This is a genomic window from Sphingobacterium alkalisoli (assembly GCF_005049105.1).
GTDB classification, from domain to species: Bacteria; Bacteroidota; Bacteroidia; order Sphingobacteriales; family Sphingobacteriaceae; genus Sphingobacterium; species Sphingobacterium alkalisoli.
The window spans coordinates 346,028-461,370 of record NZ_SUKA01000004.1 but is presented as its reverse complement, the minus strand read 5'-3'; the positions used below and the strand labels follow the sequence as shown (position 1 = coordinate 461,370).

The 115,343-nt window shown below is 40.9% G+C and carries 95 protein-coding genes (1 of these 95 cut by a window edge); 61 read left to right on the top strand and 34 right to left on the bottom strand.

Translation table 11 applies throughout. The annotated features are described in order from the left end of the window. The first annotated feature begins 14 nt into the window (after positions 1–14). Positions 15–293 carry an acylphosphatase gene (locus FAZ19_RS15030; protein WP_136821566.1) on the top strand — a complete coding sequence of 93 codons (279 nt, stop codon included), beginning with the start codon at positions 15–17 and terminating at the stop codon, positions 291–293. Positions 294–300: 7 nt separating this feature from the next. Then, positions 301–1,806 carry a lipopolysaccharide biosynthesis protein gene (locus FAZ19_RS15025; protein ID WP_308423995.1) on the top strand — a complete coding sequence of 502 codons (1,506 nt, stop codon included), beginning with the start codon at positions 301–303 and terminating at the stop codon, positions 1,804–1,806. Positions 1,807–1,864: 58 nt separating this feature from the next. Here the strand turns inward: FAZ19_RS15025 and FAZ19_RS15020 are convergent, their stop codons facing one another. Continuing rightward, a complete protein-coding gene (locus tag FAZ19_RS15020) occupies positions 1,865–5,986 on the bottom strand; it encodes a hybrid sensor histidine kinase/response regulator (protein ID WP_136821565.1) in 4,122 nt (1,373 codons plus the stop codon). A 595-nt stretch (positions 5,987–6,581) separates the two neighbouring features. Between FAZ19_RS15020 and FAZ19_RS15015 the strand changes: the two genes are divergently transcribed. The 11 genes from FAZ19_RS15015 to FAZ19_RS14965 all read left to right on the top strand — a co-directional run bounded on the left by FAZ19_RS15015 (position 6,582) and on the right by FAZ19_RS14965 (position 27,055). Next, positions 6,582–7,721 (top strand): LamG domain-containing protein, encoded by a 1,140-nt coding sequence (locus FAZ19_RS15015; RefSeq protein WP_169305664.1) that lies wholly within the window; start codon positions 6,582–6,584, stop codon positions 7,719–7,721. Between the two features lie 127 nt (positions 7,722–7,848). Beyond that, on the top strand, positions 7,849–11,046 hold the full coding sequence (locus FAZ19_RS15010; protein ID WP_211245512.1) for a SusC/RagA family TonB-linked outer membrane protein: 3,198 nt from the start codon (positions 7,849–7,851) through the stop codon (positions 11,044–11,046). A gap of 33 nt (positions 11,047–11,079) precedes the next feature. Next, positions 11,080–12,984, top strand: coding sequence for a RagB/SusD family nutrient uptake outer membrane protein (locus FAZ19_RS15005; RefSeq protein WP_229707573.1), 1,905 nt, complete (start codon positions 11,080–11,082; stop codon positions 12,982–12,984). A gap of 18 nt (positions 12,985–13,002) precedes the next feature. Next, positions 13,003–14,214 carry a DUF5000 domain-containing lipoprotein gene (locus FAZ19_RS15000; protein WP_136821562.1) on the top strand — a complete coding sequence of 404 codons (1,212 nt, stop codon included), beginning with the start codon at positions 13,003–13,005 and terminating at the stop codon, positions 14,212–14,214. A gap of 116 nt (positions 14,215–14,330) precedes the next feature. Continuing rightward, positions 14,331–15,479, top strand: coding sequence for a DUF4998 domain-containing protein (locus FAZ19_RS14995; RefSeq protein WP_169305663.1), 1,149 nt, complete (start codon positions 14,331–14,333; stop codon positions 15,477–15,479). Between the two features lie 61 nt (positions 15,480–15,540). Next, entirely contained in the window at positions 15,541–16,737 is a 1,197-nt protein-coding gene (locus FAZ19_RS14990; RefSeq protein ID WP_136821560.1) for a hypothetical protein, read from the top strand. Between the two features lie 189 nt (positions 16,738–16,926). Further along, positions 16,927–18,816 carry a family 43 glycosylhydrolase gene (locus FAZ19_RS14985; RefSeq protein ID WP_136821559.1) on the top strand — a complete coding sequence of 630 codons (1,890 nt, stop codon included), beginning with the start codon at positions 16,927–16,929 and terminating at the stop codon, positions 18,814–18,816. A gap of 12 nt (positions 18,817–18,828) precedes the next feature. Continuing rightward, complete coding sequence (locus tag FAZ19_RS14980) at positions 18,829–22,020, top strand: glycoside hydrolase family 2 TIM barrel-domain containing protein (RefSeq protein ID WP_136821558.1); 3,192 nt, start codon at positions 18,829–18,831, stop codon at positions 22,018–22,020. 153 nt (positions 22,021–22,173) lie between these two features. Then, the gene (locus FAZ19_RS14975) at positions 22,174–24,660 is read left to right on the top strand and encodes a sugar-binding domain-containing protein (RefSeq protein ID WP_136821557.1); all 2,487 of its coding nucleotides are present in this window, start codon (positions 22,174–22,176) and stop codon (positions 24,658–24,660) included. Positions 24,661–24,675: 15 nt separating this feature from the next. Beyond that, positions 24,676–25,812 carry a glycoside hydrolase family 88/105 protein gene (locus FAZ19_RS14970; protein WP_136821556.1) on the top strand — a complete coding sequence of 379 codons (1,137 nt, stop codon included), beginning with the start codon at positions 24,676–24,678 and terminating at the stop codon, positions 25,810–25,812. Between the two features lies 1 nt (position 25,813). Then, positions 25,814–27,055: a DUF2264 domain-containing protein gene (locus FAZ19_RS14965; RefSeq protein ID WP_136821555.1), complete on the top strand. Its 1,242-nt coding sequence runs from the start codon at positions 25,814–25,816 to the stop codon at positions 27,053–27,055. 22 nt (positions 27,056–27,077) lie between these two features. On the opposite strand, the gene dusB is transcribed toward FAZ19_RS14965, so the two are convergent. Then, positions 27,078–28,073, bottom strand: a complete 996-nt coding sequence (dusB, locus tag FAZ19_RS14960) for a tRNA dihydrouridine synthase DusB (RefSeq protein ID WP_136821554.1) — start codon at positions 28,071–28,073, stop codon at positions 27,078–27,080. 422 nt (positions 28,074–28,495) lie between these two features. Here dusB and FAZ19_RS14955 point away from each other — a divergent pair, with 422 nt between their 5' ends. The 4 genes from FAZ19_RS14955 (at position 28,496) to trpC (ending at position 31,661) form a co-directional block, all read left to right on the top strand. Continuing rightward, positions 28,496–29,899 (top strand): anthranilate synthase component I family protein, encoded by a 1,404-nt coding sequence (locus FAZ19_RS14955; protein ID WP_136821553.1) that lies wholly within the window; start codon positions 28,496–28,498, stop codon positions 29,897–29,899. After that, a complete protein-coding gene (locus FAZ19_RS14950) occupies positions 29,896–30,192 on the top strand; it encodes a chorismate mutase (protein WP_136821552.1) in 297 nt (98 codons plus the stop codon). Before FAZ19_RS14955 ends, FAZ19_RS14950 begins: the two co-directional genes overlap by 4 nt. Further along, the gene (locus FAZ19_RS14945; protein ID WP_136821551.1) at positions 30,182–30,751 is read left to right on the top strand and encodes an anthranilate synthase component II; all 570 of its coding nucleotides are present in this window, start codon (positions 30,182–30,184) and stop codon (positions 30,749–30,751) included. The genes FAZ19_RS14950 and FAZ19_RS14945 overlap by 11 nt, the downstream gene beginning before the upstream one ends. 127 nt (positions 30,752–30,878) lie before the next feature. Further along, a complete protein-coding gene (gene trpC / locus FAZ19_RS14940) occupies positions 30,879–31,661 on the top strand; it encodes an indole-3-glycerol phosphate synthase TrpC (RefSeq protein ID WP_136821550.1) in 783 nt (260 codons plus the stop codon). A 484-nt stretch (positions 31,662–32,145) separates the two neighbouring features. On the opposite strand, the gene trmD is transcribed toward trpC, so the two are convergent. Next, positions 32,146–32,823 (bottom strand): tRNA (guanosine(37)-N1)-methyltransferase TrmD, encoded by a 678-nt coding sequence (gene trmD, locus FAZ19_RS14935; protein ID WP_136821549.1) that lies wholly within the window; start codon positions 32,821–32,823, stop codon positions 32,146–32,148. Between the two features lie 307 nt (positions 32,824–33,130). On the opposite strand from trmD, the gene FAZ19_RS14930 reads away from it, so the two are divergent. Then, on the top strand, positions 33,131–36,358 hold the full coding sequence (locus FAZ19_RS14930; RefSeq protein WP_136821548.1) for a SusC/RagA family TonB-linked outer membrane protein: 3,228 nt from the start codon (positions 33,131–33,133) through the stop codon (positions 36,356–36,358). A gap of 3 nt (positions 36,359–36,361) precedes the next feature. Further along, positions 36,362–37,807 carry a RagB/SusD family nutrient uptake outer membrane protein gene (locus tag FAZ19_RS14925; RefSeq protein WP_136821547.1) on the top strand — a complete coding sequence of 482 codons (1,446 nt, stop codon included), beginning with the start codon at positions 36,362–36,364 and terminating at the stop codon, positions 37,805–37,807. Positions 37,808–38,414: 607 nt separating this feature from the next. Here the strand turns inward: FAZ19_RS14925 and FAZ19_RS14920 are convergent. Further along, positions 38,415–38,585: an ATP-binding protein gene (locus tag FAZ19_RS14920; protein WP_229707611.1), complete on the bottom strand. Its 171-nt coding sequence runs from the start codon at positions 38,583–38,585 to the stop codon at positions 38,415–38,417. A 190-nt stretch (positions 38,586–38,775) separates the two neighbouring features. Beyond that, positions 38,776–39,072 (bottom strand): lipocalin family protein, encoded by a 297-nt coding sequence (locus tag FAZ19_RS24510; protein WP_188876139.1) that lies wholly within the window; start codon positions 39,070–39,072, stop codon positions 38,776–38,778. 320 nt (positions 39,073–39,392) lie between these two features. Here FAZ19_RS24510 and FAZ19_RS24505 point away from each other — a divergent pair, with 320 nt between their 5' ends. Continuing rightward, positions 39,393–39,542 (top strand): IS3 family transposase, encoded by a 150-nt coding sequence (locus FAZ19_RS24505; protein ID WP_136821545.1) that lies wholly within the window; start codon positions 39,393–39,395, stop codon positions 39,540–39,542. A gap of 243 nt (positions 39,543–39,785) precedes the next feature. Here the strand turns inward: FAZ19_RS24505 and FAZ19_RS14910 are convergent, their stop codons facing one another. Together FAZ19_RS14910 and FAZ19_RS14905 are read right to left on the bottom strand one after the other, a co-directional pair. Continuing rightward, the gene (locus FAZ19_RS14910; RefSeq protein ID WP_136821544.1) at positions 39,786–40,721 is read right to left on the bottom strand and encodes a hypothetical protein; all 936 of its coding nucleotides are present in this window, start codon (positions 40,719–40,721) and stop codon (positions 39,786–39,788) included. A gap of 59 nt (positions 40,722–40,780) precedes the next feature. Next, on the bottom strand, positions 40,781–41,044 hold the full coding sequence (locus FAZ19_RS14905; RefSeq protein ID WP_136821543.1) for a hypothetical protein: 264 nt from the start codon (positions 41,042–41,044) through the stop codon (positions 40,781–40,783). Positions 41,045–41,349: 305 nt separating this feature from the next. Here FAZ19_RS14905 and FAZ19_RS14900 point away from each other — a divergent pair, with 305 nt between their 5' ends. Together FAZ19_RS14900 and FAZ19_RS14895 are read left to right on the top strand one after the other, a co-directional pair. Beyond that, positions 41,350–41,616 carry a hypothetical protein gene (locus FAZ19_RS14900; RefSeq protein WP_136821542.1) on the top strand — a complete coding sequence of 89 codons (267 nt, stop codon included), beginning with the start codon at positions 41,350–41,352 and terminating at the stop codon, positions 41,614–41,616. 201 nt (positions 41,617–41,817) lie between these two features. Next, positions 41,818–42,081, top strand: coding sequence for a CBU_0592 family membrane protein (locus FAZ19_RS14895; RefSeq protein ID WP_136821541.1), 264 nt, complete (start codon positions 41,818–41,820; stop codon positions 42,079–42,081). On the opposite strand, the gene FAZ19_RS14890 is transcribed toward FAZ19_RS14895, so the two are convergent. Continuing rightward, positions 42,058–42,678 carry a TetR family transcriptional regulator gene (locus FAZ19_RS14890; RefSeq protein ID WP_136821540.1) on the bottom strand — a complete coding sequence of 207 codons (621 nt, stop codon included), beginning with the start codon at positions 42,676–42,678 and terminating at the stop codon, positions 42,058–42,060. The genes FAZ19_RS14895 and FAZ19_RS14890 overlap by 24 nt on opposite strands. A gap of 432 nt (positions 42,679–43,110) precedes the next feature. Between FAZ19_RS14890 and FAZ19_RS14885 the strand changes: the two genes are divergently transcribed. From FAZ19_RS14885 to FAZ19_RS14860, 6 genes are read left to right on the top strand one after another with little or no spacing between them, the layout of a single operon-like run. Then, positions 43,111–46,389, top strand: coding sequence for a SusC/RagA family TonB-linked outer membrane protein (locus FAZ19_RS14885; protein ID WP_229707575.1), 3,279 nt, complete (start codon positions 43,111–43,113; stop codon positions 46,387–46,389). 19 nt (positions 46,390–46,408) lie between these two features. Next, entirely contained in the window at positions 46,409–48,199 is a 1,791-nt protein-coding gene (locus tag FAZ19_RS14880; RefSeq protein WP_136821539.1) for a RagB/SusD family nutrient uptake outer membrane protein, read from the top strand. 45 nt (positions 48,200–48,244) lie between these two features. After that, positions 48,245–48,646 (top strand): hypothetical protein, encoded by a 402-nt coding sequence (locus FAZ19_RS14875; protein WP_136821538.1) that lies wholly within the window; start codon positions 48,245–48,247, stop codon positions 48,644–48,646. Positions 48,647–48,651: 5 nt separating this feature from the next. Next, positions 48,652–49,557: a metallophosphoesterase family protein gene (locus tag FAZ19_RS14870; protein WP_136821537.1), complete on the top strand. Its 906-nt coding sequence runs from the start codon at positions 48,652–48,654 to the stop codon at positions 49,555–49,557. Positions 49,558–49,562: 5 nt separating this feature from the next. After that, a complete protein-coding gene (locus FAZ19_RS14865; protein ID WP_169305662.1) occupies positions 49,563–50,447 on the top strand; it encodes an endonuclease/exonuclease/phosphatase family protein in 885 nt (294 codons plus the stop codon). Beyond that, entirely contained in the window at positions 50,444–51,394 is a 951-nt protein-coding gene (locus FAZ19_RS14860; protein ID WP_136821535.1) for an endonuclease/exonuclease/phosphatase family protein, read from the top strand. Before FAZ19_RS14865 ends, FAZ19_RS14860 begins: the two co-directional genes overlap by 4 nt. A gap of 155 nt (positions 51,395–51,549) precedes the next feature. On the opposite strand, the gene FAZ19_RS14855 is transcribed toward FAZ19_RS14860, so the two are convergent. Then, positions 51,550–52,230: a 2'-5' RNA ligase family protein gene (locus FAZ19_RS14855; RefSeq protein ID WP_136821534.1), complete on the bottom strand. Its 681-nt coding sequence runs from the start codon at positions 52,228–52,230 to the stop codon at positions 51,550–51,552. A 635-nt stretch (positions 52,231–52,865) separates the two neighbouring features. Here FAZ19_RS14855 and FAZ19_RS14850 point away from each other — a divergent pair. Further along, on the top strand, positions 52,866–53,114 hold the full coding sequence (locus tag FAZ19_RS14850; protein ID WP_136821533.1) for a hypothetical protein: 249 nt from the start codon (positions 52,866–52,868) through the stop codon (positions 53,112–53,114). Between the two features lie 556 nt (positions 53,115–53,670). Beyond that, positions 53,671–54,282: a hypothetical protein gene (locus FAZ19_RS14845; protein WP_136821532.1), complete on the top strand. Its 612-nt coding sequence runs from the start codon at positions 53,671–53,673 to the stop codon at positions 54,280–54,282. Positions 54,283–54,361: 79 nt separating this feature from the next. Here FAZ19_RS14845 and FAZ19_RS14840 read toward each other — a convergent pair whose 3' ends face one another. Further along, entirely contained in the window at positions 54,362–55,546 is a 1,185-nt protein-coding gene (locus tag FAZ19_RS14840) for a YiiX/YebB-like N1pC/P60 family cysteine hydrolase (protein ID WP_136821531.1), read from the bottom strand. A gap of 276 nt (positions 55,547–55,822) precedes the next feature. Between FAZ19_RS14840 and FAZ19_RS14835 the strand changes: the two genes are divergently transcribed. Together FAZ19_RS14835 and FAZ19_RS14830 are read left to right on the top strand one after the other, a co-directional pair. Continuing rightward, positions 55,823–56,296, top strand: a complete 474-nt coding sequence (locus tag FAZ19_RS14835; RefSeq protein ID WP_169305661.1) for a sigma-70 family RNA polymerase sigma factor — start codon at positions 55,823–55,825, stop codon at positions 56,294–56,296. A gap of 7 nt (positions 56,297–56,303) precedes the next feature. Continuing rightward, a complete protein-coding gene (locus tag FAZ19_RS14830; RefSeq protein ID WP_136821529.1) occupies positions 56,304–56,780 on the top strand; it encodes a hypothetical protein in 477 nt (158 codons plus the stop codon). A gap of 315 nt (positions 56,781–57,095) precedes the next feature. On the opposite strand, the gene FAZ19_RS14825 is transcribed toward FAZ19_RS14830, so the two are convergent. Beyond that, a complete protein-coding gene (locus tag FAZ19_RS14825; RefSeq protein WP_136821528.1) occupies positions 57,096–58,154 on the bottom strand; it encodes an Mrp/NBP35 family ATP-binding protein in 1,059 nt (352 codons plus the stop codon). Between the two features lie 226 nt (positions 58,155–58,380). Between FAZ19_RS14825 and FAZ19_RS14820 the strand changes: the two genes are divergently transcribed. The 9 genes from FAZ19_RS14820 to FAZ19_RS14780 all read left to right on the top strand — a co-directional run bounded on the left by FAZ19_RS14820 (position 58,381) and on the right by FAZ19_RS14780 (position 68,786). After that, positions 58,381–60,786, top strand: coding sequence for a TonB-dependent receptor (locus FAZ19_RS14820; protein ID WP_136821527.1), 2,406 nt, complete (start codon positions 58,381–58,383; stop codon positions 60,784–60,786). Between the two features lie 84 nt (positions 60,787–60,870). Then, complete coding sequence (locus tag FAZ19_RS14815; protein WP_136821526.1) at positions 60,871–61,605, top strand: hypothetical protein; 735 nt, start codon at positions 60,871–60,873, stop codon at positions 61,603–61,605. A 126-nt stretch (positions 61,606–61,731) separates the two neighbouring features. Then, positions 61,732–61,920: a hypothetical protein gene (locus FAZ19_RS14810; protein ID WP_136821525.1), complete on the top strand. Its 189-nt coding sequence runs from the start codon at positions 61,732–61,734 to the stop codon at positions 61,918–61,920. A 40-nt stretch (positions 61,921–61,960) separates the two neighbouring features. Then, positions 61,961–62,245 (top strand): hypothetical protein, encoded by a 285-nt coding sequence (locus FAZ19_RS14805; protein WP_136821524.1) that lies wholly within the window; start codon positions 61,961–61,963, stop codon positions 62,243–62,245. 5 nt (positions 62,246–62,250) lie between these two features. Then, the gene (locus FAZ19_RS14800) at positions 62,251–62,538 is read left to right on the top strand and encodes a hypothetical protein (RefSeq protein WP_136821523.1); all 288 of its coding nucleotides are present in this window, start codon (positions 62,251–62,253) and stop codon (positions 62,536–62,538) included. 2 nt (positions 62,539–62,540) lie between these two features. After that, on the top strand, positions 62,541–64,172 hold the full coding sequence (locus FAZ19_RS14795; protein WP_136821522.1) for a PepSY-associated TM helix domain-containing protein: 1,632 nt from the start codon (positions 62,541–62,543) through the stop codon (positions 64,170–64,172). A 116-nt stretch (positions 64,173–64,288) separates the two neighbouring features. Next, entirely contained in the window at positions 64,289–66,661 is a 2,373-nt protein-coding gene (locus FAZ19_RS14790) for a TonB-dependent receptor (RefSeq protein ID WP_136821521.1), read from the top strand. A 33-nt stretch (positions 66,662–66,694) separates the two neighbouring features. After that, a complete protein-coding gene (locus FAZ19_RS14785; protein ID WP_136821520.1) occupies positions 66,695–67,906 on the top strand; it encodes a DUF4374 domain-containing protein in 1,212 nt (403 codons plus the stop codon). Positions 67,907–68,045: 139 nt separating this feature from the next. After that, entirely contained in the window at positions 68,046–68,786 is a 741-nt protein-coding gene (locus FAZ19_RS14780) for a YoaK family protein (RefSeq protein WP_136821519.1), read from the top strand. A gap of 14 nt (positions 68,787–68,800) precedes the next feature. Here FAZ19_RS14780 and FAZ19_RS24260 read toward each other — a convergent pair whose 3' ends face one another. The 5 genes from FAZ19_RS24260 to FAZ19_RS14755 form a co-directional block, all read right to left on the bottom strand. Continuing rightward, positions 68,801–68,971: a type II toxin-antitoxin system RelE/ParE family toxin gene (locus FAZ19_RS24260; RefSeq protein ID WP_229707583.1), complete on the bottom strand. Its 171-nt coding sequence runs from the start codon at positions 68,969–68,971 to the stop codon at positions 68,801–68,803. Positions 68,972–69,124: 153 nt separating this feature from the next. After that, entirely contained in the window at positions 69,125–69,331 is a 207-nt protein-coding gene (locus FAZ19_RS14770) for a hypothetical protein (RefSeq protein ID WP_136821518.1), read from the bottom strand. Between the two features lie 68 nt (positions 69,332–69,399). Continuing rightward, positions 69,400–70,500, bottom strand: a complete 1,101-nt coding sequence (locus tag FAZ19_RS14765) for a serine hydrolase domain-containing protein (RefSeq protein WP_136821517.1) — start codon at positions 70,498–70,500, stop codon at positions 69,400–69,402. Between the two features lie 116 nt (positions 70,501–70,616). Further along, positions 70,617–71,810: an ATP-binding protein gene (locus FAZ19_RS14760; RefSeq protein WP_136821516.1), complete on the bottom strand. Its 1,194-nt coding sequence runs from the start codon at positions 71,808–71,810 to the stop codon at positions 70,617–70,619. 273 nt (positions 71,811–72,083) lie between these two features. Beyond that, on the bottom strand, positions 72,084–75,818 hold the full coding sequence (locus tag FAZ19_RS14755) for a hybrid sensor histidine kinase/response regulator transcription factor (RefSeq protein ID WP_136821515.1): 3,735 nt from the start codon (positions 75,816–75,818) through the stop codon (positions 72,084–72,086). 297 nt (positions 75,819–76,115) lie between these two features. Here FAZ19_RS14755 and FAZ19_RS14750 point away from each other — a divergent pair, with 297 nt between their 5' ends. The 7 genes from FAZ19_RS14750 to FAZ19_RS14720 all read left to right on the top strand — a co-directional run bounded on the left by FAZ19_RS14750 (position 76,116) and on the right by FAZ19_RS14720 (position 86,822). After that, positions 76,116–77,144 (top strand): GntR family transcriptional regulator, encoded by a 1,029-nt coding sequence (locus FAZ19_RS14750; protein WP_136821514.1) that lies wholly within the window; start codon positions 76,116–76,118, stop codon positions 77,142–77,144. A 137-nt stretch (positions 77,145–77,281) separates the two neighbouring features. Continuing rightward, entirely contained in the window at positions 77,282–80,134 is a 2,853-nt protein-coding gene (locus FAZ19_RS14745) for a glycoside hydrolase family 2 protein (protein ID WP_136821513.1), read from the top strand. 226 nt (positions 80,135–80,360) lie between these two features. After that, complete coding sequence (locus FAZ19_RS14740) at positions 80,361–81,689, top strand: rhamnogalacturonidase (RefSeq protein WP_188876141.1); 1,329 nt, start codon at positions 80,361–80,363, stop codon at positions 81,687–81,689. Positions 81,690–81,732: 43 nt separating this feature from the next. Next, the gene (locus FAZ19_RS14735; protein ID WP_136821512.1) at positions 81,733–83,595 is read left to right on the top strand and encodes a rhamnogalacturonan lyase; all 1,863 of its coding nucleotides are present in this window, start codon (positions 81,733–81,735) and stop codon (positions 83,593–83,595) included. A 16-nt stretch (positions 83,596–83,611) separates the two neighbouring features. Further along, complete coding sequence (locus FAZ19_RS14730) at positions 83,612–84,382, top strand: rhamnogalacturonan acetylesterase (RefSeq protein ID WP_136821511.1); 771 nt, start codon at positions 83,612–83,614, stop codon at positions 84,380–84,382. Between the two features lie 2 nt (positions 84,383–84,384). After that, the gene (locus FAZ19_RS14725) at positions 84,385–85,170 is read left to right on the top strand and encodes a rhamnogalacturonan acetylesterase (RefSeq protein ID WP_136821510.1); all 786 of its coding nucleotides are present in this window, start codon (positions 84,385–84,387) and stop codon (positions 85,168–85,170) included. Continuing rightward, positions 85,170–86,822, top strand: coding sequence for an arylsulfatase (locus FAZ19_RS14720; RefSeq protein ID WP_229707585.1), 1,653 nt, complete (start codon positions 85,170–85,172; stop codon positions 86,820–86,822). Before FAZ19_RS14725 ends, FAZ19_RS14720 begins: the two co-directional genes overlap by 1 nt. 30 nt (positions 86,823–86,852) lie before the next feature. On the opposite strand, the gene FAZ19_RS14715 is transcribed toward FAZ19_RS14720, so the two are convergent. The 5 genes from FAZ19_RS14715 to FAZ19_RS14695 form a co-directional block, all read right to left on the bottom strand. Beyond that, entirely contained in the window at positions 86,853–87,614 is a 762-nt protein-coding gene (locus FAZ19_RS14715) for a DUF4197 domain-containing protein (protein ID WP_136821509.1), read from the bottom strand. A 76-nt stretch (positions 87,615–87,690) separates the two neighbouring features. Further along, positions 87,691–88,527 (bottom strand): endonuclease/exonuclease/phosphatase family protein, encoded by an 837-nt coding sequence (locus FAZ19_RS14710; protein WP_136821508.1) that lies wholly within the window; start codon positions 88,525–88,527, stop codon positions 87,691–87,693. 26 nt (positions 88,528–88,553) lie between these two features. Continuing rightward, positions 88,554–89,315: a glycerophosphodiester phosphodiesterase family protein gene (locus FAZ19_RS14705; protein WP_136821507.1), complete on the bottom strand. Its 762-nt coding sequence runs from the start codon at positions 89,313–89,315 to the stop codon at positions 88,554–88,556. Between the two features lie 101 nt (positions 89,316–89,416). After that, positions 89,417–90,070, bottom strand: a complete 654-nt coding sequence (locus FAZ19_RS14700) for an HD domain-containing protein (protein ID WP_136821506.1) — start codon at positions 90,068–90,070, stop codon at positions 89,417–89,419. A 3-nt stretch (positions 90,071–90,073) separates the two neighbouring features. After that, positions 90,074–91,237 (bottom strand): THUMP domain-containing class I SAM-dependent RNA methyltransferase, encoded by a 1,164-nt coding sequence (locus FAZ19_RS14695; protein ID WP_136821505.1) that lies wholly within the window; start codon positions 91,235–91,237, stop codon positions 90,074–90,076. Positions 91,238–91,304: 67 nt separating this feature from the next. On the opposite strand from FAZ19_RS14695, the gene FAZ19_RS14690 reads away from it, so the two are divergent. From FAZ19_RS14690 to FAZ19_RS14680, 3 genes are all read left to right on the top strand, one after another. After that, on the top strand, positions 91,305–91,682 hold the full coding sequence (locus FAZ19_RS14690; protein ID WP_136821504.1) for a DUF3127 domain-containing protein: 378 nt from the start codon (positions 91,305–91,307) through the stop codon (positions 91,680–91,682). Between the two features lie 258 nt (positions 91,683–91,940). Then, the gene (locus FAZ19_RS14685; protein WP_136821503.1) at positions 91,941–92,726 is read left to right on the top strand and encodes a hypothetical protein; all 786 of its coding nucleotides are present in this window, start codon (positions 91,941–91,943) and stop codon (positions 92,724–92,726) included. A gap of 13 nt (positions 92,727–92,739) precedes the next feature. Then, positions 92,740–93,840 carry a toxic anion resistance protein gene (locus FAZ19_RS14680; RefSeq protein ID WP_136821502.1) on the top strand — a complete coding sequence of 367 codons (1,101 nt, stop codon included), beginning with the start codon at positions 92,740–92,742 and terminating at the stop codon, positions 93,838–93,840. A gap of 35 nt (positions 93,841–93,875) precedes the next feature. Here the strand turns inward: FAZ19_RS14680 and FAZ19_RS14675 are convergent, their stop codons facing one another. From FAZ19_RS14675 to FAZ19_RS14665, 3 genes are all read right to left on the bottom strand, one after another. Beyond that, a complete protein-coding gene (locus FAZ19_RS14675) occupies positions 93,876–94,349 on the bottom strand; it encodes a fumarate hydratase (RefSeq protein WP_244927460.1) in 474 nt (157 codons plus the stop codon). A 64-nt stretch (positions 94,350–94,413) separates the two neighbouring features. Next, positions 94,414–95,811: a class II fumarate hydratase gene (gene fumC, locus FAZ19_RS14670; RefSeq protein ID WP_136821500.1), complete on the bottom strand. Its 1,398-nt coding sequence runs from the start codon at positions 95,809–95,811 to the stop codon at positions 94,414–94,416. A 119-nt stretch (positions 95,812–95,930) separates the two neighbouring features. Next, the gene (locus tag FAZ19_RS14665; RefSeq protein WP_136821499.1) at positions 95,931–96,500 is read right to left on the bottom strand and encodes a hypothetical protein; all 570 of its coding nucleotides are present in this window, start codon (positions 96,498–96,500) and stop codon (positions 95,931–95,933) included. Positions 96,501–96,643: 143 nt separating this feature from the next. Here FAZ19_RS14665 and FAZ19_RS14660 point away from each other — a divergent pair, with 143 nt between their 5' ends. Then, positions 96,644–98,257, top strand: a complete 1,614-nt coding sequence (locus FAZ19_RS14660) for a S41 family peptidase (protein ID WP_136821498.1) — start codon at positions 96,644–96,646, stop codon at positions 98,255–98,257. On the opposite strand, the gene FAZ19_RS14655 is transcribed toward FAZ19_RS14660, so the two are convergent. From FAZ19_RS14655 to FAZ19_RS14635, 5 genes are all read right to left on the bottom strand, one after another. Beyond that, a complete protein-coding gene (locus tag FAZ19_RS14655; protein WP_136821497.1) occupies positions 98,247–99,359 on the bottom strand; it encodes an endonuclease/exonuclease/phosphatase family protein in 1,113 nt (370 codons plus the stop codon). The genes FAZ19_RS14660 and FAZ19_RS14655 overlap by 11 nt on opposite strands. Next, positions 99,359–100,237 (bottom strand): rhomboid family intramembrane serine protease, encoded by an 879-nt coding sequence (locus FAZ19_RS14650; RefSeq protein WP_136821496.1) that lies wholly within the window; start codon positions 100,235–100,237, stop codon positions 99,359–99,361. Before FAZ19_RS14650 ends, FAZ19_RS14655 begins: the two co-directional genes overlap by 1 nt. 23 nt (positions 100,238–100,260) lie before the next feature. Continuing rightward, positions 100,261–100,980: a rhomboid family intramembrane serine protease gene (locus FAZ19_RS14645; protein ID WP_136821495.1), complete on the bottom strand. Its 720-nt coding sequence runs from the start codon at positions 100,978–100,980 to the stop codon at positions 100,261–100,263. Between the two features lie 140 nt (positions 100,981–101,120). Beyond that, on the bottom strand, positions 101,121–102,989 hold the full coding sequence (gene mutL, locus FAZ19_RS14640; RefSeq protein ID WP_136821494.1) for a DNA mismatch repair endonuclease MutL: 1,869 nt from the start codon (positions 102,987–102,989) through the stop codon (positions 101,121–101,123). Between the two features lie 95 nt (positions 102,990–103,084). Then, the gene (locus FAZ19_RS14635) at positions 103,085–103,555 is read right to left on the bottom strand and encodes an Lrp/AsnC ligand binding domain-containing protein (RefSeq protein ID WP_136821493.1); all 471 of its coding nucleotides are present in this window, start codon (positions 103,553–103,555) and stop codon (positions 103,085–103,087) included. Positions 103,556–103,969: 414 nt separating this feature from the next. Here FAZ19_RS14635 and FAZ19_RS14630 point away from each other — a divergent pair, with 414 nt between their 5' ends. Next, positions 103,970–105,013: a hypothetical protein gene (locus FAZ19_RS14630; RefSeq protein ID WP_136821492.1), complete on the top strand. Its 1,044-nt coding sequence runs from the start codon at positions 103,970–103,972 to the stop codon at positions 105,011–105,013. Here the strand turns inward: FAZ19_RS14630 and ruvC are convergent. Beyond that, a complete protein-coding gene (ruvC, locus tag FAZ19_RS14625) occupies positions 105,010–105,573 on the bottom strand; it encodes a crossover junction endodeoxyribonuclease RuvC (RefSeq protein WP_136821491.1) in 564 nt (187 codons plus the stop codon). The two genes, FAZ19_RS14630 and ruvC, sit on opposite strands and share 4 nt — an antisense overlap. Positions 105,574–105,749: 176 nt before the next feature. Here ruvC and FAZ19_RS14620 point away from each other — a divergent pair, with 176 nt between their 5' ends. Both FAZ19_RS14620 and FAZ19_RS14615 read left to right on the top strand, forming a co-directional pair. Then, positions 105,750–106,640, top strand: a complete 891-nt coding sequence (locus FAZ19_RS14620; protein ID WP_229707587.1) for a flippase-like domain-containing protein — start codon at positions 105,750–105,752, stop codon at positions 106,638–106,640. A gap of 49 nt (positions 106,641–106,689) precedes the next feature. Beyond that, a complete protein-coding gene (locus tag FAZ19_RS14615) occupies positions 106,690–107,754 on the top strand; it encodes a glycosyltransferase family 2 protein (protein WP_136821489.1) in 1,065 nt (354 codons plus the stop codon). On the opposite strand, the gene FAZ19_RS14610 is transcribed toward FAZ19_RS14615, so the two are convergent. Next, positions 107,751–108,491, bottom strand: coding sequence for a lysophospholipid acyltransferase family protein (locus tag FAZ19_RS14610; protein WP_136821488.1), 741 nt, complete (start codon positions 108,489–108,491; stop codon positions 107,751–107,753). The two genes, FAZ19_RS14615 and FAZ19_RS14610, sit on opposite strands and share 4 nt — an antisense overlap. Before the next feature lie 652 nt (positions 108,492–109,143). On the opposite strand from FAZ19_RS14610, the gene FAZ19_RS14605 reads away from it, so the two are divergent. From FAZ19_RS14605 to FAZ19_RS14590, 4 genes are read left to right on the top strand one after another with little or no spacing between them, the layout of a single operon-like run. Beyond that, positions 109,144–109,419 (top strand): DUF2089 family protein, encoded by a 276-nt coding sequence (locus tag FAZ19_RS14605; RefSeq protein ID WP_136821487.1) that lies wholly within the window; start codon positions 109,144–109,146, stop codon positions 109,417–109,419. Further along, the gene (locus FAZ19_RS14600; RefSeq protein WP_136821486.1) at positions 109,409–109,888 is read left to right on the top strand and encodes a hypothetical protein; all 480 of its coding nucleotides are present in this window, start codon (positions 109,409–109,411) and stop codon (positions 109,886–109,888) included. The genes FAZ19_RS14605 and FAZ19_RS14600 overlap by 11 nt, the downstream gene beginning before the upstream one ends. Next, positions 109,878–110,474, top strand: a complete 597-nt coding sequence (locus FAZ19_RS14595; protein ID WP_136821485.1) for a hypothetical protein — start codon at positions 109,878–109,880, stop codon at positions 110,472–110,474. The genes FAZ19_RS14600 and FAZ19_RS14595 overlap by 11 nt, the downstream gene beginning before the upstream one ends. 3 nt (positions 110,475–110,477) lie before the next feature. After that, positions 110,478–111,518, top strand: coding sequence for an alpha/beta hydrolase family protein (locus FAZ19_RS14590; RefSeq protein WP_136821484.1), 1,041 nt, complete (start codon positions 110,478–110,480; stop codon positions 111,516–111,518). A gap of 16 nt (positions 111,519–111,534) precedes the next feature. Here FAZ19_RS14590 and FAZ19_RS14585 read toward each other — a convergent pair whose 3' ends face one another. Together FAZ19_RS14585 and FAZ19_RS14580 are read right to left on the bottom strand one after the other, a co-directional pair. Beyond that, positions 111,535–112,245, bottom strand: coding sequence for an SDR family NAD(P)-dependent oxidoreductase (locus FAZ19_RS14585; RefSeq protein ID WP_136821483.1), 711 nt, complete (start codon positions 112,243–112,245; stop codon positions 111,535–111,537). Then, a complete protein-coding gene (locus FAZ19_RS14580; RefSeq protein WP_136821482.1) occupies positions 112,246–113,175 on the bottom strand; it encodes a lysylphosphatidylglycerol synthase transmembrane domain-containing protein in 930 nt (309 codons plus the stop codon). Between the two features lie 185 nt (positions 113,176–113,360). On the opposite strand from FAZ19_RS14580, the gene FAZ19_RS14575 reads away from it, so the two are divergent. Further along, on the top strand, positions 113,361–113,921 hold the full coding sequence (locus tag FAZ19_RS14575) for a lipocalin family protein (RefSeq protein WP_136821481.1): 561 nt from the start codon (positions 113,361–113,363) through the stop codon (positions 113,919–113,921). 61 nt (positions 113,922–113,982) lie between these two features. On the opposite strand, the gene FAZ19_RS14570 is transcribed toward FAZ19_RS14575, so the two are convergent. After that, complete coding sequence (locus FAZ19_RS14570; protein WP_136821480.1) at positions 113,983–115,155, bottom strand: trans-sulfuration enzyme family protein; 1,173 nt, start codon at positions 115,153–115,155, stop codon at positions 113,983–113,985. Between the two features lie 160 nt (positions 115,156–115,315). Here FAZ19_RS14570 and FAZ19_RS14565 point away from each other — a divergent pair, with 160 nt between their 5' ends. Continuing rightward, positions 115,316–115,343, top strand: partial view of an alpha-L-fucosidase gene (locus FAZ19_RS14565; protein WP_136821479.1) — the 5' end (the start) only. Its footprint extends 1,865 nt past the window's final position; 28 of the gene's 1,893 nt are visible here — the first part of the coding sequence; its start codon is at positions 115,316–115,318; the stop codon falls past the right edge of the window.

Sequence of the window (115,343 nt, the reverse complement as noted above, 5' to 3'; positions counted from 1 at the left end):
TAAGGAAGATACATATGAAGCATTGGAATATCATCGTTACAGGCAAGGTGCAGGGTGTGTACTTTAGAGCCACGACAAAAGCTGTGGCCGATCAGCTGGGTATTAAAGGATTTGTTGTAAATCAACCTGATGGTAAGGTATATATAGAGGCTGAGGGCGATGACTTTTCATTGGAATCCTTGGTTGAATTTTGCCACGAGGGACCAGATCGGGCAAAAGTAGAGCATGTAGCCTATGAAGAATCTGCTAACAGAGGTTTTACCAATTTTGAGGTACTGAAAAAGATTAAATAGTTGTACTGTGTCGGTAGTTAAGCGTTTCTTGGGTGATACAATGATATATGGTATGAGTACCATTATCTCGCGGATGCTAAATTTTCTCCTAACACCCTTTTTTGTTGCTAAATTTCCTGCCACCATATACGGGGTCTTTACCAATTTATATGCCTACGCCTCCATGATCAATGCGCTTCTGGCCTTTGGTATGGAAACGACCTACTTTCGATACTTACAAAAGGTAGAAGAAAAAGACAAGGGTAATGTTTTTAATAACAGCTTTATTATCACCCTTATTACCACAGTACTGTTTCTTTTTACTGTTTTTTCACTCTCCGAACCTATTGGAAGATGGCTTGATGACGGAAATGAAGTAGATCAATATATCGAATTTGTAAAGCTCTTTGCTGTAATACTTACCGCCGATGCCTTGGCGGTTATACCATTTGCTAAGCTTCGTGCCGAAGGTCGGCCTATTCGGTATGGCTTACTAAAGTTGATCAATATTTTCATACTGGTAGGTTGTAATCTATTCTTATTGTACTGGTTGCCTTTGTGGAAAGAAACAAATCCATTCTGGAGTTCGTTTGCCTCTGGTTGGTATCGGAGTGACTGGATAGGAAATGTGTTTATCTCCAATCTAATAGCTAGCGTAATTACGTTGGTACTATTGATTCCGCAGATGATGCGTTTTAAACTAAAGCCGGATCGCACATTAATAAATAATATGCTGCGGTATAGTTTTCCGATCTTGATTGCTAATATTTCATTTATCATTAACGAGAACCTAGACAAAATCCTATTTCCGAAACTTTTGCTAGGTGAGGCCGGTGATCGGGATCTAGGAGTATATGGAGCGGTCGCAAAAATCGCCGTTTTTCTTAACCTTTTTATAACAGCATTCCGTTTAGGCGCCGAACCATTTTTTTTCTCGTATTCCAAGAACGAGAATGCACGAAAAATCTACGCGCTTATCATGGACTATTTCGTCATTGCAATGGTCATCGTGATGATCGGTATCTGTGCGAATATCGATTGGTTGAAATATTTTATCGAGGGATCATCTGCATCGGAGCAAGCTATTTACTGGTCTGGTTTGTTTATTGTGCCGATACTGCTATTTAATTATGTACTCCTCGGTATATATATGAATCTCTCTGTGTGGTATAAGCTTTCTGATCAAACGCGTTATGCCTTGTATATTTCAGGTATAGGAGCACTTTGCACTATTATTTTAAATGTGTTGCTGATTCCGCTATATTCGTATGTCGGTGCCGTGTTTGGTACCACAGTAGCTTACCTTATAATGGTCGGGTTGTCCTACTATTGGGGACAACGAAATTATCCAATACCGTATAATCTCAAAAAGATACTGTTCTACCTGATCACCGGAGTTATTTTGTCTTGGCTTATGTTTAATATATTTGACAGTAGCATCTTGATTGGAAATAGTATCTTCGTTGCCTTCTTAATTCTGGTTTTTCTTATGGAAAAGAAAACGGTTTTACTGGTTTTAAGAAAAGGCCAGTAAATACTCATCCTCTAGATGGAAGGCGTTCATTTGCTTCCCGTGATCCTTACGAGTTCGCTTATTTCATGTTTAATTTGTGTCGATTTCGCAACGTACCGTATTTGCGTTTGTATTCTGATGGTCTGAGGCCAAATAATTTATAGAACTGTTGGCGGAAGTATTTAATATCACTGAATCCTGCCGCGAAAGCTGCCTCATTGATGTTATGATCCGTGTTTATAAGTAGTTGAGCAACTTTTCTTAGCCGTATATAACGGATAAACTCGTTCGCGGATTTATCCGAAATTGACTTAATGCGTTTGTATAGGTTGGAATGGCTCATACCGATCTGCTCTGCCAACATTTTAACAGTGAAATCGGGGTTGTCTAAGTGTTGTTCTACAATCGCAATTGCGCGTTGAAGAAACTCTTTGTACTCATCAGAGACTTTATGGTTATCACCTTGCAACGTAATCTCATTGTAGAAGTATGTTTGTAATCTATTTCGACTTTTAATAAGATTTGTGACCCGAGCGACCAATATATCTTTATCAAAAGGTTTTGTGATGTAATCATCCGCCCCTCCCTCCAATCCTTTGAGTTTGATCTCCGGAGATGAACTCGCGGTAAGTAAGATAACCGGAATATGGTTCAGCGTAGGATCTTTTTTTAGGGTAGCGCAAAGGTCGATGCCAGACAGCGCTCCCATCACCACATCACTGATGACAATTTGTGGTTCAATTTTACTTAAACACGTGAGGGCTGTTTCTCCGTCTGCGGCCTCGTGGACCTCAAAGTCATTCTCGAATGTCTTCTTTATGTATTTCCTTATGTCGTGGTTGTCGTCTACAACGAGCATAATGGGCTTGTCTGTGACAATTTCAGCAAGATCATCGAGTTCTTTTTTTGCTTCATCTAACTGTTCCAGGTCTGTCTGTCTCACGTCCGCTTCATCTTGCTGCACTTCGCTCATCAATTCGTCTAGAAACACGGAGTGTTCCGTGACATCTTCAAAAATAAGGTTGCCTGCAAAGTGCGCTTCACCTTTCAATAGCGTAAGTGTGAAACAGGTTCCTTTGTCTTTTCGACTGTCGAAGGAGATCGATCCTTGATGGGTTTCAGCAAACTTTTTCACTAAAAAAAGACCGATGCCGAATCCCTCTTTACCTCCATTGTTACTTGTATAATCTCGATGGAAAAGTTTAAAGATGCTATCTCCCACCGTATCGGGAATACCGCAACCCGTATCTATGATTTGAATGGCTATTTTATCGTCAGTTTGTTTTATTAACATCGTGACCTTTCCCCCACTAGGGGTAAATTTGATAGCATTGTTGATCAGGTTAAATAGACATATTTCTAGTTTATCCCTGTCTCCCAAGATTTCTCCATGCGCAAAGTCACATAAGAATTGATAGTCGATTTGTCTTGAAGCAGCGTGTTGTTTAAAACATAGAAATACTTCATGGCATAAGTTAACGAGATCTATTTTAACCAGTCTTAGTGTGTCAAAATCGCTTTCAGCCTTTCGAAAAAGCAAGAGTTTGTCCACTAGACTGAGCAATCTCTTGGAGTTATTGTATATATTAGTCAACTCTCTGCTGTCGGCATGCGCATCTGTAACTGTTGTTCCTCGATACAAAATCTCTTTTATCGGATTTACGATTAATGTAAGTGGTGTCCGGAATTCATGTGCAATGTGGGTAAAAAAAGAAAGTTTCTTTTCATTGAGTTCGCGTTCTTTTTCCATTTCCAGATTCGCTAATCTGACTTTGTATTTAAGTTTTGTCTGGCGCTTTACGTAGACAAAATATATAATGAGAACAAAAATTATCGACAGCGCATATGCTGTATATGCCCACCAACTACGCCACCATGGAGGTAATACTTCAATTTTAATGGTACGCTCCTCGCCGTTCCAGATCCCGCTTGCATCTGTCGATTTAATGCGAAGTGTATATGTCCCTTCTTTCAGGTGAGAGTAGTATGCATTACGTTGTTTATCCACATAGCTCCAGTCTTTGTCCCATCCTTCCAAAAAATAAGCATACTTTATTTTGTCTGGAAATGAATATTCTAATGCCGCAAAACCGACGGAGAGCACAGCCTCGTTATAGGGAATAGTTAAGTGCTGGATTGCTGATAGATCGGTCTTTTTTTCTTCATCAAAAAGGTGGAATGAATTGTTGTTAATCAATAGATTGGTAATTGCTATCCGTGGTGGTTGAATATCGAGCTGTATTTGTGAAGGTTGGAAGATGTTAAATCCTCTGATGCCTCCAAATATCATTTCTCCAGTTTTCAATTTGAGTGCGGCATTATAGCTAAACTGATTGCTCTGTAGACCATCTGATTCGTAAAAGTTTTGGAAGGTTTGTCGAACCGGATCGAATTTAGATATGCCATTATAGGTAGAGATCCAAAAATCACCCTTTTCGTCTTCCAATAGATTGAGTAGCGTATTGCTTGCTAATCCATCTGCGTCCGTAAACCGTATGTACTTTTTTGACACTTTGTCAAATTTCAAAAGGCCTCCTCCTTCTGTTCCGATCCATAAGGTGTTGCCTGCGCCTTTGTGAACAAATCGTATCGGGCTTCCAATCGAAACCGTGCTGGTTTTCATTGTCGATAGGTCAAGTCTTGTCAGGTCTGCCCAGCTTCCAAACCAAAATGTATGTTCGTCCTCTTCATAGATACTAATTACATCGTATATATCGACGTCCAATGGAATGAACTGGTCTTTTTTACGATCTAACATAAAAACCGATCCCCCATTAAGTGTAGACGCCCAAATGTTATTCCGGCTATCTTTGTAAAGTTGCCATACCGCTTGGTTGGGGTAGGTGCTGTTGGGATAAAAACAACTATATCGGGAGGTTTGACCTGTTTTTTCGTTTAATTTAATGATACCATCACCATATGTGCTCAACCAGATGTCGTCATCGCTGTCTAATACGATTCCAGTAACGAAACCATTGTTTAGTGGGTTCGATACAGGATTTGAAGGAGAATAAAGCGTATAGGCACTGAATTTGTTTCTACGGCGGTCCCATTTCATGAGCCCGGATCCATCCGTTCCTACCCATATATCTTGATTTTTTCCTTCGGCAAAGGAGAGGGTAAAGTCACTAGGGTTTATTTTTTTTGTTTGTAAATTGCTCCGGACAAGTTGAAATTTGCCTTTATTGCTATCAAGAATATTAATCCCTCCACGTAACGTTCCGATCCATTTTCGGGATTGGTGATCTTCGTAAACGGCGAAGACCGCATTACTCGTTAAAACGTCTTGGTCTTTTTGATGAGCTATATAATCCATTTTGCCTGTATGGGGTTCGATTCGTGTAATACCAGCTCCATCCGTACAAGCCCATATTTTCTGATCTTTACCGAAATACAGGTTCACTATCCGGTTATTTAACAGCCCTTTATGTATAGTATAGAATGAGAAACTATCCGATCTGGGATTGTATCGACTGACGTCTTGATTGTTATTAGCAAACCAGATGTCACCATCGCCTGAAATAGCCATAGAAGACGCTGTAATATTACCTGCAGCTTTCACACGGACGATACCCTCGGCTTCGTCATAATAACATATACCAACATGCTGAATGATTAACCATAGTGTATCTTTATGTACGGCGAGCGAACTTACATGGTATGACAAAGACTTATCTCCTTCTATTAAAGCCGGGATGGTATAGGATAAGGGAATGCCATTTTCTTCCGAAGTATTTAGCTTGAGAAGTCCGGCACGTTCACTTGCTGCGAAAAGCGCTTTATTGCGATAGCGTGCGAATTGATTGATTGCAAAATCGATGTGCTCTAACTGCCCGCTTTCTTTTTTAAGTTGAAGTCGTTTAAAGTGTAAACCATCTTTTTCCAAGAGTGCTGCCCCCACTTTGGTTGCTACCCAGATGGTTCCCTCCGTATTTTCAATAATATCAGTGATGCGGTTATCAGGTAAAGATTCTTGTTTGTGAGGCTGGTTTTTATATACCTTAAAGGTATAACCATCGAATCTATTAAGACCTCCATACGTGCCAAACCACATGAAACCATATTTATCCTGATAGATTTTGGTTACATAATTATTAGAAAAGCCATGCTCTATGCCGAGGTATCCAGTATTCGTCTGTGAATACAAATTTAAAGAGGTACATAGCGCATATATAGCAATGAGAAATTTTATACATTTCATAATAGAGGGCGGCGTTATAATTGAAACTCCAAATAAAGATAAGACTAACTCACCTTTTTTGCAAATGTCTATTTAACAATTTTTAATATTACTTGAATTTCAGACTTTGCACATAAGTACTATTTTGACAAAGAGTAACGACGGTTAGCATACCATCTTTTTTTAATTTTCGGCTAACTTATAATTACGTCATATTTTTAGCATCACATTGAAATAATCTGTTAAAACCACGACAAGGACGATGATTATCTACAATGAGATGAATTTTACCCCTCTTTTTAGTGAATTGCCCCCTCCATTTCACTTCTTTTAGTCCCTATAATTGTAAAGTCGAAATGGTCAACTATAAATCGCTGTTGTTTCGATGTGATAAAAACTAACCAAAGAAGTTCGGGTAAGAATTAAGAAAATTATAATGTCAGATTATGGAAATATATAGAGTAGTATACAAATTTTATTAATGCATTTTCCGCTCGATCGGGTAAGTGATTTAGTAATCTTATCGTAAAACCAATTAAGTATTTTATGAAATGTTCATGTTTGCGAAAGCACAAACACACATGAATATTCCATTTGACCATTAAAAGTCAATAATATGCATATGAAAATTTATATCTTATTGCTAACATGTATGGTGGTGTATGCCTGTGGAAAAAGTAGCGCCCCGATGGGAGAAGACTCCACAGATGAGGTTCCGACTCCAGAAGAGGAAGCTGTCACTTTTACGTTCGACGCTCTTGAGCGCGTAGGTTATTTTGATGCCGGTCTCAAATTTACTGTAGTCGCTGGTCACAAGAACATCCGCTCACGCGGAGTTGTTTATAGTACAAAGGAGAATCCCACAAAGTCAGACGAAATGTCCCTCGCCGTAAGCACTACGGGAAGCGGCTCGTTTGAAGTAGGATTGGATAAATTATTGGAAGGAAAGACCTATTACGTAAGGCCATTTGCAGAAAAAACAAGTGGAACCATCTTCTATGGCGATCAGGTAACATTTGAGACCGTTAGTTACCCAAAGCCGACCGTATATTTAGATTCCCTTACTTTTCTCAATCAACAAACGTTTGAAACCTATTGGAAAATGTTCTATCCTTGGGGCACCGACCACAATGGCTCCGCACGTATGTATGAAGATCAAGTTAGTTTGGATGGTGCAGGTGTATTGAAGATAAGAGCAGATCGAACGGAAGTTTGGGAAGGATACAGTACGGCCGATCCTTGGCTACGCATTTTTTATCATTCGGGGGCTATACATGCTAAGCAGCAAATATTGGTAAACGATGAAAAGCCATATTGGGTCGTAAGCGGCGATTTTCAAGTACCCACGATGGTGGGCAGTTGGCCAGCATTCTGGATTTCTGGAGCATGGACCTGGCCTCCAGAAATAGACATCATGGAATTTAAAGGGAATAATACAAACTGGCAAAATACAGTAACCGGTCCAAATTGGCAAAATACCTCGTGGCAGACTACGAAGACCGTGGTAGAAAATGCAGGTTCGTGGCATAATTACAAGCTGATCATGTATAAGACCTCTGCAACCCATGTAGCAGCTGAACTTTATATTGATGGGCAGAAGAAAGCTACACACACCGGCGACTTTATAGGAAAGCCTTTTTGGTTAATTATTAATATGCAGATGGAAGGAGCCAGTGGTGGTCACGCCAGTGGTCCTCAATCGACGGAAATGCAAGCAAGAAATATCTATTTAGCAGCCTATGATGTAATACCTTAATATAATGAATTTTAAAAGTAAATAGAAGGATGAATTATGAAAACAATTATTAAAGAACCAAAAATGTTTATTAACCAGTATGAAAGTGATATTTAATCTACAAACATGTTTAGGTAAACGGCTATTAATGTCAGTATGTGTTATGCTGATGGCTATTAATGCTTTAGCACAAGGTGATTTAGTCCGAGTAGGAGGGATAGTGTCGGGAAGTGAAGGACCAATATCAGGCGTTACCGTTGCGATCAAGGATGGCAAAACATTGGGCATTACAAATGATAAAGGGCACTACGAATTCGAAGTGCCAAGAAATGCCGTTATTACATTTAAGCACATTGCTTACGAGGCTTTAGAAGCAAGATTGCAGGATCATCAACCGGATGGGGCTGGAGTATATGTTGTCGATATACAGCTTGATGATAAAGTTGGCGACGAATTAGATGAGGCCGTCGTGGTCGGATTTGGTACGCAAAAGAAAGCGTCATTGGTTAGTTCAATTACGTCTGTAAATCCTAAAGAGTTAAAAGGACCGACCTCCAATTTAACAACAATGATGGCTGGACGTATTTCTGGCATGATTGCTTATCAACAAAGTGGGGAACCAGGAGCTGATAATGCCGAATTTTTTATTCGTGGTTTGGGATCATTTGGCGCAGGGAAAGTTGATCCGCTTATATTAATAGACGGGGCAGAATCGACTACGAATGACTTAGCGCGTTTGCAAGCAGATGATATTGCTGCATTTTCGGTGTTGAAGGATGCAACAGCTGCCGCGGTTTATGGAGCCAGGGGTGCTAATGGGGTGATATTAGTTACAACGAAGTCTGGTACAGCAGGTAAAACCAAGTTCAGTTTCCGTGCAGAAAATAGAATGTCTTCTAATACGCGCAACTTCAAATTTGCAGATAATGTAACCTATATGACATTGGCAAATGAAGCTGCATTAACGAGGAACCCACTAGCTATACTTCCCTATTCGCAGACTAAGATTGATCGTACAGCAATGAATGAAGATCCGCTCTTGTACCCAGATAACAATTGGATTGACATGTTAATTAAAGACTTTACAGTTAATCAGGGTTATAATCTAAGTGCTAGTGGCGGTGGTGAAAGAGCCCGTTACTATGTTGCGGGTACGTATAATATTGACAATGGTGTATTAAAGGTAGATGGAAGAAACAACTTTAATAGCAACATTAAACTGAAAAACTATTCTGTACGTACTAATTTAGATATTAATTTAACGCCTACTACGGATGCGACTGTTCGTATGTATGGACAATTTGATGATTACACGGGACCGGTTGGGAGCTATGATGAGAACGGGAATCGTATACATGGGGGGAGACATATATTCGAGCGAGCAATATGGTCTAATCCAGTAATGTTTCCCGCGGTCTATCCAGCTTCTTTCTCGCCATATACCGAGCATCCTCTTTTTGGGGGGGCTGTAACCGGTTCTGGAAGTACGACTTTATTATCAAATCCTTATGCTGAGATGGTAAGAGGATATGAAGTCTATAAAACCTCAACCCTGCAACCTCAGTTAGAAATAAAACAAGATTTTGGATTTCTACTAGAGGGGCTTTCTGCCCGCGCAATGGGATATTTAAAGCGGTATTCTTATTTCAACGTGGTTCGGCAATACAATCCATTTTATTATAGCTCATATTTAAATCCGGTATCAGGAAATATCGATTTGACTGTGTTAAATGATGGGGGAGCTTCTTCTATTGGTGTGACAGGGTCGGAATACCTAAATTATTCTGAAGGGAGTAAAAATTTGGATTCACGTCTGTATATGGAAGCTGCATTAAATTATGCTAAGAGATTTGGAGACAAGCATGACGTCTCAGGGATGTTAATCACGATTCTTTCCAGCTATCAAACAGGTAATGCGGGAAGTGTACAGTCCTCGTTGGAACAACGTAATCAAGGATTATCAGGGCGTTTTACGTATGGCTATGATGATCGTTATCTAGCGGAATTTAATTTTGGTTATAATGGAACAGAGCGATTCGCTAATGGTTACCGTTTTGGATTCTTTCCTTCCTTTGGCTTAGCATATCGGATATCTAATGAGAAATTTTTTGAACCCTTATTAAACACGGTAAATGATTTAAAGCTAAGAGGTACATTTGGATGGGTCGGTAATGATCAGATTGGTCGTCGGGAAGATCGGTTTTTCTATCTGTCTGAAGTGAACCTTAATGATGGAGGCTTTGGTGCTACTTTTGGAGAAAATAATTTTTATTCACGCCCAGGAATTTCTGTATCGCGTTATGCAAATGAGCGTATTACCTGGGAAAAATCGAGACAAGTCAATTTGGGAATGGATGTGTCATTATTTAATCGATCGATTGAAATTATAATGGACGCCTTCCATCAAAGACGGTATAATATCTTAGAAGAACGTTCTTTCCTGAGTGCCACAATGGGATTGATGGGGGGGATTCCGCAAGCGAATACCGCGGAAGCAGAAAGCCGGGGGCTGGATGCATCTGTTAACTTCAACAAAACCTTATCGCCGAATTGGTGGACAACAATTCGAGGGAACTTTACATATGCTACCAGCAAGATTTTGAAGAAAGACGAACTCGAATATCCAGAGAATATGTCTTATTTGTATCGTACCGGCCACTCCGTAGCGCAGACTTTCGGGCTTATCGCAGAACGTCTATTTGTCGACGATGTAGAAGTAGCAAATTCGCCGCAGCAGTTCGGTACGTACATGGGGGGAGATATCAAATATCGGGATATGAACGGTGATGGGCAGATTACCTTGAACGACATGGTCGCTATTGGTCATCCGACTACGCCTGAAATTACCTACGGTTTTGGTGGAACTATTGGTTATAAGGATTTTGATTTAAGTTTATTTTTTCAGGGATCAGCACGCTCGTCATTCTTTATTAACGCAGAAAATATTGCTCCTTTTGTAATTAATGGTTCTGCCCAAAATGGTTTGTTAGACGTTGTAGCTGAAAGTCATTGGTCTGAAGATAATAGGGATTCCTATGCGTTATGGCCAAGATTAAGTCCACAATTTGTGCAAAATAATACCTTACGCTTCGGAAACAGTCAATATCAGTCCACTTGGTGGATGCGGAATGGAACCTTCCTGCGTTTGAAGAACGTGGAGATTGGCTATAACCTACCATCAGAAAAAATGGCTCGCTTTGGTGTCAACAGATTACGAGCCTATCTCAGTGGTTCTAATCTTTGGGTGTGGAGCAAATTCAAGATGTGGGACGTAGAGATGGGTGGACGTGGATTAGGTTATCCCGTACAGTCTGTTTATAATGTGGGCTTATTGCTGGATTTTTAGTTGTAACAATTTGAAAATAAGAAGATTCAAAAGATGAAACTTAGAAAGATAAAAAACACAATGATTACCGTCTCCATGATGACCGTAATGTTGTCTTCGCAGTCGTGTGATAGTTATTTGGACGTTGTGCCCGATAATGTATCAACGATAGAACATGCTTTTAAATTGCGGAATGAGGCAGAAAAGTACTTGTTTACATTGTATAATTATCTACCTAGAGACGGTAGTGTCAATAATTTAGGGATGTTAGCTGGTGATGAGATCTGGATACCTTATCAAACAAGTATTTACAGTGATGCATTTGAGATTGCTCGTGGCAATCAAAGCGTGTCCAATACCTATAGAAGCTCTTGGGGTGGTATGTACCAAGCCATTCGGCATTGTAATATTTTTTTGGAAAATGTAAGCGATCTTACTAAAGTGCGCGATATTACAGATATGGAGCGTAGAAGATGGATAGGGGAAGCGGAGTTTCTTAAAGCTTATTATCACTTCCTTTTGCTGCGGATGTATGGACCAGTTCCATTGATAAAAACAAATTTGGATATCGATGCTACAAAAGAGGAAGTAGCTGTACCTCGTAATTCTGTCGATGAATGCGTGGACTATATCGTGGAGTTATTAGATGCTTCGGCAGATAAATTACCACTATTAATTACAGACAGAACGTTAGAACTGGGACGATTAACGAGACCTATTGCCAAAGCCATTAAAGCTAAAGTCTTGGTTACGGCTGCTAGTCCTTTGTATAATGGTAACCCAGATTATGCAGGCTATCAAAATAAAGATGGCAAGGCTCTTTTTAATCCGACATTTGAAATAGCAAAATGGGAAAGAGCAGCTGTAGCAGCTAAGGAAGCCATTTTATTAGCCGAGGAAGCCGGGCATATTCTGTTTAAGATGCCTCCTACATCATTTTCCTTGTCCGATACGACAATACTTCAGTTGGACCTTAGACAAGCTGTTTGTGAGCGATGGAATTCAGAACATATCTGGGCCAATCCGAATAGTACAACAGCAGATCTACAATTGCAAGCGATGCCGCCACTGCATTTAGATCACAATCATAATAATGCGAGAAAGATCCTATCACCTCCTTTAAAGATAGCAAGACAATTCTATACACGAAATGGGGTGCCAATTAATGAAGATAAAACACTTTCTTTTACAGATGATGCGCAATTACGTAGAGCTACACATCAGGAGCGGTTCTATATTGAAGAAGGTTTTGAGACCGCTAGATTGCACTTTGATCGAGAACCTCGTTTTTATTCCAGCTTAGCTTTCGACGGATCTACGTGGTACAAATATGATAGTCCCAGTAATTCTGATGAAAACACCTTTATTGTGCGAAGTAAAAGAACAGATTATGCAGGAAGTACACATGCCTTTCACTTTAATGTGACAGGATATTTTATTAAAAAATTAGTAGATTGGAATCAGTCCATGAGTTCATCGGGAGCATCATACCGTACCTACCCTTGGCCGCAGATTAGATTAGCGGATTTATATTTATTATATACTGAGGCCGTGAACGAAGCTTACGGGCCAGACCATGCGGACGCATTTATATACATCGATAAAGTTCGTGAACGTGCAGGACTAAAAAGTGTAGAAGAGTCTTGGACAGATTACTCTAGTAATCCTTCTAAGTTTACTTCAAAAGATGGATTAAGAGAAATCATAAGACAAGAACGCTTGATTGAACTAGCGTTTGAAGGGCATCGCTTTTGGGACATAAGACGCTGGAAGAAAGCGGCTGAATATATGAATGCGGCTATTACGGGATGGAATATGCAGGGCGAAGATGCAATATCTTATTATCAAATTAATACCGTTTACCAACAACGTTTCATTACACCAAGGGATTATTTCTGGCCATTATCTGAGAATGCGGTGATACAAAATAAAAACCTGGTACAATCTCCAGGATGGTAATATTAATAAATAAAAGTTATGAAAAATATATATAAACTACTTTTAGTGGGCTTTCTATCCGGAATTCTCTGGGGTTGCGGAGAGGACGGACTCCGTTCGCCTTTGGAGGGTAATGGAACTGCCCCCGATCCGGTAACCAATATACATGTGGAAAATTTAGCGGGAAAGGCAAAAATCACCTATACGGTGCCTGAACAACAAGATCTTTTATATGTTAAGGCCGTCTATACACTGGCGACTGGTCGAAAAATGGAGGTGAAATCTTCATATTATAATAATTGGCTCCTTGTCGAAGGATTTGCGGATGAAGGTGAGTACGAAGTACAGCTGTTCGCTGTGAATCGGAGTGAGACTGCTTCCGAGCCTGTACTAGTGAAAATACATCCTTTAGAGTCACCAATCTGGGACGTATTTCGAAACTTGGAAGTCAGTCCGGCATTTAGCGGCGTTAGACTACGGACAGATAATCCTGAACGAAGCGATATTGCGATACAGGTGATGCAATTGGATGAGTACGGAGAGTGGGTTACCCATCCAAACAGTTTGTATACCTCTACGGACTCCATTGCATACATTTTACGTGATGCCAAGTTAGATACAGTTGATCAGACGTTCGCTTTCACCATACGCGACCGTTGGCTTAACTATACGGATACCCTATATACCAATTTAAAACCTCTTTATGAAGCTGCTCTGCCAAAATCAAGCTATGTCGGTATGAATTTGCCTGGGGATGCACCGTTTAATCCTTCTACGTCCATGAGCGGCATGTGGGATAATAATATTATGGATTGGCCGAGAGTTTACCAAACTCGGAATGCTCATCCCGGAGTACATATCATCACGTTTGATATAGGACGGATAGCTAAGCTAAGTCGGATGGTAATATGGGATTATCCCGAATATTATACTAGTGGGGGGTTTGCCCGTACCTATTATTATTTGGGTAACCTTAAGGAATTTGAAATATGGGGGTCAGATAATCCTCCAGTGGATGGTAGTTTCAATAATTGGCATCTTTTAGGAAAGTACAATGCAACGAAACCCTCAGGGTTGCCGTTTGGACAGCAAAATAATGAGGATTACCAAACAGCCAATGCAGGGCTTAGTTGGGATTTTGAAGTTACCGCTCCAAAAGTGAGGTATTTACGCATTCGGAGTACAAAAAACTGGGGAGGCACTTCCTATATGGGTATAGCCGAAGTACAGGTGTATGGCGACCCTCGATAATGAAAAATTGATAACAGAATAAGAAAGATATTATGAATGTTTTGAAAAAAAGCAACAGAATTACAAAGTTCGTGTTTTTGTTGCTATTGATCCTAGGATCAATAGGATGTTCCAAGATGGACGATTGGAAAAAATACGTGGAAGAGGGCGAAATATCTTACACAGGTAAACTGGACTCTCTTCGCATCTATTCTGGAAAGAATCGGGTGAAAATTGAAGGTCTATTTATTTCTGACCCCAAGGTCATTGAGTGTCGTGTTTTTTGGAACGGTCGAAAGGACTCTGTGTCCATACCTGTTAACAGGACACAAAATACAGATACATTACGTTTGATGCTGGAAAATATGACCGAAAATGTGCACAATTTTGAAGTAGTCACCTTTGACACGGAAGGAAATAAGTCAATCACTGTATACGGTATTGGAAATGTTTACGGTGAGCGTTATCAGCAATCCATCTTCAACAGGCCGATCGCAAATAATAGTTTAAAAGCTTATGACAACACCTTTACGGCTACATTTGGAAATGTAGATCGCACGCTGGGAATATTTGCGACGGAAATTAGATATGTAGATACGGAAGGAGTAAATCAAACTATAAGGCTAGATATTGATGATAAGGACGTTGCACTTACGAATGTGAAAATTGATGAATCGATGTCTTTTAGAAGCCTTTATCTACCGGATACCTTGTGTTTGGATACATTTTATACTGCCTATACTGATTTTAATCCCTCATTGACCTATTACCGAAATTTAGGATATCCATTCACTGCTACAAATATTTCCGGTCGCTGGGGTGTTTTGCAAGATTGGACGTCTAATGCCTCTGCTAACGCCATAAGTGGTAGAGGTAGTTGGGATAACAATACCGGCGTAGGCGTGCTTTCGGCAGAGGCTGGTTGGGGAACCCCCAATATAAACAACGGCAAGATATATCAAGCAACCACCTTACCCGCGGGAAAATATAAGGTTGATATCGAATTTCGGAGAAACAACGTTACGGCGAACGTCGACGCCACAAATAATTTAGTATATTTTGTCGTCACTAATAATGGTAGCATCCCGAATGTCGCAGATGTATTATCTTCTGATAAATTGGGCTACTACAATTTGGCATGGATCAATGACGCGTACCGAGTTGTCTCATTCGAATTTGATAATCCTGTTACACAGGAGGTAACTATAGGATACGTAGCTAATCTAATGAGCTCCAGTAACCAATATTTTAACGTGCGGGGAATGTCAGTTTCCCTAGTAGAATAGTCATATTTAAATTAAAGCTGTCTAGAGAAATCTAGACAGCTCTTTTACCAAAGATAAAGTTATGATTAAATACATATGCTATCTCCTTTTGTTCTTGTTTGGATGTGGAAAATCTCCGGTAAATCCACCCGAACAACCCGAAAAGGAAGAACCAGTCGTTCTGGTTCCTACTCTTTCCGCTGCCATAGCCGGAAAAGTTACTACCACAAAGGCCTTATTGAAAACTAAGATTGAGCATACTGGAGGAGCTTCTATTACCGAACGTGGAATCTGTTGGGCTACTCATAATGAGCCTACTGTTGATGATTTTAAAGCCTCACCAAGTACCGTATCTGGTTCTGGGGAATTTGAAGTTGAACTGACTAATCTGATAGGTGGAAAAAAATACTATGCTAGAGCTTACGCATCCAACTCTGCCGGCAGAGCTTATGGTAATGCCCTGGAATTTACTACCGAAAGCTATGAAGATGCAAAGCTCTCAGCGACCTCCGTTATCTTCTACAAGCTAAATAGTATGCAAGCTTCAGCAGCCATCGAGACAGATGGTGGTGCAGATGTCTTAGAAGCAGGAATCTGTTTCGCCGAAACGCAAAATCCGACTATTGATAACCAAGTAGCAAAGGCTGCCAGCATTACCAACGGAGCATTTAAGGTAGATGTTACAAATTTAGGTTTGGGCAAGACTTTTTATGCGAAATCGTACGTCAAGACGGCGAAAGGAATTTTCTACGGTAGTCAAGCCTCTTTTCAAACATTCACCAAGGGGAAAATAACGGTTAAATATCATAATCAAGCCAATATCCCGGCTGAAGTTTTTACTCGTTTGAAAGCAATGGCCGATCAAGGGGTGAAGCTATTAGAAGAACATACAAGTATTGTCAAAACCGTAACCATTGAGTACAATACAGGCGTTGCTACGGCAGACGCGAGTTTCACTGGATGGATGCGTTGGGGCTCGAACGCGTCGTATCAAAGAGCTGGAACATTTCTGCATGAGTTTTCTCATGCTATAGGATCGGGCACAACGAGTTATTGGACGGCTACACTGCTTAAAAATGGACTTTATACAGGAGCAAGCGCTAATTTAGCCCTACAGAAAGCAACCAATGATCCAGCAACCTACCTAAGAGGAGATGGACAACATTGGTGGCCCTACGGTATTAATGGTGCCCATGAAGATACGGGTAAGGAATCAGACTATATCGTTACGACCCTTATTTTAGAGGGATTTAAGAGAGATGGTATTCCTGTCCAATAATAGAATGGTCAGATTAGAAAATGTTAGCGTTTAACTTAATTGTAACGAAGATGTAGCAGGGTTAAGCACCAAATATCTAAATACCCGACCTTTTAGACGAATTTGTCCCTCTTTTCGAATCAATTGTGCAAATATTTTTGTGATGGGTACTGTATGGATCCTTTTAATCAACGCTTGAACAAATTTTTTATGAATCCAATTTTGCTTTTTTTCTTCTTACTTCTAGTTCAGCACGCGAATGCACAACATGATATTGAAACGTATAAACTCGTATGGTCAGACGAGTTTAATAGCGGAAAAGTAGACTCCCAAAATTGGTCCTTCGAAGAGGGTTTTAAACGCAACAATGAAGACCAATGGTATCAGCAGGAAAATGCCTATTGCAAGGATGGAGTGCTGATTATCGAAGCCCGTCAAGAAACAACGCCCAACCCCACTTTTAAGAAAGGAAGCAACCATTGGGCAGAGTCACGTCCAAATATCCAATATACTTCCTCATCGATAAATACCCAAGGTAAGCACAGTTGGAAATATGGACGCTTTGAGATGAGGGCCCGCATTCCTATTGGGTCTGGATTATGGCCAGCATTTTGGACATTAGGTGTCGATAAAGAGTGGCCTTCCAATGGTGAGATAGACATCATGGAATACTACAAAGGCAATATACTGGCAAATATCGCAACAGGTACAGCCAAACAATGGAACGCCGAATGGCACAGCACCACGAAATCTGTTAAAGAGCTTGGAGGACAAGCATGGGCGGCACAGTTTCACGTATGGCGCATGGATTGGGATGAAAGGGAAATTTCGTTGTATCTAGACGGCCAATTGCTGAATCGTGTACCCCTGCAGCGATTGGTAAATAAAGACGGAAGCGGTTTCAATCCTTTCCAACAGCCGCATTACATCTTGTTGAACTTTGCACTGGGGGGTATCAACGGCGGAAAAATCGATGAGAGTTTGCTGCCAGCAAAATATGAAATCGACTATGTGCGTGTTTATCAAAAAAATACTGCGGCACAGCCGCGCAGTTCACAGTTTACACCTGGTGATCGCTGGCTTGATCAAAATGGTGCCCATATCAACGCCCATGGAGGGGGGATTATACATCATGACGGTACCTACTATTGGTATGGCGAGAAGAGAGGCGGGCGTGAATCCCAGGGGGTTAACGTGTATTCATCCAAAGACCTTTACAATTGGGAATTCCAAGGTTTAGCACTCTCACCAGCGTCTGACCCAAACAGCCCAATTAGCTGGGGATGTATAATCGAGCGTCCTAAAGTAATCTTCAACGAAAAGACCAAGAAATTTGTTATGTTTTTTCATTTGGAGCTGAAAGGCCAAGGCTATGCTGCTGCCCAAGTTGGTATTGCAGTGTCTGATTCGCCAACTGGGAATTTTACGTTTTTGGAATCTTCCCGGGTCAATGCCGGGGTATGGCCGTTGAATATGACCAAAGGCCAACGGGAGTCGAATGTCAGTCCCCGCGATCATGGTACCTGGTGGACACCAGAATGGCGGAAAGCCGTTGAAGAGGGATTATTTGTGCGAAGGGATTTCGTAGGTGGTCAGATGTGTCGCGATATGACCTTATTCGTCGATGACGACGGCACCGCTTACCATATTTATTCTTCAGAAGAAAATCTTACACTACATATCGCCGAACTAACCGATGATTATTTAGGCTATACCGGTAAATATATCCGCATCGCACCGGGGGGACATAATGAGGCTCCTACGCTCTTGAAAAAAGACGGTAAATATTATATGATTACCTCCGGCTGTACAGGGTGGGATCCCAATGCGGCACGTCTGCTGATTGCGGATGATATGTTGGGAGACTGGGCATTGTTACCTAATCCTTGTGTGGGAAAGGATGCACATCTGACATTTCGCGGACAGGGAACACATTTACTACCTGTACATGGTAAGAAAGATGCCTTTATTTTTATGGCAGATCGTTGGAAGCCGCGTAATTTAATTGATAGCCGGTATCTCTGGCTTCCCGTTACCTTCAGCGGTACACAATTGAGCCTTCACTGGAAGGAAGAGTGGGATTTAAGCGTTTTCGATTAGAACTATTATAATATGAAGTTTCTCCATAAAAGTACCTTTTCCTTACTGTTATTCGGCTTAGGTATTCAAGTTGCGGTTGCACAGTCCAGCGTAACATTATCCAATGACGGGCGTGTGGAAAATATAAAACAATCCGACGACCGCAAAGGAATTCCATGGCTTGACGAGACTATCGTCGAGCAAAATCGGCTGCCAATGCGGAGCGACTATATTGTTTATGCAGATAAAGAAGAAGCCACACAAGGCGATTGGAGGAAATCTTCTTTTTATCAGAGTCTCAATGGTTCGTGGAAATTTAAATGGGTAGAAGCACCTGCGGATCTCCCGGCCAATTTTGAGGCCGCTGATTATGATGATAGTCAATGGCCTACGTTCCAGGTCCCCGGAAATTGGGAAATGAACGGATATGGATTTCGGATGTACACGACTTCGGGGTTTGAATTTCGGTATCTGTTAGATGGAGGCCGTGCCAATCCCCCCATCATACCCATGCATTTCAATCCTACCGCAGTGTATAGAAGAGAGGTGGTTATTGATGATAACTGGGATGGAAAGCATGTTATTCTTCACATAGGAGCTGCCAAATCTAATTTATCGGTTTGGGTAAATGGGCGTTATGTCGGTTACGGTGAAGATAGTAAATTACCTTCCGAGTTTGATGTGACCCCGTTTCTGAAGAAAGGTAAAAATAGCATCGTCCTGAAGATTATGCGTTGGGGCGTAGCAAATTACTTAGAAGATCAGGATATGTGGCGTCTTAGTGGAATTACACGAGATTGCTATCTGATCGCACGGCATCCACAATATATCTATGATGTGGATATCTCGCCTCTATTAGATAATACGTTTTCGAAAGGCGCATTACATACCACGCTCAGTTTAAACGAATCTGCTGAAACAAAGCTAACCGCCGAGATCGAACTAAAAAGGGGCGGCGAAACTATCCAGCGAGATCGGGTTTCATTTGAGGGGGAACAATCCGTTAAATCGGTGATCCAAGTCGGAAGTCCTGCCTTGTGGTCGGCGGAGACGCCGCATTTGTACGAGGTCATCACCACGCTGAAGAATGAGAAAGGGGACATCTTAGAGATCATACCCCAGCGGATCGGCTTTCGAAAAATTGAAATTAAAGGGGGACAGTTTTTGGTCAATGGTCAACCTATATTGATTAAAGGGATCAATAGACATGAGACAGATCCGTTGACCGGACATGTGATCTCCAAACAGGCCATGCTGAAAGATGTGCAGTTGATGAAGCAGTTTAACATCAATTCGGTTCGCACCAGCCATTACCCCAATTCCGAGTACTGGTTGGAACTATGTGACGAATACGGTCTATATGTGATCGACGAAGCAAATATCGAATCGCATGGTATGGGCTACGATCTCTCGTATACCATGGCCAATCGCCCTACCTGGGAAGAATCGCACGTTTCACGTGTGATGCGTTTGATCGAGCGTGACAAAAATCATGCGAGTGTGGTTATCTGGAGTATGGGCAACGAAGCGGGCAACGGTTACAATTTTTACAGAAGTTACGTGAAAATGAAGGAGCGCGATACAACACGACCTGTACAATACGAGCGGGCCGTTAACAATTATGGTGAATTGCGCTTTGACTGGAATACAGATTTAAATGTACCGATGTATGCAAGCCCAGATGCAATGAAAAGCTATGCAAAACGCAACCCTACACCCGAGAAACCTTTCATACAGTGCGAATACGCGCATGCCATGGGAAACTCCTTAGGAAGCTTCAAAGACTACTGGGATATTATCCGTGATAATAAAGGTGTTTTTCAAGGAGGGTATATCTGGGATTTTGTCGATCAATGTTTTATTGAAATAAATGAAAAGGGCGATACGGTGTATACCTACGGCGGCGACTACGAACCAAAAGAAGCGATAACGGGATGGAACTATGCGTCAAAAGGAATCTTTTATGCCAATCGTACACCCTATCCGCATGCCTGGGAAATGAAGAAAGTCTATCAAGACGTCCATACCACTTTAATCGGTAACGATACACTTGCCATCTACAATGAGAAGTTTTTTACCGATCTGTCCAATATCAGCATGGAGTGGGAGATTATTTTAGATGGTAAAAAAGTACAAAATGGTATGTTCGATCATATTTCTGTCGGACCACAGGAAACAGTTCGGGTGCCAATACAGTATAAGCCTCTGGCGGCAGGAGAAGCATTCTTAAACGTCACATATAAACTAAAAGAGGCCGAGCCATTGCTCGCTGCAGAACATATTATTGCGACAGAACAATTATCCTTGGGAGGGAGCTACACGCCATTTACAACTTTAGATAGGCAAGCAGGAATAGTAACTTTCCAGGATGATCTGGGAATACATGTCCAAAGTAAGGATCTAGATATGGTATTTGACAAACAGACGGGCTGGTTAACGAAATACGTTTATAAAGGTACATCGTTTGCTGATGAAAATTATGCCTTGAAAGCTAATTTTTGGCGAGCACCTAATGATAATGATTTTGGGGCTAAAACACCGGAAAAATTAAAAGCGTGGAAAGAAGTTACGAACCACACCATATTAAAAAATATCAGGTACGAAGTGATAAATAATCTAGCGTATGTAACAGCAGCTTACGAACTTCCGCAAGTATACGCCACATTGGAGATGAAATATATTATCAATAGTCAGGGAGAAATAAGTATTACGCAGATGTTGAAGGCCAGTGCCGAACAAAAGGTTGATGTTCTTCCTCGGTTTGGTATGCAGTTGATTCTACCCGGAGGGTTCGAACAGGTGGAATATTATGGCAGAGGGCCACATGAAAACTATAGCGATAGAAATTTCGGTTCGCCCGTAGGTCTTTACAGGCAGACGGTCGACGATCAATATTTTCCGTATGTCATGCCCAATGAAACAGGGAATAAGACCGATGTTCGTTGGTGGAAGCTGATGAATAAAAAAGGTAAGGGATTGTTGGTGACCTCGGATACCCTGTTGAGCATGAGCGCACTGCATTACTTTGATAGCGACCTCGACGATGGTTCAAAACGCGCCCAAAGACATGCTGCTGACTTGGTACGGAGAGAACAGACACAGTTAAATATTGATCTCAAACAGATGGGCGTTGGTGGGGTGAACAGTTGGGGAGCTTGGCCATTAAAAGATTACCTGCTTCCCTACCAAGACTATTCCTTTTCATTTGTAATTAGACCTATATAATCCCGTCGTATCTAGCTATTCGGTGCGTATTGATGAGTATGTAGACTACAATAGACGGGTTTGTATATGTTAATCCGAGGAGAAAGTTTTAATTTTAGGGTTGTAAATAAGCCTAACTGAAAATAAGAATCTATAATGAATAATTATACATATATGAAACTAACAACACTTTATGCGCTTTTTATGGTGCTTGTTACGCCTATGGCGTTACTCGCTCAACCTGGGTTTGGAAAAGCCGAAAAAATAAACAATGATTGGGCGTTCCGATTGGGCGATATCGAAGATGGAGCCAAGATTGATTTGGATTTACGTGGGTGGAAAAAAGTAGTCCTGCCACATGACTGGACTGTAAAACAGACCTTGAGTCCGTCGCTAGCAAGTGCGACGGGTTATTTGCCCGGAGGGATCGGTTGGTATCGCAAGCAGTTCGATGTATCTGCAGATAAACAGGGAGAGAAAATCTACTTATACTTCGAAGGGGTATACAACAGGAGTGAGGTTTTCGTGAATGGACAGTCGTTAGGAAAACGTCCAAATGGATATATCTCTTTTATGTACGACGCAACACCCTACATCAAATTTGGTGGCGAGAATGTGATCGCTGTACGTGTCGATCATAGTCAAGATGCAGATTCGCGCTGGTATACCGGTTCAGGTATATACCGGGATGTATGGATGGTAACCGCCAATTCTGTTCATATCGATCAGTGGGGTGTGTATGCCTACCCGAGCGTTGATGGCAATAAGTCAAAACTCCATGTTCAGGTCGATTTAAAAAATGAACTTGCCGTTTCAGCCACGGTATCCATAGCCAATGAACTCGTTGACCCTAATGGGAAGACTGTTGCTAAAAAAACGACGAAGTACGTTATTGCTCCGGGAAAGCAGCAGGAGGCCAAGTTGTCTTTTGATGTTAAAAATGCACAGCTATGGAGCTTGAAAAATCCGCAGCTGTATACGTTGAAGACCAGTGTATTGCAAGACGGAAAACGCATTGATGCGTCGGAGGTAAAAACAGGTTTTAGAACCTACACCTTTGATGCGAATAAGGGATTTGCATTAAATGGCGAGTGGATGAAAGTCAAAGGTGTCTGTTTGCATCATGATGCTGGCGTCTTAGGGGCAGAGGTTTATCCGGAAGTGTGGAGGCGCCGTTTGTTAACGTTAAAATCGTTGGGTGTAAACGCTATTCGTACCAGCCACAATCCGCAAGCAAGCAGTTTATACGAGTTGTGCGATGAACTGGGCCTTCTTGTTATGAATGAAGCTTTTGATGAGTGGGAATTTCCCAAACGTAAATGGCTACAGGGATGGAATTATGGTACCCCCGGGTTCCAGGGGACCTATGATTTTTTTGAAGAGTGGGGAGAGCGTGATCTGGCAGATATGGTAAAAAGAGACCGAAACCATATTTCGATATTTGCATGGAGTATAGGTAACGAGGTCGATTATCCGAATGATCCGTATTCGCATCCGGTATTAGCAGGTAGTAAAGAAGGAGGTTTTACCCAACCTATTTTTGGTGGCTATAAAAAAGATGCCCCAGATGCCATGCGGTTAGGTGATATCGCAAAGCGCCTCGTCGCTGTTGTCAAAAAGTATGACACGAGTAGACCGGTTACGGCCGGATTAGCTGGCGTTGCCATGTCAAATGAAACGGCCTATCCCGCGGCTTTGGATATTGCCGGTTATAACTACACCGAGAGCCGTTACGGGAGCGATCATGAGCGCTATCCGCAGCGTGTTATTTTCGGAAGCGAAAATAGACATGATTTCGGTGCTTGGAAGGCCGTGAAAGATAATGAACATATCTTCGGGCAGTTCCTGTGGACCGGGATCGATTACTTAGGCGAATCCGGAAGATGGCCTTCCAGAGGATTTTATTCCGGACTTCTCGACTTTGGAGGCTTCATTAAGCCGAGGGGGTATTTTCGTCAATCGCTATGGTCTGATGTACCCATGGCATACCTAGGTACCTACCCTTTGCAGGGAGGTGGTGCCGCGACAGACGTCTGGTCGGTATTGGAAGCCGATCAAGGACAGAAAAAGGATCAAGCTCCCTCAATGGATGCCTGGCCAATTTGGAACTACCAAGATGGACAAGAAATTCGTGTAGTTTGCTACACCAATGCTGCGCAAGCTCGATTAGAATTGAACGGTCAAGTCGTCGGTGAAATAAAACCATATAATCAGAAAGATGGAATTATCCATTGGGATATTCCTTACAAGGTGGGCAAATTGGAAGTCGTTGGTCTTGATGCACAAAATAAGGAAGTTTCACGTTATCATATCCAGTCCAGCAAACGCCCCCATGCACTTCAACTGATTAGCCCGGTCGCGTCGGTAAAGAAAACGGACGATGTTGTACAAGTGGAGCTACAAGTAGTCGATGAGGATGGCGTGCCTGTGCTGTTGTCCGACGAAGAGATTGTCTGTCAGATTTCCGGCCCCGCACGTTTATTGGGCATGGAAGCAGGAAATAATTCGGATATGACCGATTATACCGATAACCGTCAACGTGTTTTCCATGGGAAGATTATCAATTACATAAAAGTTCGGGGTAATGCCGGAGAAAAAGTATCTTTACGTTTTACTTCCACGTGGTTAACTCCTGTTGAAGTAGATTTTACGATTGAATAACGAACAGTAAACCATATGATCATCCGAACGGTTCTTCTTCTCTTTGTCGTTGCCGGCCTACAAGCTTGCGCTGTGAAAAAAAATGGTACGTTGATGCAGTCCGACAAACACGATGTACTTGAAGTCATAAATCGCGTAAACAAGCATTGGCAAAGCCAGCATAAACCCGAACAATGGCCTTTTTGGGATGTTGCAGCTTATCATACCGGCAATATGGAAGCCTATGCCCTGACCAAAGAACCCGATTTTTTAGCCTATAGCCTTGCTTGGGCCGAACACAATGAATGGAAAGGTGCGAAGTCGGACAAGAAGTCAGAGTGGAAATACAGCTATGGAGAAAAAGATCAATACGTTCTCTTCGGCGATTGGCAGATTTGCTTCCAGACCTACATCGATTTATATAATTTGGATCCCGATCCGATTCGTATACAGCGGGCACGTGAAGTAATGGAATACCAAATGAGCACAGTACAGACCGATTATTGGTGGTGGGCCGATGGTCTTTACATGGTCATGCCCGTTATGACCAAGCTGTATGCTGTTACCAAGGATGAGCAATATCTAGATAAACTCTACACGTATTTCAGCTATGCAGACAGTTTAATGTTTGATAGCGAAGCACATCTCTATTACCGGGACGGAAAATATATTTACCCAAAGCATAAGAGCGTACACGGGAAAAAGGACTTTTGGGCGCGCGGAGATGGGTGGGTACTTGCTGGACTGGCAAAAGTATTGGCAGATTTGCCAAAGAGCTACTCGCACCGCGCATTCTTTGAACAGCGTTTCGTTCAGCTCGCTAAAGCCGTTGCGGCCTGCCAGCAGGACGACGGATACTGGACCAGAAGTCTGCTCGATCCTGCGCACGCTCCGGGACCGGAAACCAGTGGAACTGCCTTTTTTACCTATGGTATGCTCTGGGGGATCAATAATGGGTATCTGGACAAGGATGAATTTATTCCTGTCGTGAAAAAATCGTGGCAGTACCTACGTCACACAGCGCTGCAGGCCGACGGATCAGTAGGATATGTGCAGCCCATAGGCGAAAAGGCCATTCCCGGTCAGGTAGTGGATAAGCGCTCCACCTCCAATTTCGGAGTAGGCGCATATTTATTGGCTAGTGCGGAATTATACCGCTTTTTAAGTAAGTAGCATGAAGAAAATTAGTTTATTTTTTATCTCAATTTGTCTTTTAAACTTTGCATTTGCACAAAAGGGTAAAGCTAAACGAGAACCTTCCGCGGTTTCAGATCGTGTTTTCTGGCTTCAGGAGATGGACAAAATGGTTAAACCTACGCTGTACAGCTTAGCGCAGGATAGTTTGCGCATCGTAATGCCTAAAGTAACCTCAAAGAACGTAGACAATAGAGAGCACCGTATAGCTGTTCAATATTTGGAAGTGTTGGGACGTGTACTCTGCGGGGTAGCTCCTTGGTTGCAGTTGGAAGGTGGCGACGCGTATGAAGTGCAGCTGAGAGAACAATATAGAAAATGGACGATTCAAGGACTAGAAAATGCACTAGATAGTACGGCAAATGATTTTATGCGCTTTGATCTGGGTGGGCAGCAACTGGTGGATGCCTCCTTCCTGGCGGTAGCGATCGTGCGGGCGCCTTGGATCTGGGGAAATCTAAGTGCAGAAGCAAAAAAGCATTTGGTAGAATCCATCAAAACCACACGGCGCTTTCGACCTGTATTCTCCAATTGGTTGTTGTTCTCTGCAATGAACGAGGCTTTCTTGGCCAAGTTTGATGGTACCTGGGATGTCATGCGGGTCGATTACGCGTTGAGACAGTTAGAACAATGGTATGTAGGCGATGGAATGTACATGGATGGTACACACTACGCCTATGATTACTATAATAGTTATGTGATACATCCTTATCTGTCTGCCATTGCCGATGTCATAGGCGAAAAAACGGGTGATTACCGGGATATGTTTGAAAAAATAAAAAAGAGAAATCAGCGTTATGCCATTATACAGGAAAGATTGATCAACATGGACGGTACCTATCCAGCCTCGGGCCGTTCGGTGATTTATCGTGGCGCTGCGTTTCATCACCTTGCAGATATGGCATTGAAAAGACGGCTGCCTGAAGCGTTGAAACCTGCGCAGGTTCGCGGCGCATTAACTGCGGTGCTAAAGAAGACGACAGAAAGTCCGACAACGTACAAAGATGGATGGCTGACAATCGGCTTGTATGGCGAACAGTGGGGATTGGGGGATTTTTACAATAATCAAGGGAGTCCCTATATCGCTACAAACATCTTTTTGCCATTAGGACTGCCCGAAACGGATGAATTTTGGACAGGCCCTTCGTTGCCCTGGAGTTCGCAGCTCATCTGGACAGGTAGTCAAGATGCAAAGAAAGATTATGGGGTGGATTTAAGGTAATTGTACACCGAAAACGAAATGCTTACACCATTTCTTCGGCAAACTTGTCCTGTATTTCCAATAATACTTCTTCGATTTCAGCAAGCGTTTGCAAGGTAACCAACTGCATCCGGTATTCTTTAAAATTAGGAATGCCTTTAAAATAATTGGCGTAGTGTCTACGCATTTCAAAGATCCCAACCTTATCTCCCTTCCATTCGATGGATTTGGTAAGATGTGTACGGCATACTTCGACGCGTTCGGCGATGGTTGGTCCTTCCAATCTTTCGCCTGTATTGAAAAAATGTTTGACTTCCCGAAAAATCCAGGGGTACCCTATAGATGCCCTGCCGATCATAATACCGTCAACTTCATACTCCTGACGCCATGCTGCGGCTTTTTCTACAGAATCAATATCGCCATTGCCAAAAATAGGGATATGAATACGGGGATTGCGCTTCACGTCACGGATCATTGACCAGTCTGCCTGTCCTTTATACATTTGGGCACGTGTACGGCCGTGTATGGATAAAGCCTTGATACCGATATCCTGTAAACGCTCCGCCACTTCGTAGATGTTTTTGGTGCTATCATCCCATCCTAGACGCGTCTTTACCGTTACAGGTAGGTGGGTAGCCTCTACGACGGCTTTGGTCATCGCCACCATCTTATCAATATCCTGTAATAAACTAGCGCCCGCTCCTCGGCACGCAACGTTCTTCACAGGGCAGCCATAGTTAATGTCTATTAAATCCGGGTTCGCTTGTGAACAGATCTCGGCAGATTGACGCATGTGTTCAATGTCGGATCCGAAAATCTGAATGCCTATCGGGCGCTCGTATTCGAAAATATCGAGTTTCTGTCTAGATTTAGCCGCATCCCGAATTAATCCCTCCGACGAAATAAACTCCGTATACATCATATCGACGCCACTTTTTTTGCATACGTAACGAAATGGTGGGTCACTTACATCTTCCATCGGAGCCAGCAGGAGTGGAAACGCACCTAAATCAATATTTTCGCCAATTTTTATAGACATGATGCAAAATTAGGCAACTTGCCGTTTATATGCAAGTTGTTTACATGCGTCTCTTCTGCGGAAAAGAATAGATGAACCTGAAAGTATTTCGATGAAGATGGGATAAAAAGAGTCATTTTTGTTAAACGGCTAATAAATTAGAGTTTTTTTTGGTTTTTTTTTAATTTTTATTTGTTTATTTAAAAATTATTCTAAATTTGCATTGCAATGACAAAAACTAAAACATATCAATTATGGTGGTGGCCTGAAGCGAATAGCGTCGGGAGCAATCTTTTTGGTATATAGATAAGAATTTCAGAATCAACCAAAACCATTGAAAACTAAGCCCGACAAAATTTGTCGGGCTTTTTTCTTTCACGTTCATAAGAGTTGGTGTTACGATGGATCATGAAAGTTTTATATTATTGAGTAATTATTAGAATATGGCTTATATATTTAACACAAATTATAGAAAGATACTAGCAGATACGACCACACCTGTAAGTATTTATTTGCGCTTAAGAGATTCTTTTCCAAATAGCCTTTTATTGGAGAGCTCGGAATACCATAGTAGGGATAACAATATCAGTTATATCTGTTGCCAGCCTATTGCAGGAATTAAGCTGGAGAAGGAAACATTAGAGATTACCTACCCCAACAAAGAAAAGATCAAAAAGAATTCTGCCGAGATCATACTCCGGGACGAGGTTTCTAACTTCCGGAAATCTTTTGATTCGAACCATTTGGCGGATGTGAATGTAATATCTAACGGGCTCTTTGGCTATTTTACGTTCGATGCCGTAGCACATTTTGAAGATATTAGCTTAACGACCGCAGTGGATGAAAGACGAGATATCCCATATCTTCAGTATCACATATACAAGTATGTCATTGCCATCGATCATTTTCGAAATCAACTGTATATTTTCGAAAACCTATTGGAAGATGAAGAGTCCGATCTCGATCGCATGGAATACCTGATCCAGAATAAGAACTTTCCTGAGTATTCTTTCAAGTTAAGAGGAGAAGAAGAGTCTAATATGTCGGATGTAGATTTCAAAAATTTGGTATTAAGGATGAAAGAACATATTCAGCGTGGCGATGTGTTTCAGATCGTACCATCTAGGGGATTTAGCACGGCATTCCATGGAGACGAATTTAATGTGTACCGCGCCTTACGTTCTGTAAACCCATCCCCGTACCTGTTTTATTTTGACTACGGCGATTTTAAGTTGTTCGGGTCCTCTCCCGAGGCGCAGCTGACGATAAAAAAATCGGAAGCAACGATTTATCCTATTGCTGGTACGTTCAAGCGGACAGGCGATATGGAGCAGGACGAGAAAATAGCCGAAGAATTAAAGAATGATCCGAAAGAGTCTGCAGAACATGTGATGTTGGTAGACCTGGCCCGCAATGACCTCAGCAGACATTGTACAAATGTTAAGGTCAAATCGTATAAAGAAGCACAGTATTACTCCCATATTATTCATTTGGTATCCAAAGTTTCGGGAAAACTTAACACCGACGCGAATCCCTTCGACGTGGTGGGAGATACCTATCCAGCAGGTACGTTGTCCGGTGCTCCGAAGCACATGGCACTTACACTGATCGATCGGTATGAAGGGCAGCAACGTTCTTTTTATTCCGGCGCGCTAGGGTATATGGGATTCAACGGAGATTTCAATCATGCGATTATGATTCGATCTTTCCTTAGTAAGCATAATTTGTTGCACTACCAAGCGGGGGCGGGTATCGTATTGGATTCAGATCCCGAAAAAGAGCTACAGGAAGTAAATAATAAAATTGCTGCGTTGCGCAGTGCGTTAAAAATAGCCGAAACGATATGATCAGGCCCTTAGAATATTGTCAAAACGGCGACCACATCGCTCAATCGATAGACACGATAGATTACCGTATTTTAGAGTTGATAGCCCTACGTAAGGCTTATGTGGACAAAGCGACTCATTTTGAGTCTGTGCTGCCAGAAGCGGATGCCCGCGATCAAGTTGAAAAAATGCTACAGCTCAGATACAACTGGGCGGCGCAATTGATATTAGATAAAGAGACTGTACATACGGTCTTTCAATCGATCATTAATCATTTTAAGAATAAAGAATTAGAACTATTACATGAACAATAAGATATTAGTCATCGATAACTATGACTCCTTCACCTATAATTTAGTTCATCTCTTACAAGAGTTGGAGCAAGACTATGTAGTCGTGCGCAACGATAAGTTCGAATTAAAAGATGTGGAAGCGTACGATAAGATTTTGTTGTCGCCCGGCCCTGGGATTCCGGAAGAGGCGGGGCTTCTGCTGGATGTCATCCGTATGTATTCATCCACGAAACGTATTTTGGGTATCTGTCTCGGTCAGCAAGCTATAGCCGAAGTATTTGGCGGCAAGCTTTTCAACATGCCAAAGCCATTGCATGGCGTAGCAACGGATATCATCGTGACCGATGATAGTGAAAAATTATTTCGGGATTTTCCACGTGACTCAAAGATCGGTCGTTACCATTCCTGGGCAGTAGAAAAAGAGAGCTTACCTGCATCGCTTAAGATTACTGCACTCGATCCCAATGGGATTATTATGGCGCTATCGCATACAGAATACGATGTCAGGGGGATGCAATTTCATCCAGAATCGATCTTGACGGATAATGGTAAATTGTTAATTGCTAACTGGTTGAAGTAGCTTCTTGGAAGCTCTAAATTTATTTATACTTTAGGAGGAGGCGTTTAAAAGTATTCTTGAAGTGCGTCATCGAAACGTAGTGACGAAGCAATCTTACGAGTGCCCCCTTCTCATAATCAATTAAAAAATGACTGTTTTAGATAAAATTGTAGCAAAAAAGAAAGTAGAAGTTGCTTCTGCAAAAGCGACTGTTTCTTTATCGGAATTAGAAAAGTATCCGCTCTTTGGTCGGAAGTGCTACTCGCTCAATGAATCGGTATTACGGGCCGACCGTAGGGGAATCATTGCCGAATACAAGCGGGCTTCTCCTTCCAAAGGCATCATCAATGCGGTATCTTCGGTTCAAGAAGTTGTAAGGGGCTACCAAGATGCCGGGGCATCTGCCGTTTCGGTCTTAACAGATCCTGATTTTTTTCAGGGAAGCTTAGCAGATCTGACAGCTGCCCGCGAAGTATTGACTATTCCCTTATTGCGAAAGGAGTTTGTAGTAGATCCGTATCAGATCACCGAAGCGAAGGCCTATGGGGCCGATATCATTCTGTTGATAGCAGCCTGCCTCACCTCGGAAGAGATCAGCAATTTCTCTTCTTATGCGAAATCGCTGGGTTTGAGTGTACTGCTGGAAGTACATAATGAAGAGGAACTAAACCGGAGTATCTTTGATACGATAGATGCTATTGGAGTCAATAACAGAAACCTGAAGGATTTTTCGGTGTCTTTAGATCATTCCTATGATCTGGTTAACAAGATCCCCGATCGTTTTGTAAAAGTTTCCGAGAGTGGTATTTCTGATCCGCTCACCATCCGAGAATTAAAACAAATCGGTTTCCAGGCGTTTTTGATCGGCGAGAACTTTATGAAGACAGATAATCCTGCGGAGGCTATTAAGGAATTTGTAAAGGAGTTGTAGTGTTTAAGTTTAAAATAAGGTTTAAATTAATCAAATTTCTTTTGTCCTCGCCGCCGGACAGGGCTCTTTCTTTTTTATAAAAAGAAACAAAACCGGAACGATGTGGAGCTCACCGAAGGTAAAATCGTCGCTGGAATCATTTGGCTGTACGGACAGTGCTTCCTACTACTATTGCCAAATAATTCAAAGGCGACATTTGTCGAATTTGTAAGGATAGTGAATTTGGTGTAAACGGTTGTACTTCAGCTGGATTTAAAAGGACGACCTAGGTCGATGTAGCGTTAAGAAAGCTTTTGGATTTGCGTTAAGAACACATCTACAAAGTGCAACGGCTTGGAGCTGTTTAGTAAATCCAAAAGCTTTTAGCGTGACATTGACCCAGTCTTGATTATCTCCGATGAGCTCGCAAGCTCGGTTTGTTTGTTTCTTTATTCATCAAGGAATATAGAAAGCCCCCGTCGCGGGCAAGCGACGAATAAAAACCTTAATCCTTTAATAAATCCGGCCTTCGCTCTTTGGTCCGTAATAACTGCTGTTCATCACGCCATTCCGCAATTTTAGCTTCATGTCCGCTTAGCAATATAGCAGGTACTTTATGTCCGCGCCACTCTGCAGGTCTCGTGTAGATGGGGGCGTCGAGGAGACCATCTTGAAAAGAATCCGATAATGCGGAGGTTTCATCAGATAAGACGCCCGGTATCAGTCGTACAATTGCGTCGACAACTATCGCGGCCGGGAGCTCACCACCCGACAGTACATAGTCGCCTACAGATATTTCCTTCGTTACAAATACATCACGAATTCGTTGGTCGATACCTTTGTAGTGTCCACATAAGATAATGATATTTCCTTTTGTAGAAAGGTCGTTGGCGATTTCTTGATTTAACGTTACACCATCCGGCGTCATATAGATTATCTCATCGTATTCACGCTCACTTTGTAGTTTTTCGATGCAGGATGCGAAAGGTTCTATTTGCATCACCATCCCTGATCCACCACCATAGGGGTAATCATCTACAGACTTCTGTTTGTTGTGTGCGTATTCGCGTAGGTTATGAACATGAATTTCTGCTATTCCCTTTTTTTGCGCACGTTGTAAGATGGAATGTGCAAAAGGACTTTCTAATAAAGAAGGTAATACGGTGATGATGTCAAATCGCATATTGCAAAAGTAGTGAAAAAAGCAAAGAGTTTTCTGAGAAGCGGTATGCCGTTGTTACAAAGGGGTGTTACAAGAAGGTATTAATGGTACTTGTCATTCTTTTATTTACACCAGGCGAAACTGTGAAATACTTGTGAAAACACTAAAAATAATGGTTTGTTAATGAAAAATTAATATGCTAGCATTGTTTTTTTTAAAAATATTTGCATAGACAACCTATCTAACTTATATTTGAGCGTTTTAACATATTTTAACAATCCGAATATTTCATTATATTCGGATTACATAAACTAAATACAACAAACATATGAAACAAAAATTACTCAGTTTTTTTCTAGTGTTTACATGCCTGGTAGGGGTATCGTTTGCACAGAATCGTCAAGTGAGTGGTAAAGTAACATCAGCTGCTGATGGAAGCCCTGTTTCAGGGGTATCAGTTGCGGTTGTTGGTGCTACCACCGCCACACAGACGGATGGATCAGGAAACTACTCACTTTCTGTTCCCGCAAATTCAACATTATTGTTTTCTTATATTGGCTACACGTCGCAACGTGTGCCTGTAGGAACTCAAACAGTTTTAAATGTACAATTAGTTGGAGATGAAGAAGCATTGGATGAAGTTGTAGTCACTGCATATGGTACTCAGACAAAGGAATCTATTGCGGGGTCAATTTCCACATTAAAGGCAAAGGATCTGGAACAAGTTCAAACAGCTAATGTAGTTCAATCACTCGCTGGTAAAGTTGGAGGCGTTCAGATACGTTCTACCACTGGACAACCGGGGGCACCCGCAACCGTAAGGTTTCGAGGTCTAGGTTCTATTTCTTCATCAAACGACCCACTTTATGTTGTTGACGGTGTTCCCTACAATGGAGACATTGCGGCAATATCTGCTCAAGATATTGAAGAAATGTCATTCTTGAAAGATGCTTCTGCAAATGCATTGTATGGCAGTAGAGGAGCGAATGGCGTAATTATTATTACTACGAAAAAAGGAAAACAAAGTGGTAAAGTAGATATAAGCTTTGATTCGCGTGTCGGGGTTAACTCTAGAACAGCAAAAGATTACGATTATATAACTGATCCTCAAGAATACTATGAACTAAGATGGCAAAGGTTGAGATTGGGTGCTTTAGTAAATGGACAATCGGATTCTGACGCACGAACTGCTGCTACTAATGGCCTGTTTGGGGATTTAGGTTATAACATTTTTGATGTATCCAACAATCAGATCGTTGATCCTCTGACCGGAAAAATTAATCCTAACGCTTCCTTGCTTTATCATGATGATTGGAATGACTATTTGTTTGACAATAGTATCAGACATGAACATTCACTAAATATCGGTTATGCTACTGATAAAATTTCTGCTTATTTATCTGGCGGCTACCTACAAGACGAAGGTTATGTCGTTAATTCTGGATTTGATAGGATTTCATCGAGAGCAAATTTGGAATTTAGGCCATACGAATTCATGAAATTAGGTACAAATATAAATTTTGCAAGTACCAAGGCTCGAGATCCTCAAGCCGGAAAGGAATCCGCTACCTTTTCTAATTTGTTTTCTTGGTCTAGGAATATGGCTCCAATCTATCCAATTTTCGCAAGAAATGCACAAGGTGAAATGCTTTATAATGCGGACGGACGTGAATTATACGATTGGGGAAGAGGAGAGACAACCAATCCAGATGGTAGTGCCACAAATCGGCCATACATTACTAATATGAATCCATATGCCACAACTTTACTGAATAGTCAAAAAAACAATAATACGAACTTGGGATTAAGAGCATATGCTTCTTTTGATTTCTTGAAGTATTTTAACTTCACCTATAATTTAGGTTATGATTATCTTGGGGGTAATAGATTTCGATATGCTACTGAAGAGGGGGGAGACGCAGCGCCTTATGGCGGATCTTTGACCAATGCAATTACTATTGCTCAGACAATAACAAATCAACAGTTATTGAGTTTTGATAAATCTTTTGGAGATCATACATTAAATTTGATGATTGGGCATGAAACTTCAGATTATTCAAACAAGCTCTTGTCGGGAACTAAAACTATGATTGTTATCCCTAACGAAGAGTTTTTGTCAAATGCAAGTAAATACAGTGCGTTAAATGGATATGCAGATCTTTATAAGGTTGAGGGATATTTGTCTAAGTTAAACTATAGTTATTCTAACAGATATTATTTAAATGCTTCATATAGAAGAGATGGATCTTCCGTATTTCATCCTGATCACAGATGGGGTAATTTTTATGGACTTGGTGGAGCTTGGATAGTATCTAATGAGAGTTTTTTTGCAGGCGTTAATTCAATTTCTAATTTGAAACTGAAAATTAGTTATGGTGAACAAGGAAATGATAACTTATATTATCCATCATATGTTGCAATGGATCATAGAAGTCACTTTGGATTCAATCGTAATTATTATCCTTATCTTGATCAATTTGAAATTACTGCAGATGCAGATGGTAACCCTTCTATTAAGCAGGTTTATACAGGAACTGAGGATTTGAAATGGGAGGTGTCTCGAAACTTTAATACTGGTTTTGAACTAGGATTATTTGCTAATCGATTAAATGTAGACTTCGAATTCTTTACTAGACAAGTTTCGGATATGTTGTATAATTTCCCTCAGGCTCCGTCTTCCGGTATACCCGCTGTATCCCAAAATATCGGCGATATGAAAAATACCGGGGTTGAACTTTCTATTAATGGAGATATTGTACGCACCGAAGATTTGAATTTAAATTTGTGGGTAAACGCAACCCATTACAAAAACAAGATTACAAGGTTACCTCAGCCGTTTGTAGCAGGAACTGTGTTTCGTTTCGTAGAAGGAGAGAGTGCATATACTTATTATTTAAGGGAGTTTGCAGGTGTAGATCCAATTACAGGATTTGGTAGTTGGTATCAGGGCGATGTAGATCCTATTACAGGAAAAGCTACTGGAGAGAAGGAAGCGGTTGCGACACATTCTGCTGCAACTCAGTATTTGAATAAGAAGACTGCGCATCCAGATTTATATGGTGGCTTTGGATTTGATTTATCTTATAAGAAGCTGGCTTTTAATGTTGGTTTTGCTTATCAGATTGGCGGTTATGTTTACGATAATGTATATCAGGGATTATTTGGGGAAGGTACTGGTATGGGAAATAGTGGAGCAAATTATCATAAAGACGTATATAATACTTGGACTCCAGAAAACACTAGTGCATCTCTTCCCATCCTATCTAGTGTGGATAGAACACAATACAGCAATTCTGATTTATTTCTGGTATCTGCGAATTATTTAAGCTTGGAAAATTTCGGAATCTCATATGATCTATCAAATGATACGTTTGACAGAGTTGGAATAAAAAATGCTAGAGTGAGTGTAATTGGTAATAATTTATTTATGTGGTCAAAGCGTCAAGGAATGGATCCGAGAATGATGCAGTTAGGCGGGGAGCTTAATAATGGCCTAACTCTTAATAACTATTCGTTATTGAGAAGTGTTTCACTTGGTTTAACTGTAAAATTTTAAAAGATGAAAAAGAAAAATATCATATACCTCTTACTTGTGGGGACTCTATTTTCTTCGTGTAGCAAAGAATTTCTTAACGTAGATCCACAATCGACAATAAATCCTGATCAGTTAGGCTCTTCACCTGCGGCTACCTTAGGAACTTTGAAAGGTGTTTTTGCAACTCTGCGGTCTGCTTTGACAACTGGCTATGCTGGTCACGAGGACTATGGACATAAAGGGGTGCTATCTGTTATAGATTTAATGGGTAACGATGTAATTATGGATAATTTGAATTGGGGTGGGTTTAATTATAATTATACAGGTCGAGTGTCGACAAATTCCCGTTCACACTTTCCCTGGTTCACCTATTATACACAAATAAAAAACGTTAACACAATTGTCAATAATGTTGCTCCTGATACTGAAGATGCTGATTTGAAAGCTATTAGAGGTCAAGCGCTTGCGTTAAGAGGCTATTTTCATTTTATGTTAGCTCGTATTTATGGTCCTACTTATTTGGGTAACGCTTCCAATTTAAGTGTTCCTATAAATGCAGCCGAACTTTCATCAAAAAGAAATACTGTAGAAGAAGTTTATTCTCAAATTGAAACAGATTTGAAGGATGCCATCGTAGCGTTAGATGGGTATTCTCGACCTAGTAAAGAAATGGTTGATAAGAGTGTTGCGCAAGCATTTTTGGCAGATGTTTACTTGGAAATGGGGAAATATGCTGATGCAGCGGAATTAGCTAACCAAGCTAGACAGTCATATTCATTGTTAACAGAAGATGGATGGAAAAATGGCTTTTACGATATCAATCAAGCCGAGACTATGTGGGGTGCCGATCTGAATGCGGAATTAACAACCTTTGTCGCAAGTTTTTTCTCTCATTTTGACAATACCAATGAGGGATATTCAGAAGGTGGTAACATTTCGATAGATAGACGATTATATGACGCTATGCCTTCCACAGATCTTAGAAAATCGATGTTCTTGGGAAGTGAAGGAGGAGAATATGATGGAGTTGATTACAGCCCATATATTAGTTTAAAATTTAGAGATCTCACCTCAGATAGAACACAAGGAGATTATATATACCTGCGTTCGGCTTTAATGTATTATATCGAAGCTGAAGGATTAGCAAAATCGAATAATGAAGCAGGCGCTAGAGATGCTTTATTTGAGATTACGAGCAAGAGAGATCCCCAATATGTTAAATCCACAAAAAGCGGACAAGCTTTAATAGATGAGATTATATTGCAGAAACGGATTGAGCTTTGGGGAGAAGGTTTCGCTTATTTCGATATAAAACGTCTAGGTGAAGGTGTGGTAAGAGATTATTCAGGATCCAATCATCCTACATATGGAAAGTTTAATATTCCAACTGGAGATTCAAGATTGTTGTTTATGATTCCACAGGCGGAAGTAGATGCTAATCCAGATATTCTACCGAATAATCCTCAATAATAGTCTTTAAGATGTTAAATGTTAAAATCCCTTCTTCAGAGAGGGATTTTAACATTTATATTTATTTTAAAAAATATAAAATAATTTTCTAATATTAGCAATACACCTACCTCCTAAGCTACTTTTCCTACAATACCAAAGAAAATATCTCGTTATTGCATCTTCTACATCTAATAATATAGGAAAGCCATTATCTACTGCATCAGCAATGAATTTTACACGTGCTAACTGCTTCAGTTAACAACTATATTTCAAAGATAATTAATCTAGGCCTTGATGATCTTTATGTGGAGCGCCGGAAGTATTTGATCCGCAGCTCTCTATGCTTGGTTTCCGAAGGCTGCACGAGGGGATGCTCCTGCCAATTAACTAACATTGTTTTCGCAAACTTTCAATAATACCTTGTCAATAAACTGGTTGAATTTTTGTTTTTGGAAGGTTTTTCCCCGGGGCATATTAAAGTCGATACGGTGTTTACATAGTTTCCGAATCTCCGGCAGTAAAAAAACAGAACAAATGCTGATCCTCTTCCGGGGATATTGACCCCCTGATTTTGGCTCACGGGTTGTCATTACTATTGACTGACAATATTACTTTTTTTAGACTTTCACCTTTTTAATTCTATCCTGTGTGATTTAACATGCACGATTCTGTCGAGGACGGCATCTGCTACGGTATCTTCACCTATGATATCGTACCAGCTTGCTACGGAGAGCTGATTGGCAATAATGCTCGCTTTTCTGCCGTGCCTATCTTCGAAGATTTCCATGAGGTCCAGACGCTGTTGCTGCTCCAGACAAAGGATACCAAAGTCATCCAGTATCAGGAGACCCGTTTTCGCTGTTCAATCGGCTGATTATTTGTTATATAATCCTTTAGCTAAAGTCTTCATCCAATGCAGCCGTCATTTGAAGTTTTCATTGTTCGTCCTGCGGACACTACGAAACTTAGTTATTGTAAGCAGTTTTTTATTGTTTTTGGTATTTAGCTCGACAACCTTCGAAGCAACGATAAAAAATAATTAGTTTATTTCCGGTCTGTTCAAATTTATAATTATAGTCTAGGTCCGAACAGTCAGAAGAACTAATTGTCAAGTTTGAAATCGAGTAAGTTCCTGAAGTCGGATCGTCTGAATTGATTGACATATCACACAATCTACCGGTTGATGTAATGATTCCATTATTCTCGAAACTTATAATTTTATTACTCTCTACAGCGAAAAATGTTCTGCTTCCGTCTCCAGGATCAGCTAAAATTTCAATCAACTTCCAATTAATTCAGTGTTGAAACTAGTTTCGTCAGCCTTATCACAGGAAAATAAAATTCCGATTGTCGCTAAGATCACAAAGATTTTTTTCATAATATTTTATTTTGAGCTATTAATTTTTGTATACAGATTGTTTTTTGATTAAAACTGCCTTTTTTAACATAACTCGTTTTACTTCGTAGAGCTGTGCATTGTTATTTCCCGATTACAAGCTGGGCTTTCAGCCTTCGGTTCGTCAATACTTATATATATGCGTTGCCTTAAAAAGTATCGTAAATATAATAAATGTGGTAAGTTAATTCAGCATGAAGGGAAGTTATGTTTGGCGAAGCAAAATTAACTGAGCACGCTGCCCTAATCGTATTCGAATATATAGAAACCTGGTATAATAGAAAAAGACTATATTTTGCACGGGATTACTTGTGTCCAGAAGAATATGGACAAAAATTAAATAAACAGAATCCATAGTAATATCTTATTACATGGTTAATATAAGGTATACTGTGATAATTAACTCTGCTCTTACACCATTTATTGTTGTGATTTTTATTAGCAGCCAATGCTTTAAGATCCATTAAAAGTAAGGGTGACACCTTCTTTTTCCACAGAATAATTCAGCTGACAATTAGTTTGTTAGTATATACGTGTAAAGGCAAGCTACTTCATGTCGAGAGAATGTAGCTTGCCTTTGAAGTTCTCCTTATGGATATCCTAAGGCTCAACTGGGAGGACCCCGCCACTTTGAAGTTCAATAACTTTCTCAACCCATCCCGTCAAACCGCATTCGGTTGATGCTTGAACGCTTACCCTTACCGTCCGATTTCCTGAACCGCTCCCAATTCTCAAATTCAGCGTTGGTCCACTGGTATTGTGAAGTGAATTTGGAGGTGCTCCGACAACAGTCCAATTATATGTTGCACCAGCAATTGGCGAAACCGAAAACGTATAAAGACCAGTGTATGCTAGTGGCCCCGCGGGACCGAAAATCCTTGGATCTTCGGGGCCTACTCTAATCGACTTAGTTACTGTCAATGAATTTTGAACAGACTTTAGTATTACATTACCGATTCCAATTCGAGTAACCTTATATTGATTATTCCCCAAGTTTGTTAAAGTCGCAATATTTGTTGCGTTTTCTAGTGTTATCACACCTGGATTTGTAATTGTATATGTGCCTTCGTCACATATTTGGTCAGGACCAACGAATGTTGTTACAGGTACTGGAGGTTGATATTGCTCTGTTTGATAGATTTTATCGGAGTAGTACCAAGGTGACCAGTCATTGTAGCCGGGAGCATTAATGTAGAACCGATATTTGAAGCGTAGACTCCCATTTTTTTTATTGGATTGAAGAGTGAATGTCTTAAATTGAAATCCAGTAGATAATCCATTTTCTTGACTAAAATTTGATGATGATAAAGATATAAGTTCTGATGCATTGTATTCAGTGCCGTAAAAATCAAATACCGCATATGCCTCAACGTTTAGGGATTGGCTTTGAAGCGCTATATTCCGTCCTAATGAAAATCGAAAGTTGTAGGTCGTGTCATTCTGGCTATTGAAATAGTAAATTTTTCCATTTCGTAAAGCGGGGTTTTCCACCTCAAATGCCTCTATAAATACGTTTGCATTTTGACCATTAGCCACCAGCAAAGAAACCAGAAAACATTGCTATAAATAAATACTTCATAATTGATAGGATAGGTTTATTTATCTTTAATAATTCGTGATAGGTACCATTTGGTTTCGGGATAATCAAGAACCGTAAAGGCTTTGATGTCTGGATGGAAGATCAAGGAGTCTTGCGATACCTCTAACCTTTTGGACATTTCGCTTGTTAAGAACTCCAGCGAATATACCTTTCCATTATACTCAATTGAGTTATCAATAGCATTTTTATTAGAATCTTCCTTTTTGCAGGAGCTCAAGCTTAGTCCCAATAGCAAGAATAAATAAAGAAGTTTTTTCATAGTGTTTTGTAGTTAGTTTACTGCGTTAGTAATTTATATTGCTAAAATGTATGAAAAATATCTCGTAGCAAAAAAGAAGTATCACTAATGTTACAGGTTAGCTTGTTTTGTAACTGATTGACAGTGTGTCAAAAAGTATTTCTAATTCATTCAGATATTGTATGCTATTCGGAAAGAATTTTCGCCAGAAGCTGCATGTCATTTGACCGTACGCACGATTCATTGCCATTACCCACAAAAAACTATATCGTAGCCAGTAAAACAAAATAATTCGGTTTGTGTTTATATAGCAAATTATTAAGCAGATGTTTGTTAAGCTTACACACGCCGTATTAAGGGAATTACAAAGTGACGGATATAATGTATTGACATCCGTTAATACAGTTCACGACGATAACCCCACCTACATGCCGGAGAAGGTAGACGATGTATGGGAGTGGCTGGAAGACCTGACGGTTACACCACAAAGCCAGCCGGCGATCTTAGTTATAGAAGATGCATTAAATACTATGTTGGAAAAAGACTTAATTGGAGCAGTATGGATAGAAAAGCACTGGAAGAGGAGTATTTAAGCGAAGTTCAAAAGTAATGCAACTTCATTTAGACGAAGCACTGCATCAGAGATATGAAGGAAATGCTGAAGCTTAGGCGTGTGTTTCGTTTTATAAAAGATAAATTTCTTCTTCTTGAAGAAGGATGAATTGTTATAGATGTTTAAATTTATATTTTTAACTTTAAACTGACTCTGAGCAAAATTTAGCTAAGTTTGTGTTATGTCTGCAATCGTTATCTGTTGGTGTGGCTGGTTAGGTTTCATGCTTTGTGCCTCGGGTTATCTCCTGCTAAATATCAAAGTGTTGAAATTCGATGGCGTGTGGTTCCAACTGCTCAATACCTTGGGTGGACTGGGACTGCTGATCAGCGCGGCTTACCACACGGATTTGCCCAATATAGCCTCCAATACCATCTGGGTGCTTATCGGCGTTTTTGGGTTGGTGCGGTTTGTCAGATGGTCAGGTTCCCGAAAGCGGGGTTGATCGATTCGCATTGAGCAAAGAAAGCGCATGCCTTTTGTAATCCGATATTTTGCGATCATATTCCTCCGCGTCCTTGACCAAACTCAGGTAATAATAGGCGCCATCAATCAGCACAAAAATCAGGTCTGCCGTGAGTTGGCTATCGTCAACGGCGATCACCCCTTGCAGTTTGCAGTTTTCCAGCAATGCGCCGAGACGTTGGCGTAAGGTATCCTGAAGTTTTTTATACATGGCCTTGATCCTTTTATCGCGGAAGTTTAGCGCATAGCAACTGTAAAACAGCCCGTCGTCAAACAATTTGTTCCATTTTTTGGAAAAAAGCCGGTCGATTAGTTCCACCAATACAGGTTCCAAATCGACCTTTGTCCGGTTGTCAAATTTGTAAATCAACAAGTATTTTTCCAATATATAATCAATCAGGGCGTAGGTGAGTTCTTCTTTCGTCTTGAAATAATGGATGATCAAGCTCGGATTGATTTCCATCACGGCAGCTATTTTGGCAATAGAGGTATTTTCAAGGCCCTCCTTTTTGGCAACTTGGTAAAAGACCTTGATGATTTCCTGCTGCCTAAATTCTTTGATGCTTTTGCGTCCCATTTTTTTATAATTAGCGAATACGAAAATAACATTTTAGTTGTATATCATTGTTTAATTTTAATATTAAACGAATGTTCAATTAATAAAAAGTTGCAAGTAGTAAGTAGTCAATCGATTGCATTAAATATATCAATCGATTGCATAATTTTTTATGTTGCAAAGACAAATTAAAGATTGTACAATTGTAATGACTTTTTATTCTTGCGTTTAGCTTATTACTTGAAAGATATTGATAAACGATCGTGACTAACCGACTAATAAGTGTAATAAGCAATTTGATAGCTTGATGGAAATAGGGAAAATGCCTGCGGGGTTTCCCAATAATTAACGAATCGATAACATTGCGGTAAATTAATATAAATGTTGATCCGCTACCTTTGTTTTTTGAATAAACGTTCAATTAATATATTACATTATATCCATTAGATGATTATGAATAAACTACGACAACAAAGTAAACCCACCCGATCGGCAATGATATCAGTTGGACGGCTTTTTTTCGTTCTAGGCCTGTTGTTTTTTTCCAATGTGTCCATCGCACAGGAGGTGGTGGTTTCCGGAGTGGTGACCAATGCTACCGGCCAGCCGCTAGGCGGTGTAAGCATAACGATGAAAGGTTCGACTGTGGGGACTTCAACAAATGAGCAGGGGCAGTATTCCTTATCGGTATCGGGAAGTGGTGCCGTTTTGATTTATAGTATGTTGGGCTATAAAGCCTTAGAATACAACTATGATGGAAAATCTACACTCGATATTCAGCTGGAATCAGATGCTGGAAATCTTGACGAAGTTATCGTCGTTGGATTTGGCACCCAAAAGAAAATCAACGTTACGGGTGCGATCGATCAGATATCTGGCAAGCAGTTGGAATCCCGTCCGGTAGCCAATATTATGCAGGGGCTGCAGGGGATAAGCCCGGGCCTCAATATCACCTATGGCAATGGTAGCCCCGGCGGCATACCGAATATCAATATCCGGGGTACCACCTCCATCAATGGCGGGGCGCCGCTCATTGTCATCGATGGGATACCGGTGTCGGATACGTATGATATGATTCGGATAAGCCCAAGCGACGTCGCTTCTTATACGGTTTTGCGCGATGCGGCTTCGGCAGCGATCTATGGTGCTAGGGCGGCTTACGGTGTAATTTTGATTACTACCAAGCAAGGGAGTCAGGGCAAGCAGAGTATCAACTACAACCTGACCACGGCCTTCGGGCGGCCTACGGAACTGCCAGATCCAGTGACCGACCCCTATATTTTCTCCCGGCTATTGGAAACCTCCACCCTTAATACGCCTTGGAACGGACCAAGTTACGTGCAGTTCAGTGATGAGTATTACCAATGGGCTAAGGAGCGGTCGGACGACCCATCCTTGCCCGATGTCCGGATTAGTCCTACGGATGCGAACCGATGGGAATATATGGGTAACAATAACTGGAACGATTATTTTTTTAATAAAGCTACGGTTTCTCAGGTCCATAGCCTGGCGCTTTCCGGCGGCGCGGCGATCAATGAGAAACCTATTTCGTATTACCTGTCTGCCGATTACACCAAGGACAACGGGTTGAATAAGCTGGCCGATGACTTTTGGCAACGGAAGGGTGTCCGGGGCAGGTTGTCATTTTCTCCGCTGGATTGGTTGAAGCTGGATAACAACATGAATGTTTACCAGACAAATCGGACTCAACCTTTCGCGGGAATAACCAGTCTTTACGATCTCCAACCCACGAATGTTGTCAAGAATCCCGACGGCACGTGGGCAAATAATGCGGCGGGTCGTTTGGCGGCACAATTGGTCGATGGTGGGAATTGGAACGAAGATATGTTTGGTTTCCAGAACATTTTCAATGCCGTGGGGACATTCCTCAACGGCGACCTAACCTTTACCGGCGACGCCAGTTTTAAGCGTGAGTATTGGCGTTACCCACGACACAGCAAAAAATATAAAATTGGCTACGGACCGGATGACATCCGTGAGGAAGGCGGCAATGGATATGTGTATGACCAGCGCGGCGAGATCCAGAATAATGTATTTAACCTGTATGGCAATTACAACAAGCGGTTTGGTATCCATGCTTTCAGCCTCACTGCGGGTTACAACCAAGAAGATTATGTGTGGGAGACAACCATTGCCCAAAGGGACCAATTGATTTCCTCCACGCTTCCCTATCTAAGGCTTACCACCGGGGAAGCGCGCCTTGATGCAACCTACAGTTCGTATGCCACACGAAGTTTTTTCGGGCGGTTCAATTATACGCTCAATGACCGTTATATCCTGGAGGGTACCGGTCGTTACGACGGCTCGTCCCGTTTCCCTTCGTCCAATCGGTGGGGGTTCTTTCCCTCAGTATCTGGTGCTTGGATCGTGAGCAACGAACCGTTTTTTGAAGGGTTGAAGCCAACCTTTTCGAATTGGAAGCTTCGCACATCATACGGAAGCCTAGGAAATCAGGCGGTGGGTGATTTCTCTTATATCCAGACCATGGGCACGACGCTTTCCAACTACCTAATCGGTGGTGCCCAACGGCAGATCGTAAACGGTGCGCCCGGATTGACAATTGATCCTGGAACTTATACCTGGGAGAATGTGGCTACCTTAAACTTCGGTACGGATATCGGATTAATGCGCGACCGTATTTTCGCCGGATTCGATTACTACATCCGCGAAACCACAGGGATGCTTACCGCCGGTGAACAACTCCCCGCGGTATTGGGTACGGGTGTCCCAAGCCAAAATGCGGCTGACCTGCGCACGAAAGGTTGGGAACTTTCCTTGACCTACCGCGACAATTATAGGGTAGCCTCCAAACCGTTCGGAATAGAAGCCAAAGTCGTTTTGTCTGATTCACGGGCTCATATCACAAAATTCAAGAATGACCAGCGGTTGTTATCCAACTACTTTGAGGGCTATGAATTCGGGACGTTATATGGCTTGGTCGGCGACGGGTTTTTCCAGTCGACCGAAGAGATAGCAGCCTTGGACCAGACGGCCCTCATCCCTTGGGGAGCACTGGATATTGTGCCCGGTTGGCCGAAGTTCAAAGACTTGGACGGCGATGGCAAAATCGAACTCGGGCAAACTGCTGACGACATGAGGGACCGGGCTATCATTGGTAATACCGCTGATCGGTACCGGATTGGTTTCAACCTCAATATGGACTGGAATGGGTTTGACGCACAAGTATTCCTTCAGGGTGTGCTGAAACGCGATTTTTATCCACAGCGTTACCTGTTCTGGGGGCCATACCAGCAACCTTATGCCAATGTCTATCCTTGGCACCTCGATCATTACCGGGCAACCGATGATACGCCAGAGCAACGGGCCAAGCATTCACGGGCTTATATCGATGCGGGGTTAGCAGACGCTAACCTGAACCCTTCGTACCCTGTCTTGCAGTCTTGGCTGGCCGATGCAAATTACACTGACGGAAACGGCAATCCCGCAGGGCTGTCCATACCGAACACAAGCTATTTGCTCAATGGTGCATATCTACGGATAAAGAATATCACGTTGGGTTATTCACTTCCCCATTCTGTGATTCAGCGATGGGGAATGGGACGGCTGCGATTTTTTATCACAGGAGAAAATATTTTCGAATTTTCCGAGGTGAAGCGGTTTGTCGACCCCGAAGCGATCAACAATAACAGCGAAGCGAGGGCTTATCCATTTCAGCGCAGGTTTGCATTTGGTTTAAACATAGGCTTTTAATAGATTAACGAATTAGATCATGAAAAGATATCAAATATTGTTTATAGCAGGGTTGATGGCCACCTTTGTTTCCTGTAACAAAGAATTTCTGGACCGTTATCCACAAACTTCAATCACTCCGGAAGTGTTTTTCAACACGGAAGAAGACTTGGCATTGTACATCAACGGCATGTTAAGCATGTCAGACCATGGCATGTACGTCAATGACCAAAGTACGGATAATGTAGCGACCACGGGAGCCGTTGAGGTGAAAAACATCATGACAGGCTCTCCTTCGTCTCAGAATATTACGAGCGGTTGGGGTTGGGGGCGGCTCCGTACGATTAACTATTTCCTCGAAAACTACCAGCGGGCCGATGTGACTGCCGAAACGGCAAACCATTATGCGGGACTGGCCCGCTATTACCGGGCGATATTCTATCACAATATGGTCAAGCGCTTCTCCGATGTACCCTGGTACTCTGGAACACTTAATCCCGGTGACGAAGAGCTTTACAAAGCGCAGGATCCGCGTGCGCTGGTGATGGATAGCGTATTGGCTGACCTCGATTTTGCGTTAGCAACTGTTCGGGAAGATGTGCCCACCGGTACACCCGGTAAATGGGCCGTGGCGGTAATGGATGCCAGAATCGCACTATACGAGGGGACCTACCGGAAATACCACCCCGAACTGGAATTGCAAGGTACAGCCGATGCCTTTCTGCAGCGGGCAGTAGGGGCAGCCGAGCGCATCATGGCAGAAGGTGGGTTCAGCATTCACGATACAGGTGACCCTACCTCGGACTATGCGGCGTTGTTTGGCAGCCAAGACCTGGCAGGTAATAGCGAGATGATTTTGGTGAATAGCTATGACCAGACAAAAAATAGGAGCGGGAACCAAAACACAGGTATATTTGGTAATTACGAGCAGTCGCCCTCGCGCGATTTGGTGCAGACGTACCTTATGGCCGATGGGTCTCGCCTTACCGACCAAACAGGCTACGCAACATTCGGATTTGTCAAGGAATTTGAAAACCGCGACCCCCGGTTAGCGCAGACCCTCGCTTACCCCGGTTGGCAACGGGCGCAGGACAATGCTCCTTATGTACAGTTCCTGGCCCGGAATTTCTCCGGCTACCACCAATTGAAGGGGTACGTAAATAGTACCGACCAATTAACCCTGAATAGTTCTGACGTGCCCGTACACCGCTATGCCGAGGTGCTGTTGATACTGGCTGAGGCGAAAGCCGAATTAGGCACACTTACCCAAGGTGATCTGGATAATACCGTAAACCTATTGCGCAAGCGGGTAGGATTGCCCGATTTGAACCTGGTCCAGGCAAATGCCAATCCAGATCCATTCCAAGCGCAGAAATTCCCTAACCTTACCGGTACCAACCAAGGGGTCATTCTCGAAATCCGCCGGGAGCGCCGCGTGGAACTCGCCTTTGAAAATACGCGTTACGATGATTTGATGCGTTGGCATGCGGGCAAACTATTGGAAGAAATTCCGGACGGGATGTATTTTCCGGGAGTTGGCGATTATGATATGACCGGAGACGACATCCCTGACATCCGGCTTATCCCCGAAGGACAGACCATACCGAGCGAACGTGAACGAAATTCGCTTGGGGTACCACTCGTCTACTACACCATAGGGACGTTTGGTAGCAGTGCCACGGTTTTCCTTCAAAACGGCGTCAATGGCGGTACCATGGTCACGGATAACCGGGAGCGTACTTTCCTAGAGCCGAAATATTACTACCGGCCAGTACCGAATACGCAGGTGGTGTTGAACCCGAATCTGAGGCAGTTATTTGGATGGGAATAGTCTTTGGAATCATTATTTTTTTATATACTTTAAACCCAGTTAATCATGAAAAGAAATCAGTTAATCACCGTTTTTGCATTGGTTTTGTCAATCTGCGGAATCACATTAGCCGGAATGAAGGCCCCGCATCAACCGCTACCTGTTTTTGCGGGCATCACTATGCATGCTGCACCTGCGCCACCTGCCCCTTATACGCAGTCTGTCTATTTCAGGTACGACGGTCAACATGTTGGTAATAAATTTAAGGTAGAAAGCAATGATGGATGTCCATTTTACGCGGTGGTAAGTGGCAGTCCAATTACGTACGATCCGGTCCTCTCCGATGAATATATTTTCGGAGTATTCTTCAAATCGGAGCCGGGGTGCAGTTCGACGAGAAGTATCAAAGTCTATTACGATAATAACGGGATATGGACTCCACACCAAGTCTTTACAGTTAATTTATAGTAAGAATGGGACGTAAGATAGCGATGAAAAGATTTAATTTATTAAACAAGATGAACGTACTTCGGTTATTATTTTTTGTACTATTTCTTGCCGGTCACCGAAACGTTGATGCCCAGGAAAAATTCTCCTTTGCTTTCCTTACCGACATGCATGTAAACGCCAACCCCAAGAGCAGAAGTTTGGACGGACTGAAGCAGGCGCTCAGATCCGCCGAGGCATCGGGTGCCGAGTTCATCATCTCGGGAGGGGACAACGTGGATGTGGACGGAATGAAAGCCGACCGCAAGGAGGAGGCCATCAAGCTTTATACGGACTATAAGGCTGTCATCGACGCATCCAAGCTCCCGTGGCACCTGACCATTGGCAACCACGATCGGTATTGGCATGATTCAACGAGCCACTCTCCATATGGAGACGGTTTGTTCAGTTCATTCTTTGGAGACACCTACTATACATTTGAACACAAAAGTTGGCGTTTTATCGTGCTCAACAGTACGGAAATAGGCGATGGAAAATATTGCGTGAGCGAGCAGCAGCGCCAGTGGTTGGTGGAAGTGCTGGCAAATACACCTGATACACAACCTATCGTCGTGTCCACGCATGTTCCGTTTCTTTCGCTCTACTATCCCGTGCTGGAAGGTAAATACACCGATGCGGATACCTTTACGAACCAAAAGGAGATATTTGACCTATTTGCGGGGCACAACTTGAAGCTTGTACTCCAGGGGCACCAGCACCTGTATGAAGAGATCAAGGTGAAAGGCGTGCAATTTATCACGGCTGGAGCCGTATCCGCCAACTGGTGGGGTGGGGAATTTCACGGCACGGAAGAGGGGTACCTCTTAGTGCATGCCGATGGGGATGATATTACTTGGGAATATATGGATTATGGTTGGGAAGTGGCAAAATGATACAGATGATTTTACCAATGATAACCAAGTGCTTATTGGCCGTCCTGTTTATATCGGCGTTCCACAGTGAGTCGGTTGCACAACAGATCAACGTGATGACGTTTAATATTTGGCACGGTGGCAAGGAAACCGGTGAAGAGGAGGGACCCCAGCGCGTCGTGGATATCATCCGTGATTCGGGTGCAGATATTGTTGCCATGCAGGAAACCTATGGTTCCGGGTCAAGGATTGCCGAAGCACTGGGTTTTCACCTTTACTTGCGTAGTACGAACCTGTCCATCATGAGTCGCTACCCTATTATCGATACGTTGGATGCCTATGAGCCCTTCAACAGTGGGGCAGTCACGATCGACGTAGCGGGTCAGCCAATTGTGGTGGCCAGCAATTGGCTCAATTATCCCTTCGACTACTGGGCAATGCTGGAAAAAGGGCAGCCGATCGACTCGGCGGAATGGCGAAAGCAGTTTCAGGGCGAAAAAAATGCCGGTATCCTGTGTGGCGTGTTGGATGTACTGCGTCCCGCAATCGAGAATTCGGAAAACGTACCCGTGATTATCTGCGGGGATTTCAACACCGGTTCGCATCTCGACTGGGTGCCCGAAACCCGGCACCTCAATGGAGGTTACGTCATGCCGTTTCCAGCTACCCTGTTGATGGAACGCTGGGGTTTTATTGATTCTTTCCGTAAAATACATCCCGATCCACTGGTCACGCGCGGAATTACCTGGAGCCCAATCTTGCCAACGGCTTTTCAGGACCGTATCGACTACATATTTTACCAAGGGAGTATCCTCAAAGCCATCGATTCCAAAACCATTGATACGCATCCGGTCAAATACCCCTCTGATCATGCTGCTGTAATGACTACTTTTAAAATCCAAACACCATGAAATTGAATAAACCTACACTGATGATGTATGCCATACTGATTGCTTTAGTTGGTATTTCGTGTCAATCCGCCAGCCGCCGGCAATCTAGCAAAGCAGAGAGCTTACGCATCATGACCTTCAACCTGTGGCATGGGGGTGATGCGGTAAAGCTGCCCCGCGATACGACCATCAAGTACCAACTGGAAGCCATTCGCAAAGCTGAAGCCGATGTTGTTGGATTTCAGGAGCAGACGACCAACCAGAGCGATGGCCAGTCACGAGCGAAGATCCTTGCCGATAGTTTAGGCTGGCAGTGCCACCTCATCGATGGCAGCCGGGCAATCATTTCCCGTTTTGGCATCCAGCCCTTTGATGCTAACTCGCAAGCGGTTTTGCTCAGCATGGCAAACGGAGGGGAAATCGTTTTCGGCGTGATGCACCTCATGTACACCCCTTATGAGCCCTATGATATCGCTGACGGCAAACTATTGACTGCCGAGGCCGCAGAGACTTCTGCCCGTAAGGCACGGCTACACCAAGTACAAAGCATGTTGGATGAGATTGCCCCGCACAAAGACCATCCCATCGTGTTGGTGGGCGATTTTAACGAGCCCAGTTGCTTGGACTGGACAGCTGAAGCCATCCGGGAGCGAGCGGATACCCTGTTGCCATTTGCGGTCAACTGGCCGGCTACCGAGCTGCTGATCCAAAACGGCTTCAAGGATGTATACCGCGAAGTGCATCCAGAGGTGAAAGCGCGTCCAGGTTATACATGGACTTCCGTGGAGGGATTATGGCGTACGCCCGAAATCCACGACCGTATCGATTTGATTTACGTCAGTAAGAATGGTATCAGCACAAAAGGAGCTTGGGTGGTGGGAGAGCCTTCTGACCTCTCCGATATTGTCGTCCATCCGTGGCCATCAGATCATCGGGCCGTCGTGGTAGCGCTGGAAATTACGAAATGACGATATTGGGATTTTCGCTTTTAAAAAAATTTACTTTCATACTCACACTATGCTAAGAGACATCCACAAATATGGAGTAACAGATGCAATAGATTTAGATATTTATTTTAGTTCATGTTTCACCGTGGCTATGCTTTGTAGGCCATAAAGAACGTTTACAAGTGAGCCTTAAAGAGTGTCTCTACGATATGGGTCTTTTGATACCAGTCGTTATAGACAAGTTCGACAGCTTCTGGTTTGAAATGTCCAAAGTCAACATTCCTGTAGTTTTCCAATAATTCAGCATATTTTTCAGGATGCTTTATTTGTTTTCGAAAACGCGCTGTTGTGATATGCGCGGTAGATGTTGTATATCTGGCATCGATACTCTGTTGCAAAGAGGTTGCCTTAAAATTACTTCTCAACCGATTCCTTAAAGATTCAAGGTTGTCATTTAACGGGAAACCTTGCACCATTACAGCTTCTCTCGAGGTAGATATTCCTTTAAATTGGAGGCTGATCTTCGGGGTATTTCTGATACTTTCTTTAATGAGGTGCACATAATTTGGAATATTTACTTGACTAAGATCAAAGCCGTCATAACAAGAGATGATCGATAGCACGGTGATGTGCATATCTGAGATCGGTTGATAATACTGTTGGTTGTCAATATTACTCATTTCCCCCTGGAAATGCTGAATTCTCTTTTTGATGTCTTCACTGGGCCTTATCAGAACAGTCAAACCTCGTCGTTTGTCATTTTCATCATTGATCAATTTATCGGTTAGCACATTTCCCTCACGGATTTTTTCGATAGATTGGTTATACAGTTTATTGTAATGTTCTGTCAAGTTCATGCGTATTCACTGTTAAAAATAATCAAATGGGATAATGACGACCTCTTCGAATTCGCAATAAAAGTAAAAATACCAGTTGGAATATTTAGGAATAACTGATGATTTTTTAATGCTTTTCACAGGTTTTGTATGGCTGGAAAACAAACGCCACAATTTCCAGAGAACTTGGGGCGTTTGTTTGAGTTAAGTAACTCACTAAAGTTTCTTAACGGTTAGATGTTAGATAAGTTAAGGTATCTGTTCCATGCGTACATTTAAAGTTTTAGTATATTCATTTCCGTTTACTAGAAATTCCGCAGTCACCATACCAGTAGTGAAGCTTGGGGTTACCTGACTAATATTTATTATTGTTGGTCTCGAGCGCCGTATTGTCGCCCAATCACCGTCTAAAAACCATCGAGGGCCTGTGATTACCACATTGCCGGGCTAATGGAGGAGATATAACGAGGCTAAATGAAGGTAGCTGAGTTGAATAAGGATTTAGTAATCCATTTTTAACCAAGGATATATAATTTGAATACTGTGATGGTGGAATTCCAAGATCCTTTTGTGCAACGACCCCACATCCTACTTCCTTTGCTATTATTGATCCATGGGGGAAACTGGTAGTTGGTTTCACAATTACGGATGAGCCTATGTTAGAGCCCACTATTTCTAGCGTCCCTGTAGTCAGCTTCGGCTCGAAGGCAGCGGCGGTATTCTTTATTTACTGGCTTAAATATCGTTTTAAGCACCGGCCACACCGGGCTGATGGTAGCCATATAAAGAGAAGAAATAAAGGTAAGCCTAAACAACGACGTGCTTACTATTGCATGCATTGCGGGGGCTATCACATTACGAAATGGACAGAAGAAGAGTATCAGCACCGCCACAAGCCGATATAATCGAAAGTGTATGGTAGAATAATTACCGTTAGCGAATCTAAATATCGATGTTTTCTTCAGAACGGCTGCGTGCAAGCGGCCGTTCGTTTTATATTTATTAATTTATAGTTTACTAATATAAGAGGTTATTGTTTTTGATATATATTGATATTTAATCTTTATAATTTTATCTATCTAAAATATATAGTGATATTATTTTTATATCACTATATATCAATAATTAAATTAAGCATATTTTATATATATAAGTTCAATTTTATTTTATATTAAAATATATAGATAATTTATATAAATATATTTATTACATATAAGAAGATATGTTTTATATTTTAATTTATATTGAAAATTAATTAGATAATTTATCTAAAATATATATGAACTATTTATAATAGTGAATTTATGTTTAGAATTTATAAATCTATTTTAATAAAATATACGAGTATATCAGTGGTATATTCATTTACAATTTGTAAATATATAGTGCTACAGTTTCATTATTTGTTTATATTTATTATCTTTAATAGAACTTATTTATAAACCACGAGAACAAAGCAATATGTCAAAACCAACTTTACGATTTCACAACATTAGCCCCTCCCGTCTGGATATGTATGCGGAGCAGATCCTGACTAGCATGGGCAAGAATGTAGATATTTTTGAAACGCCCGATCCAAGTCTGGATAAATTGCAGCATGCACTAAATGAATTCAGGCAAGCTGTGTCTGATGCCAGCTATCGTGATAAAAGGGCGATGTTGGTGCGTGGCCAAAAGCAGGTAGTATTGCAGGATATTATTCGTTTGCTGTCTTTCTACGTAAGTAAGATAGCCAAAGGTAATGAAAGCATCATACTTGCGGCTGGTTTTATACCGTCCAAAGAGCCTCAGCCAGTTGGAGCAACACCAAAAGCTGAAAATCTAATGGCTATTCCAGAGATAGGCACCAATCAGATAAAGTTGCGTGTAAAACCTTGGAAATCGGCTCGGATGTACCAGTTTGAATACCGCAAAAAAGAAGAACAAGGCGATTGGGAGATTTATTTTAGTGTGAAATCAAGATGTACCATTGAAAATCTGGAAAGGTTTGCAGAATATGAATTCAGGGTAGCATATGTTGCTGCCGACCCTGCTCGAATTTACAGCGACGTGGTGAGTTGTTATGTAGTGTAGTGGGAAACGGAGATACCTCTTCATCGTTATAAATACGAATTAAAAGCAGTTTTTATAGGTTTATTGTATGCATACCTCATTACTGCAGCTTTTGCTTGCTCAATGTCAGCATTTTCTTCATGGCAACGTCCGATGGAAAATATCTATTTCCCACAGCAAAAATTCGATTAGCCTTTTTAAAATCTTTAGCGTAAAATGTGTGCAAGCCGTAATTATAGATTAAATGGTCTAGGTTGGCTAGACCAACAAATTGTTCCGAACTCCGGCTCCTTGAAAGTGTAGTCGTAATGGTACGATAGTATCGTTCTACGATCTCAAAATTATTTTGATCAAATGCGGCCATACCCAGTTTGATTGATTCCATCAACAGTACGCGCTGTATATCAGCATTATTAAGTGTAAACGGATATTTTGTCTCCCAAGCAAGAATTGATTTGTAATTAATATAAGGATCTTTTTGTTTTTTTAAATTGGAAATACATATTTCCCGTAAAATATTTTGTGTGATCGTGTCCTGCTGGTCGAAAGCATAATATTGTGCTATGGGGCCTTCTGCTTCTTCTAGGTTCAGCGTATGAAATAACAAAATAGCGGAGTCTCTAAGTGCAAGTAAACTGTCATGCGTCGCCAGATTAATATTTCCGATAAAAGAAACATGCGGCGATTGCGCTAATCCATTCGGATTACAGCCTAATTTACCCTCTGGTATTTCCATTCCCTGTTTCTCATAAAACGTTTTCCAGTGTGCATCCGTCGTGCCTGTCTCCGGATTCACGAAGGTCATCGGTTGTAACGTAAAAACATTCCTCGTTCGAAAAATCCGTTCGATGTAGTCGGAGCAGTAGAGACTACTATCATTTAAAACATACGTGTAATTATAGGGCTTACCCAGGAGCTTCTTTGCCTGTTGGATAGCTGTAGGAATACTTGTTGCATACTCTTCTGTTAACCGAAAGATTGCAAGCTGTTGGCTATCTTTTTTCTGATTGCGGACAAAATCCCAAAAACTTTCTCGAACTGTTCCTTTTTTCCCAGAAGCGTGTAATACAAATAAAGAGTCGTTATCGATCTCCAATAAAGCGACATGGTCGAAGGCAATATCCTTACTCTGTTGTGTAACCCTATTAATGGCACCGGAAAGATTTTCCTTTTCTGCTCCAACAAAAATCAAATCACCATTTTTTATGTCACGGTAGTCGATCTGCTGTCCGTAGCCTTGCTGGATAAATAGCAGGCAGAACATTCCAAAAAGAAATTTTTTCATAGCGTAAAGTTAAGTCTTCGGCATGTTAAGTAAAAGGAATTATACTGCAAAAACAACCTATTCGCCAATGTACTCACCCCGGGTAGGAATTTCGTTGCCAAAATGTTACAATAATCCTTGATTCGTGCCTCTTTTTCTGTTATTTATTCATTATTTTGAGGTTTTCTTAAAATAAATCCTTTTTTTGTTAACTTGCTTGTAGCAAAGAGTCAAATCTCAGGATGATTCTAGGAGTTGCTGCAGATCTAAATTGTCAACGGTTAACAAATGAAGGTTATGGATGTAGATAAACTGTTGTTTAATAAGTACTATCGTTCGTTATGTTATTTTGCATGGCAAATGGTACAGGATGAAAGCTTAGCAGAAGATTTAGCCCAAGATGCTTTTGTAAGTTATTTTCAGCACAAATTGACAGTGTCGGAAGAAGAGCCAGCAATTAAAGCATACCTCTATTCCTCCATAAAATTTGCTGTGTATAACCTCAGTAGGAAAAACAAGACAGTCAAAAAATTCTGGGAACGTAGTACGTATAAAGAATCTGATGATATAGATTATGAACATCATATTATTCGTGCCGAATTTATGACCGCTATTCATACCGTGCTAGCCAAGCTTCCTGATGCGTGCCGAAATATTATGTCAATGAGTTACGTAGAGGGACTTTCTAATGCGGAAATCGCAGATCAGCTGCAATGGTTAAAACGCATGACTAATCTCTGTATATTAAAATATAATGTTGCATCTAATTAAAATTACTATGAAACTAAAGTATCTTATTGCATTAATTGCTTATTTTGTTTTCGGGTATGGACAAGCTAATTCGCAGGATCTTTCACCCCATGAAGACGATCCTCTTTTAGAGGCAATTCAATTTGAAGATTTATTAAGTATGACGGGGGTTTTGTCTGTGCCTACAACTGAAGGACAAATTGCTAAATTTAAAGAAGTGTTTTATTATGCTTTACAAGTGATAGATAATGTTCCTGTGGGGGGATTGAATGTATCTCAAGCAAAAACCGCCTATAACAATTACATACAGTCACATGGTTTACAATCGATTTTTAATACGAGTGTTGTAAGCAGTTCACAAGGTGTTCAATATCTTAAATTTCTCTTAAATCTTTATTTAGAGAGGAAAGTGTTTAACCCAGAGCATTGGACAGAAGTGGGGTATATTATTGGCCCCTTAGTCATTCTCTATAGTCTAGGTCCTCCTATACCGATTGAATTATAACTTATTTTATGGCTATTTCGTGATGGTAACTTTTAAGTTCCGGGAATATTTACAATTCTCACTGCTAGCTTTCATCCCTTGTCTTTTTGATGAGGGTTTTTCGTGTGTTCCCGGCATAGGGGATAACTCTAGGGTATAGTTACTGATCGATTAAGCTGATCCGGAAAATACTGTCGTGTTAGAACAAAGCGATTTCCGAAATTCCTTAAACAATTAAAAAGAGTAGCAGATTTATATTTATTGTGATGAATCGGGGTTCTGTTATTTTATGATTTTTTCATCTCGCATTGGCAAATCTGCTACCGTAGCAAAAACTTACCTGTTCGCTAATATACTTACCTCTTGCGCTACTCTTCCAGCAATATCTAAGAAGTATTGTGCTACTGCATCATCTGCATCTAACAATATCGGAAAGCCATTATCTCCAGCGTCGGCTACAGATTTGACAAGTGGAATCTCACCTAAGAACGGTACATTGTTTTTTTCTGCGAGATGTTTGCCGCCATCTTTGCCAAAGATGTAGTACTTATTATCCGGTAATTCGGCAGGGGTAAAGTAAGACATATTTTCTACAATGCCCAAGATAGGCACATTAATGCCCTCCATCTGATACATCGCCATACCTTTGATCGCATCTGCGAGGGCGACATGCTGCGGTGTAGTGACAATAACCGCTCCCGAAATAGGGTAGGACTGCGACACCGTGATGTGAATATCGCCTGTGCCCGGAGGCATATCTACGATTAGATAATCCAATTCGCCCCAATCCGAATCATTAAACAGCTGCTTAATTGCTGACGTGGCCATGGGGCCGCGCCACGGAATAGGTTGGTTGGGATCGGTAAAAAAGCCGATAGACAAGAGCTTAAGACCAAATTTCTCGATGGGTAATATCTTTGTTTTACCGTCTGCTGCTACAGTGGATTGTGGTTTAGCGCCCTCTAGACCAAACATTATCGGTAGCGACGGGCCGTAAATATCGGCATCAAGCAAGCCTGTTTTAGCTCCTTTGTCGGCTAATGCTAAGGCTAAATTAGCTGCTACGGTAGATTTGCCTACCCCGCCTTTCCCGGAAGATACCAATATAATGTTTCTGATTCCGGATAATTGATTACTGTCAACACTCGTTACCTTGGAGGTCATGTTAATCTCTACTTCAATGTTTTTATCGACAAACAAGGCAATTGCGTTGCGACAGGCATGCTCAATATGGGCTTTCATGGGGCAAGCCGGCGTAGTCAGTACGACATCGAACTTGATTTTATTGGGAAATATTTCAATATGTTGAATCATGTGAAGGGTTACCAAATCTTTTTTAAGATCGGGATCTTCGACATGACTAAGGGCGTGTAAAATTTGTTCTTTTGTAATCATTTCACGTGTTCAAAGTACAAATCTAAACAAAGCTGTAGAGAATCGTGTCATACAGATGTTTTTAAGCAAATCTGTGCTTTTTTGTTTTTTATACGCGTCACTTGTGTTGACGGCGATTATTAGCTGAGATATTATTTAAAATTCTCTTTGATTTCTAACATCAGAAATATACTTTTGCCTTTAATTTATATTGAGTCTAAATAAGTTTAATAAATAAAACTAAACCATGAACAAAATACTGCTTATTCTCACTGTCTTTTTACCCTTTTTACTGTTTTCTCAGCAAAAAACAGAAATTTATGGAAAAGTGCAAACTTCCGACGGGTTGCCAGCAGAAGGCATCACTGTAAAGCTTATGCCACAAGGAATAACTGCTTTTACGAATAGTAAAGGCGTGTATTCTTTTAAGAATGCCCAAACCGGCGTACAAACACTATCCGTCAGTGCGGTTGGGCTTCAATCGATAACGAAAGAAATTCAGGTTGAAAACACAAGACTTGAAATTCCCGCTATCTATCTTGTTGAAAATAGAGCGACTTTAGAGGAGATTGTCATAAACGGGGGAAACACAAATAAATATAAGCGCAAAAGCAGTGCTTATGTGGGTAAGATGCCGTTGAATAACATCGAAAATTCACAGTCGTACGCGGTCATCACCAAAGAGCTTTTGCAGAGTCAAGTTAATACCAACTATGACGATGCCCTAGCAAATGTATCGGGTATCGACAAGTTATGGGGTTCGACGGGGCGTCCTGGAGATGGAGTTTCTTATTATACCCTACGGGGCTTTACGACACAATCAGCAATGGTAAACGGAGTCGTAAGTGTCAACAGTACTAGTCCTGATCCAATAAATTTGGAAACAATTGAAGTCATCAAGGGCCCCTCGGGCTCATTATACGGAGGCACGGCTATCGGTTTTGGTGGATTAATTAATAATGTTACCAAAAGGCCTATCGACACGTTAGGTGGCCGTGTTAATTATATCTTTGGCTCTTATGGTCAGCATCGCGTTACAGCAGACGTATATGGGCCATTAACTTCCAATAACAAACTTACAGGGCGGTTAAATGCTGCTTATACGCATACCGCTACATTTCAAGATGCCGGTTTTAAGAAATCTTTTTTTGCAGCGCCGTCATTGTTATATAAGCCAAACAAACGTTTAGATATCCAATTGGATGCAGAAATATATCAAAACAAGGAGACTAATCCGCTAATGGTATTTCTCAATCGCTCAAGGCAGTTGCTTGCTAGAACACCAGACGAACTCGAGTTTGATTTTAATAAATCTTATACGAGCGACGATGTGACGTTTAAAAATCCAACAACAAACTTGCGTAGTAATGTCGTTTACCGTATAAGCGATGTCTGGACATCGAATACGACCCTCAATTATAACAGACGTAAATCAGATGGGTATTTTCAATATATCATGTATTTACAGAGTGACAACGATACCTTGATCAATAGGCTCGCAGGTGATCAAGATTATGTAGGAAAGACGGTAAATGCACAGCAAAACTTTGTAGGTGATTTTCATATAGGAAATATGCGCAACCGTACGCTGATCGGATTGGATTACCTTTTTCAACAAGGCGAAACCCATAACTCTCCCTACGTTTTGATTGATCAGATTAATACATCGTACGACGATCCGGAATATTACAAGTTCAATGCAGCATATATTGACGCCGCTATAGCGGCATCCAATGGTGCTGAAACCAACAACCGTAGCCGTACACAGGTATTCGGAGCATATGTATCCAATGTGCTGGATGTGACATCGAAGTTTCATGTTATGCTAGCCCTACGCATGGACTACTTTGATAATAAAGGTACCTATAATTTCGATCGCGACACCACAACAGGCACCTTTAACCAAACGGCTTTTTCGCCACGCATAGGTTTGGTATATGAAGTTGTTGAAGATCAAGTGTCTCTATTCGGTAATTACCAAAACGGTTTTAAGAATGTAGCTCCGGTAGTACAGCCTTTGCCAGACATATCCGGGGACTTTAAGCCACAACAGGCCGAGCAATGGGAAGCTGGGGTGAAAGTGAACTTGTTGAGCGACCGTTTGGGGCTGACAGCAAGCTACTACGATATCTCGGTAAGTAACATGACTCGGGGAGAGTCGATCGAGCGGGACGGTCAGACCTATAATATTACGGTGCAGGACGGAACGCGCCTAAGCCGGGGAGTTGAATTGGATCTAACTGCAGCACCTGTAGAAGGACTGGCGCTTATTTTGAGTTACAGCCGCAACGATAGCAAAACAACGAAAGCAGCGGCTAACGTTAACGACCTACGCCCGACAGAAGCAGGTCCTAAAAACCTTTTCAACGCTTGGGCGAATTATACCGTACAACGTGGATTCGTAAAAGGATTGGGTATCGGTGCAGGGGTTAATTATGCAAGTGAAAACATCACTACGAATAGTGTTTCAACAGGGCAGTTTATCTTACCTGCATATACCTTACTGAATGCAAGCGTATCGTATTCATATAAAAATTATGAATTGGCAATTAAGGGAAATAACCTCACAGATAAGACTTATTTCAAAGGTTGGACAACGGTAAACCCAAGTATGCCACGCAATATATTAGGAAGTGTAGCTTATCGTTTCTAAGCTCAAGGAAATTTCTTTACTAAATATTTGCAAGTTTAATCAGAATCGCTACATTTGCATTGTTTATAATCAGTCTAAATAAATATGAAATCAGTTAAGCGCATTATTTTACTACTTACGATGTTACTTGGCGGTAGCCAAGCGATATATGCCCATGCCATTTGGCTGGAAAGCCATCCGAGTGGCACAAAGAACACTCCTCATGTTGTTCGCGTTTTTTACGGTGAATATGCTACCGGGGAAATAGACGCTACAAAGGATTGGTATTCCGATATGAAGGAGCTTACGGTACAGTTTGTGGGGCCAAACCAAAAGTTACAGACCTTGAAGTTGGAAGATAAGGGTGATTTTTTAGAAGGCACATTCTTGCCAACCGAAGATGGTCTTTACCATGTGTTCACGAGCCATGCGGCGAAAGACCTAGGTGGTGAAACACGCTATGAGTTTGTGTCTCAAACACGTGTAAAAGTTGGAGAAGGTAAGGATCTTCCTGCGATTCCGTTGGGGGATCTTCCTGCGATTCCGTTGGGGCATCAACTTGTTATCGATGCGAAAATACCTCCCGTTGGGGCGAGAGTACCTCTTTTGCTGACAAAAGATGGTAGCCCGGTTGTAGAAAAGGAAATCTTAGTAATGTCGTCTGAAGGTTGGAGCAAGTCTTATAAGACCGACCAAAATGGTGAAATCTTAATCGAAGCATTATGGCCGGGCAAGTATGTGGTAGAATACAGTCATATGCAACAGCAGGAAGGTGTGTGGCACGATAAACCCTATAAAAAGAACTGGCAGGGATTAACAACCAGTTTTATGGTTGAATAAGGGATGAAAAACGGCGCCATAATGAACGGCAATTCAAGTATGGCGCCTTAGTAATCTAACGGAAATTAGACAACCTTTTTCACTACGTTAAGCGCGTAGTTACCTTCTAAGTGTTACCATTAAAAGATGAGGCAAAGTAATAAAATTATTGTTATTATTTGCTTGTTGCTAGGCGTATTTTATGCCGGAGCACAGCAAACGACCCGTATTGTCCGAGGACAGGTCCTGTCGGGCGGTCAACCTGTTCCTAACGCGAACATCCAAATCGATGAACAGGTTCTTCATTGTAATCAAATGTACATTGAATATGTTTAGCACAATCTGTCTTTTGTTTTTTGCCGCGTTCATTCTTTGGATGAACACGTCTAAACGCATTATCTGGCGGGACAAGCCGGAGCTACTTCAACGTCTTGCGAAAGAATCTGTACGATCTAAATATATCTCTTCCTTTCTCATGGTGATGGCTGCTTCCTTGAGCGTTTATCAGTTAGGACTCGGGAGCGGTTTGTTTGCTGCGGTAGTTGTATTGATGTGTATGGGGAGTCTAATTGTGTTGTTCTTTCCTTTTCGATACGTGAGGCCGCCTTGGGTTATAGGTACTTATCTCGTTTGTTTTTTGATGGAATATTTAATTCGCTAACCGCCATGCCAGCCAATAAAAAATATTTAACTAAATCACCCTGGTTACGCCTAAGTAAGATTCTCGCCGGAACAGTAGGCGGTTACACCGTTATGCTTAGCTTTCATCTATTTCTGTCGGCATTTTTACCGAAGCAGGAAGTAATTGCTACTTCTTTTTTTACGGGTTATCTATTATGGGCAATTTTGTTGCTCGTAGCTTTTCTAGCACGGAATGTATGGCGAGTATGGCTTAGCTATATCGCGCTGACTGTCCTTTTTGTGCTCCCTTATTTTTTTGAACACCTAATTTAATCATGGATCAGAGAAAGTATAATATCTATTTTCATACGCATACGATCAGCGGGATTATTATTGCTGCTATTCTTTATGTTATTTTCTTTGCAGGATCCTTTTCCTTTTTTAAGGATGATATTTCGGCATGGCAAAAAGGTAAATCTGTCGTGGCCGAAAAGATTAAGCCTGATTACAATTACATCTTGGATTCGCTTTCTCAAAAGCATAATCTGCTTGGACGTAATTTTGATTTTTACCTACTCCGTCAAGGACACGGTACTTATGTGAACATGAGCACCTCGCAAGACACAACGGTTTCTAAACCGAAACCCAAGGAAGCAGGACAAAGGAGGGGAAGAGGCCGTGGTAGAGATGAGGATTCTGCTTACTTTACCTATTTCTTTGCCGATAAGAGTACGGGTTCGTATGCCGAAAGCTATGATATGGGCGAATTTCTCTACCGTCTTCACTTTCTGGCGCAATTGAATCAAGTACCGATTCGTTTGGGCACTCCTTTTGGTTATTTGCTAGCGGGAGTAGTCTCTTTTCTTTTTCTTTTTGCACTGATTACCGGACTGTTGCTGCATTGGGATAAGATTAAAAGCAATTTCTTTCTTTTCCGACCCTGGAGCAAATGGAAGACAGTATGGACGGATATGCACACGGTATTGGGTGTGATTGGATTTCCATTTCAGCTGCTCTTCGCTATTACTGGGGTCATATTGATCGTCAACTTTGTACTGATTTCGCCTTTTAGCAAGTTACTATATGAAGGGAAGCAGGAACAGCTCTACGAAGACCTGCAGTATAATCGAAGCACGAAGGTCGACTATACCTACCAACCTATGGACGCTTCTTTTGATCTGAATGCATTTGTAGATAAGTGGGAAAAGGAGTGGACTGATAGTAAGATTTCGGGCATTCACATACGCAACTATCAAGATGCTAGTATGCAGATAAGTCTAGAGGCCAAGCCGTTGCCTAAAGCCAATTTCTCTGGATCTGGTTTGGTGCAGATAAATGTAGCTTCCGGTAAGGTATTGCAGCTCAAATCGCCGAATACGGATGCCAATTATATCGATGGGGTGAAGAGTTTGATCTACCATTTGCATTTCGGTGATTTTGGCGGAAAGCCGCTTCGAGTTATCTTCTTTATCTTAGGATTAGTGGGATGCGTGGTCATTATCTCCGGGATTATGATTTGGTTGGTGGCGAGGGATAAGAAAAATGTGCCGGCGTATAAGCGTAAGTTTAACTTCTGGGCGTCGAATGTTTTCTTGTCCATCTGTTTAGCCATGTTGCCCGTGACCGCTTTTACATTTATTATGCTAAAGGTGCTGCCGCAGATCAACCAATCTGTTATCTATAGCGTGTACTTCTATAGCTGGCTAGTCTTCTCGGCTTATTTCATTGCCTGGCGAAACCTTCCGGCAATAAATAGACAAACACTATTGTTTTCGGCGATCTTATGTTCGGGTGTACCCCTTGCTAATGGCTTTGCTAGCGGGCTATGGATGTGGAGCACGCTACACACTGGTGCGCTTGATATCTTTTTTATAGATGCTTTATTCTTGGTTATTGCGGTGATATGTGCTTATGCCTATCTCAAGGTAAGGAAACAAGCGAAATCTTTTAAAATATTAAAGGAATAACCGTGTATGCTAACGACAGTAAGTTTTTAGTTGAATAGTAAACAAAACTGCACTATAATATTGAACGGCAATTCGATTATGGTGTTTAGATAGTCTAATGTGTTACAATTAAATAAATGAATCAACATAATAAAATTATTCTTATGGTTTGCCTGTTGTTAAGTGGAGTTTATACCTCAGCACAGCAAATTACCCAGACTTTTACCGCGCGTATTCTATCTAACGGACAACCCGTGCCTTCGGCGACAATCCGCTTGAAAAATCAGGTGATGCATAGTAAACAAGATGGCAGCTTTATATTTATGGCCGTTCCAGGATCGACCATACACGTGGAAATTAGTGCGATAGGCGCAAAAACATTAAAACAAAAGGTCGACTTAACAAACAGTAATAGTTCGCCCGTCATTTTCCACCTCGAAAAAGATGAAAAACAACTGGAGGAAGTTAATGTAATAGGCCGCACAGAAAGCCAAGAAGTAAATCGGCAGGCGTACAATGTTACCTCGATTGATGCTAAATCATTATATAATACAACGCTTGATCTCTCGCATGCTTTAGATCGTGTATCGGGGGTCCGAGTAAGAGAAAGTGGGGGGGTGGGTTCAAACTTTAATTTCTCATTGAATGGATTCTCAGGAAATCGTGTCCGCTTTTTTTTGGATGGTGTTCCTATTGACGATCTCGGATCATCTTTTCAAATTAATAATATTCCGATAAATTTTGCTGAGCGCGTGGAAGTCTATAAAGGCGTAGTGCCCATTTGGTTAGGTTCTGATGCGCTGGGAGGAGCCGTTAATATTGTGACAGGAGTTAAAGCACAAAATTATTTGGATGTATCCTATTCATATGGGTCGTTTAACACGCACAGAAGTGTCATAAATGCTGGACTGACCTCGAGTTCAGGCTTGACTTTTCAGTTAAGTGCTTTTCAGAATTATTCCGATAACAATTATACAATCACTGTAGATGCTTCTGACATTAAAACGGGAGCATACTCTCCAAATACAAAATTAAAACGTTTCCACGATCAATATCATAACGAAACGGTAGTAGCGAAAGTCGGTGTGATGAATAAAGCATATGCTGATCAGTTGCTTGTTGGATTAACTGTGGGTGGAAATTATAAGGAAATTCAAACAGGTGCGCGAATGGTTTCGGTTTTTGGTGCACGCCACCGCAGAGGAAATCTGTTAATGCCCTCAATAAACTATAAAAAGAACAATGTATTCACTAAAGGGCTCGATCTGGCGGTTACGGGAAATTATAATTTCGGTAAGGAACGGAATATTGATACCGTTTTCGCCCGATTTGATTGGTTTGGCGATTCCATTCTTTACTCCGGCCCCGGCGGTGAAAGCTCACGAAGCCTTTACGAATATAATAATAACAATGGGTTAGCCAGTGCGACTGCCAATTACCACCTCAGCGCAGGACAAGAATTGACCCTCAATAATGTATTTAATACCTTCAATAGAAAAGGAGAAGATAAATTGAAGCCTAACGATATCAATAACAAAATCCCTAGAAAAAGAAACAAAAATGTTCTTGGAATTGGATATCGGTACGAATTAGATGAAAAGATCAGCGTATCGATCTTTGGTAAACACTTTATGCAGCATGCCACCTCTGGCGTAGTCACGTCGGACACTGAGCCGAATAACGGTTATCGTACTATTGAGAAGACTATAAGTAAATTTGGATATGGATTTGCCACCAGCTATTTTATTAATCCGAATCTCCAATTGAAGGCTTCGTATGAAAAAAGCGCTCGTTTGCCAGAGAGCAATGAATTGTTTGGTGACGTTGAAAATTTAGAAGGAAATTTTGATTTAAAACCAGAGAGCAGCGATAATGTGAATATTGGTGCACAGTATACGTTCTCAATAAATAAAGATCATCTACTGTCTCTGTCCGGAAATATGATCTATCGATATGCGACAGACTACATATACTGGACGCTCAATAACAATCAAAGTAGGTATGTCTTGAGTAATCTTGACGGTGTCTCTAACATTGGAGGTGATGCCGAGCTGAGGTATTCTTTTAAAGATCTCTTCACTGCGGGAGCCAATTTCACCTATCAGAATGTACGTAACGAACAGAAATATGAGCTTAATTACACAGGAATTAGTCCGGTGTATCATGATCGCATACCCAACTTGCCGTATGCTTTTGGAAATGCTGACGCTTCATTTTTTATTAAGGATTTAGGCGGAAAGGGAAATACATTGAGTCTGGGATATAATTTGTTATACGTTCATCAGTTTTACTTGTACTGGCCAAGTCGTGGTGGAAGTGATGGAAAATACCATGTTCCCGAACAGCTCGCCCACGATGCAAACATTACCTATGGTATAAAAAATGGCAGATATAATTTTGCATTGGAGTGTAAAAACTTGACAGATGCTAATTTATATGACAACTTCAGTCTACAGAAACCAAGTCGAGGCTTCTTTTTCAAAGTACGTTACTTTATCAATAAATCATAACATAACATTTTCTAACATTTAAAATTAAAAAGGATGACAAATCTTAAGTACATAAGTATAGCCTTGAGCTGCTTAGCATTAATTCTGAACTCTTGTGATAAAGACAATAGTGAAAGTCCAGGAAAGACAAAAGGTAATTTCGTTCTCGCTGTCACTCCTGTAGCTGCCGAAGGGGTAGCCGATTACTTATTGAATGCGCCAAGTCTTGAAAGCGGAACCATCTCTACGGAGGGAAATGGTCTTGAACAAGATGGTACCTATCGCTACTACGTAACGCATAAAAATAAATTTTTCAGTATGTTGTACGGTCAGGGTAACCCTGGAGCTGTAACGGCTTATAACTTAATGAACGGATCACTTAACAAATTGACTAACTTCCAAACGGAGACGGTGCAGGCTTTCACACCCGTAAATAACGATATTTTAATGATAAAAATGGCGCGTGACTTAAAGACCGAAATGTCTCGTTGGTACAGAGTTGATGCCGATCAAATGCTTATTGTAGGACAAGGGGAAATCAATACAAAGACCGTAACGGGCAATGGTGAATGGGCACAATTTTCATGGATACGGCAAGTAGGGGATAAAGTTTTTGCCCCATTCTTCTGTATTAAAGATAGCGACTGGGGAACGGATTACCCGAATGAGGCATGGATCGCCGTATATTCCTATCCGGATATGACATTGGAAAAAGTGATAAAAGATGATAGAACGAGCTTTATCGGACGTTACTTCGTCGACGGTCTTGCTATTGACGAGACGGGAGACGTGTACGCCTTTTCTCCATCATTGGCGTTTACAAACAAACAGTTGAGTTCGACGAAGCCCTCTGCTGTGACTCGCATAAAAAAAGGTACAACCGAATTTGATGATTATTATTTTAATGTGGAAACAGCGGCAGAAGGACATAGTATTACCAACTGGCAGTATATAGGAAATGGTAAAGCACTCGGCTTTTTTATTGCAAAAGCTGACAAATCTCAATGGGGGGCAGGAACGCGTCTTGCCGTTGTGGATTTATACAGTCAGAAAGTAACCTGGATTACAGGGCTTCCTGCGTTGGGTGATATCACCTCCATATCTGATAATAATTATACACCTAAGGATGGTAAAAACGCTTATGTAGGTATTACCGTGAGCAACGGTACTAGCAGCGTATACCATATAAATGTAGAAACAGCTACTGCGACACAAGGACTAAAAGTAGAAGGAGGTGTGATCACCGCAATCAGTCGTCTGGACTAATGGATTACGAATAATTCTTTAAAGGGGCTATTCGATGAGAGTAGCCCCTTTTTATTAAATACTCTTTTATCAATTGTGACTGTGTATTATAATTATTGGCTATCTTTAGGTTATCGTTTTTTACCATGTATATTTAATCATGTTCAGACATATCGGAAAAGGACGTACGTTTTTCCATAACCTTAGGTTAGCATCTCTTTTATCGGTAGTAGCAGGAATGGTCAATATCACGGGCGTACTAGCTTTTCAAACGTTGACGACAAATCTAACAGGCCATTTTGCTTTCTTTGCCGAAGAGCTTTTTTTAAGAAGTTATACTACAGCATTGGTATATCTCCTGTATGTACTATGTTTTCTTTTCGGAGCTTTTCTTTCCGGTTTGCTCATGGAGAAGACGTCCCAATTCAATCCACACGCGGGATATGTCGCGCCTGTCTCGTTAGAAATCATACTGTTGGTTTCCGTTGGCTTGTTGGGAAGTATGAAAATCGGTGGAACCTTGTTGTCATCTACTTCGCTCGCCTGTATGTTGCTACTTGCGATGGGCTTGCAGAATGCACTGGTAACGAAGGTGTCGCAGTCGGTCGTGCGCACGACCCATCTTACCGGACTGTTCACTGATCTTGGAATCGAGCTTTCGAGACTTGTGCTGGGAAGCGACATTGCCGGTATCAAACAAAAGCAGCTTTATAAGAGTATACAACTCAAATTAGCGATCATCAGTTGCTTTTTTGTAGGCGGCATATTGGGCGGATTTTGTCACCGACATATTGCCTTATCAACCCTTTTTATTCCCGCCGGCTTGCTGCTTTTTACGCTATGGTATGATCAGATCCTTTTCCGTTATTACCGGATCATGCGCAGTATCAGGAAGCGTTGATAGGAAGCTTTTATTTAAGGAGAAGACAATGCATCTAGTAAAGAGGAAAGCTCTTCATCACTGATGTTTTTCTTTTCAGCTTTATCGTATATGGTTAATAAATAAATGTTTGAGTGAAAAAACTTGACACATGTAATGACTCGGGAACCTCCTGATTTTCCTTTGCCTTTACTTTTAATAGACATGCGGATTTTATAGCATGATTTACCCAATGAGGTGCCCAGTTCTGGATTTGTTTGTAATTCTTTGTAGTAGTGATAAAAGATCACTTTTTAGCGATGGATATTTTTTTTGTAAGCTTTTTAACTTCTTTTTCAAAAGCGGGTATGGTTTTTACACTATAGTTCATTTAGAAATTCAGTTGCATCTCTAGCCTCAAGTTTGCCTTCTGAAATATCATTCATCTCTTTGACTGCCTGTTGTACGTTGTTGTATATCTCGGCTTTCCTTGAAGAAATAGGTTCTGCTTTAACAAATTTAAAATTCTTTATAACGTCCATGAAGAAAGGTGCCTTATCGTCTTTTATATCCAAAATCAACTTCATGTCTTTTCGCTTTTGTTTTAACAAAAACACCTAAAATGTTCTTTAATTACAAGCTACATATCTTTTGGTTAATAGCTTTCTGCAATCGTTGTAAATACCTTCGCCCAATTCACATCGCCGACTTTTCTTCCAAGACGCACTATTACAAGGTTTTTATCGGGGTTGACATAAATATATTGCCCAAGAATACCCTGCGCCATGAAATCACCACCTTTTGAGGGTAGCCACCATTGGTATTGGTAATAAGAGGCACTACCAGCTACTGTATCTATTTTTGTAGAGGTCTTTACCCAATCGGCCGGAACGAGCTGCTTACCATTCCAGTTGCCTTCGTGGAGATACAGACGGCCTATTTTTGCATAATCGCGGGCAACAGCATTGATGCAACAGAATGTTTTCTCAAGACCATTTTTCTTTCGGTCGAGACTCCAGCTTGTATCATATTCCATCCCCAATGGACGCCAGATTTTTTCTTCTAAATACTGGCTAATTGTTTTATTGGCAAGTGCACGTTCCAATACCAATCCAAGTAACTGCGAGTTGCCACTGACGTACTCAAATTTATTGCCGGGTGTATCTTTTAATTTTAGCTTTTTAATCGCTTTGCGCAAGTTAATACCATAGTAAAAGGTAGCTACCTCTCCAAACGGATTGTAATACCCTTCATTAAAGTCCAGTCCGGAAGTCATTTGCAGCAGGTGCTCGATGCTGACCTTATCGAATCCGTTTTTGGAGAGTTCAGGAATATATTTGGTGATAGGTTCGTCGACAGACCCGATCAAACCATCTTCTAAGGCACAGCCGATTAATATGGAAGTCACTGACTTCGCCATCGAAAAGGAGGGTACAACAGACGACTGGTCGTAGCCCCTGAAATAATTCTCGTATTTGATGCTATCGTTGTGAATAATCATAAAGGCAACAGATTCATGATCCGCTAGAAACGTATCCAAATCGTGGCTTTGTGCTTTGTATTCTATTTTTTTCGGGTAGTGTCCTTCTGCTGCAACAGCAAAATGAAAGCTAGTGTCGCCATGAGTGATTGTACGGGCAGGGAATTTTTTGTGATCATTAATATCTGCAAAGTTATAGACGATATAACGTCCAAGTTTGCACGAACTAAAAGTAAGAGTTAATAACAGTAGAACTATTAAATTGAGTTTCTTCATAATTTTAAAATCGATCATTCTTCATCAAAAATATCCATATTAGCTATTTTTTGAAAGGTTTGTGAATAAAGGTACAAATTTCCGTCGCTGGAATAATAATAATCTTATTCATCTTTCTAATACAGAAATCCAAATAGCCAAAGCGGAATTCTATTTCCGGCTCCAATCTCGATGTCGTCTGCAGCTATATAGGCATTAAGTATATCAGCAATTTGATCAAAGCGCTTGTTGGCTCCACCGACTTCGAAAATATGTTCTCCGTTGACAACGAAATCGCCTTTTTTGGCCAAATCGACGGTGTATCCTGCATTTCTTAGCTGGTTTACAAAAAAGCTCTCTCTGATACTCCCTTCATTTTTCGGCTTCGTAGAAAGGGCATGAAATAGGTTTGGATTGTTCAATAGTAGTTTTCCCGGTTTCTCTAGTGGTCCGAGTCCCTTTCCTTCCAGATAAACCATTTGTATCAATTTTGCTTGCTCCAGGTAATGGAAGTATTGGATTAAGGTATTTCTTCCCATACCGATAGTTTTGGACAATTCGGTCACATTGGGTTTAAAGGGTACCTGCATGGCGAGGCTAGACAATAGTTGGTTGATTTTGTGTACCTGCTGTTTATCAATGTCTTCTATGAAAGCCAGGTCGTAAGAAATGGTAAGATTAACCACATTGGATAATTGGACAAGATAACTTTGCCTATCTTCCTTGTAAAAGGGATAATATCCATATAGTAGATATTCTGTAAATAGCTTTAACGGCTTGTACGCATTCATCTTTCGACCGACAGTTTCATGTTGTTTTAGGAGTTCGTCTAATGAGAGCGCAGGAAACAGCAATTCATGTTCAAACGCCAAAAACTCCCGAAAGGAAAGTCCGGGTAGTTGATATACATGTGCGCGTCGACTTAGATCCACTTCAAGGTCGAGCATTTCGATGATTGAAGATCCTGTAAATACAATATGGATATCCTTATAGAAGTCATAAATATTTTTGATTTCACGCGCCCAACCGTCATATTTGTGAACTTCGTCGATAAACAAATATTTTCCGCCAGATTTACGAAATGACTCGATTGTTTCGGCCAAGCTGTGATTTGCAAAATACAGATCATCGAGTGTGATATAAAGACATTCATCAGTGGGTATATCTAAGCTTTTCATGCGTTGTAGCAATAAGGTTGTTTTTCCCGCCCCCCGTGCACCTAATAACCCAATCAGTCGGCTCTGCCAATTGATTTTTTTTAAAAAATCACGCTGAAAATCCATGCCTATTTGAGCTAATACAATGGCCGATTTCTCTTTAAGTATTTCCATATTTAATAGTATTGCTCTATTGATAAAGCAAATATAATAAAAAACGCTCTATTGACGAAGCAATATTTCATAAAATTGCTTCGTCAATAGATCAATTCTGCTATTCTAACTCTACTTCGTTCGGCTCAGGATGGCATTTCCTATCCTGTCATTATCCTTCTAATATGTTTTGTAGAACTCTGATGTTTCACAATGACGCTTTATTCAACGATATTTGAGAACATCGTATTCCAAAACCTGGCGATTTATTACAACCGTCGTTTAGATGAAACTCTACAGAGGAGTAGCGCCGTTCTCGGAATCGCTATTTGCATAAGCCGAAGGAGATTCTCCAAACTTTGCTTTAAAGCACTTTCTGAAATAATCAGAATCAGTGAATCCCACCATATATGCTATTTCATTAACTTGAAATTTTTTCTCCCGAAGCAATTGTTGCGCACGTTTTAACCGAATTTCTTTAATCATATCGGCCATGCTATACCCCGTCAATGCCTTCATCTTTCGGTAGAGCTGTGCACGGCTAAGCCCCACAGAGGAGCATATGGCGTCGATTTTTAAGTCGGAATCTGAAATGTGGTCTTCAACATAACTTAATACTTTTTGAAGTAAGGATTCATCGGGAGATGCGAAATTAACCACAGATGGCTCTAGCGATACCTTCTGTTTGAATTTTTCCTGCAAGCGAAAGTAACTGAACAGTTGATTTCGGACTTTTAACGCCAATGACGGAAGATGAAACGGCTTAACGATGTAATCGTCAGCACCCATTTCCAAACCCTCTATTTCATACTCGACGAGGGATTTGGCCGTCAATAGAATAACAGGGATATGGCAGAGCAGGAGGTCCGATTTGATATGCCTGCAAAAGGTAATTCCATCCATGTTGGGCATCATCACATCGCTGATTACCAGGTCTGGTAAATGTTTTCGCGCTAGAGCTATACCTTCCAGTCCGTCGGAAGCTTCGACGATATGATACGTGTTGGAAAAGAATTCACAGAGATAACCCCGCATCTCGGGATTGTCTTCTACAATCAGTAACATACATTTTCTAGGTAACGCGCTAGGCATAGGGAGCTCAATTTCGGGCTGTTGTCCCTCGGTACTTGAGCTGATGGCAGCGGATCGAAAATATTCTGTGGGCCGCTCTTTTGCGGGATCTAAGCTTTTTTCTATCGGCAACGTAAGGCGAAAGACGGTGTGATTTTGATTAGCCGCTGTTTGCGTACTTGTTGCATACAGGGTGCCACCGTGTAGTTCGACGAGTGATTTGCTGTAAGTAAGACCCAGCCCTGATCCCCCCGACACTGTCGACTTTCCTTGTTGAAAGGGTTGGAATATACGTGCTATATCTTCAGGTTGAATTCCTATGCCGTTGTCTACGACGTCAATTGTAAGGTGTTTAGCGCCACTATCCAATCTGATATATATTGAAACGGTTACCTGCCCCCCCTCTTTCGTGAATTTCAGGGCATTGGAGAGCAGGTTGTATAATACCTTTTCTATCTTATCGGGATCGAAATCGATCCGATACAAGGGGAGGGTGGTATTCAATTGCAAGACTATTTCTTTTGCTTGGGCTGCTTGTTGGAAGGAGTCTACCACGCTGCGTACAAAGTCAACGAGATCCAGGTGCTCAAGGGTCAATTGTTCGTGACCGGTTTCAAACCGACGGATATCCAGCAATTGGTTTACGATTTTTAAAAGCCTATTCCCATTATTCTCCATGGTTCTTAGCTGGCTTTGGATCGTCAAATTATCTTTGCATAGTTGTAGCAATTGCTGTATGGGTGTTAATATCAACGTCAAAGGTGTTTTTATTTCGTGAGAAATATTGGTGAAGAACTGCACCTTACTTTCGTGCAACTCCCGTTCTTTTTCATGGAGGATGGCTTCGTAGGTAAGTTTACTCTTCAATTTTGCGTAACGTACGATGTAATAGTAGAAGGCATATAATAACCCCAAAAGGATTAAGGTGTAGAGGATATATGCACCCGTACTGGCCCAGATGGGAGGAGCGACCGTAAGAAGTAAGGTCGCTGGATTGGGATTCCACACACCATCGCTGTTGGATGCCCTTACTTTAAACGTATATTTTCCCGGCGCTAAATTGGAATACGTGGCAGAGCGTTTTGCCGCATCTGTATAGATCCAATCTTTATCAAAGCCCTCCAACATATATGCATACTTATTTCCTGCTGAATTGGTGTAATGCAAAGCAGCAAATTCGATGGCTATGCTTTTGTCATCGTAGGTGAGGTCCAGTGATGTAGTCAAGTAAAGCGGCTTTTGTAACAATATCCTTCCATTTACAGTGCCATTTACTTCGACAGGTTCGTTGAGTATTTGTAACTCGGTAAACACCACGCGAGGGGGGATCGTGTCTGTCTTTATGCTGTCTGGATGAAACATGTTAACACCTTTATTGCCACCAAAATACAATAGATTGGAATGGGGACTTCTATAAACCGCACCTTCTGCCAGTTCATTGCTCTGCAGACCATCCTGTTGTGAAAACGTACGTATGGAGAATGTTTTTTTATCGATTTTAGAGATACCCCGTTTGTGGCTTACCCACAGAAATCCTTGCTGATCTTCTGTTATACCCGCAATCGTTCCTTTCGTTAGCGGGTAGGAAGGTCCGGAAAAATGTTTGATGGATTTTGTTGTCGGATCATAACGATCGAGCCCGTTTCCGGTGCCTATCCATACGTTATGTTGTTGATCTTCGTAGATACTGTAAATTCGATTGTCACTCAGGGTATTCACAGCACTGCTATCGTGCTTTAAATGCATCACGGTAGAGAGCTCCCCGTTGCGCTGTTCTTTAAGAATTACAATTCCACTTCCCTCCGTTCCAACCCATATCTGCTGCTTGCTGTCTTGGAAAATCGTCCATACATGCTCCTGCGGCAATGTCTTGGCCGGATCATAATGGATTATTGTAGCGGTAGATCTTACGTACTTGAAGATCCCGTTCCAGGTAGCCAGCCATATATTGTGCCGGTGATCTTCCATGATACCAAATACGGTCATGTTCGACAGCCTAGGGTGCTCTATCCGTGTTATTTTCTTGGTCCGCGGATCATACCGATCAAGCCCACGCTGCCCTCCGATCCATATGTAACCCTGAGAATCACAGAAAAGCTTTTTAATATAATTGCTTCGAAGTGAATTTACATCCGTTTCATCGTGTTGAAAATGTTGGTACCGTCCGTCTTTTTGTACCACGGTGATACCTTTGCTACGGGTGGCAATCCATAGGTTTCCTGATAGATCTTCACAGATGGAACGTATGGTGTTATCAATAATGGAATTGCGTGTGTAGGGATCATGATGCAGGTAACGGAAAGGGTTGGCCTCAAGATAAGTTTTGTTGATACCATTGCTATAGGTGCCTAACCACAAAATCCGTTGATTGTCAAGATAAATATCGCTGACATAATTGTCATTGATAGACCACATGTCGATAGGGTCGGTACCATACTGTTTACGGAGCCCCAAAGGCAGATATGTTTCGACCACGGCATTGGTATAGCTGTCTAAGTACCATTGATGCTGTTTGTAGGTGTAATTTACACTGAGCCGGTGGTTTCTTCTTATTATCCGCTGCCATAATTCATCAGGAACCTTATCTCTAGGAATCCGCTCAAAATTATCGGTATCGTAATTGTACTTGCAAAGGAAATTTTCATCGAACGTTAGTGCCCATACCGTACCACTGGTATCAGTGAGAATATTGTGAATCCTGTTGTTAATAATGCTTTTGGGATTTTGAGCATCATAACGGTATATCCGAAATTTGTATCCGTCGTAACGGGCTAAACCCGACCAGGTACCGAACCACATAAATCCATACTTGTCCTTTGTAATACCGTGTATGGTACTGTGGGGAAGGCCGTCTTCGGAAGTAATATGATCGAATTTTAAGTTGAGGAACTGACTGTAAGTATGCGATCCAGAGAGGAAAAACAACAACACAATTAACAAACTTACCTGTCTATACATTGGTCTACTTTTAAAACAATAGGCGCTATAATGCGACTAATTTAGCCAAATTATTGTGAAATTGTATCCCGTACCATCATGTATCTATTTTTAAGCTGATTATCAGTTAAATATGGAATAGTAATCTGTAATGATGATGGTCTAATTAAGTTGGTTTTAGCGCAAATGAGACGATAGTGCATGTAATTTGAGTGAATTTTACTGGCACGTTGAATTGAAATAGGAATAAGTTTGTGGAACAGTGATGCAAAACACTAAATTATAAACCCATATTTCTAATCACTAATTTTTTGAACGATGAAAGGTGCAGCGCTAATTAATAGTATTCACATTAATAACTTCTCTTCAATTCCGATGTACATGCAGCTCGCAGATGGCGTAATCGAAGCAGTGAAAAATAAAATAGTAAAAGTACGGGACCCGCTCCCTTCCATCAATGAACTTAGTATGCAATTACGGGTCTCCCGTGATACCGTTGAAAAGGGATATAATTTCTTGAAAAAGCAGGAGGTCATCAAAGCCAACCCGGGAAAAGGATACTTCATCTTAAAAGGAGAGGTGGATCGAAAACGCATTGCTATCTTTTTGAATAAGCTAAGTGTCCATAAAAAAATAGTGTACGATTCCTTTGCACAGACATTAGGAAATGAAGCCTCATTGGATCTATTTGTCTACAATAGCGATATCAGCCATCTCCGTAATTTGCTTAAAAATCTATCGAAATCGTACGACCGATATGTCATATTCCCACACTTCAAAGAGGGAAGGGATCAAGCAGCAGAGGTGCTTTCATTGATTCCTTCCGAGAAAATCGTGTTGCTGGGAAAGACAGTAGAAGGTCTGGAGGGTAAGTTTGCCGTTATTCATGAGAATTATGAAAAAGATATCTATGAAGCACTGGAGCAGATCTTGGAACCACTATCGAAATATAAGACACTCAAGCTGATATTTCCAGACAAAAGCGATTATCCCAAAGCGATTATCAAAGGGTTTTATAAATTTTGCCAAGAGTATGCTTTCGACCATCTCCTGGTGGATAACCTAGACAAAGAGAGTGTTAAAAAGGAAGTCTGTTATATTAATTTAGCAGAGGATGACCTCGTACTGCTGTTGGATAAGATCATTGCAAAAGGATATCAGATTGGTCAAGATATTGGCGTGATCTCTTATAATGAAACACCCCTTAAAAAATATATGCTTGATGGAATCACGACAGTGTCGACAGATTTTGAGCTGATGGGTAGATATGCTGCGCAGAGTATCCTTGATAATTCATGCGAACATATGGAGGTTCCCTTCTATACAAACCTCAGACCTTCTGTATAAGCTGAGTAGATAGCTGTTTCGTAGGAAAATAGGGGTGTATTCGGACAAATCGCAGGATAGCGCAGGATACGGTTTTCGTAAAAGATACCTATATTCGGGTCGACCATTTTTTTACTAAACCTTATAACTTGTAGTTTATGCGTTTTAATATTTTTTGTATAGCGATTTACTTATTATCCTTTTCGACTGGTATTAGTCAGACAAAGGAAATTCAATATTTGTCGGGTATCGATAATGAAAATACCGTCACCTGGGAGTTTTGGGTCAGTGGTGGACGAAAGGCAGGTAAGTGGTCGACGATAGAAGTGCCAAGCCATTGGGAACAGCAGGGATTTGGATCGTATAACTATGGTCGGGATTACGTAACCTATGGCAAGAACTTTAAGTTTAACGATGAAAAAGGCTTATATAAGCACAAGTTCTTAGTGCCTGAAGATTGGCAAGGTAAAAAGGTATCCATCGTTTTTGAGGGCTCCATGACCGATACCGAAGTGAAAATAAACGGGAAGCTGGCAGGAGACATTCATCAAGGGTCCTTTTACCGATTTAAGTACGATATATCAGACAAAGTTAAGTATGGTGCGGAAAATCAAATTGAGGTACAGGTATCCAAAATGTCGGCAGATAATTCGGTCAATAACGCAGAACGTCTAGCGGATTACTGGATCTTGGGCGGTATATATCGCCCTGTTTATCTCGAAGCTACACCGCAGAGTCATATCACCTGGACTGCAATCGATGCGAAAGCTGACGGCACATTTCAAGCAAATGTGTATTTCGAAAACGTTGCTAAAAATGCTGAAATTGTCGTAGATATCAGAGATCAAAATAACACGTCCATCGGTTCTTCGACCATTAAAGTTGGAGAAAAGGACTCGCTTAAAAACATTTCGATTAAAACCAAAAAACCGCTATTGTGGACGGCAGAAACCCCCAATCTATACTATGCGCATTTTACCTTAAAGTCGAATAAAAAAGAAATATATAAAACCAAAGAGCGATTCGGTTTTCGTACAATAGAAGTACGTCAGGGAGATGGGATCTATGTAAATGGCACCAAAGTTAAGATGAAAGGCGTAAACAGACATGTCTGGTGGCCCGAGACGGGACGCAGTGTCAACGCACGCTTGGATTTGATGGATGTCAAGTTAATTAAGGAAATGAACATGAATGCCGTTCGCTGTTCGCATTATCCGCCCGATAAATCTTTTTTAGATATATGCGATTCATTAGGACTATATGTATTGGACGAATTGGCCGGATGGCAACAAGCCTATGCAACACCGGTAGGCAAAAAGTTGGTACGTGAGATGGTGATTCGGGATGTCAATCATCCGTCGATCTTTATTTGGAGTAATGGAAATGAGGGCGGACATAACAAAGAACTGGTTGATGAGTACCGTAAATACGATTTGTCTGATCGGGTCGTTATGCATGCGCATCATAGACCGGGTAACGCTATTAACGGTATTGATGGCAATCATTATGAGAATTATTCTTCTACACAGAAAATATTAGAAGGGCCTAATATCTATATGACAACCGAATTTTTGCATGCGCAGGATGATGGTGGGGCTGCGGCAGGCTTAGCCGATATTTGGGAATTGCACTGGCAAGCCAAGCTGGGGGGCGGTGGCTTTATCTGGGATTTCGCAGATGAAGGTATTGTACGTACAGATTTTAATGGTATTATCGACGTCAATAAAGTGAATGCACCAGATGGTGTCGTAGGGCCACATCGTGAAAAGGAGGGAAGCTTCTACGCTATCCGGGAGATTTTTTCACCCGTTCATATCAAGATGAAGTCGTTACCGGCGGACTTCACGGGTACGGTACCAGTGGAGAATCGTTACCACCATACGAATCTTTCGAATTGTTCTTTCGAATACCAATTAATCGATTACAAGAAACCATACGATAATGAGTCCGGCTTTTCGGTAAAGCATACTGCTAGCTTGACCGCCGACGATATCAAACCACATACAAAAGGTAGTTTAGTTTTGGCTTTACCCACCGACTGGAAAAATTATGATGCACTTTCTTTAAAAGCGGTCGATCCACATGGTCAGGAAATTTATACCTGGACCTGGCGGGTGAAATCCAATGAGGCGATAACAACCTCTATATTGGCCGTTAAAACATCCACGTCCGTCGAACTTAAAGAGGATTCTGCTACATATATGCTGAAAGCGAATGGTATTAGTGTTTTCATTGATAAGCAGACGGGGCTACTTTCTGATCTGGCAAATGAGTACAGTATGAAATTAGCATTCAATAATGGCCCAGTGTTAGTGAGTGGTGATGCAGTTTTTAAGGGCATTAAAGCGTATCAGGAAGGGGAGAATCAAGTGGTGGAATGTGACTTTGACGGCAGCTTGGATTTCTTAAAATGGACCATGCATCCAAATGGCTGGTTGAAACTGGATTATAAATATAGTCTAAAAGGTGACTATGCCTTCGCGGGTGTGAGTTTTAGCTATCCTGAAAATTATATCATTGGTGCCAAATGGCTAGGTAATGGTCCGTACCGTGTATGGAAAAATAGACTACAGGGTGTCACCCTAAATACTTGGGAAAGTATGTACAACGATTCAAAAGCAGGTATCGGTCCTTGGGTATTCCCGGAATTCAAAGGCTATTTTTCTGACATCTCCTGGATGGAGTTTAATACGACGCAGGGCAAATTTTTGGTAGCTACAGACCAACCTGATATGTATGTGCGTTTATTCGAATTTTATGGTATCTCAGGACCTAAAAATTATCCAGATTTGCCAACAGGAGATGTATCTTTCTTGGATGCTATACCAGCGGTAGGTACGAAATTGGCGATGGGGATCAACAATCGCCCAGGTGTAAACGGACCTAGTGGTGACCCAACGAAAATTAACACACCGATAGCACGGACATTGTATTTCTATTTTGGAATTCCAAAAGCTGAGAAAGAAAATAACCAGTTCGAAATGCCAAAGGAAAATATTTTGACGGATTAAAGCTTATCAAAGATGATTGATGTTTCGCTCCTTACGACCTAACTCCAAATTGTACGGATAACAAACTTTTTACAATAGGGAAAAGCGGGGGTAACGTTAGTGGAGAACGATAAAGGTGATGGAACAGGATGCTACAGGTTGCTTGTGCAGGATATAGTTGATAGATTTATCATGGTTATATTCCTAGAGCAGTACAGTGGTATTGTTTTTTCGCTAAATTGAACACATGAAGAACACATTTTTGAAATTTTTCGTTGCATGCATGGCAACATGCTTAAGTACAAACCTACAAGCACAAGATCGTTTTCCGGATGGCACAGCAGTGCCCGACTGGTTTCGTCAGGATAGTCCTACTGATATAAATAAATTGGGAAAGCAATACCGCATCACTGATTTTAATGTGGTAAACGATAGTACGGTCATCCAGACATCGAAGATACAGGCCGTTATCGATCAAGCGCATCAAGCGGGTGGTGGTGTAGTGGTTATTCCGCGTGGAACTTATTTAAGTGGATCATTGTTCTTCAAACCCGAAACACACTTGCATTTGGAAGAAGGTGCGGTGTTGAAAGGAAGTGATGATATCAGTAACTTCGAATTGCGTACAACGCGAATGGAGGGGCAGACATTGAAGTATTTTAGTGCGTTGGTCAATGCTGATGCAGTCGACGGTTTTACAGTGTCTGGTAAAGGTACCTTGAATGGAAATGGATTGCGGTATTGGAAGGCATTTTGGCTCCGTCGGGCATTTAATCCCAAATGTACCAACATGGACGAAATGCGCCCAAGGGTATTGTATGTATCCAATAGCAAGGATGTTCGGATCTCGGGTATACGATTGATCAATTCGCCATTTTGGACTTCCCACTTTTATAAATGCGAAAATTTAAAGCTCGTAGACCTCCATATATTTGCACCCGAAAAACCGGTTAAAGCACCAAGCTCCGATGCGGTAGATCTCGATGCCTGCCATAATGTACATATTAGAAATTGCTACATGTCGGTCAATGACGATGCAATTGCATTAAAGGGTGGTAAAGGGCCAACAGCAGATAAAGATGATAACAACGGTCCCAACTACAATGTCATTATTGAAGACTGCTCCTTTGGATTTTGTCACAGCACGCTGACTTGCGGTAGTGAATCGATTCATAGCTACAACATTATATTTAGACGGAATACGGTGGATGGCGCAAAGAAAGTATTGCAGTTAAAGATGCGCCCGGATACACCCCAATTGTATGAAAATATTATTATAGAAGATGTCACAGGTAATGCTGCGAGTTTTCTTCATATCAAACCATGGACACAGTTCTTTGATTTAAAGGGAGAAAAGGGAATTAAAATGTCGTATGCCAAAAATATAACGATGCGTAACATCAAACTGGATTGCGATGTTATCTTCGATGTTAATGATTCAGAACAGTATATTCTGTCCGATTTCACCTTTGAAAATATGACGATCACCGCCAGTAAAAAGCCTGAAATCCACCAAGAATATATTTCCAACTTCAAGCTGAAAAATGTAACGGTAAACGGTAAAAAAATTAAGTAACCCGAACGAAGATGGTCTAACTGACGTTATAATGTAACAGATTATGAACAGCAAATCAATAATTACCTTTTTCCTCTTATTTACCCTGATAAATGGAGTGTACGCCCAACGTAAGATGGAGTTTCTTAATAGAGGGGTGGTTGCGGTAAAGACTTCCGAGACTTCAGCGTTCATCAGTTGGCGTCTTCTGGGAAATGAAAATTTGGACATCGATTTTAATATCTATCGACAGTACGATAATGGACCGCATCAAAAATTGAATACGATGCCATTAGGCCGGGGAACCAACTTTACTGATCAGGAAGTCGATTTTTCGAAAAATGTTACTTATTATGTAACCTCGGCTGATGGAGCTGTGGAAAAGGAAGCTTTTGTCATTAAAAAGGGGGAGGCAGTACAACAATACCTCGAGCTAAAGTTAAAGACACCTGCAAATTATACGCCTGGTGATATTTCCGTCGCGGATTTGGATGGAGATGGCGCATATGAGATCATTATACATCAAACAGGTAGAGGAGCGGATAATTCACAAAATGGACTAACCTCCGAGCCGATTCTACAGGCTTATAAATTGGATGGTACGTTTCTATGGGAGATTAATCTCGGTAAAAATATTCGTGAAGGGGCACATTACACACAATTTATGGTGTACGATCTGGACAGCGATGGCCGAGCTGAATTGGTGTGCAAAACGGCGGATGGTACAAAAGATGGACGAGGGAGTTATATTGGTGATCCGCAAATGGATTGGCGTGATACGGTCCGTTCATCACGGACATTTGGCCGTATACTGCAGGGGCCAGAATACCTAACGGTATTTGACGGTCTCACAGGAGGCGAAATTCATACGGTAACCTATGAACCTGGTCGTGGTGATGACATGCGTGCTTGGGGCGGATTGGCCACAGGTGGATCAACCGATATCAACGGAAATAGAGCAGATCGTTTTCTAGCTGGTGTAGCGTATTTAGATGGTGAGAATCCAAGTGTGGTGATGACGCGGGGTTATTATGCAAGATCGGTTTTGGTCGCTTGGGATTTTAAAGACAAGAAGCTCGTGAAACGATGGGTATTTGATTCTGAAGGTAGTAAGAATCCATTCTCTGGGCAGGGTAACCATGGTTTGGCTGTAGCAGATGTCGACGGGGATGGTAAAGACGAGATTATTTTCGGATCCATGTGTGTAGATGATGATGGTACGGGGCTATATTCGACAGGACTGGGGCACGGCGACGCACTCCATGTAACGGATTTGGATTTGAATAACCCCGGCTTGGAGGTGTTTGGAATACATGAACGTAAAAAAATTGGTGCGGCATTATTTGATGCAAAAACCGGAAAGATTCTGTTCAAAGGTGGAATTGATGAAGATATCGGCCGCGGAGCAGCTGCAAACATCGATCCTGATGCCAAAGGGGCTTATATGTGGTGGTCTGGTTCTCGACAAGTGTATAATGCGGCGGGGAAAGCCGTAGGTCCTGCGCCAAGGGCGGCCAACTTTCTAATATGGTGGGATGGAGACCTGAGTAGGGAATTATTAAACAGCAACTACATCGAGAAATATAAACAAGGGAGAATCTTTACAGCTGATGGAGCTAGCTCCATTAACGGAACCAAAAATACGCCTAATCTGAGCGCAGACATTTTGGGTGACTGGAGGGAGGAACTCATCCTTCGTGCAAATGATAACCAGTCGCTGCGCATCTATACGACGACCATTCCGACCGATCATAGATTGTACACGCTGATGCACGATTCGCAATACCGACTAAGTATTGCCTGGCAAAATGTGGGATACAATCAACCACCACACACGGGGTTCTACTTAGGCACTGGTATGGATAAGCAGACGCCTCCCGATATGAGTGTCATAAAAAGCAATCGGTTAATGAAAAAAACACGCTAAATACAGGAAAAAAGCGATGAATAGAAAAGCAATAAAAATAGGTTTAGCGGTTGTACTCGGGGTAGTACTCCTCTCTTTTGGGCTACAGCGTAAGCCGACAATTTATCTCATTGGAGATTCAACGGTGCGTAATAGCAATGATCAATATTGGGGCTGGGGGACACTGTTATCAAGTTTTTTAGATACGGCGAGAATCAATGTTGCTAACCATGCAATGGCAGGTCGAAGTACCCGTACATTTGTCAAGGAAGGACGCTGGGCAAGGGTTGATTCGTTATTTAAGCCAGGAGATTATTTATTGATTCAGTTTGGACACAACGAAGGAAGTAAGCCCGACACTTCACGACAAGGATACCGAGGAGTATTGCGCGGGATTGGTCAGGATTCTATCGTACTAGATTGGGGTAAAGGGAAAACCGAAGTGGTTCGTACTTATGGAGAAAACCTGAGAAGGTTTATTATTGACGCTAAATCGAAAGGCGTGCGACCTGTGATCTTATCAATGATTCCACGAAATCAATGGGATGCTGACGGAAATGTAAAACGTGCGGACCAGGATTTTGGACTTTGGGCGAAGCAGATAGCCGAAGAACAGGGTATACCTTTTGTCGATTTGAACCGTATTACAGCAGATAAATATCAGCAGATTGGACCTGAAGAGGTGAAATCTAGGTACTTCCCTGGAGATCATACACATACCAACAAAGCGGGCGCTGAACTGAATGCCGCTTCTGTAGTAGATGGGCTGAAGGCCATAAATCATCCCATTTCCAAGTATTTAAATTAGATATGAATATATTCAAGAATATAATATGCGCTGCTGGATTGGTATTGGTTACCATCCTTAGTTTTTCATTTATAGCCGATGGCAAGAAGCCAACGCTATTTGTTATCGGTGATTCGACGGTAAAGAACGGTCAAGGCAATGGGTCAAATGGACAGTGGGGATGGGCAAGTTTTATAGCGGAATATTTTGATTTAAATAAAATAGCTGTCGAAAATCGAGCCCTAGGCGGGACGAGCACAAGGAGCTATTATAATAACCCAAAGCTTTGGCAAAAGGTACTAGACGAGATCAAACCCGGTGATTTTGTCATCATGCAATTTGGTCACAACGACTCGAGTCCGATTGTGGATACATTACGCGCAAGAGGTACGATAAAAGGTAATGGAGATGAATACAAAGAGGTGTATAATCCACTGCTTAAACAACGCGAGATGGTGTACAGTTATGGATTCTATTTACGTCGCTTTGTGAAAAATGTGCAAGACAAGGGAGGGATTGCTATTATTTGCTCACCGATACCCCGGAATGCTTGGGAAGGAGCAAAGGTGCGTCGTTCAGATTACGCATTGTGGGCAAAAGAAGCCGCAGTTCAATCCAATGCGTTGTTTTTACCCCTCCAGGACAGGGTTGTTGAAGCGTATGAAGAGGCTGGTAAAGCAGAGGTAGCGGATAAGTACTTCGGTGACAAAGATGCGACGCACACCCTCAAAGCAGGGGCACAGCTCAATGCGAAGCTGGTGGCAGACTATCTTAGTACGCAGGCGGAGTTGCGGAAATATTTGAAATAATGTATAAACTACCCATGATCAATCAACACATGAAGAAGTTGCTTATAGCGGTGTTGTCTGTATTGTTGACGGGAAATGCTGTTTATAGCCAGGCGAAAAAGACGAAAACCCGTCCCAACATTGTATTGATTCTTACAGATGATATGGGCTATTCGGACTTGGGGTGTTTTGGTTCAGAAATCAATACCCCTAATCTGGACACAATGGCTACAGGCGGTGTTAAGATGACTAACTTTTATAATGCTTCTCGCTGCTGCCCGTCGCGTGCATCCTTATTGACTGGAGTGTATCCGCATCAGGCGGGTGTAGGTGACATGATGAATACCCGGCCGTATCCTGCATATCAAGGGTATCTAAATCGCCAAACAGTTACCTTGGCGGAAGTGCTTCAACAAGCCGGGTATGGTACATATATGTCGGGAAAGTGGCACGTGGGACAAGCAAAGGAAAACTGGCCTTTGCAGCGAGGTTTCGATCGCTATTATGGATTGATCGATGGCGCGAATAGTTATTTCGGGAACAGGCCATACAGACCAAAACAAAAATTAACCATAGCATTGGATAATGAGGCGATTGTACCTCCTGCCGAATACTATTCCACAGACGGGTACACGGATTATGCGTTACAATTTATAGACCAGCATGTAAAGAAGCGCAACAACGATCCCTTTTTTATGTACATCGCCTACCAAGCCCCCCATTGGCCTTTGCATGCACTGCCAGAAGATATTGCGAAATATAAGGGTAAATATATGGAAGGATGGGAAGTTGTGCGCCAAAAGCGCTTCGATAAACAAATGAAATTGAAGTTGTTTCCCTCAGGGACCACCTTGCCTGCTCTCGATGATAATATACGGCAGTGGGCAGACTGTTCTTGGGAGGAAAAGGTGAGGTGGGATGAGCAGATGGCAGTGTATGCAGCAATGGTGGATCGGGTAGATCAAAATGTAGGTAAGATCAAACGACGCTTGCAGGAAATCGGGGAGCTGGAAAATACTATTTTTATATTTCTATCCGATAATGGTGCGAGTAATGAAACGATTACCAACGCAGGTTTTACACCGGAGATCTTAGCTGCTAATGAATTTCCGGCCAGTCATCCACAATCGTTTACGGCATATGGGTCGGAAGGAGCATTAGTCAGCAATACGCCTTTCCGTAAATATAAACATTGGGAGTTTGAAGGTGGTAATGCTACATCTTTTATTGCATATGGGCCACAATTTATCCAAAAAGGAATGCGCATAGAAAGCCCTGCACACTTGGTAGATATCATGCCGACAATCATTGAATATGCCCGCGCAACATATCCTAAAACTTACAAGGGCAATTCGATCCAGACGATGGAAGGGATTTCTCTGGTTTCTTCGTGGACAGCTAATGAAAAAGCGAAAGAACGTGCGATTTGCTTTGAGCACGAAGGAAATAAAGCAGTACGGAACGGGAAATGGAAAATAGTAGCGGAGTACCCGCAAAATGAATGGTTTTTGTATGATCTATCGTCTGATAGAGCGGAGCAAACAGATCTGAAAAGTAAGCATCCCACGGTTCTTAAAGAGATGGTAGGTATCTACGACAAATGGGCAGAGCGTGTCGGTGTTATCCCATATGAACAATTGGATACCAAAAGAACAAATGAACGATATAAATAAATTGAAGGATTAGGTGATTAACCCTTCAATTTATTTCTGTGCATCCACCCAGCCGAATACTTTTTGTAACATTCCTGTATTGCGGGATCCTCCTATATTCTGTCTAATTTTTAGTTCTTCTTCCGCAACTTTTACAAACAATCCGTCTATCGCTTTTTGAGTTACGTAAGCATTGAGGTCCGTGGTTACTTTATTTGACGTAATCGGCAGATTGTTGTATGCTGATGTTAGCTGCGTCCAATAGGTACTTACATTATTTTTGCCCAATGCAGATTCAACAATAGGACTAAATTTTGAAGCCAGTGTAGCAGAAGTCGTTCTTTTGAAAAAAGTTGTTGCAGCATCTTGTTGGGCGCCCAGTAAAATACTAAATGCATCGGTTACCGTCATTTGGGAGAGTGAATTGACAAATACAGGAGCGGCTTCTTTTACGGCTGATTCTGCAGCGCGATTCAAACTTGTCACAAAGTTATCGACCAATGATCCCATTCCTATAGAACGTAATGTTTTCTCTACCTGCTGCGCTTCCGCGGGCATTAAGATTTTTACGGCAGCATTGCCCAAAAAACCATCCTTTATAGATAGTGCATTGATGCTGTTGTTTAGGCCATTACCCAATGCCTGTTTGATACCGGTAGCAGCTTCGGTCTGTGTAACCGAGCCTGTCGTCGAGGGGCGAGTAGTACCTGTAGTGGTATTTGGCATGTTGCTCGCGATCTGGCTCATCGTTTCACATCCCAAAAATAGGGGTAATGTAACTGTACCTAAGACCAAAAACTGATATATTTTCATCCGTTTATTTTTTAGTATGCACGTTCACTATTATCTACTTGCAAACATACTAATACTAAAGCAATTTTTGCTTTATTTATCGCCACATCAATCGAGCCGCGACAGGGAAATGATCTGAGGGATACTTGCCGATATAAGTGTCTGTTAGGATGCCGTACTTTTCTACATTAAAATGGGGTGTAATAAAAATATGATCTATCCGACCACTTGGTTTTATACTTTTTCCCCAGTTATTAAAGGTAGAATTTGGTGTATAGACGATTTTGGATTTGGTGAGCGCATCTTCTACTACTCCGCTGTTTGCAAGCGTGAAATATGCTTCGTTTGTTTCGTCAACATTAAAATCCCCTGTTAGAATAAGTGGAAGCTCAGTGGCAAATTCGGTTGCTTTGCTTAATATCAATTTAGCACTTTCTTTTCGTGCCTGTACACCCACGTGATCGAAATGGGTATTCATTAGTATAAAAGATTTATTGCTTTCTTTATCTTTAAATATCCCCCAGGTACAGATTCTCGGAAGAGCGGCATCCCATCCTTTATTGGGTTTTTCTGTATCTGTAGCGGAAAGCCAAAAAGTTCCACTTTTAATCACATCAAACCGGGTTTTATTATAAAAAATGGCAGAATGTTCTCCTTTTTCTGCACCATCATCACGACCTACACCTACATAATCGAAATTAGGAAGCAATTGCTGCATATCCTTAACTTGATCGCTAAAGCCTTCTTGTATACCGAAGATGTCAAATTCATGATAGCTAATTAAATTGCAAACTGCTTCTTTTCGATCTTGCCAAAGGTTGCCGACATCTCCGTCTGTCTTCAGGCGGATATTGAAGGATGCCACATTAATCTCTTGTGCAAAAGCACATACAGCGAAAAGGATAAAGAAAGATGTCAGTAAGAAATGTTTCATAGCGTGTAGATGATATGGTTTTTTGCTTATTTTTTTATTAAAGAATGCAGCTTTTCGGGTTCGTCTGTAGTGATATAATCAATACCTTTATCTATAAAATAGTGCATGTCTTCTTCCGTATTAACTGTCCATACGTTTGTTTTGAGTCCGAAGGTTTTGGCGGTAGAAATCCAATCCGTATTGTTTTTAAAAACGGAAAAATGGTAATCAATCCCCGTCAGATTGGCGTCTTTTATTTGTTGAGGACTTTTGTCACCGTTTAAATAATGTATCGGAATGTTTTTGTCCAACGCTCTGAAATGCAGGCAGGCATCATAACTAAATGCAATAAATTCAGTTAAGGGTACTGCTTTAAGCTTTTTTACCAGAGCGAGGGCGATTTCGACTGATTTAAGTGTGCGGTCTACACCTAACCTGTTTGTCTTCAGTTCAAATATCATCTTTGTTTTGTTCTGCTTGAGACCTTCTTTCAGGTATGCTTCAGCTGTCGAGATCTGTTCACCGTTGGGATGTTTCTTAGCTAATAGTTCGTTATACGTGGAGGTCGCGATATCTATTCCCTGAAAATCATTATCGTGGTTTACAACCAATACGTCATCTTTCGTAAGGTGAACATCAAATTCAGCTCCCCAGACTTCTTGAGCAATAGCATCACGTAAAGCGGCGATCGAATTTTGGGGAGATTTCGTGTTCTTCCAAGCGCCTCGATGTGCTATGATTTGAGTTTCTTGTGCCTGTGCTAAAATGGAAAAGCAGAACATAATACCAACAACAGTTAATTTTTTCATACAGATAAGATTACTTCTTGAGCTCGTAAGCCCGATTCTTTTATTATTATTCATCGAATCTCCTAAGATATTGAATCTAATATTAAGGGAATATTACGTTTTTATCGCTCGCCATCCCACTCACAGTAAAATTGTTTAAGAAACTGCTCCATAAATTGATGACGGGTCGCTGCGATTTGCTTGGCGGCGTCTGTATTCATTTTATCTTTCAGCAACAAGAGTTTTTCGTAAAAATGATTTATGGTAGGAGCAGTGGTGTTTTTATACGCTTGCTTACTTTGGTTTTCGATAAAAGGGATATCTGGATTATAGATCTCTCTATTTTTGTACCCGCCATAGTTGAATGCTCTAGCGATACCTATTGCGCCAATAGCATCCAACCGATCGGCATCTTGTACAATTTCCAATTCCTTACTGTGAAATTTAACTTCACCCAAAGAAGCTTTAAATGACATGTTCAAAATAATATGTTGTACATGTTGAATAGTTGAAGAGGGGACGTCGATAGACGTTAGAAAATCACCCGCTATGCGCGGACCAAGGCTCTCGTCACCATCGTGAAATTTGCTGTCAGCTATATCATGCAGTAGTGCGGTCAATTCGCAGACCAATGAATCTGCCTCTTCTGTTTGCAAAATCAACTTCGTATTGTTCCATACGCGCTGAATGTGCCACCAATCATGTCCTGATTCCGCATCTTTTAATCGTTCCTGTACAAAAGCAGCGGTCTTGTTGATAAACTCTTGTTGTTGCATAGACTAATTTTCTTTTGAGCCGTCGTACAATTCGTATTGTAATAGCCTGCAATCTAATTTTCCGTTGAAGAATTCAAATCTCCGGGAAGCTTTCAATCCAATTTTTTTTGCTAATTCCGGATTTCCCGTAAACACATAGCCCTTGTACCCTTTACAGTCCTGTTTCAAAAAATCCCCGATTCGCTTATAGGTAACTTCTAGTTTGGAATGGGTGCCGAGACGTTCGCCGTATTCAGGGTTGAACATGATCACGCCGGGTTCTTGTGGAACTGTAGTGTCTGCAAAATCGCAGATTTCAAATGTGATTAAGTGTTCTACCCCCGCGGTACGGGCGTTCATCTTCGCAATTTCAATCGCCTGATCGGAAATATCTGAAGCAACAATCTGAGGTAAAATAGTCTTATCGGCAATGTCTTTTATTTGTCTTCGTTCTTCAAAAAATACTTCTTCATCATATCCGATAAAATGCATGAATGAGTAATTCATGCGCTGCAAGCCGGGCATTCGTTTTTGTGCTAATAAAGCCGCCTCAATAGCGAGGGTTCCTGATCCACACATTGGATTTATAAATGGAGATTTGCCATCCCATTTTGTCGCCATGATAGTGGAGGTTGCCAACGCCTCAAGCATGGGAGCTTTACCGGGATGCTTCCGGTAACCATGTTTTGCTAATGTCTCGCCCGAAGTGTCTAGGAATATTTCTGCACGTTCTTCCATCCAATGAAGGTGGATCACACATTTATGGTAATCAGGGCCCGAATCTGGACGCACCCCTTTTTTATCTTTGATACGATCGACAATCGCATCTTTTACCTTTACATTCGCAAATAAGGGTGTGGTAATGGTCTCATTATGTACCGTAGAGGTGACCGAAAAATAACCATCGAAGGGTATAATGTCTTCCCATGCAATTTTTACTAGATTATCATAGAGTTCTTTAGGATCATTGGCCCTAAAAGATTCTACTTCATATAGAACCTGACTTGCCGTTCTGAGGTTGAGGTTTAATTTGATACAGTCATTCACAGAAAGAAATAATTCTACGCCTGTATTAAACGCACGTTTGATTTCGAAGCCTAAACTTTTGACTTCTTCTTGTAAGTAAGGCGAAAGCCTTCTGTTACACGTTATGATAACTTTACTTGGGGTGTTGAAAACTTCTGTCATATTTCTACAAAGTTAACTAATCTAAAACGCAAAAAATGTGTAATTTTATCGTTTAATATTTTTGATTATGGAAATTAGAGGAAAGGTGCACGAAATTGGTGCGATACAACAAGTTACAGAATCTTTTAAAAAGAGAGATCTAATCGTTGCTTACGCAGAGAATCCGCAGTTTGTAGAATACATTCGCTTTGAATCAACTCAAGATAGGGTAAACATCTTTGATAATTTGGCCATTGGAGACGAAGTTGAAGTTTCTTTCAATCTTCGCGGTCGCCCTTGGACAAATAAAGATGGGGTGACAACGTACTTCAACTCCTTAGTTGCTTGGCGCGTGACAAAATTGGCTAATACGGGTACTGCTGCTCCTGCACCGGGATTTGCCGAAATGCCAGCTCCGGTAGATATTACCTCTTCGGGCGCAGATGATGATGATCTACCTTTCTAAGTAGGGGATCTCTTCAATCTCAAAGAGTGCTCGTAGTAACATTTCATTTAAGCAGCTGTCCATCTATCGGTAGACAGCTGTTTTTTTTGCAGCCATACTCTGTAAGTCTATTGAGTTCGTATTTTACGCTTTCTTTTCTTCCCAATAGAGAGGTGAGTTATGAGGATATTAAACTAAGATACATACCATTCACCGAATAAAAACGACATGTTGCCTAATTTTTGCGATGTATTAATAAAAAAATAATTAAATTGCAGAATGGGTTGGGCAACAAAAAAGAATAAAACGTGGGAACTAAGACACCTGATGTGGACATTTGCATCTATTATCTTGTTTTTACCCTTACCGGTTCATATTCACCCCTTTGTCATGATGTCCCAAGCGTCTAAAAGTAAAGTGCGCTCTTGGTATTTAATGGCATGGACTTTACTCCTGGTCGAATTGGCGCTGTTTGGGTCTTTTCTCTTCTTTTTTGGAGCGATGTCTCAAGGGATGTTGTTAACCTTGGGTGGTTCGGTGGTTTCTTACATTTTGGGAAATGGTCTGTTATTAAATCAAGCAAAGCCTTACCTTAAAAGGCTAGAAGTGGGTGAGGTGAGACCGCTAACCTGGATCGGAAGTGTGGAAAGGCAACAACGCCTCGAACTGGCGCAAGCGAGTATGGAAACACCACAGTCGTTTGTGACTAAAATGTTGCACTACCGTAAGGAAATCAATAACGCAAATATCCATCAACATATTGATAAAATCATACGTCTATTCCACTTATTGGAACAAAAAGATATGATGGAAGCGGAAAAATTTTTGGTGCGTCATGGTACCGTAATCAATGTACTCCGTCAATACGATGAGCTCGAAAACACGCGTTTACACAATCAGATAACTATTGATTCGAAAGTCAAATTGGAAAGTGTGTTGGCCCAGGCTGCTATTGCTATTGAACAAGACGTGACGAACATCATAAAATCGAGTTTGCTGGATGTATCTGCTGAATCGGATGTGTATATTCAAACATTAAAAAACAGAAACCTATTAAAAGAATAAGAAACTTAAAACTATGGCGACAATAGACTTAACTACATACGATGATAATGCCGATAAAAGTAACGAGATCCAGGTTAATTTTTCGGATGAGGAAAAGGCTCTCATTAAGCAGTATAAGGATAAAATCAATCTAAATTCGACAACGGATATTATCCAATTCGGTGTGTCAAGTCAAACGAAAGTGAGTAATTTTTCGAATGAGATACTGAAACAGGTTCGGACGAAGGATATGGGGGGAGCGGAAGATATTTTATTGAATCTTCGTTCTGATATTAAATCTTTTGATGAGAATCTGAAAAAGAAACCGTTGATTCCATTCTTTGATAATATGAAGAAGAAGATTCAACGTATGCGTACAGAATATGCTTCGGTTGAGAAAAATATCCATCAGATTGAGCTGAAGTTGGAGGGACACTATAAAACCCTATTAAAAGATGTCAATATTTTTGATAAGCTTTTCGTGGAGAATCAGAATTATTTTAAAGAATTGTCGTTACATATCGCGGCCGGCGAGGAGAAACTACAAGATGTGTATACCAATGTATTGCCCCAACTGAAAAAAGAAGCTGAGGAGACAGGTGATCAGCATAAAATACAGGCATATAAGGACACAGAACAACATGTTGTACGTTTTGAACGGAAAATACATGATCTGAAGCTAACACGAATGGTGGTATTACAGACCGCACCGCAAATCCGTATGATCCAAAGTAACAGTAGCTCGTTGATGGAAAAAGTACAATCGAGTATTGTGAATACGCTTCCACTATGGAAGAATCAAATGGTATTGACCTTAGGAATAGCGCATTCCCAAAGAGCACTGGAGGCTCAAAAGGCCGTTACAGATGCTACGAATGAGCTACTGCGCAAGAATTCAGAAATGCTGAAAGAATCTACGGTAAATATTGCCCGTGAAACAGAACGTGGCATTGTCGATATCGAAACGATCAAAAAGGCTAATTCTGATATTATTCAGACGATCGAGCAAGTATTACAGATTCAACGTGAGGGACGAGAGAAACGGAAGGTAGTAGAACAGGAATTGTTACAGGCCGAGACGGAGTTAAAACAAAACATCCTTAAATCTTCGGATGACACGAAATTAATAAATTAGAAAAAGCAGCTTATGCTGCTTTTTCTAATTTATGCTTACATCTCCCATCTTTTTTTTGGTACGCAGATTAGATCTGAAACTTTACGCAATACGATCGGTCGTAAATCAAACTTATTTTCCAGCACAACTGAATCTGGAGAATGGTGTACTATTTTAAATCGTGGTAGGTATTGGCCGTGTTTATAGCATCCTGACACTTTCTGTTTCCAGTTTTCCTTGGTATAAATGCCTTCTACAATCATGCTATCACCGCGTACAACGTATACTGCTTTAGCGTATTCTGTCCATTCGCCATTATTGTAACAACTATCCGGCATAGTCTTCGTTTTAGCATGTACATGCATAGTGGTATACACGGAATCGCAGACAAAGGTAAACTCGTGTAGAGTATAATTGAGCATTTGATCCTGTTGAGGAATACTATCTTGTACCCACACACCGTGTAGATAGGACGTTCCTTCGGTCTGCATTTCCGAATGACGTTGACAACCGACTACGATAACAAACATACCTACTATGGAAAGTAGGTATGTTATAAAAAAAATATATCTCTTAAGGAATTTGTTCACTAAGCTATTTTAAGGTACCGACCATATCTTCAGGTTTTACCCACTCGTCGAATTCTTCGGCAGTTACGTATCCCAAAGAAATCGCCGTTTCTTTCAATGTACTGTTGTTTTTATGAGCGGTTTGCGCGATCTCTGCAGCTTTATAATATCCAATTTTTGTATTTAACGCCGTCACCAGCATCAACGAGTTATCTACCAATTCTTTGATACGTGTATAGTTAGGTTCAATCCCTTGCGCACAGTGTTCATCAAACGATACGCAGGCGTCTCCGATCAGGCGGGCCGATTGCAAAAAATTTGCCGCCATTAAAGGTTTGAATACATTTAGTTCATAATGACCTTGGGTACCCCCAATGGTGATAGCAACATCATTCCCCATTACTTGTGCCGCTACCATAGTAAGTGCCTCACATTGTGTAGGATTTACTTTACCTGGCATAATGGAGGAACCTGGTTCATTTTCAGGTATTAAAATCTCACCGATACCCGAACGAGGACCTGAAGCCAACATACGAATATCATTTGCAATTTTATTTAAGGAAACGGCCAATTGTTTTAGGGCCCCATGAGACTCTACGACCGCATCATGGGCAGCCAATGCTTCAAATTTATTTTCAGCTGTTATGAATGGATGCCCGGTGAATTCCGCAATGTATTTAGCGACCACGACATCATATCCATTTGGCGTATTTAATCCTGTTCCGACTGCAGTGCCCCCTAGCGCTAATTCAGACAAGTGCGACAGCGTGTTTTTGAGAGCTTTTAATCCGTAATTTAATTGTGCAACGTAACCAGATAGCTCTTGTCCTAAAGTCAATGGTGTAGCATCCATTAGGTGTGTACGACCAATTTTCACCACTTTCATGAATTCTTCTGATTTGCGTTTCAAGGTATCCCTTAGTCTCTCAACCCCAGGAATTGTCACCTCAACTACTGCTTTATAGGCCGCAATGTGCATGCCGGTTGGATATGTGTCATTCGATGACTGCGATTTGTTGACATCATCATTCGCTTTAAGTACTGGCTCTCCTTCGCCTATTTTACCACCGGCCAACACTTGTGCACGGTTTGCGACGACTTCATTGACATTCATATTAGACTGTGTGCCCGAACCTGTTTGCCATATAACCAAAGGAAATTGATCGGCCAACTTGCCGGCTAATATTTCATCACAAACGGCAGAAATAGCGTCTCGTTTTTCGATAGGTAATACACCTAACTCGTGATTGGCGTACGCAGCAGCTTTTTTTAAGTAAGCGAAACCTTCTATGATTTCTTTTGGCATAGAAGCCGAAGGGCCAATTTTAAAGTTGTTACGCGAGCGTTCGGTTTGCGCTCCCCAGTATTTGTCTGCAGGCACTTGAACTTCGCCCATTGTGTCTTTTTCTATTCTGAATGACATATGTTTTAAGTAAAAAGTAAAAAGTCAAAAATTTTTTTGTCGTTTACGATCCAACAGTATTAGATATAATATTAACACAAAGTTACTGAATTCAAAACACAAACATAGAGAATAGTGAATTATGTGCCAAGGCGTTTGGAGAGCTGTTCATTAACGTGGTGATAGAGCTGTTTGGGCTTCAAAGTGCGCCAAGGCATTTGGTCAAATACACCTCCAAAGTTGATATAGTAATCAATATTATGGGTCTTAAATTCCTCAATCACATGTGCTCTAAAGTTAAGACCGGCGATCCAACCATCTTCAATGTCCTGAAACCATTCTTCGTAATACGAATCGTCCGAAGCATGAAAATTAAGAACATTTTCACCGATGAGCAGAAATTTGGTAATGCCTTCCCCTATCATGAGGTCTATAACTTCCCGTTTAAGCGTCATCACATCATTGTAAATCGTGTCATTCCATTCGCCAATTAACTCAATCACAGTATATCCACGATCGTAATCCACATAAATAATTTTTAGATAAAGGGTCTGCGACCCAAAATGATCCCATTGCGGATGTAATAAAAAGTTATAAATCTGTTTGTCGTATTCAAATTCATTATGAACTGTTCCATAAAAAGGTGAACGCTCATCCTCCGATGAAATGTAATCATGGCGCCAGTTGTAATAGGGTTCTATCTCGTGCACGTATCGTTGTTTGATTATTTTTTTAATATTCCGAAACTATCGCTTCGCGAAAATAATTTGGAACTCATTTTGTAGGATAAAGTTAGTTAATCTTGCTGAAGAAATTAAAATTACTGATTACTTTTACAATCTCATTTGTTTACATGCAGAACGGTACTAGACGTAATATATTTGTGGCAGCAACCTACGCAGCTACTTTATTGCTTGGGCTTATCTTGGGGCAAAATTATGCCGATCAACAAGGTAAAAACCCAAGTAGTTCGTTAGTTCCTATTGGTTTATCAGACAATTCGTACAAGATTCAGCAGGTGTTGGATCTGCTTTCCAATGCCTATGTCGATAGTCTTAATTTGGATTCGCTTCAGAACGGCGCCATTAATCACATCGTATCACATTTGGATCCTTTTTCAAATTATCTTTTGCCGAATGAATCTAAAGCGCAAAGCGAAGCGCTGGAAGGTACATTTGAAGGGATAGGTCTGGAATATTTCAACTTAAATGACACGCTGCTGGTTGTCGGACTTATTACCAATGGACCGTCAGAAAAGGCGGGTCTGAAAGTTGGGGATCGTATCATTACCATAGATTCAACTCAAGTTTCGGGCAGAAATATCGCACAAAAAGTTGTTGATAGGCTGATACGTGGAAAGAAAGGTTCGGGTGTAAAACTGCATATAATTCGTGATAGCGCGTTAACGCCATCTCCTTATCAAGTTATAAGGGACCAAGTAAGTGTGAGTTCTATCGATGTAGCCTATCTCATCAAACCGACTGTGGGATACATTAAGATACGTCGATTTGGATTAAAGACTGCGGAAGATTTTAAGAAATCCATAACAGCACTAAAAAAGCAGGGCGCTCAAAATCTTATTCTCGATCTTCGGGATAATGGCGGCGGATACTTTCACGTCGCTATTCGATTGGCGAGTGAGTTCTTTAATGAGCAGAAGGTATTAGTGTATACAAGGGGTGCACATGAAGAAAAGAGAGAGTACTTTTCGGACGGAAAGGGAAATTATGCAGATGGTAAATTAGTTGTCCTCATAAATGAGTTGACTGCTTCAGCTTCTGAAATTGTAGCAGGAGCTATACAAGATTGGGATAGAGGCACGATAGTCGGAAGACGTTCTTACGGAAAGGGGATTGTGCAGGAACAATTTGATTTCTCCGATGGATCTCGGGTGAACCTGAGTATATCGAGATACTATACGCCGTTGGGTAGAAGTATTCAGAAGAAATATACAGCCAACTGGTCAAATATGATTGACTATTCAAGTATGTACAATGGATTGTGGGTATTGGATACCACCTTTGCGCACGCACAAATATACAAAACCTTGGCCGGAAGAGAACTACTTAGTGGTGGGGGGATCAGTCCGGATGTCGAAATTGCTGTTGATTCGAATGCTGTCAGTGTATTGTACCAACAGATAACCCAATCGAGTTATTTGGAGCAGTTTGTCTATGAGCGTTTTACAAAGAAGCTTCCTGCCTACTCTATTGAAAATTTCTTGCAGGGGTACCATTTGCCGCAACAGGAATATAATGCTTTTTTAGACTATTTGAAGGATAGAGATATATTGATCGATAATAACAAAGGACGAGATTTGTTGGGACTTATCCAATCTGATATGGAAGCAATAGTTGGCCGATATTATTTTGGACGAGAGGCGTATTTCAAAGTTAAGAACAGGTATGACGAATACGTCGAACAGGCCGTCCGTATATTGACTGCAACCGATTTGGCTAGAAATTAACATCAGCCCAAATTGGGTAATGGTCTGAAAATCGTTCCTTCAAAATGCCGTAATTATCTATCGTGAATCTTTTGTCACACAGAATATAGTCTATTTGGAATATGGGAAGCATGGCATAATGTGTTACACCCCATCCAAAGCCCTTTTCCTGAAAAGCATTATTCATGTTTTTTCCGACTATGTTTACACTATAAGACATCGGGGTGTCATTAAAGTCTCCCATTACAATACTAGGGTAAGGTGACATTTCAATATGCGCGCGAAGTGATTTTGCCTGTTCACTCCTATGTGTAAAAGCTTGCTTCAACTTTCTTCCTACACGCTTTGTTGTTTCCTCATTTTTTACTTTTTGCCCGGTTGGTTTTTGAATAAATTCTTTATCCTCATCTTGTAGGGCAAAGGAGCGTAGATGCACATTGTAGATACGTAAGGTGTCAATTTCCCGACGTACATCCACAAAGATAATGCGATTGATGCCATATTCATTTTGCAGTATCGTACCGTGATTTATAATAGGATATTTGGAAAAGATGGCTTGGCCATATCCTTCATGGTCATTTTTTGAAGCGGGTTCGAAGTAATACCCCTCAAAATTACCTTCCTCCTTCAGTTTCTTCGTAAATTGCTCACTTCCTTTTATTTTGCTGTAAAACTCCTGAAAACACACGATGTCTGGATTGACTGTGTTCATTAGTTCAATAGCTTCTGTTTTGAAGGTCTCTTTATTATTGTTCGTTTTCTGAAACAAATGGACATTAAAGCTCATTATACGAAGATCGCTCTCCACTTTAAGGATTATTTTGTCATTTTTGTTCTTGAAATTAATGTGTTTGCTCATCAAATTCCAGCCGATCAGTATGGGAGCCAAACTTAATAATGCATAGCGAGGTTTGCGTATAAGCCAGTAAAAAACAAATCCTACGCTAATTAGCAAAATAGGTAGGTAACCTAAGCCGAAGAACGCAATTGGCCAAAATGACTGTGGATCAATATAGGCAGCGGAATAGCTTAATAGCAATGCTGTTACTGCTAATACGTTAGCAATAAAAATTGATCGACTGAAAAAACCGAGCTTTTGATGAAAAACTTTTCTTTTCGACATTATTGATCTTGCTTACTTGCTTTGAATAATATTTCTTTTTCACGAGAAGTTAGGCTTTCGTAACCGCTCATTGAAATTTTATCCAATATTTCGTCTATAGTTTCCTGGTTGGGTATTTCCGAATGTTGTTTCTTTTGTAGGGGTATGTTTGTGTTTTCGTTCTTATGGACAACCTTTAAGTGACGTCGCGTAAACTTTTTATAAAAAAAACTACTCCAATCATGGCCTCTTTTTAATTCCCGCATCCATACTAAACCAAATAAAATCATACCCAAATATGCTATCGCAGCTGGTCGATTGGAGATGGCATAAATTCCAAATTGCAGACCGAGATAGATAATGCCTATTGTACGGAGCCTAATATTACCGATAATAAAAAGCCGGATTTCATATGTAGGTAATAATAACGCTGTGGCACTGATGATGGCCGCGAGACCGAGTGCATTGGTGCTGAAATGGGTTGCGGTATTATCTACTAAAAAAGGAACATTCCCAAATAGTAAATAAGCTAAACCTCCCAGCAACAGTCCGCCGATGAAAATAAATAGAAATTGTCTTCTATTGAGGAATGTTAAAAATATGTTTCCAAACCAATATAACCACAAGCAATCAAAAATTATATTGAATAACCCCCTATAAATAAAAGGATGTGTAATGAACGACCAGGGTTGTGCTAAAAAATCCGAAAATGATGCCGGAAGACTAAGCTTAGACACGACGACCTCATATAAATCGCTCGAAACGATATCCGAAAAACTGAGTAGATCGATGACATGGGTCAATACAAATAATATAACCTGTATGGTAATGATATACGGAATAGGAGAAGAGGTGGCATAGGTGTCTCTCCAAAAGGATTTTAAGACATTCTCTTTCATCTGTTTATTTTTTTTACGCACTATTAATAATAACCTCTTTTTATTCCCCAAATTTTTATTAGGATAAAGCCAAATAGCGCCCCACTTACGTGAGCAAGATGCGCAATAGAAGACCCTGGTTGGGTGAAACCTAAATATATTTCAATTAACAAGTATACCCCCACGAAATACTTCGCTTTAATTGGTACCGGAATAAACATAAGATATAACGGCATATTAGGAAATAAATAGGCGAATGCGAGCAGCAACCCAAAGATTGCACCCGATGCGCCGACTGTCGAAGTACGGTAAATGGAGGCTAGGGTGTCAAAGTCAGATTGCGAGATGGGCAAATTGGTGAACCATTTCTCTTCGCTATAATCAAATTGCAAAAATTCTCCTGCGCGTATAGATCCGGTGATCTGGTGTATTTCAAAGGCTTGTACACCGTATTGGAGAACCAATGCGCCGAGTCCACAAATGATGTAATATTTCAGAAATCGTTTTGAGCCAAATATCCGCTCTATAATAGATCCAAACATGACCAACGCAAACATATTGAAAAAAATATGAAAAAGCCCGCGGTTGTCGTGCATAAACATGTATGTAATAGGCTGCCATATTTTAAAAAATGGTGAGTCGGGATAGTATACCCCAAAAATTCTGTTCGCCGGTTGGAAAATCATCGATCCTACGAAACAGATTATATTTATAATAAGTAGGTTTTTTACAACCGGTGTTAAGTTTGAAAATAGATTATTCATATGTAAATAACTTGTCTTTTAATGTTTATATGTATCCAGATTATATTATTCGTGCCGTATTTTAATTTTTCAAATGTACTCATGCTACTTCGTGGTCATTCGCGTTTGGCAACCATGGATTTCATATAAAGTATAGTTTTCTATTGTATTTTGTCAAATCGTTCCATAAGTTCTTGTAAGCTATATGTTATCAACGTTGGTTTTCCATGAACGGATATATTTGGACTTTCACATGCAAATAATCTATCGATTAGATCTGCCATAGATTCGTTGTCGAGGGTAGTCCCACTTTTCAACGCTGCACTTTTTGCTAGGCTACGGGCTAGATTTTCTCTTTTGTTAAGCTTTAATTCAGATTTGTTATTTTTAAAATCTTCCAAAAGTTGCTCAATAATTTTACCTTCATTTACATTGTTGCCCAAATCTGCAGGAATTCCATCCACAATATACGTAGTTTTTCCGAAAGGTCTCAGCTGAAAGCCTAATGTATGTAGCTCGGGTAGGATATCAGTCATCAATTCGAAATCTCCGATGCTGAGTTCTACCGTTTGAGGGAACAGGCTTTGCTGACTTGATCCTTTGTTATTATCCAGTTGTTCTTTGTATTGCTCAAATAGGATGCGTTCGTGTGCCGCCTGTTGATCAATCAATAGGAAGCCTGAGTGAATTTGAGAAACGACATAGCGGTTGTGAATTTGGAAAAATTGCTTTCTGCTTTCTGATTTTACTATGTTCTTATTGTCAGATGGATCGCTATCAAAAGGAAGCAATGGAAGTTGTTCCGCAGATTCTTGTTCGGTTATCTGATAAAGCGTATCCCAATTCTGAGGTATCCCGGTTTTTTTTTCTAATCCGGCAGCATAACTACTTGATCGAGAAGTTGTAGCTGGTTGATCTGATTCAAACGGATTAAAATTAGGATTAAAAGAAATAGTAGGCATTTGGATCTCGTCCAAAGGCTTCTGCGTGATGAAATTCGTGAAACTGCTTTCTTGGTTGAAATCTAAGGAAGGGGCAATATTGTATCTTCCCAAGGATCTTTTAACCGCAGATCTTAAAATAGCATAAATTGATTTCTCGTCTTCGTATTTGATCTCTGTTTTTGTAGGATGTACGTTGATGTCAATTTTTGAGGGATCGATTTCGATAAAAAGTACGTATAACGGATAGGAGTCAGCCGGCAAGATTTCCTCGTAGGCATTCATGATAGCGTGGTGCAGGTAGGGGTCTTTGACGAATCTTTTGTTAACAAAGAAAAACTGTTCGCCGCGGGTTTTCTTTGCAAATTCGGGCTTCCCTACAAAACCGCTCACATTAATTATAGTAGTTTCTTCCTCAACAGGGACGAGGCGTTGATTGTAATTGCTGCCGAACAGATGAACAATCCGATTTTTTAAGGTGCCGGCTGTTAAATGAAAAATTTCGTTGCCGTCACTGTGGAGGCTGAAGAATATTTCAGGGTGTGCAAGTGCAACGCGTTGAAATTCATCGATAATGTGGCGCATCTCGACCGAATTACTTTTCAGGAAATTACGTCGAGCGGGAATATTGTAAAATAAATTTTTAATACAAATGCTAGTGCCTGTGGGTAAGGATTCAGGATATTGATCGATGACTTTGGAACCTTCAATCTGTATAATCGTCCCGAGTTCATCTATTTCACGACGGGTTTTGAGCTCTACTTGCGAAATAGCGGCAATTGATGCCATAGCTTCACCACGAAAACCCATAGTACGGATGGAAAATAGATCCTCTGCTTTTCGAATTTTACTTGTAGCATGTCGCTCAAAACAAATTCTCGCGTCTGTTATGCTCATTCCATAGCCGTTATCAATTACTTGAATCAAGGCTTTTCCCGCTTCCCTAATAATAAGTTTGATCCGATCGGTCTTCGCGTCGATCGCGTTTTCTATCAACTCTTTAACTGCTGAAGCGGGCCGCTGAACGACTTCTCCGGCGGCAATCTGATTGGCGACTGAATCTGGTAGTAATTGTATAATATCAGACATACAATGGCGAAGTTACGAAAAAAACCGTCATGTTTAACAGGAAGACCAATAGCCAGACTGTTCCATGACGGTTCTTGATGCGTATTTGAAATACCTTATAACGTGATCTGTCTTTTTATGCTCTCTTCTAAGGATATGATCGTTTCCGTACGCTGTATTCCTTTTAATCCCTGTATATCTTCGTTTAATACTTTGCGTAGATGTGCAGTATCACGACAGACTATTTTAGCAAACATACTGTACTGACCCGTGCAATAGTGTAATTCAACTACTTCTTTTACTTGACGTAACTGTTCGACAGCGTCGGAGTACTGCGAGCCTTTCTCTAAGTAGATGCCGAGAAAGGCTGTAATATCAAAACCGACTTTTTGAGGATTGATAATTAGGTTTGATCCATGGATTATTCCTAATTCTTCCATCTTTTTCATTCGAACATGTATAGTTCCGCCAGAAACTATGAGTTTTTTTGCTATTTCGGTATATGGAATTGATGCATCTTCCATTAAAATAGATAAAATTTGGACATCTAAGTTGTCTAAATCGTAATTTGTATAGTTTTTTTCCATGAAAACTGCCTTTTTTATATAAAATCCTATTTTTTTTTAAAAAGTATAAAAAAATTGCAAATAATTCATATAAAATTTGCAAATAATTGTTTGTTGACGTATATTTGTTCTATCAAAAGAGATGAAATGGTAAAAATCTCTTAAAAAAATGCATGTTACTCCCTCAAAATAACATAGGTTTATAATTGGTTAGCGTTGAAGCTCTTCGCCCGGAGAGCTTCTTCTTTTTTATCCCAGTTTTTTACCTTATTTGTCATTAAGATTTTTGCAAAAATAATAACAAAAATTGTTAATTCTTTTCTATTTTAGTATAAAAAGCGTTTTAAAATTGTAAATTTTTTACGAGACAAGTATATTTCCTCCTCTCATCCGTTTATTAGTTGTATCTTTAGGCTAGTTAATTCATTGTATTTTATGGAAGTCGAGGATGTAAAGATATCTAGAAAAAAGCCGATCTACCCCGTAGGATCAGGATTGTTTAAATATCTCAAGTTGTATCAGCGTGACGGCAAACTTCCGATGTCGTATTTTGATCTGTTAAATTTTCAAGAAACAGTGCCTGTCATGGATAAGTTGGGAAACGACACGTTTTGGGAAACACCTCTTTATCCTCCTCATCTTCAAGACCAGTTGTACTATGGTCTAAAAATAATTTACGCGCAACTTAAAGCCTCGGGAAATACACGTATTGTTGAACATAAAATTATTGATCGCATAGAATATTGTGCCTTCGGAAATACCCGACCTTTTCGAATCCGGATTATTAATCGCCTGAATGACGTGTATGATTATTTCTACGTTAAGCAGGCTGATGCATCGCGGATCTATGGGCTGGAATTGGAGGAAATTATGTCTCCTAATCAGGTGAACTATATATACGATCGGGATACCTTGGTAGAAGAACATATTGTAGGTATACCCGGAGACTTATTTAGCAAGGGGAGGATGCATACGCCGGATTATAACCAGACACGTATTGCCAAAGAGTTTGTGAAATTTAACGAACGCTGTATCATTTCCTTGTTAGGAGATATGCGTGCCTATAATTTTGTCATGCAAATCACTCCCGATTTTGATGACTTCCAATTTCGAATTCGGGCCATCGATTTCGATCAGCAATTTTTTGAAGGAAATCCCAAAGTGTATATGCCACAGTTTTTCAAGGAAAATTTTCCATATGTCAAACTATCTATGGAACACCTTACAGAAAAAACAGTATCGCAATACCAGCAGGAAGAACGTTCTTCTATCGTACATCGTGTACGTAGTGAGCGTCATCGTATTAAAGATCTACGGGATGCTTCAAAAACGCAGCAATTATCGACGGAGGAAAATATTAAACAGCTTAGAGAGGGGTATGCGGTATTTTATGAAAATGAACATTATCACAAATGTAGAACGATGACAGACATCGTGGAGCTGAATGTGAAGAACGTTATCCGGCAAGTGAAGCTTTAGCGAATACGCTTTTCGTTGTCCTTGACAAATGCTTCCCATCCCGAGTATGATTTTCCTTTAGCGATCGTTTTTTGCTGAAAAGAATGGCATACTGCTACCGCGAGGCCGTCCGTAGCATCTAGGAATTCGGGGGTTTCCTTAAATCCCAAGAGCGTTTGTAACATGGCTGCTACCTGTTCTTTGCTGGCGCTACCATGTCCTGTCACGGATTGTTTGATTTTACGTGGAGAATACTCGAATATGGGAATGTCGAAATTCAATGCTGCTGCCATAGCTACGCCTTGAGCGCGACCTAACTTTAACATGACCTGAATGTTTTTGCCGTAAAAAGGTGCTTCTAGCGCGACACAGTCGGGTTTGTATTGTTCAATCAGCGCAGTTGTCTTTTTGAAGATACGCTGTAGTTTCAATCCATGATCATCCAGATGGTTCATTTTGATCACTCCCAACGTCTCTAATGAAATCTTACTTCCAAGTTCTTTGATGATGCCGTAACCCAACACAGCTGTTCCTGGGTCGATGCCTAATATGATTCTTTCCTTCGCTTTCTCCAATTGCATAGTACAATATTACGTAAATAGATACGCTGTTTTCGAATATCGCTATCTAATTACATAAAATTTAGTAAAATTGTGCTTTGATTTGAAAAGCGTTGACTAAAAGCCGAAAGAAATATCTGAATTATTGCATTAAGATTGCTATCGTAGGATTGGCATGTTGGTTTATTTACAGTAAAGTGAATAATCAAAAGAGCCTATCTGAATTCAAGACCCTACTTAATGGAGTGGATACGGATACCATGTACTGGACAATGGCCTCCATAGTGCTACTCATGTTTGTCAATTGGTTTCTGGAGGTCAGTAAATGGATTTTTTTGAGCCGTAGTATCGAAAAGTTAAGTTTCTGGAAGGCGACAAAATCTGTCTTCTGCGGTTTGACCTGGGCCATCTTTACACCCAACCGGATAGGGGAGTACGGTGGTCGTGTTCTAGTATTGAAGCCGGAGAATAGAGTTAAAGGCGCGGTGGCGATGGGCGTAGGCCTTTTTGGTCAGTTGGTGATGACTAGCGTTTTCGGTGCGTTAAGTATTGCTTGGTTTGTTTCTACCTTTCTTGAGACGCCCATGTCTGTTACCTTTGGTGTTTGGATTATTGCACTAATCTATGCGCTAGCATTTGTTATTCTTTATTTCAACGTACAGTGGGTAGATAACATAGTCGGCAAAATAAAGATGTTAGATAAGGTTAAATCATTTTTTTCAATTTTGAAAGATTTTACGAAATTGGAATTATTGCAGGTGCTGTTAATTTCTGCAACTCGCTTTGTTATTTTTACTTCGCAGTATGTAATTCTTATGTTGGTGTTTTTGCCGGAATTACCTTTTTTTTCTATGGTATTAATGATTTTTATCCTTTTCTTTGTCCAATCTGCTGTCCCTTCTTTGGATCTATTTGATTTTAGTGTCCGTAGTTTTGTGGCAAGTAATCTGTACAGTTACATTACCACGCAGGAGATTGCTGTAATGGCTATTGTCTCTTGTATCTGGTTTGTTAATTTAATATTGCCGGCTATTATTGGTTCTTTTTTTGTGTTGAATGTAAATTATCTAGGTGACAACAATTCTTAATTCTATTTTAATCTTACTTGCCGGAATTTACGTTCTACTAATTCTTTTCATGCGAAGAGGTTGGTCGGGTATTCCCTTGTTTTACGCTGTAAAAGATGTCGGCACGCGCGTGTCGGTTTTAATCGCAGCGCGGAATGAAGAGCAAAATATCGCGCGAACAATTGACTGCCTGTTGGCGCAGGATTTTCCAAAAACCCTCCTCGAAATTATTATTGTTGACGATCATTCAACCGATCGTACATCTTCCATCGTTTCCTCTTATGCCGATCGGGGGGTGCAGTTGATCTGCTTGAATGTCGGAGATTCCATGAATTCCTATAAAAAATATGCCATAAGTCAGGCAATTGAAAAATCTCAAGGAGAGATCATCGTTACAACGGATGCAGATTGCAGAATGGGGCCGGATTGGTTGAAAACTATAGTGCAATATTTTGAACAGCATCAATCGTATATGGTTTCTTCTCCAGTGGTCTACTCTGAAGAAAGCAGTTTTTTCGAGGAGCTGCAGACATTGGAGTTTTTATATCTGATTGGCTTAGGTGCTGCTGGTATTGGAAATGGAGTTCCTACCACTTGTAATGGTGCAAATCTGGCATATCGAAGGGATGTGTTTTATGAAATGGATGGATTCAAAGGGATTGATGAGTTGGCTTCGGGAGATGATGAGCTATTCTTACATAAAGTAGCGGAAAAATATGCCAACAGGATCGGTTTTTGTAAATCTATTGCGGCGATCGTTTATACCGATGCCAAGCCTGATTTACGATCTTTTATTAGTCAACGTAAACGATGGGCTTCAAAAAGCACAAAATATAAAGACAAAAAAGTTGTTTTTATAGGCGTAGTTATCTGGTGTTTTAATTTGGCTTTAATCACTTCCCTGCTGTATTTTATCTTTCAGTTACCTTATTGCAATTGGGTACTATTAACTGCTTTTGTATTTAAGATAATTGCGGAGTTTTTGTTTATGATCCCTCTTACACGGTTTGCAGATCGTGTTTCATTGTTGAAATTCTTGCCTTTATTGTCTATCGTACACTCTTTTTACATTGTATACATCGGCCTTGCGGGCAATATCGGTAAATACGACTGGAAAGGTCGAAGTGTTAATTAATCGTGTTCGACTCTGACTCGTATTGTATCTTCCGCTAATTTTACGATCTCTTCCGCATTTAGTCCTGCAGTCTCTAACGGTTCTAAGACCTCCCAAGATAGTGGGGTAAAGGGTCGGAGGGGAAAAGGACCGTATTTCACCATTAAATAGGACCCATTTATTGCAATTGGAACAATCAAAGCATCGGGGTTCTTTTTTAATAAAGTGGCTATTCCTCCAACAGAGAATGTTTTCATTTTTCCTGTTCTAGAGCGGGTGCCTTCCGGAAATATAAATGCAGACCATCTTTTTTGTTTCATATTATTGGCCAAATTTAATATTTCGGCAATGGATTGTTTGGGATCCTTGCGGTCGATATTGGCGGCACCGCCGTGTTTTAAGTTGAACGATATACTGGGGATATTTGCGTGCACTAATTCTACTTTGGAAATAAATTTGCCGTGAAATCTGCGTAGAAAATAAATGAGTGGAGGTATATCAAATGTACTTTGATGATTCGCGACAAAAATAATTGGCTGGCCGGTCGGTAGATTTTTATTGTCTTTAAACGTTACCGTATTGAATAAGGTATAATTGCAACCTACTAAAAAGAAATTGAGGATATCGACACTTTTTTTGTGTGCGTTATATCCACCAATTTTTAAGCATAACCATTGAATTGGATGAAATAATAGTAGTGCAAGCGTGAAGCAGGTGTAAAAAATAGGCGTTAAAAAATAACCTAAAAATTTTCTCATAATATGTTACAAAGTCGCAAACTTAAAAAATTTAATTAACATTTTTAGGGAGGTTAGATAAATCAGATTGCGAGGCATCAAGGAAATTAGCTTTTGGATTTTAGTTAATAAGGGGTGTTGATGTAAAGGAACCTTTAAATTAATCAAATTTCTTTTGTCGCTTGGACCGCGACAGGTCGACACTTTTGACCGCAAAAGTGTCCAAAACTCGTCGCTGTGCCGGCTCGACACGACGGTGCACCATTCCTGCTATTGTCGACCCGCCAAGGCGACATTTGTCCAGTTTGTAAGGGTGGTACATTTATTATATTAACCTTATAATGCAGTACCATTTAAAGGACGACCTAGGTCGATGTAGCGTTAAGAAAGCTTTGGATTTGCGTTAAGAACAGATCCCCGAAGTGAAACGGCTTGGAGCTGTTTAGTAAATCCAAAAGCTTTTAGCGTAACATTGACCAAGTCTTGGTTTTTGCTTCTTTTGGCCAAGCAAAAGAAGTCGCCCCGCGCCGGCGAAAGAGGCGCAAAAAAAGGTTCATTTTTATTAGCCCCTTACTCCCAAAGTCAATCCATTTATAAATAGGTGTAAATAATGATAATGATATATTTAATTTTATTTATATTTGTTTTAATAATATTAATATTAAAATGTATTATGGTAAAGCTTCCCGTTAAATGTCCAAGTTGTGAAGAACAGCTTCGCGTGTCGAAATTGGTCTGCTCCAGTTGTGAAACCGAAGTGTCAGGTAAATACAGTTTGCCGGTTTTAATGCTGTTGGATGTAGATGAACAGGAATTTGTTCTTCAGTTTCTACGGAATTCCGGTAGTTTGAAAGAGATGGCGAATCAGATGGGAAAAAGCTATCCTACTGTTCGAAATAAATTAGATGATTTGATAGTTAAACTTAATATGCTGCGAAATGAAGAATAGATGGGTGCATAAGGAGAGTCAGAGTTTTTTGACTTGGTGGTTAGTCCTGCTATTTGTCCTTGTTATCGGCCTTGGACTATATACCGAATGGAATGGGAATACAGACGGGAGTGATTTTTCTGCTGGATTTTGGATCGGAAGTTCTGTTGCGTTGTTGTTTTTATTTATGCGATTAAGAACACAGATAGATGAGCAGGGAATTCATATTCGGTTTCTGCCCTTTATATGGAAGAAGAAAAAATGGGAATGGGAGGATATTGGTAAGGTTTATGTTAAAAAATATTCTCCTTGGGAATACGGAGGATGGGGATGGAGATTTGGTGGACCGGGAGTGGCATATACGACAAAGGGTTTTTATGGGATTTGGATTGTATTAAAAAATGGTAAAGCCATATTGGTCGGTACACAACATCCCGAAAATGTTCAGGAGCTACTTAATCACTATAAACCGAACAAAGATGAAGTATAATGTAGGAAGGTTATTTGTAAATCCATTTGAAGATTGTTCCGAAAAGATCCTGTTGGCGGCAGGTGTAATATTCTTTACTGTTGGTGGAATTTTAGCTTATTACGGACAGTTCGACTATCACGGTATACTGAAGGTTATCCCTACAAACACATATGATCTTTTTTCGACATTTACCCACCTTCTTGTGAATGTATTGGTGCTAACCTTATCGTTGTTTTCGTTCGGTTATTCCGTTAATAAAAAAACAAGATTTATAGACGTGTTAAATGTGGTGTTGATTTATTTTGTTGTGATATACATGATCGGTTTACTCTCTGCCGTAAGTTTTGCGAAAGAACTCACGAATAATATATTAAAGGCTATAGAAGATGGTGATATGAAATTATCAACGATCTCTCGCTCGGATATGTTTTTGCTGTTATTTTTTTCGTTAATTTCCCTAGTCCTGTTGCTCTATTTTTTCTATCTCATTGTCGTAGGGTTAAAATTTGTTATAAATGCGAAGAAGTTTCATCATGGTGTAGTTATTGTATTAATTGTTTTAGTAGCGGACGTGCTGTGCCGTTTTGTTAATGTCAAGCTTTAATATATGAAACAATTTTACCTTCTGTTTTTCTTGGTAGTACATTCGTGTTTAGGGTATGCCAGACCTGTTCAGCTTCCTGCCGCTCCTTATCAATATGATACATTGGAAGTTGTTTTCACGAATACATACGATGATGTACAGCTTGCTGGTACGCTTTCTTTCCCAGCGGACAAAGGCCGGCACCCGGCGGTAATTATGTTGACCGGATCCGGAGCGCAAAATCGGGACGAAGAAATGGCAGGTCACAAACCTTTTAAGGTTATAGCGGATTATTTGACGCGCCGGGGGATCGTGGTGCTTCGCTATGACGACCGAGGTGTCGGTAAAAGTAAGGGACAATTTGACAATAGCACAATAGGAGACTTTAGTAAGGATGCGCTTGCTGCATTAGCTTATCTGAAAAAGCAAGATCATGTTGATGTACATAAAATAGGTTTTATTGGTCATAGTGAGGGCGGTTTGATCGCTACGCTTTTGGCGGGGCAGAACGTACGTGATTTATCTTTTATCGTGTCATTAGCAGGTCCGGCTATTTCTATTGATCAGTTGATGGTTGATCAATTGTATGCTATCGGGAAAGCCTCAGGTATGAGTGACCCTGCGTTGGAAGCTGCTCGGGAAATAAATGAGAAAAATTTCGCTATTGTAAAAAGTGATTTAAATAATCAGGAAGCGTATCAAGCCTTAATGGAAAACATGAAAATGGTGCCCGGGTTCAAAGAAACTCCCGATTTGCTAGCTATGGTAAGTCCGGCATATCGTTACTTCCTGCGCATTGAGCCTGAAAGATATTTAAAGAAAATAAAAATTCCAGTATTTGCTGCTTTTGGATCGCTCGATGTACAGGTACCCGCCACCCGGAATCTAGAAAGCCTATATCGGTTTCTTCCCAAAAATTTAAAGTCTGTTTTGAAAGAATATGAAGGGCTAAACCACTTATTCCAACAGGCCAAAACTGGCCAGGTCACCGAATATGCACAAATAAAGGAGACATTCAATGAACGTGTCTTGAATGATGTCGCAGATTGGATCACGGCATTATAAATGTCTTCTCGATTATCTAGGGGGTAGTATTAGAGACCGGCAGTATTTTTCCGTTGTAGTATTTGCTTCCATTTTGGGCAAATTCAGCGACATATCTTCCCATTTCAAAAGCTAAAGTTCCTGCCTGTAGATCTGGAAAAGCAGCCTCAAACATTTCGGTTTGTGACGATCCCAAAGCAAGACAGTTTACTTTAATATTCTGCTCTTTAAATTCTTCCGCTAAGCATTCGGTTAATATTCCTAACGCCCCCTTACTGGCAGAATATGCGCTGAGGCCAGAAAATTTTACGGAGCCTTGAACCCCTCCCATGCTGCTAATGTTTACGATATGGCCTCCATTTGTCATCAGCGGTACGATATGTTTTATCATGTTTACATGCCCTAACACGTTTGTCTGTAGCATCTGCGCAAATTCTTCCGGAGAAGTTTCTAAAAAAGACTTTTTTACCAATGCGCCCGCATTATTAATCAAAATATCAACGGTTTCAAATTTTGATTTAATAAACGGGATCAACGAATCTGCATAATTGTCGTAAACAATGTCAAATTGCGCAGGATACAGTTTTCCGCCGTCATAGTTGAGGGATGAAGCAATTTCATGTAGCTTCCGTAGTTTGTCGCCTGACCTTGCCAACGCGATGACATGGTGCTCTTTATTTGCGGTGAGATCTAAAACGGTTTCGAAACCTATTCCACTACTTGCTCCTGTGATGATGATATTTGCCATTTAAATTTCTTCGTTTGTATTGTCGTCGTCAATTTCTTGTTCTACTTCTGCGGCACTAGGTAGTTTCTCCGTTCCTAGGCGTTGTGGTCTAAATATATAATAGATCCCCGAGGTGGCGGTGATTAAAGAGATTACATAAAAAAATAAACTTAAAAGTATTGCTGTATGCTCTTCAATCTGAATATATTTTGCTGCTTCAAGGGCAAAAAGCTCACGAAGACCTATCCCACCTCCTATGGAGGGAATGATGGCCACTAGTGAAGATACTAAAAATATGAGTAAGTAGGGTGAAAATTTGTCGTCAAAATTTAGTGCGTATAATATAAAAATGGCACACAATGTTTGAAAGCTCTGTACAAGCAGCGCCTTAGTGTGTGTTTGAAAAAAGCGCTTTGCAAAAGGCTTGAAGAACACATGCAAAAAGGAATAGTAGGATATTGTACCAATGGCTGCTATAGTAATAGTGGCAGCATGGGGAATAGCGAGACGAGGCATAAACACAACCAATGCACAAATGATAATACCGAGTGCCCACAGTCCGCTTAGCCGATCAAAAAATACAGCACTTAGTACTTTTCGGCCCGAAATATCATGGTTCTTCTTCAGAAAATATACTTTATACCCGTCACCTCCAATCCCCCCCGGTAAAAAAAAATTATAGAGTAGCCCCAATTGATAAAGCCGTAGATTGTAACGTTCCGAAAGGATTAAATGAATGGTTTTGAAGAAGCTATTGAGGCGTGAGGAGGCTATCGCCTGAGAAATGATATAACTTAACAAGGCAAGAAGTAAAAACCACCAATCGCAGTCTATTAATGCATGTTTTAATTCAACAAAATCAATCTTTCGGGATACCCAATACAGTGCGCCAGATGTCACGATGACTTTAAAAATATTTTTCGTAATGCTCCAAGCTTTTTTATTGTCCATTTAAATTTTAATATACGAGGTAGACAAAAGTAATGAATTCTTTATAATACCGAATAATTCGAATAGACAGTTCGTATAGCCCAAATTTCGCTTGTGGTATGATTTTTGGATGTCATGACAATTAATAACAAAATATATCTAAGTTTGTAACTGTACATCAATAGATTTTTAATAATTTTTATCTTATGCGTAGACATATTCTTTCCGTAGTCTCACTTTTCACAGTGGTATTATTATTGGCATCGTGTGGTGCTCCGAAAAAAGGAACTTCAGGTTCTTCTTCTGGTACGTCGACTTCTGCTTCAGGTCCTTCTGCTTCTCAATGGAGATCGGGTGTAAAGGGCAATTGGGTGCTAAATACGGTCACTAGGGAAGATATCCCTGCGGCTTATACCATCAAAAATATTTTTGATGAAGCTCCGGTAGATTGTTTTGTTGGAAGTATTTGGAACCTTCCCGGCGGTAATTATAGAGGAAGTATTACGTTCAATGCCGACGGGACGTTGTGCGCCAATGGAGCTGTACGTACTATTGTATGGTCTATCTACGGTGGGTCTGCAGTAGATGAACCTCAATTTCAATTTAAGAAGATCTATGCTGGCGATAAAGCTGCAAATGTCACTACGGGATATCGTATGAATCTCTCATTTGCTGATGGCGAGACCTTGGTCATGAAAATGCCTATTCCATTAGATAATGGACAACAAGGTAGCCTAGTCTTTAACTTTACAAAAGTTGCTAAATAAGAATAGCTACTATCATGGTATAATTCCAACTAAAAAAAGACATGAGAATCCAGGTCTTTTTTTAGTTGGAATTCACTAGCGCTTGTAGGATGTCGCCTATTATATCTTCTTTATCTTCCAGACCCACGGATAATCGTACACTTCCTGGTTTTATTCCCAGATGATTACGCTCTTCCTCGGTCAGTTTAACATGGGTAGTTGTTGCCGGATGCGTCGCAATGGATCTGGAGTCTCCTAAATTGGAAGTGTAAAGTATCATCTCTAATTTATCCAAGAATCGGAATGCTCTGTCTTTTCCACCTTTTACTTCAAACGTAACAATACCTCCTCCTGCTTTCATCTGTTTTTTTGCCAAAGCATATTGAGGATGCGATGGTAAAAAAGGATATTTTACGTCTTCAATATCCGGATGATTCTCTAAAGCTTCAGCCAGCGCTAGAGCATTTGAACAATGTCGATCCATGCGAAGCGCTAGGGTGTCCAAACTTTTAGAGATGATCCACGCATTGAAGGGAGACATCGCCGGGCCGGTATGACGGATGAAAAACATCATTTTTTTAATCAACTCTTCTTTACCGACAACAACACCTCCAAGTACACGACCCTGACCATCCATATATTTCGTCGCAGAATGTATGGACAAATCAAATCCGTAGTCTAAGGGTTTCTGTAAATAAGGAGTCGCGAAGCAATTGTCGATCGAAAGAATAATCTCGGGGTATTTTTCTTTAAACTTACCCATCCATTCTAGATCAACAAGTTCAAGTCCGGGATTGGAAGGAGATTCTAAAAAAATAATTTTTGTATTCGGTTGAATCGCTTTTTCCCACTCATCGGGGTTGGCCGCGTCCACATAGCTCGTGGTAACTCCCCATTTAGGAAATAGCTGTGTAAATAACTGATGTGTGGAACCAAAAATCGCACGAGAAGAGATAATATGATCGCCATTTTCAATAAAGGCTGCGAAAGACGCAAATACTGCGGCCATTCCGGAAGAAAAAGCTAGGCCCGCTTCTGCATTTTCCAACGTACACACTTTATTGATAAATTCACTTGTATTTGGATTCGCGTAGCGAGAATAAACCATACCTTCTTCTTCTTCAGCGAATATAGCACGACCTTGTTCTGCGCTATCAAATATAAAACTTGAGGTAAGATATAGGGGAACGGAATGTTCACGTGTCGCTGAGCGAGGTGCTTGTTCCCGAATTATTTTGGACTGATCTTTCTTCATGATGTGCAAAGTTAAGTATTTGTTGTTTCAAGAGTTAGAATAATTTTGAGATTTTATAGTGATGGCCCATAACGTCGAAACAATTCACTTATATTGGTAACTGCCGACTTTATTTAAAATTCGGATTTAATTTCTATATTTAAGATTGCGAATTATTATTATGAAAAAATCTAGACTAGTTAACTATT

What these genes read in the sequence shown, in the direction of transcription:
- FAZ19_RS15030 (WP_136821566.1), top strand. Translation starts at nt 15, where the DNA reads ATGAAGCATTGGAATATCATCGTTACAGGCAAGGTGCAGGGTGTGTAC.
- FAZ19_RS15020 (WP_136821565.1), bottom strand. Translation starts at nt 5,986, where the DNA reads ATGAAATGTATAAAATTTCTCATTGCTATATATGCGCTATGTACCTCT.
- FAZ19_RS15015 (WP_169305664.1), top strand. Translation starts at nt 6,582, where the DNA reads ATGCATATGAAAATTTATATCTTATTGCTAACATGTATGGTGGTGTAT.
- FAZ19_RS15010 (WP_211245512.1), top strand. Translation starts at nt 7,849, where the DNA reads ATGTCAGTATGTGTTATGCTGATGGCTATTAATGCTTTAGCACAAGGT.
- FAZ19_RS15005 (WP_229707573.1), top strand. Translation starts at nt 11,080, where the DNA reads ATGAAACTTAGAAAGATAAAAAACACAATGATTACCGTCTCCATGATG.
- FAZ19_RS15000 (WP_136821562.1), top strand. Translation starts at nt 13,003, where the DNA reads ATGAAAAATATATATAAACTACTTTTAGTGGGCTTTCTATCCGGAATT.
- FAZ19_RS14995 (WP_169305663.1), top strand. Translation starts at nt 14,331, where the DNA reads ATGGACGATTGGAAAAAATACGTGGAAGAGGGCGAAATATCTTACACA.
- FAZ19_RS14990 (WP_136821560.1), top strand. Translation starts at nt 15,541, where the DNA reads ATGATTAAATACATATGCTATCTCCTTTTGTTCTTGTTTGGATGTGGA.
- FAZ19_RS14985 (WP_136821559.1), top strand. Translation starts at nt 16,927, where the DNA reads ATGAATCCAATTTTGCTTTTTTTCTTCTTACTTCTAGTTCAGCACGCG.
- FAZ19_RS14980 (WP_136821558.1), top strand. Translation starts at nt 18,829, where the DNA reads ATGAAGTTTCTCCATAAAAGTACCTTTTCCTTACTGTTATTCGGCTTA.
- FAZ19_RS14975 (WP_136821557.1), top strand. Translation starts at nt 22,174, where the DNA reads ATGAAACTAACAACACTTTATGCGCTTTTTATGGTGCTTGTTACGCCT.
- FAZ19_RS14970 (WP_136821556.1), top strand. Translation starts at nt 24,676, where the DNA reads ATGATCATCCGAACGGTTCTTCTTCTCTTTGTCGTTGCCGGCCTACAA.
- FAZ19_RS14965 (WP_136821555.1), top strand. Translation starts at nt 25,814, where the DNA reads ATGAAGAAAATTAGTTTATTTTTTATCTCAATTTGTCTTTTAAACTTT.
- dusB (WP_136821554.1), bottom strand. Translation starts at nt 28,073, where the DNA reads ATGTCTATAAAAATTGGCGAAAATATTGATTTAGGTGCGTTTCCACTC.
- FAZ19_RS14955 (WP_136821553.1), top strand. Translation starts at nt 28,496, where the DNA reads ATGGCTTATATATTTAACACAAATTATAGAAAGATACTAGCAGATACG.
- FAZ19_RS14950 (WP_136821552.1), top strand. Translation starts at nt 29,896, where the DNA reads ATGATCAGGCCCTTAGAATATTGTCAAAACGGCGACCACATCGCTCAA.
- FAZ19_RS14945 (WP_136821551.1), top strand. Translation starts at nt 30,182, where the DNA reads ATGAACAATAAGATATTAGTCATCGATAACTATGACTCCTTCACCTAT.
- trpC (WP_136821550.1), top strand. Translation starts at nt 30,879, where the DNA reads ATGACTGTTTTAGATAAAATTGTAGCAAAAAAGAAAGTAGAAGTTGCT.
- trmD (WP_136821549.1), bottom strand. Translation starts at nt 32,823, where the DNA reads ATGCGATTTGACATCATCACCGTATTACCTTCTTTATTAGAAAGTCCT.
- FAZ19_RS14930 (WP_136821548.1), top strand. Translation starts at nt 33,131, where the DNA reads ATGAAACAAAAATTACTCAGTTTTTTTCTAGTGTTTACATGCCTGGTA.
- FAZ19_RS14925 (WP_136821547.1), top strand. Translation starts at nt 36,362, where the DNA reads ATGAAAAAGAAAAATATCATATACCTCTTACTTGTGGGGACTCTATTT.
- FAZ19_RS24505 (WP_136821545.1), top strand. Translation starts at nt 39,393, where the DNA reads ATGTTTGGCGAAGCAAAATTAACTGAGCACGCTGCCCTAATCGTATTC.
- FAZ19_RS14905 (WP_136821543.1), bottom strand. Translation starts at nt 41,044, where the DNA reads ATGAAAAAACTTCTTTATTTATTCTTGCTATTGGGACTAAGCTTGAGC.
- FAZ19_RS14900 (WP_136821542.1), top strand. Translation starts at nt 41,350, where the DNA reads ATGTTTGTTAAGCTTACACACGCCGTATTAAGGGAATTACAAAGTGAC.
- FAZ19_RS14895 (WP_136821541.1), top strand. Translation starts at nt 41,818, where the DNA reads ATGTCTGCAATCGTTATCTGTTGGTGTGGCTGGTTAGGTTTCATGCTT.
- FAZ19_RS14890 (WP_136821540.1), bottom strand. Translation starts at nt 42,678, where the DNA reads ATGGGACGCAAAAGCATCAAAGAATTTAGGCAGCAGGAAATCATCAAG.
- FAZ19_RS14885 (WP_229707575.1), top strand. Translation starts at nt 43,111, where the DNA reads ATGAATAAACTACGACAACAAAGTAAACCCACCCGATCGGCAATGATA.
- FAZ19_RS14880 (WP_136821539.1), top strand. Translation starts at nt 46,409, where the DNA reads ATGAAAAGATATCAAATATTGTTTATAGCAGGGTTGATGGCCACCTTT.
- FAZ19_RS14875 (WP_136821538.1), top strand. Translation starts at nt 48,245, where the DNA reads ATGAAAAGAAATCAGTTAATCACCGTTTTTGCATTGGTTTTGTCAATC.
- FAZ19_RS14870 (WP_136821537.1), top strand. Translation starts at nt 48,652, where the DNA reads ATGGGACGTAAGATAGCGATGAAAAGATTTAATTTATTAAACAAGATG.
- FAZ19_RS14865 (WP_169305662.1), top strand. Translation starts at nt 49,563, where the DNA reads ATGATTTTACCAATGATAACCAAGTGCTTATTGGCCGTCCTGTTTATA.
- FAZ19_RS14860 (WP_136821535.1), top strand. Translation starts at nt 50,444, where the DNA reads ATGAAATTGAATAAACCTACACTGATGATGTATGCCATACTGATTGCT.
- FAZ19_RS14855 (WP_136821534.1), bottom strand. Translation starts at nt 52,230, where the DNA reads ATGAACTTGACAGAACATTACAATAAACTGTATAACCAATCTATCGAA.
- FAZ19_RS14850 (WP_136821533.1), top strand. Translation starts at nt 52,866, where the DNA reads ATGTTAGAGCCCACTATTTCTAGCGTCCCTGTAGTCAGCTTCGGCTCG.
- FAZ19_RS14845 (WP_136821532.1), top strand. Translation starts at nt 53,671, where the DNA reads ATGTCAAAACCAACTTTACGATTTCACAACATTAGCCCCTCCCGTCTG.
- FAZ19_RS14840 (WP_136821531.1), bottom strand. Translation starts at nt 55,546, where the DNA reads ATGAAAAAATTTCTTTTTGGAATGTTCTGCCTGCTATTTATCCAGCAA.
- FAZ19_RS14835 (WP_169305661.1), top strand. Translation starts at nt 55,823, where the DNA reads ATGGATGTAGATAAACTGTTGTTTAATAAGTACTATCGTTCGTTATGT.
- FAZ19_RS14830 (WP_136821529.1), top strand. Translation starts at nt 56,304, where the DNA reads ATGAAACTAAAGTATCTTATTGCATTAATTGCTTATTTTGTTTTCGGG.
- FAZ19_RS14825 (WP_136821528.1), bottom strand. Translation starts at nt 58,154, where the DNA reads ATGATTACAAAAGAACAAATTTTACACGCCCTTAGTCATGTCGAAGAT.
- FAZ19_RS14820 (WP_136821527.1), top strand. Translation starts at nt 58,381, where the DNA reads ATGAACAAAATACTGCTTATTCTCACTGTCTTTTTACCCTTTTTACTG.
- FAZ19_RS14815 (WP_136821526.1), top strand. Translation starts at nt 60,871, where the DNA reads ATGAAATCAGTTAAGCGCATTATTTTACTACTTACGATGTTACTTGGC.
- FAZ19_RS14810 (WP_136821525.1), top strand. Translation starts at nt 61,732, where the DNA reads ATGAGGCAAAGTAATAAAATTATTGTTATTATTTGCTTGTTGCTAGGC.
- FAZ19_RS14805 (WP_136821524.1), top strand. Translation starts at nt 61,961, where the DNA reads ATGAACACGTCTAAACGCATTATCTGGCGGGACAAGCCGGAGCTACTT.
- FAZ19_RS14800 (WP_136821523.1), top strand. Translation starts at nt 62,251, where the DNA reads ATGCCAGCCAATAAAAAATATTTAACTAAATCACCCTGGTTACGCCTA.
- FAZ19_RS14795 (WP_136821522.1), top strand. Translation starts at nt 62,541, where the DNA reads ATGGATCAGAGAAAGTATAATATCTATTTTCATACGCATACGATCAGC.
- FAZ19_RS14790 (WP_136821521.1), top strand. Translation starts at nt 64,289, where the DNA reads ATGAATCAACATAATAAAATTATTCTTATGGTTTGCCTGTTGTTAAGT.
- FAZ19_RS14785 (WP_136821520.1), top strand. Translation starts at nt 66,695, where the DNA reads ATGACAAATCTTAAGTACATAAGTATAGCCTTGAGCTGCTTAGCATTA.
- FAZ19_RS14780 (WP_136821519.1), top strand. Translation starts at nt 68,046, where the DNA reads ATGTTCAGACATATCGGAAAAGGACGTACGTTTTTCCATAACCTTAGG.
- FAZ19_RS24260 (WP_229707583.1), bottom strand. Translation starts at nt 68,971, where the DNA reads ATGTCTATTAAAAGTAAAGGCAAAGGAAAATCAGGAGGTTCCCGAGTC.
- FAZ19_RS14770 (WP_136821518.1), bottom strand. Translation starts at nt 69,331, where the DNA reads ATGAAGTTGATTTTGGATATAAAAGACGATAAGGCACCTTTCTTCATG.
- FAZ19_RS14765 (WP_136821517.1), bottom strand. Translation starts at nt 70,500, where the DNA reads ATGAAGAAACTCAATTTAATAGTTCTACTGTTATTAACTCTTACTTTT.
- FAZ19_RS14760 (WP_136821516.1), bottom strand. Translation starts at nt 71,810, where the DNA reads ATGGAAATACTTAAAGAGAAATCGGCCATTGTATTAGCTCAAATAGGC.
- FAZ19_RS14755 (WP_136821515.1), bottom strand. Translation starts at nt 75,818, where the DNA reads ATGTATAGACAGGTAAGTTTGTTAATTGTGTTGTTGTTTTTCCTCTCT.
- FAZ19_RS14750 (WP_136821514.1), top strand. Translation starts at nt 76,116, where the DNA reads ATGAAAGGTGCAGCGCTAATTAATAGTATTCACATTAATAACTTCTCT.
- FAZ19_RS14745 (WP_136821513.1), top strand. Translation starts at nt 77,282, where the DNA reads ATGCGTTTTAATATTTTTTGTATAGCGATTTACTTATTATCCTTTTCG.
- FAZ19_RS14740 (WP_188876141.1), top strand. Translation starts at nt 80,361, where the DNA reads ATGAAGAACACATTTTTGAAATTTTTCGTTGCATGCATGGCAACATGC.
- FAZ19_RS14735 (WP_136821512.1), top strand. Translation starts at nt 81,733, where the DNA reads ATGAACAGCAAATCAATAATTACCTTTTTCCTCTTATTTACCCTGATA.
- FAZ19_RS14730 (WP_136821511.1), top strand. Translation starts at nt 83,612, where the DNA reads ATGAATAGAAAAGCAATAAAAATAGGTTTAGCGGTTGTACTCGGGGTA.
- FAZ19_RS14725 (WP_136821510.1), top strand. Translation starts at nt 84,385, where the DNA reads ATGAATATATTCAAGAATATAATATGCGCTGCTGGATTGGTATTGGTT.
- FAZ19_RS14720 (WP_229707585.1), top strand. Translation starts at nt 85,170, where the DNA reads ATGTATAAACTACCCATGATCAATCAACACATGAAGAAGTTGCTTATA.
- FAZ19_RS14715 (WP_136821509.1), bottom strand. Translation starts at nt 87,614, where the DNA reads ATGAAAATATATCAGTTTTTGGTCTTAGGTACAGTTACATTACCCCTA.
- FAZ19_RS14710 (WP_136821508.1), bottom strand. Translation starts at nt 88,527, where the DNA reads ATGAAACATTTCTTACTGACATCTTTCTTTATCCTTTTCGCTGTATGT.
- FAZ19_RS14705 (WP_136821507.1), bottom strand. Translation starts at nt 89,315, where the DNA reads ATGAAAAAATTAACTGTTGTTGGTATTATGTTCTGCTTTTCCATTTTA.
- FAZ19_RS14700 (WP_136821506.1), bottom strand. Translation starts at nt 90,070, where the DNA reads ATGCAACAACAAGAGTTTATCAACAAGACCGCTGCTTTTGTACAGGAA.
- FAZ19_RS14695 (WP_136821505.1), bottom strand. Translation starts at nt 91,237, where the DNA reads ATGACAGAAGTTTTCAACACCCCAAGTAAAGTTATCATAACGTGTAAC.
- FAZ19_RS14690 (WP_136821504.1), top strand. Translation starts at nt 91,305, where the DNA reads ATGGAAATTAGAGGAAAGGTGCACGAAATTGGTGCGATACAACAAGTT.
- FAZ19_RS14685 (WP_136821503.1), top strand. Translation starts at nt 91,941, where the DNA reads ATGGGTTGGGCAACAAAAAAGAATAAAACGTGGGAACTAAGACACCTG.
- FAZ19_RS14680 (WP_136821502.1), top strand. Translation starts at nt 92,740, where the DNA reads ATGGCGACAATAGACTTAACTACATACGATGATAATGCCGATAAAAGT.
- FAZ19_RS14675 (WP_244927460.1), bottom strand. Translation starts at nt 94,349, where the DNA reads ATGTTTGTTATCGTAGTCGGTTGTCAACGTCATTCGGAAATGCAGACC.
- fumC (WP_136821500.1), bottom strand. Translation starts at nt 95,811, where the DNA reads ATGTCATTCAGAATAGAAAAAGACACAATGGGCGAAGTTCAAGTGCCT.
- FAZ19_RS14660 (WP_136821498.1), top strand. Translation starts at nt 96,644, where the DNA reads ATGCAGAACGGTACTAGACGTAATATATTTGTGGCAGCAACCTACGCA.
- FAZ19_RS14655 (WP_136821497.1), bottom strand. Translation starts at nt 99,359, where the DNA reads ATGTCGAAAAGAAAAGTTTTTCATCAAAAGCTCGGTTTTTTCAGTCGA.
- FAZ19_RS14650 (WP_136821496.1), bottom strand. Translation starts at nt 100,237, where the DNA reads ATGAAAGAGAATGTCTTAAAATCCTTTTGGAGAGACACCTATGCCACC.
- FAZ19_RS14645 (WP_136821495.1), bottom strand. Translation starts at nt 100,980, where the DNA reads ATGAATAATCTATTTTCAAACTTAACACCGGTTGTAAAAAACCTACTT.
- mutL (WP_136821494.1), bottom strand. Translation starts at nt 102,989, where the DNA reads ATGTCTGATATTATACAATTACTACCAGATTCAGTCGCCAATCAGATT.
- FAZ19_RS14635 (WP_136821493.1), bottom strand. Translation starts at nt 103,555, where the DNA reads ATGGAAAAAAACTATACAAATTACGATTTAGACAACTTAGATGTCCAA.
- FAZ19_RS14630 (WP_136821492.1), top strand. Translation starts at nt 103,970, where the DNA reads ATGGAAGTCGAGGATGTAAAGATATCTAGAAAAAAGCCGATCTACCCC.
- ruvC (WP_136821491.1), bottom strand. Translation starts at nt 105,573, where the DNA reads ATGCAATTGGAGAAAGCGAAGGAAAGAATCATATTAGGCATCGACCCA.
- FAZ19_RS14615 (WP_136821489.1), top strand. Translation starts at nt 106,690, where the DNA reads ATGCGAAGAGGTTGGTCGGGTATTCCCTTGTTTTACGCTGTAAAAGAT.
- FAZ19_RS14610 (WP_136821488.1), bottom strand. Translation starts at nt 108,491, where the DNA reads ATGAGAAAATTTTTAGGTTATTTTTTAACGCCTATTTTTTACACCTGC.
- FAZ19_RS14605 (WP_136821487.1), top strand. Translation starts at nt 109,144, where the DNA reads ATGGTAAAGCTTCCCGTTAAATGTCCAAGTTGTGAAGAACAGCTTCGC.
- FAZ19_RS14600 (WP_136821486.1), top strand. Translation starts at nt 109,409, where the DNA reads ATGAAGAATAGATGGGTGCATAAGGAGAGTCAGAGTTTTTTGACTTGG.
- FAZ19_RS14595 (WP_136821485.1), top strand. Translation starts at nt 109,878, where the DNA reads ATGAAGTATAATGTAGGAAGGTTATTTGTAAATCCATTTGAAGATTGT.
- FAZ19_RS14590 (WP_136821484.1), top strand. Translation starts at nt 110,478, where the DNA reads ATGAAACAATTTTACCTTCTGTTTTTCTTGGTAGTACATTCGTGTTTA.
- FAZ19_RS14585 (WP_136821483.1), bottom strand. Translation starts at nt 112,245, where the DNA reads ATGGCAAATATCATCATCACAGGAGCAAGTAGTGGAATAGGTTTCGAA.
- FAZ19_RS14580 (WP_136821482.1), bottom strand. Translation starts at nt 113,175, where the DNA reads ATGGACAATAAAAAAGCTTGGAGCATTACGAAAAATATTTTTAAAGTC.
- FAZ19_RS14575 (WP_136821481.1), top strand. Translation starts at nt 113,361, where the DNA reads ATGCGTAGACATATTCTTTCCGTAGTCTCACTTTTCACAGTGGTATTA.
- FAZ19_RS14570 (WP_136821480.1), bottom strand. Translation starts at nt 115,155, where the DNA reads ATGAAGAAAGATCAGTCCAAAATAATTCGGGAACAAGCACCTCGCTCA.